General features: G+C 41.2%; 91 protein-coding genes, 2 tRNA genes and 1 pseudogene (1 of these 94 running past the window's edge). 39 read left to right on the top strand and 55 right to left on the bottom strand.

All coding sequences use genetic code 11. The features are described 5' to 3' along the window. From uxuA to J1N10_RS14255, 20 genes and pseudogenes are all read right to left on the bottom strand, one after another. Positions 1 to 319, bottom strand: partial view of a mannonate dehydratase gene (uxuA, locus tag J1N10_RS14355; RefSeq protein ID WP_262327416.1) — the start only. The gene continues 866 nt to the left of window position 1, outside the view; 319 of the gene's 1,185 nt are visible here — the first part of the coding sequence; its start codon is at positions 317 to 319; the stop codon falls past the left edge of the window. A 152-nt stretch (positions 320 to 471) separates the two neighbouring features. Continuing rightward, positions 472 to 1,314, bottom strand: coding sequence for an SDR family oxidoreductase (locus tag J1N10_RS14350; protein WP_262327415.1), 843 nt, complete (start codon positions 1,312 to 1,314; stop codon positions 472 to 474). Between the two features lie 5 nt (positions 1,315 to 1,319). Next, the gene (locus J1N10_RS14345) at positions 1,320 to 1,988 is read right to left on the bottom strand and encodes a bifunctional 4-hydroxy-2-oxoglutarate aldolase/2-dehydro-3-deoxy-phosphogluconate aldolase (RefSeq protein ID WP_262327414.1); all 669 of its coding nucleotides are present in this window, start codon (positions 1,986 to 1,988) and stop codon (positions 1,320 to 1,322) included. Between the two features lie 137 nt (positions 1,989 to 2,125). After that, complete coding sequence (locus J1N10_RS14340) at positions 2,126 to 3,226, bottom strand: sugar kinase (protein ID WP_262327413.1); 1,101 nt, start codon at positions 3,224 to 3,226, stop codon at positions 2,126 to 2,128. Between the two features lie 105 nt (positions 3,227 to 3,331). Then, a complete protein-coding gene (kduI, locus tag J1N10_RS14335; RefSeq protein ID WP_262327412.1) occupies positions 3,332 to 4,177 on the bottom strand; it encodes a 5-dehydro-4-deoxy-D-glucuronate isomerase in 846 nt (281 codons plus the stop codon). An 11-nt stretch (positions 4,178 to 4,188) separates the two neighbouring features. Then, entirely contained in the window at positions 4,189 to 5,487 is a 1,299-nt protein-coding gene (locus tag J1N10_RS14330) for an MFS transporter (RefSeq protein ID WP_262327411.1), read from the bottom strand. Between the two features lie 18 nt (positions 5,488 to 5,505). Continuing rightward, positions 5,506 to 6,675, bottom strand: a complete 1,170-nt coding sequence (locus tag J1N10_RS14325; protein ID WP_262327410.1) for a DUF4861 domain-containing protein — start codon at positions 6,673 to 6,675, stop codon at positions 5,506 to 5,508. A gap of 1 nt (position 6,676) precedes the next feature. After that, a complete protein-coding gene (locus J1N10_RS14320) occupies positions 6,677 to 7,474 on the bottom strand; it encodes a gluconate 5-dehydrogenase (protein WP_262327409.1) in 798 nt (265 codons plus the stop codon). Between the two features lie 92 nt (positions 7,475 to 7,566). Then, a complete protein-coding gene (locus J1N10_RS14315; protein WP_262327408.1) occupies positions 7,567 to 8,565 on the bottom strand; it encodes a LacI family DNA-binding transcriptional regulator in 999 nt (332 codons plus the stop codon). A 235-nt stretch (positions 8,566 to 8,800) separates the two neighbouring features. Continuing rightward, positions 8,801 to 11,965 carry a chondroitinase family polysaccharide lyase gene (locus J1N10_RS14310; protein ID WP_262327407.1) on the bottom strand — a complete coding sequence of 1,055 codons (3,165 nt, stop codon included), beginning with the start codon at positions 11,963 to 11,965 and terminating at the stop codon, positions 8,801 to 8,803. 234 nt (positions 11,966 to 12,199) lie between these two features. Then, positions 12,200 to 13,828: a T9SS type A sorting domain-containing protein gene (locus J1N10_RS14305; protein ID WP_262327406.1), complete on the bottom strand. Its 1,629-nt coding sequence runs from the start codon at positions 13,826 to 13,828 to the stop codon at positions 12,200 to 12,202. 308 nt (positions 13,829 to 14,136) lie between these two features. Beyond that, positions 14,137 to 15,663: a sulfatase family protein gene (locus J1N10_RS14300; protein ID WP_262327405.1), complete on the bottom strand. Its 1,527-nt coding sequence runs from the start codon at positions 15,661 to 15,663 to the stop codon at positions 14,137 to 14,139. 153 nt (positions 15,664 to 15,816) lie between these two features. Next, on the bottom strand, positions 15,817 to 17,442 hold the full coding sequence (locus J1N10_RS14295) for a RagB/SusD family nutrient uptake outer membrane protein (protein WP_262327404.1): 1,626 nt from the start codon (positions 17,440 to 17,442) through the stop codon (positions 15,817 to 15,819). 24 nt (positions 17,443 to 17,466) lie between these two features. Further along, the gene (locus J1N10_RS14290) at positions 17,467 to 20,607 is read right to left on the bottom strand and encodes a SusC/RagA family TonB-linked outer membrane protein (RefSeq protein ID WP_262327403.1); all 3,141 of its coding nucleotides are present in this window, start codon (positions 20,605 to 20,607) and stop codon (positions 17,467 to 17,469) included. A gap of 108 nt (positions 20,608 to 20,715) precedes the next feature. Further along, complete coding sequence (locus J1N10_RS14285; RefSeq protein WP_262327402.1) at positions 20,716 to 21,138, bottom strand: hypothetical protein; 423 nt, start codon at positions 21,136 to 21,138, stop codon at positions 20,716 to 20,718. Between the two features lie 141 nt (positions 21,139 to 21,279). Then, complete coding sequence (locus J1N10_RS14280) at positions 21,280 to 24,336, bottom strand: chondroitinase family polysaccharide lyase (protein WP_262327401.1); 3,057 nt, start codon at positions 24,334 to 24,336, stop codon at positions 21,280 to 21,282. A 285-nt stretch (positions 24,337 to 24,621) separates the two neighbouring features. Next, positions 24,622 to 25,236, bottom strand: a complete 615-nt coding sequence (locus J1N10_RS14275; RefSeq protein ID WP_262327400.1) for a CBM96 family carbohydrate-binding protein — start codon at positions 25,234 to 25,236, stop codon at positions 24,622 to 24,624. Between the two features lie 3 nt (positions 25,237 to 25,239). Then, positions 25,240 to 26,795, bottom strand: a pseudogene (locus J1N10_RS14265) (DUF4955 domain-containing protein). Positions 26,796 to 26,943: 148 nt separating this feature from the next. After that, positions 26,944 to 27,642, bottom strand: a complete 699-nt coding sequence (locus J1N10_RS14260; protein WP_262327397.1) for a DUF6250 domain-containing protein — start codon at positions 27,640 to 27,642, stop codon at positions 26,944 to 26,946. A 19-nt stretch (positions 27,643 to 27,661) separates the two neighbouring features. Next, positions 27,662 to 31,714: a hybrid sensor histidine kinase/response regulator gene (locus J1N10_RS14255; protein WP_262327396.1), complete on the bottom strand. Its 4,053-nt coding sequence runs from the start codon at positions 31,712 to 31,714 to the stop codon at positions 27,662 to 27,664. Between the two features lie 309 nt (positions 31,715 to 32,023). Between J1N10_RS14255 and J1N10_RS14250 the strand changes: the two genes are divergently transcribed. From J1N10_RS14250 to J1N10_RS14235, 4 genes are read left to right on the top strand one after another with little or no spacing between them, the layout of a single operon-like run. Then, the gene (locus tag J1N10_RS14250) at positions 32,024 to 33,259 is read left to right on the top strand and encodes a glycoside hydrolase family 88 protein (RefSeq protein ID WP_262327395.1); all 1,236 of its coding nucleotides are present in this window, start codon (positions 32,024 to 32,026) and stop codon (positions 33,257 to 33,259) included. Positions 33,260 to 33,268: 9 nt separating this feature from the next. Next, positions 33,269 to 34,816, top strand: coding sequence for a sulfatase family protein (locus J1N10_RS14245; protein ID WP_262327394.1), 1,548 nt, complete (start codon positions 33,269 to 33,271; stop codon positions 34,814 to 34,816). After that, positions 34,803 to 36,206 carry a sulfatase family protein gene (locus J1N10_RS14240; protein ID WP_262327393.1) on the top strand — a complete coding sequence of 468 codons (1,404 nt, stop codon included), beginning with the start codon at positions 34,803 to 34,805 and terminating at the stop codon, positions 36,204 to 36,206. Before J1N10_RS14245 ends, J1N10_RS14240 begins: the two co-directional genes overlap by 14 nt. 1 nt (position 36,207) lies before the next feature. Then, the gene (locus tag J1N10_RS14235; RefSeq protein ID WP_262327392.1) at positions 36,208 to 36,831 is read left to right on the top strand and encodes a carbohydrate-binding family 9-like protein; all 624 of its coding nucleotides are present in this window, start codon (positions 36,208 to 36,210) and stop codon (positions 36,829 to 36,831) included. Between the two features lie 30 nt (positions 36,832 to 36,861). Here J1N10_RS14235 and J1N10_RS14230 read toward each other — a convergent pair whose 3' ends face one another. Beyond that, on the bottom strand, positions 36,862 to 37,326 hold the full coding sequence (locus J1N10_RS14230; RefSeq protein WP_262327391.1) for a hypothetical protein: 465 nt from the start codon (positions 37,324 to 37,326) through the stop codon (positions 36,862 to 36,864). A gap of 220 nt (positions 37,327 to 37,546) precedes the next feature. Between J1N10_RS14230 and J1N10_RS14225 the strand changes: the two genes are divergently transcribed. Further along, complete coding sequence (locus J1N10_RS14225) at positions 37,547 to 37,786, top strand: hypothetical protein (RefSeq protein WP_262327390.1); 240 nt, start codon at positions 37,547 to 37,549, stop codon at positions 37,784 to 37,786. 22 nt (positions 37,787 to 37,808) lie between these two features. Continuing rightward, positions 37,809 to 38,141 carry a hypothetical protein gene (locus tag J1N10_RS14220; RefSeq protein ID WP_262327389.1) on the top strand — a complete coding sequence of 111 codons (333 nt, stop codon included), beginning with the start codon at positions 37,809 to 37,811 and terminating at the stop codon, positions 38,139 to 38,141. 7 nt (positions 38,142 to 38,148) lie between these two features. On the opposite strand, the gene modC is transcribed toward J1N10_RS14220, so the two are convergent. The 5 genes from modC to J1N10_RS14195 all read right to left on the bottom strand — a co-directional run bounded on the left by modC (position 38,149) and on the right by J1N10_RS14195 (position 42,952). After that, positions 38,149 to 39,237 (bottom strand): molybdenum ABC transporter ATP-binding protein, encoded by a 1,089-nt coding sequence (modC, locus tag J1N10_RS14215; RefSeq protein WP_262327388.1) that lies wholly within the window; start codon positions 39,235 to 39,237, stop codon positions 38,149 to 38,151. Further along, positions 39,224 to 39,961, bottom strand: a complete 738-nt coding sequence (gene modB, locus J1N10_RS14210; RefSeq protein ID WP_262327387.1) for a molybdate ABC transporter permease subunit — start codon at positions 39,959 to 39,961, stop codon at positions 39,224 to 39,226. Before modB ends, modC begins: the two co-directional genes overlap by 14 nt. Before the next feature lie 6 nt (positions 39,962 to 39,967). Continuing rightward, entirely contained in the window at positions 39,968 to 40,705 is a 738-nt protein-coding gene (gene modA / locus J1N10_RS14205) for a molybdate ABC transporter substrate-binding protein (protein ID WP_262327386.1), read from the bottom strand. Positions 40,706 to 40,834: 129 nt separating this feature from the next. Further along, entirely contained in the window at positions 40,835 to 41,323 is a 489-nt protein-coding gene (locus J1N10_RS14200; protein WP_262327385.1) for a GNAT family N-acetyltransferase, read from the bottom strand. Positions 41,324 to 41,395: 72 nt separating this feature from the next. Beyond that, the gene (locus J1N10_RS14195) at positions 41,396 to 42,952 is read right to left on the bottom strand and encodes a sigma-54 interaction domain-containing protein (RefSeq protein ID WP_262327384.1); all 1,557 of its coding nucleotides are present in this window, start codon (positions 42,950 to 42,952) and stop codon (positions 41,396 to 41,398) included. A gap of 500 nt (positions 42,953 to 43,452) precedes the next feature. Here J1N10_RS14195 and nifH point away from each other — a divergent pair, with 500 nt between their 5' ends. From nifH to J1N10_RS14140, 11 genes are all read left to right on the top strand, one after another. Then, complete coding sequence (gene nifH, locus J1N10_RS14190; protein WP_262327383.1) at positions 43,453 to 44,277, top strand: nitrogenase iron protein; 825 nt, start codon at positions 43,453 to 43,455, stop codon at positions 44,275 to 44,277. Between the two features lie 91 nt (positions 44,278 to 44,368). Next, positions 44,369 to 44,695, top strand: a complete 327-nt coding sequence (locus J1N10_RS14185; RefSeq protein WP_262327382.1) for a P-II family nitrogen regulator — start codon at positions 44,369 to 44,371, stop codon at positions 44,693 to 44,695. Positions 44,696 to 44,815: 120 nt separating this feature from the next. Next, positions 44,816 to 45,196, top strand: coding sequence for a P-II family nitrogen regulator (locus J1N10_RS14180; RefSeq protein ID WP_262327381.1), 381 nt, complete (start codon positions 44,816 to 44,818; stop codon positions 45,194 to 45,196). A 12-nt stretch (positions 45,197 to 45,208) separates the two neighbouring features. Next, positions 45,209 to 46,840 carry a nitrogenase molybdenum-iron protein alpha chain gene (gene nifD, locus J1N10_RS14175; RefSeq protein WP_262327380.1) on the top strand — a complete coding sequence of 544 codons (1,632 nt, stop codon included), beginning with the start codon at positions 45,209 to 45,211 and terminating at the stop codon, positions 46,838 to 46,840. Between the two features lie 12 nt (positions 46,841 to 46,852). After that, entirely contained in the window at positions 46,853 to 48,235 is a 1,383-nt protein-coding gene (nifK, locus tag J1N10_RS14170; protein ID WP_262327379.1) for a nitrogenase molybdenum-iron protein subunit beta, read from the top strand. Positions 48,236 to 48,427: 192 nt separating this feature from the next. Further along, entirely contained in the window at positions 48,428 to 49,756 is a 1,329-nt protein-coding gene (nifE, locus tag J1N10_RS14165; RefSeq protein ID WP_262327378.1) for a nitrogenase iron-molybdenum cofactor biosynthesis protein NifE, read from the top strand. 21 nt (positions 49,757 to 49,777) lie between these two features. Beyond that, positions 49,778 to 51,175 carry a nitrogenase component 1 gene (locus J1N10_RS14160; RefSeq protein WP_262327377.1) on the top strand — a complete coding sequence of 466 codons (1,398 nt, stop codon included), beginning with the start codon at positions 49,778 to 49,780 and terminating at the stop codon, positions 51,173 to 51,175. Positions 51,176 to 51,241: 66 nt separating this feature from the next. Further along, positions 51,242 to 52,501, top strand: coding sequence for a radical SAM protein (locus J1N10_RS14155; RefSeq protein WP_262327376.1), 1,260 nt, complete (start codon positions 51,242 to 51,244; stop codon positions 52,499 to 52,501). A 167-nt stretch (positions 52,502 to 52,668) separates the two neighbouring features. Further along, complete coding sequence (locus tag J1N10_RS14150; protein ID WP_262327375.1) at positions 52,669 to 52,974, top strand: (2Fe-2S) ferredoxin domain-containing protein; 306 nt, start codon at positions 52,669 to 52,671, stop codon at positions 52,972 to 52,974. Between the two features lie 83 nt (positions 52,975 to 53,057). After that, positions 53,058 to 54,182, top strand: coding sequence for a homocitrate synthase/isopropylmalate synthase family protein (locus J1N10_RS14145; RefSeq protein ID WP_262327374.1), 1,125 nt, complete (start codon positions 53,058 to 53,060; stop codon positions 54,180 to 54,182). 5 nt (positions 54,183 to 54,187) lie between these two features. Continuing rightward, a complete protein-coding gene (locus J1N10_RS14140; RefSeq protein ID WP_262327373.1) occupies positions 54,188 to 54,571 on the top strand; it encodes a hypothetical protein in 384 nt (127 codons plus the stop codon). A gap of 181 nt (positions 54,572 to 54,752) precedes the next feature. Here the strand turns inward: J1N10_RS14140 and rhaD are convergent, their stop codons facing one another. From rhaD to J1N10_RS14115, 5 genes are all read right to left on the bottom strand, one after another. Continuing rightward, positions 54,753 to 55,541: a rhamnulose-1-phosphate aldolase gene (rhaD, locus tag J1N10_RS14135; protein WP_262327372.1), complete on the bottom strand. Its 789-nt coding sequence runs from the start codon at positions 55,539 to 55,541 to the stop codon at positions 54,753 to 54,755. A gap of 32 nt (positions 55,542 to 55,573) precedes the next feature. Further along, the gene (fucP, locus tag J1N10_RS14130; protein ID WP_262327371.1) at positions 55,574 to 56,851 is read right to left on the bottom strand and encodes an L-fucose:H+ symporter permease; all 1,278 of its coding nucleotides are present in this window, start codon (positions 56,849 to 56,851) and stop codon (positions 55,574 to 55,576) included. Between the two features lie 20 nt (positions 56,852 to 56,871). After that, the gene (gene fucU / locus J1N10_RS14125; protein WP_262327370.1) at positions 56,872 to 57,306 is read right to left on the bottom strand and encodes an L-fucose mutarotase; all 435 of its coding nucleotides are present in this window, start codon (positions 57,304 to 57,306) and stop codon (positions 56,872 to 56,874) included. Positions 57,307 to 57,342: 36 nt separating this feature from the next. Then, the gene (gene fucK, locus J1N10_RS14120) at positions 57,343 to 58,815 is read right to left on the bottom strand and encodes an L-fuculokinase (protein WP_262327369.1); all 1,473 of its coding nucleotides are present in this window, start codon (positions 58,813 to 58,815) and stop codon (positions 57,343 to 57,345) included. Between the two features lie 76 nt (positions 58,816 to 58,891). Continuing rightward, positions 58,892 to 60,679 carry an L-fucose isomerase gene (locus J1N10_RS14115; RefSeq protein WP_262327368.1) on the bottom strand — a complete coding sequence of 596 codons (1,788 nt, stop codon included), beginning with the start codon at positions 60,677 to 60,679 and terminating at the stop codon, positions 58,892 to 58,894. 117 nt (positions 60,680 to 60,796) lie between these two features. On the opposite strand from J1N10_RS14115, the gene J1N10_RS14110 reads away from it, so the two are divergent. Beyond that, a complete protein-coding gene (locus J1N10_RS14110; protein ID WP_262327367.1) occupies positions 60,797 to 61,693 on the top strand; it encodes a helix-turn-helix domain-containing protein in 897 nt (298 codons plus the stop codon). 56 nt (positions 61,694 to 61,749) lie between these two features. Here the strand turns inward: J1N10_RS14110 and J1N10_RS14105 are convergent, their stop codons facing one another. The 15 genes from J1N10_RS14105 to J1N10_RS14035 form a co-directional block, all read right to left on the bottom strand. Next, positions 61,750 to 62,322, bottom strand: coding sequence for a DUF4136 domain-containing protein (locus tag J1N10_RS14105; RefSeq protein WP_262327366.1), 573 nt, complete (start codon positions 62,320 to 62,322; stop codon positions 61,750 to 61,752). Positions 62,323 to 62,788: 466 nt separating this feature from the next. Continuing rightward, positions 62,789 to 63,457, bottom strand: a complete 669-nt coding sequence (locus tag J1N10_RS14100; RefSeq protein ID WP_262327365.1) for a bifunctional 4-hydroxy-2-oxoglutarate aldolase/2-dehydro-3-deoxy-phosphogluconate aldolase — start codon at positions 63,455 to 63,457, stop codon at positions 62,789 to 62,791. Between the two features lie 71 nt (positions 63,458 to 63,528). Then, the gene (locus tag J1N10_RS14095; RefSeq protein WP_262327364.1) at positions 63,529 to 64,560 is read right to left on the bottom strand and encodes a sugar kinase; all 1,032 of its coding nucleotides are present in this window, start codon (positions 64,558 to 64,560) and stop codon (positions 63,529 to 63,531) included. A gap of 173 nt (positions 64,561 to 64,733) precedes the next feature. After that, a complete protein-coding gene (locus J1N10_RS14090) occupies positions 64,734 to 65,480 on the bottom strand; it encodes a sulfite exporter TauE/SafE family protein (RefSeq protein WP_262327363.1) in 747 nt (248 codons plus the stop codon). 48 nt (positions 65,481 to 65,528) lie between these two features. Beyond that, positions 65,529 to 66,290, bottom strand: a complete 762-nt coding sequence (locus J1N10_RS14085) for an SDR family NAD(P)-dependent oxidoreductase (protein ID WP_262327362.1) — start codon at positions 66,288 to 66,290, stop codon at positions 65,529 to 65,531. A gap of 89 nt (positions 66,291 to 66,379) precedes the next feature. After that, entirely contained in the window at positions 66,380 to 67,645 is a 1,266-nt protein-coding gene (locus tag J1N10_RS14080; RefSeq protein ID WP_262327361.1) for an MFS transporter, read from the bottom strand. 79 nt (positions 67,646 to 67,724) lie between these two features. Further along, positions 67,725 to 68,099 (bottom strand): cupin domain-containing protein, encoded by a 375-nt coding sequence (locus J1N10_RS14075; protein ID WP_262327360.1) that lies wholly within the window; start codon positions 68,097 to 68,099, stop codon positions 67,725 to 67,727. Positions 68,100 to 68,129: 30 nt separating this feature from the next. After that, on the bottom strand, positions 68,130 to 70,349 hold the full coding sequence (locus J1N10_RS14070; protein ID WP_262327359.1) for a heparinase II/III domain-containing protein: 2,220 nt from the start codon (positions 70,347 to 70,349) through the stop codon (positions 68,130 to 68,132). 38 nt (positions 70,350 to 70,387) lie between these two features. Further along, positions 70,388 to 72,643 (bottom strand): polysaccharide lyase 6 family protein, encoded by a 2,256-nt coding sequence (locus J1N10_RS14065; protein WP_262327358.1) that lies wholly within the window; start codon positions 72,641 to 72,643, stop codon positions 70,388 to 70,390. 167 nt (positions 72,644 to 72,810) lie between these two features. Continuing rightward, positions 72,811 to 74,214 carry a RagB/SusD family nutrient uptake outer membrane protein gene (locus J1N10_RS14060; RefSeq protein WP_262327357.1) on the bottom strand — a complete coding sequence of 468 codons (1,404 nt, stop codon included), beginning with the start codon at positions 74,212 to 74,214 and terminating at the stop codon, positions 72,811 to 72,813. A 27-nt stretch (positions 74,215 to 74,241) separates the two neighbouring features. Continuing rightward, the gene (locus J1N10_RS14055) at positions 74,242 to 77,268 is read right to left on the bottom strand and encodes a SusC/RagA family TonB-linked outer membrane protein (RefSeq protein WP_262327356.1); all 3,027 of its coding nucleotides are present in this window, start codon (positions 77,266 to 77,268) and stop codon (positions 74,242 to 74,244) included. A 247-nt stretch (positions 77,269 to 77,515) separates the two neighbouring features. Continuing rightward, positions 77,516 to 78,223, bottom strand: a complete 708-nt coding sequence (locus J1N10_RS14050; RefSeq protein WP_262327355.1) for a FadR/GntR family transcriptional regulator — start codon at positions 78,221 to 78,223, stop codon at positions 77,516 to 77,518. Between the two features lie 111 nt (positions 78,224 to 78,334). Beyond that, positions 78,335 to 79,357 carry a PKD domain-containing protein gene (locus J1N10_RS14045; RefSeq protein ID WP_262327354.1) on the bottom strand — a complete coding sequence of 341 codons (1,023 nt, stop codon included), beginning with the start codon at positions 79,355 to 79,357 and terminating at the stop codon, positions 78,335 to 78,337. Positions 79,358 to 79,388: 31 nt separating this feature from the next. Then, positions 79,389 to 81,155, bottom strand: a complete 1,767-nt coding sequence (locus tag J1N10_RS14040; RefSeq protein WP_262327353.1) for a polysaccharide lyase 6 family protein — start codon at positions 81,153 to 81,155, stop codon at positions 79,389 to 79,391. Between the two features lie 386 nt (positions 81,156 to 81,541). Next, positions 81,542 to 83,494, bottom strand: a complete 1,953-nt coding sequence (locus J1N10_RS14035) for a hypothetical protein (protein ID WP_262327352.1) — start codon at positions 83,492 to 83,494, stop codon at positions 81,542 to 81,544. Between the two features lie 246 nt (positions 83,495 to 83,740). On the opposite strand from J1N10_RS14035, the gene J1N10_RS14030 reads away from it, so the two are divergent. The 4 genes from J1N10_RS14030 (at position 83,741) to J1N10_RS14015 (ending at position 86,742) form a co-directional block, all read left to right on the top strand. Next, positions 83,741 to 84,130 carry a hypothetical protein gene (locus J1N10_RS14030; protein ID WP_262327351.1) on the top strand — a complete coding sequence of 130 codons (390 nt, stop codon included), beginning with the start codon at positions 83,741 to 83,743 and terminating at the stop codon, positions 84,128 to 84,130. A gap of 206 nt (positions 84,131 to 84,336) precedes the next feature. Next, positions 84,337 to 84,675, top strand: coding sequence for a 30S ribosome-binding factor RbfA (gene rbfA, locus J1N10_RS14025; protein ID WP_262327350.1), 339 nt, complete (start codon positions 84,337 to 84,339; stop codon positions 84,673 to 84,675). Positions 84,676 to 84,677: 2 nt separating this feature from the next. Further along, entirely contained in the window at positions 84,678 to 85,499 is an 822-nt protein-coding gene (locus J1N10_RS14020; RefSeq protein WP_262327349.1) for a class I SAM-dependent methyltransferase, read from the top strand. A gap of 4 nt (positions 85,500 to 85,503) precedes the next feature. Next, positions 85,504 to 86,742, top strand: a complete 1,239-nt coding sequence (locus J1N10_RS14015; protein WP_262327348.1) for an FtsX-like permease family protein — start codon at positions 85,504 to 85,506, stop codon at positions 86,740 to 86,742. On the opposite strand, the gene dusB is transcribed toward J1N10_RS14015, so the two are convergent. Beyond that, the gene (dusB, locus tag J1N10_RS14010) at positions 86,718 to 87,716 is read right to left on the bottom strand and encodes a tRNA dihydrouridine synthase DusB (protein WP_262327347.1); all 999 of its coding nucleotides are present in this window, start codon (positions 87,714 to 87,716) and stop codon (positions 86,718 to 86,720) included. The two genes, J1N10_RS14015 and dusB, sit on opposite strands and share 25 nt — an antisense overlap. Before the next feature lie 181 nt (positions 87,717 to 87,897). Between dusB and J1N10_RS14005 the strand changes: the two genes are divergently transcribed. The 3 genes from J1N10_RS14005 (at position 87,898) to J1N10_RS13995 (ending at position 91,843) form a co-directional block, all read left to right on the top strand. Next, the gene (locus J1N10_RS14005; RefSeq protein ID WP_262327346.1) at positions 87,898 to 89,841 is read left to right on the top strand and encodes a histidine kinase; all 1,944 of its coding nucleotides are present in this window, start codon (positions 87,898 to 87,900) and stop codon (positions 89,839 to 89,841) included. Beyond that, on the top strand, positions 89,838 to 90,593 hold the full coding sequence (locus tag J1N10_RS14000) for a LytR/AlgR family response regulator transcription factor (protein ID WP_262327345.1): 756 nt from the start codon (positions 89,838 to 89,840) through the stop codon (positions 90,591 to 90,593). The genes J1N10_RS14005 and J1N10_RS14000 overlap by 4 nt, the downstream gene beginning before the upstream one ends. A 119-nt stretch (positions 90,594 to 90,712) precedes the next feature. After that, on the top strand, positions 90,713 to 91,843 hold the full coding sequence (locus tag J1N10_RS13995) for a hypothetical protein (RefSeq protein ID WP_262327344.1): 1,131 nt from the start codon (positions 90,713 to 90,715) through the stop codon (positions 91,841 to 91,843). Here J1N10_RS13995 and J1N10_RS13990 read toward each other — a convergent pair. Together J1N10_RS13990 and J1N10_RS13985 are read right to left on the bottom strand one after the other, a co-directional pair. Next, positions 91,840 to 92,379 (bottom strand): DNA-3-methyladenine glycosylase, encoded by a 540-nt coding sequence (locus tag J1N10_RS13990; protein WP_262327343.1) that lies wholly within the window; start codon positions 92,377 to 92,379, stop codon positions 91,840 to 91,842. The genes J1N10_RS13995 and J1N10_RS13990 overlap by 4 nt on opposite strands. Further along, positions 92,357 to 92,836: a nucleoside deaminase gene (locus tag J1N10_RS13985; protein WP_262327342.1), complete on the bottom strand. Its 480-nt coding sequence runs from the start codon at positions 92,834 to 92,836 to the stop codon at positions 92,357 to 92,359. The genes J1N10_RS13990 and J1N10_RS13985 overlap by 23 nt, the downstream gene beginning before the upstream one ends. A gap of 246 nt (positions 92,837 to 93,082) precedes the next feature. Between J1N10_RS13985 and rplM the strand changes: the two genes are divergently transcribed. The 4 genes from rplM (at position 93,083) to tsf (ending at position 95,739) form a co-directional block, all read left to right on the top strand. Then, positions 93,083 to 93,538: a 50S ribosomal protein L13 gene (rplM, locus tag J1N10_RS13980; RefSeq protein WP_262327341.1), complete on the top strand. Its 456-nt coding sequence runs from the start codon at positions 93,083 to 93,085 to the stop codon at positions 93,536 to 93,538. Positions 93,539 to 93,543: 5 nt separating this feature from the next. After that, on the top strand, positions 93,544 to 93,930 hold the full coding sequence (gene rpsI, locus J1N10_RS13975; protein ID WP_262327340.1) for a 30S ribosomal protein S9: 387 nt from the start codon (positions 93,544 to 93,546) through the stop codon (positions 93,928 to 93,930). Between the two features lie 111 nt (positions 93,931 to 94,041). Beyond that, positions 94,042 to 94,875, top strand: coding sequence for a 30S ribosomal protein S2 (gene rpsB, locus J1N10_RS13970; protein ID WP_262327339.1), 834 nt, complete (start codon positions 94,042 to 94,044; stop codon positions 94,873 to 94,875). A gap of 39 nt (positions 94,876 to 94,914) precedes the next feature. After that, positions 94,915 to 95,739, top strand: a complete 825-nt coding sequence (tsf, locus tag J1N10_RS13965) for a translation elongation factor Ts (protein ID WP_262327338.1) — start codon at positions 94,915 to 94,917, stop codon at positions 95,737 to 95,739. Between the two features lie 447 nt (positions 95,740 to 96,186). Here the strand turns inward: tsf and J1N10_RS13960 are convergent. After that, positions 96,187 to 96,257, bottom strand: a tRNA-Gln gene (locus J1N10_RS13960). 44 nt (positions 96,258 to 96,301) lie between these two features. Further along, a tRNA-Gln gene (locus tag J1N10_RS13955) sits at positions 96,302 to 96,372 on the bottom strand. Between the two features lie 237 nt (positions 96,373 to 96,609). On the opposite strand from J1N10_RS13955, the gene J1N10_RS13950 reads away from it, so the two are divergent. The 3 genes from J1N10_RS13950 to J1N10_RS13940 all read left to right on the top strand — a co-directional run bounded on the left by J1N10_RS13950 (position 96,610) and on the right by J1N10_RS13940 (position 100,584). Further along, positions 96,610 to 99,552 (top strand): glycosyltransferase family 117 protein, encoded by a 2,943-nt coding sequence (locus J1N10_RS13950; protein WP_262327337.1) that lies wholly within the window; start codon positions 96,610 to 96,612, stop codon positions 99,550 to 99,552. 52 nt (positions 99,553 to 99,604) lie between these two features. After that, the gene (locus J1N10_RS13945; RefSeq protein ID WP_262327336.1) at positions 99,605 to 100,033 is read left to right on the top strand and encodes a hypothetical protein; all 429 of its coding nucleotides are present in this window, start codon (positions 99,605 to 99,607) and stop codon (positions 100,031 to 100,033) included. A gap of 107 nt (positions 100,034 to 100,140) precedes the next feature. Then, entirely contained in the window at positions 100,141 to 100,584 is a 444-nt protein-coding gene (locus J1N10_RS13940; protein ID WP_262327335.1) for a nuclear transport factor 2 family protein, read from the top strand. Positions 100,585 to 100,644: 60 nt separating this feature from the next. Here J1N10_RS13940 and J1N10_RS13935 read toward each other — a convergent pair whose 3' ends face one another. Further along, positions 100,645 to 101,157, bottom strand: coding sequence for a C40 family peptidase (locus J1N10_RS13935; protein ID WP_262327334.1), 513 nt, complete (start codon positions 101,155 to 101,157; stop codon positions 100,645 to 100,647). A gap of 120 nt (positions 101,158 to 101,277) precedes the next feature. Between J1N10_RS13935 and J1N10_RS13930 the strand changes: the two genes are divergently transcribed. The 6 genes from J1N10_RS13930 (at position 101,278) to J1N10_RS13905 (ending at position 109,744) form a co-directional block, all read left to right on the top strand. Beyond that, the gene (locus tag J1N10_RS13930; protein WP_262327333.1) at positions 101,278 to 101,709 is read left to right on the top strand and encodes a hypothetical protein; all 432 of its coding nucleotides are present in this window, start codon (positions 101,278 to 101,280) and stop codon (positions 101,707 to 101,709) included. A gap of 275 nt (positions 101,710 to 101,984) precedes the next feature. Continuing rightward, positions 101,985 to 105,059, top strand: coding sequence for a glycosyltransferase family 117 protein (locus J1N10_RS13925; protein ID WP_262327332.1), 3,075 nt, complete (start codon positions 101,985 to 101,987; stop codon positions 105,057 to 105,059). A gap of 3 nt (positions 105,060 to 105,062) precedes the next feature. Beyond that, complete coding sequence (locus tag J1N10_RS13920; protein ID WP_262327331.1) at positions 105,063 to 105,683, top strand: polysaccharide deacetylase family protein; 621 nt, start codon at positions 105,063 to 105,065, stop codon at positions 105,681 to 105,683. A 17-nt stretch (positions 105,684 to 105,700) separates the two neighbouring features. Further along, positions 105,701 to 106,969 carry a phosphoribosylamine--glycine ligase gene (gene purD / locus J1N10_RS13915; protein WP_262327330.1) on the top strand — a complete coding sequence of 423 codons (1,269 nt, stop codon included), beginning with the start codon at positions 105,701 to 105,703 and terminating at the stop codon, positions 106,967 to 106,969. 132 nt (positions 106,970 to 107,101) lie between these two features. Further along, positions 107,102 to 108,082: a hypothetical protein gene (locus J1N10_RS13910; RefSeq protein ID WP_262327329.1), complete on the top strand. Its 981-nt coding sequence runs from the start codon at positions 107,102 to 107,104 to the stop codon at positions 108,080 to 108,082. A 6-nt stretch (positions 108,083 to 108,088) separates the two neighbouring features. Then, positions 108,089 to 109,744, top strand: a complete 1,656-nt coding sequence (locus tag J1N10_RS13905; RefSeq protein WP_262327328.1) for a carbamoyltransferase C-terminal domain-containing protein — start codon at positions 108,089 to 108,091, stop codon at positions 109,742 to 109,744. Positions 109,745 to 109,807: 63 nt separating this feature from the next. Here the strand turns inward: J1N10_RS13905 and J1N10_RS13900 are convergent, their stop codons facing one another. From J1N10_RS13900 to J1N10_RS13890, 3 genes are all read right to left on the bottom strand, one after another. Continuing rightward, positions 109,808 to 112,891 carry a PAS domain-containing hybrid sensor histidine kinase/response regulator gene (locus J1N10_RS13900; RefSeq protein WP_262327327.1) on the bottom strand — a complete coding sequence of 1,028 codons (3,084 nt, stop codon included), beginning with the start codon at positions 112,889 to 112,891 and terminating at the stop codon, positions 109,808 to 109,810. Between the two features lie 60 nt (positions 112,892 to 112,951). Beyond that, positions 112,952 to 113,773 carry a substrate-binding domain-containing protein gene (locus tag J1N10_RS13895; RefSeq protein ID WP_262327326.1) on the bottom strand — a complete coding sequence of 274 codons (822 nt, stop codon included), beginning with the start codon at positions 113,771 to 113,773 and terminating at the stop codon, positions 112,952 to 112,954. Positions 113,774 to 113,863: 90 nt separating this feature from the next. Further along, positions 113,864 to 114,934, bottom strand: coding sequence for a lysylphosphatidylglycerol synthase transmembrane domain-containing protein (locus tag J1N10_RS13890; RefSeq protein WP_262327325.1), 1,071 nt, complete (start codon positions 114,932 to 114,934; stop codon positions 113,864 to 113,866). 149 nt (positions 114,935 to 115,083) lie between these two features. Here J1N10_RS13890 and J1N10_RS13885 point away from each other — a divergent pair, with 149 nt between their 5' ends. After that, on the top strand, positions 115,084 to 115,278 hold the full coding sequence (locus J1N10_RS13885; RefSeq protein WP_262327324.1) for a DUF1289 domain-containing protein: 195 nt from the start codon (positions 115,084 to 115,086) through the stop codon (positions 115,276 to 115,278). The last annotated feature ends 65 nt before the right edge of the window (positions 115,279 to 115,343 follow it).

Raw genomic sequence — 115,343 nt, 5'->3', positions numbered from 1 at the left:
GCATAAAATTATAGCATATCGTTTCAATTCCACATTCTCCCAAATTTCTTATGGACTGTTGATAATTGGCAACATACACTTCCCAGTTACCACTTTGCTTTTTAATGTCCTCGTGTACCGGCACACTCTCAACAACCGACCAAACCAAGCCAGCTGCCTCAATCTCAACCTTTCTTTTTTGAATTTCTTCAATGGTCCATACTTCACCATTAGGCACATGATGAAGAGCAGTTACAATACCGGTTGCCCCGGTTTGTTTAATATCCGATAAGGTGATTCGGTCATTGGGGCCGTACCATCGCCATGTTTGTTCAATCATGTTTTTTAGAAATTAGAATGCTACGCTATTTTCATTAGCTAATTGCTATCAGCTGATAGCCTTTTGCTTTATTTTTATGACACTAATTTACTTAATCGGTTCAATCAACCTTAAAAAACAAACATCATTCTTAAACAAAAGAATAAAAGCTTTTATACACCACTATAAGCGCTAAAACCACCATCAACTGGCACTACAACACCTGTAATAAATTTAGCCCAGTCAGATAATAAGTAGTTAACAGTTCCACATAACTCTTCGGGCTCACCATAGCGTTCCATGGGCGTATTGGTGATGATTTTATTACCACGGGGCGTGGCTTCACCAGTTTGCTCATCAATCAGTAAAAAGCGGTTTTGGTGGGTCAACAAAAAGCCGGGAGCAATGGCATTGACTCGAATACCTGTTTTGGCAAAATGCACCGCCAACCATTGTGTAAAGTTATTGATGGCAGCTTTGGCGGCTGAATACGCCGGAATTTTAGTCAATGGCGTGTAGGAATTCATCGATGAAACATTGACAATTGCTCCATTTTTTTTAGCCAACATATCTTTGGCAAAAACCATCGATGGTAATAATGTTCCCTGGAAGTTTAAAGCAAATACCTTATCAAAACCATCCATTTGCAAGCCAAAGAAAGTTTCTTCCAGCTTATCCAGTTTATCTTTTGTTAAGAACTCTGCCTGGGTTGTGGCTGTAGCAGCATTTCCTCCTGCACCGTTTAATAAATAATCCACCGACCCTAAGTTCTTATGGATGATTTCAAGAGCTGACTCCAACGATTCTTTACTGAGCACATCGGCTCCAATCCCAACGGAAGCTACATTAAACTCATCGCTAATTTCGGTTGCTACTTTCTTAGCTGCATCTTCGTTTAAATCAAGAATGGCTGTTTTAACTCCCTGAGCAGCCAATCCCTTAGCCATGGTTGAACACAGCACACCTCCTCCACCGGTCACCACAGCTACTTTATCCTTTAAATTTAATGCGGTCATATTTCTTATCTTACTGAGTTAATTGTCTCAATCAATTGCTGCACTTTGATTTCTAGCGCCGACCAGTCCTTATTTTCCATAATGTCTTTAGGAAACAGGTTGGAACCCATACCAACGCAAGTAACACCAGCCGAAAACCACTTCTCCAGGTTTTCTTTTTCACAAGTCACACCACCTGTTGGCATAATATCAGTCCAGGGCATTGGTGCTTTTACAGCTTTCACAAACGAGGGGCCTCCTACTTCAGATGCCGGGAAGACTTTTACCACTTCGCAGCCTAACTCTTGTGCCTTATTAATCTCTGAGATGGTTCCACAACCAGGCGACCACATCACTTTACGGCGATTACATACCCGGGCCATTTGCTCATTCAACAAAGGAGAAACAATAAAATTAGCACCATTCTGAATGTACAATGCCGTTGTTCCTTCTTCAACGATAGAGCCGGCCCCCATGACCATTCCAGGCAATTCAGCCAAAGCATATTTATTCAATTCAGCGAACAGTTCGTGGGCAAAATCGCCTCGGTTCACAAACTCAAAAACGCGAATACCTCCATTGTAGCACGCTTTCAACACAGCTTTACACACCTCAATATCGGCATGGTAAAAAACCGGTACCACACCTGTTTGTTTCATCGCATTGTAAACTTCTATTCTTGTATATTTAGCCATAATGTTATTATTTATTGGATGTTCTTAGCATATGAAATCCCATCAATTAAAAGTTTCAGTCGTGCTCCATCGTGCCCACTGAAACTCGGAATGGATACAAAACAAAAGCCCAATTTAAGACTAGTGCCCAGACAGTTTTATCTATCTACGCGGGCACTTCCACCACCTATTATTTTCTCTACTTCAGATAATGTGGCCATGGTGGTGTCGCCTGGTGTTGTCATGGCTAATGCGCCATGTGCTGCACCATATTCAACAGCTTTAGCACCATTATTAAATTCGAGGAAGCCATAAATTAATCCTGACGCAAAACTATCGCCTCCACCTACACGATCCATTATCTCCAGGTCTTCGCGATGTGTCGCTTCATAAATTTCACCTTCGGCGTAGCAAATAGCGCCCCACGAGTTAACAGTCGCTGATTTAACGGTACGAAGCGTAGTGGCAATCACTTTGAAATTTGGAAATGCTTTAACAGCTGATTGAATCATGCCCTTGTAACCCTCCAAATCCAACTCTTTCAGGTTCTCATCATTACCTTCCACCTCTAATCCTAAACAAGCTGTAAAATCCTCTTCATTGCCAATCATAACATCCACGTATTGGGCAATCTCGCGATTCACTTCCTGTGCTTTAGCCTCACCACCAATCGCTTTCCATAACGATGGTCGGTAGTTTAAGTCATATGAAACAATGGTTCCATATTTCTTGGCTACTTTCACTGCTTCAATCACCGTTTCGGCTGCCGATTCTGATAATGCCGCAAAAATACCGCCGGTATGCATCCAGCGCACTCCAAGCGTTCCGAAGATATATTCCCAATCGATATCACCAGGCTTTAGCTGCGATGCAGCAGTATTTCCTCTATCAGATACGCCTTTTGCACCACGAATACCATAACCACGTTCTGTAAAGTTTAATCCGTTACGAACAGTGCGGCCACAGCCATCATAATCCACCCATTTAACAAATTGCGTATCCAAACCGCCCTGTAGCATGAAATCTTCGATTAGGGCACCGACTTCATTATCGGCCAAAGCTGTGATAATGGCTGTCTTCTTTCCAAAGCACCTTCTCAGTCCGCGCGACACGTTGTACTCGCCCCCACCTTCCCAGGCTCTAAACAGGCGGGTTGTTCTGATACGACCTTCACCCGGGTCAAGGCGTAACATCACTTCTCCCAATGAAATGCAATCATATGTACATTCCGAAGCTGGTTTTATTGTTAGTTTTGACATCTTTACCTCCTTAAAAAAAATGTTAGTCAGAAGATTGTAACTCATCAAAAGACAAGTTACAACCTAATCTCCTTCAAATCTCTGACTAACTAATGTTTTTATTACTTATCGCAACTCATCAGGCTGCACATGATCCATATCGGTATAATCCAGGTTTTCGCCACCCATACCCCAGATAAAAGAGTAATTGGAAGTTCCTACGCCTGAGTGAATACCCCACTCCGGAGAAAAAACAGCCTGCTCGTTGTGCATAAACAGATGACGCGTTTCCTGTGGCTCGCCCATTAAATGACAGATTGACTGACCTTTTGGTAAATCAAAATAGAAATAAGCTTCCATGCGGCGGTCGTGCGTATGACTTGGCATGGTATTCCATACGCTACCCTCATGCAATTCGGTTAAGCCCATCACCAGCTGGCAGCTATCTACAATACCCGGCACAATCAATTGGTAAATGGTACGCTCATTACAAGTGGCCTTTGCACCCAGATTAAGGATATTGGCCTTTTCCTTATTAACCAACGTGGTTGGGTAAGAGCAATGCGCTGGTGTTGAGCTCAGGTAAAACTTAGCCGGATTGGTGGCATCCACACTGGCCATTTTCACTTCTTTACTACCACGTCCGATATAGATGGCCTCTTTGGCTTTTAGCGGATAGTCGGTACCATCAACGGTTACAACACCGTCGCCGGCAATGCTGATAATACCTAACTCACGACGCTCACAAAAATATTCTGATTTAATGGCATCGATGGTTTCCAGTGTTAACACCTGGTCAACAGGGAAAGCACCCCCAAGAATATAACGCTCATATTGTGAGTAACTCAGGTTGATTTCGTCTTTCACAAAAAGATTTTCAACTAAAAACTCTTTGCGAAGCTTTGCTGTATCGTAGTTTTTGACATCCTCTGGATGACACGCTCTGCGGCGATCATAATTTATTGTTGTCATATCTATTGTTTTTATTCGTTTGTTAATTCTAAATTCTCATCAAGTGGAGTCATTTTTGGCATTAGTAAATGTACAACACCCAGAATCACCAGGTAAGCCGAACCGGCAATCATAAAGGCCCAAAAATAACCTGTGTTTCCAGCTGAGTCAAGCACCTTACCTAATAACTTATCTCCAACAATACCAGCAACGGCACCGATCATACCGCCGATTCCGGTCACTGAAGCAACGGCTTTTTTTGGAAATACATCTGATACTAAGGTGAAGATATTAGCTGACCAAGCCTGATGACCAGCAGCACCAATACCAATTAATACAATAGCTAACCACTTGCTTTCGGTAATAGCCACATAACTTACCGGTAAAATAATGATGGCACACATTAATAAGGTCATTTTTCGAGCCTTATTAACACTCCAGCCTTTTTTCATAAAAGCACCTGATAACCAACCTCCTAAAACACTTCCTCCATCGGCCAATAGATACATGATTAAGAATGGAATACCAATATTCTTTATGTTCACATCAAACGTATCTGCTAAAAACTTGGCTCCCCAAAATAAGTAGAACCACCAAACAGCATCTGTAATTTTAGCGGCTGCAAAAGCCCAAGTCTGACGTTTAGGCAATACCTTTTTCCATGCAATTTTCTCCGATGACTCAACAACAGAATCACTATTGATATACTCCAATTCTTCTTTGGTTACTTTGGGATGCTCCTCTGGCTTTTTATAAGTGCGTAACCATAGGAATACCCAGATAGAACTAAACACACCTGTAAAAAGGAAAGGATATTGCCAGTTTTTACCGCTTTCGTGAACCAACCAACCGACAATAAAAGGCGCTGCGATTGCTCCAATACTTGTAGCTGCATTAAATAAGCCGGTAGCAAAAGCCCGTTCTTTTTTAGGGAACCATTCAGCCACTGTCTTCTGAGCTGCAGGGAAATGACCTGATTCACCAAAACCAAGTCCAAATCGCGCCGCTGCAAAACCAATGATACTAAAAGCCGGACGCACAACTGCATGCAGCATTCCGAAGATACTCCAAATACTAATGGCCAAGGTATATCCTTTCTTGGTTCCTAACCGGTCGATGATACCTCCCATTGTTAACATACCTAAAGCGTATGCTATTTTAAAGGCAATCATAATGTTAGCGTAATCATTATTGCTCCAGTCAAACATTTTCATTAATGTGGGAGCCATCACACCGATAATACTTCTGTCAAAGTAGTTTATTGTTGTGGCATAAACCAGCATGGCTAATATTCGCCAGCGATAGTTGCCCATACCTGTTTTTTTATTCATCTTATCTGGTTTAATAAGTTATTGAATTGTTACAACAAGAGGTGATTGAATTTGCTGAGCAAATTGATTTAAATACTGATGCCAAGCTTCTTTACCGGCAAATTGCTGGCTATCACTCCAGGTAAAACCGGCATAATATTCAACTTTACCGTTAATGGCTTTCAGATGCATCAGCAGGTGACTCTTATCTTTTTCTTCCGAAATAACTTCAGAATATCTTGCATAATATTTGGGGTCAACAACAATGGCATTGCCCAATTCTTTACCCTCATGTGGCGCCCAATAATCGCCCCAGCAAGCTTTTTCATCCACATTGATCTCACCCGTTTTATCATGAAGCGTAACACCTGTTGTTAAGTTGTCACTGCCATCAATATGAATGACATATTTAGTGAAGTTACTGCCCAGCTCAATTGAACCAACTTTAAGCTGATTAACTTCCTTTTCTTTAGGCCCAAACGCTGCCGACTCCAGCTTAAATTTTGTTTCAATAGGCCCGTTTGTTAATACTTCGTATGCTGTGAAGTTCTTCGAGGTGTATAGTTCAGCATTATACATCACTCCAGTACCTCCACAACCTAAACTTGGACCGACGTGATAATTATCCAAACCTTCACCGTGATCATTGTGATAATAGCCTGGTTCAGCAGTATTTCCAGCATACCACTTGTCGATAATGGAATAATCCACCTTTTTTAACCAACAATCCACGCCTCCCGAAAAGGTTCCACCTGGGATTCCTTCTTCAACCATGCGTTGGGCTGTAGGTCCATAAACCCGAAAGGCTACTTTATCGTTTTCCCAGGTAAAATCATCAGTACGCTCAGGCACAAAACGTCCGAAAGTTCTTACCTCACCTGCTGAAACGGTTGCCTCACCTGCTTTAAGAATGTATTGACGTGTTTCGCCTGCTTGTAATGCCACCTGAAACAAAATCGATTCAGGTATGTTATCGCCATTCTCATCCACTATTTGAGTCAATAATTCTTTCTTAGTCTCTTTATCCATTACCACCAGGGAAGTGATACCGGATAGATGATCAGGTATATCAACTCTTACTGTTTCAAGCAAACGCTCAAGGTCTGTTGGATTTGAAACCGTTACAGTTGTGTCATTTTGGCGTTCAATGCAACTACTCACGAGGAGTAGAAGCATTGCCATTGTTGCATATTGAAGTTTTAAACGCATCTTAAACCTCGTTTTCACCTTTAACATATCCGAAGTTGGCCAAAATACCACCGTCGACATACAAGATGTGACCATTGATAAAATCAGCGGCTTTAGAAGCCAAGAACAGTGTTGCATTACCAATATCTTCAGGTTGTCCCCAACGACCGGCAGGTGTTCGGGTCATGACCAAATCATTGAATGGGTGACCATCTTCGCGGATAGGCGCCGTTTGCGATGTGGCAATGTAACCAGGACCAACACCATTAATCTGCAGGTTGTACTTGGCCCATTCGCAGGTCATGTTTTCAGTCAATAGCTTTAATCCACCTTTGGCAGCTGCGTAAGCTGATACATTCTGACGTCCGTACACACTCATCATTGAACACATGTTGATTATCTTGCCCTGGCGACGCTCAATCATGCCTGGAGCCACTCGTTTTGCCACAATCAATGGAGCAACCAAGTCGACATCAATGACCATTTCAAAGTCTTTAATTGGCATCTCCAAAATTGGTACACGCTTAATAATTCCGGCATTATTTACCAAAATATCAATTGCCCCAACCTCTTTTTCGATGATGCTAATGCCTTTATCCACATCTTCTTCAGAAGTCACGTTGAAGTTTACTGTAAATACCTCAATCCCGTCTTTGGCATACTCAGCTTTACATTCTGCCAGTTTCTCATCATTAATGTCGTTCACACAAAGCTTGGCGCCAGCTTTAGCCAATGCTTTACCACAGGCCATTCCTATTCCGTGTGTACCTCCTGTAACCAGGGCAATCTTGCCTGATAAATCAAATAATTGGTTAATCATATCTTTCGGTTTTTCAAATAACGAAGCGCAATCGTTTGCGCATTACCTTCCAAAAATTCTATATTTCAATGTTAATACATTAATACAATAAACTATCGTATTGATGAAGCCCGCTTTATAAATTTTACGGGAACAGCAATTTCAATGGTATGTTGTTCTCCTCTAATTGCATCCATCATCTGTCTGGCTACTATTCGTCCCATTTCTCTTCCCTCTTGCTCCACAGAAGACAGTTTTGGATAAATCATCTCGGCAAAAGGCTCATTTCCAAAGCCCGTAACACCAAACTCTTCAGGCACTTTAACTCCTAATACACCTAAGGCTTCCAACGCTCCAAAAGCGGAATAATCACCCGCACACACGATGGCATCGACACCCATATCAATCACTTTCTTTACCATTTCACGACCGGCATCACGGGTAATGACATCATTAAATATTATATCCTTATCTACCTCTCCAGTCTTATCAAGCAGGGCATCCGTATAGCCTTTTTTCCGCTCGCGATAGGCTTTTAATAATTCACTGCCCCCAAAATGTGCTATCCTTTTATATCCGCTCTTTAATAGCTGGCATGTTGCTTCATAGGTTCCCGTGTAATTATCATTCACAACTTTGGGGCCTGATAAGTCATTACTTATCCTGTCAAACTGAACCAATGGAATACCCTCATCTAAAACACCCTGAAAATGAGATAGATTTTCAGTTTGAACGGACAGTGATGCAATTATTCCAGCCACACGATTGCGCATTAACGAATTAACAGCTTTAACTTCCGAATCTGTATTCTCCTGGCTTTGCATAATCAATAAGCTATATCCTTTGGGATTCAATACCTCTTCCACACCGCTGATAACGTTACTAAAAAAGTGACGGTTAATACGCGGTACAATCATACCAACCAAGTCGGACTTACCTTTTCGCAACGATGATGCCATGAGGTTTGGCTGGTAGCCCATCTCTTTGGCTACTTTTTTGACGAGTTCGCGTGTTTTCAGGCTTACACGCTTATTATCAGCCAAGGCTCTTGACACCGTTGATGGCGTAGTACCTAATTTCCGGGCTATATCGTTTATGGTTACTTTCTTCATTTAAAACCAATACACACTAAAGAGACTTATTCTTATTCGCTCTCTAATTAAATTTAGACACAAATATACAAACGTTTGCGCAATAATGCGCAAACGTTTGTATAAAAAAATAATTCTCCTTTATCTTTTGGCCACTACTCAATTATTTCGGTTAAAAAAAAACCTCGCCAAAATTACTTTTGACGAGGATGACTTTCAAATACTAAATAACAGCCAAGCTACTATTCTAACATTATTATCTCTTAACAAATTTCACAATACGCTCTTTGTTACCCAGAAGGTTTAAGTGCAAAAAATAGATGCCTTTACTTAGTGATGAAACATCAATGGCATTCACTGGTCCACATTTTTTCATTACCAGCTGAGCCATTTGATTATAAATAAATATGGAGTCAAGAGGTTCTTTAACATCGATAAACAACTTATCGCTAACAGGATTTGGGTATAATTTTATATCCTCTTCCCTGGAGTGTAGGTCACCACCATTGGCGGTGAATTTTGTCAACTTAACTGTTTGAACTAAACCATGAATACATGTAAACTCCAGAACAGTTTCATCGGCTGCAGTGCTGACTACCTTGCAATTCTCAGATGACGATTCCTCAATAGCATATCTTCCTTTCAAAGTCAGCCGAATGCCTCTTGGTCGTGCTTCCTCATCAGTCGTCAATCCGCTAAAATCACTGATATTAATGGCTGGGTCGGAAAATGAAAGGTTTAATTGTGCATCGCTTTCTTTATGAATCATTACTAAGCAAGGATAGGCTACTTTCTTAATATAATCATCATTCAACAATGTATTTGCCGTGAAAACAACATACCCCCGCATATTACTTGCCACATCTTCGACAATGTGTGCAATATTGTTTTTCTGCAGAACAATATATGCTGGCGCTTCAGAGGCCATTTGTGCCTTAAACTCATTCGCCTCTGCCTTTGAACTCTGAACCAAAATCGCATATTCATATTCGGCATTTTCCGGTGCACTTCCATGACTTAACCAGCCCGTTGCAAAATCACCATTATTAACACTTTTGTTTTTATTATTTCGCGATTCCTGATTCTTCTTATGCATATAAAGATTGCCTGTTGGTAGGTAGTACACATTTCCTTTGGTATCGTGCAAAAAACTAGCTTTTGTAATATTGACATTCCGTTCAGCAGGAAATTGACTGATTTGCTCATCATTTATCTGAATTGATTCTGAAAGTGATGATAGTGCCGTTTGAAACAGGGTTGTTTCGGTCGGATACGTCGAATTGGAATTGCTGATATTACTTCCAAGGCAGATAATTCGATTGTCAAAAGCAAAAACGGATTTATTAGCCGTAAAATCGCTGGTATAATTGGCATAATCATTTTCATTTAGCTTCATAGCCCACAGTCCATTCCCATTTAAAGAGCAGGAACCAGCAAAAGCCTCACTCTTGGATCGCTCGTTAATATTAGCTCCACCATAATTTAATAAATCGAATGGCAGATGAATGGTCGTTGTCCCCGGAAAACGATTCCAGTCCCAGCCCTCTAATTCAAATCCACTGGATGCTGCCGATACCGGAGTGCCAGAAGCTAAAATTTGAATAGCTCCATAGCTTTGATAACGACCGTACCTATTATTGGAGGTATAGATTTCAGTACCTGTAACAACCTTGTTAAAACCTTTTGATGCCACCAGCCAGTTATCGCGGCGATGTAAATTCAATGCCGCGTAATTAACCGTTTTGTTTCCAACCGGTGGAGCGGCAGGCTGAATGCCCATAAGCAGAAACTCTTTATACATGGTTTCGCCCGATGATGATAGGCGCATGTATTGAGAAGCCAATTCCTCATCAAGGGGCTCAAATGTTTTGGCCAGATAGCCTAATGCATTTACTGCTCCATTACTAAGGCTCGCATTTAATGGATGACGACCAGAAATAGCACTGACATACGAACGCTCATTAGCTGTCCAAACATTTATAAGCATTGATTGCTTAAGATAATTTAAAGCTTCGACAGAAGGGGTAAATGTTGATTGATTTAAATAATTCAGCACATCACCTAAACCTGAGAAACCACCATTGATATAACCAGTATAATGCATCCCGTGGTGAAAGGTAGCGCCATCGGGCTTTAGCCCTCCCATGGTTCCCACACTCGGCATTAAAATGGAGGATAGATAACTATTGAATGAACGCATATCGCGCAATACTTCGGGCGAATCATCGGGTAATAAAACAGCCATTAATCGTCCCGGTAACTTCGTATTGTAATTATCGACAATACCCTGAAAGTTTTCGACTTTTGGTAGTTGGCGCATTTCCTGCACACCACACCAATACTGAAGCATATCAATGGCATCCTGCAACTTTCCTTCAGCTTTTAATACATCCTTCATTAAAAAGATAGCTTTTGAAAAATTCCTGAATTGATAGCCGTAATGGTGATTGGTACCCATGCCACTTCCAACTGCTAATCCCTGATCGTATAACCAGTCGAGCAAATCAATAAACATCTGATCAAAACCAGCTTCCTGCTTGTGGTACCACGCTTTTGCCATGTCGTAAATAAAACCATCAATATCGCTTAATTCTATATCGTTATTGGCAGCAAGCTGTTCATCGGCCGACACAAAGGCATTGCCAATAATACCATTGGCTGTGCGCTGAATATTTAGGTCGGCATAGCTATTTCGAATAGTATTTATGCGCGATGTTGATGGCGCACTTCCCTTTATGGCATTGATGATATTGTTACGAACTGTTGCCAGTTGTGCTGCCGCAGCTGCACTCACAGAAGCCGGTAATGTTTCTTCATAAGTATAAGTAGCATACCAGTGCCAGAGTGCGGCCCAATGGTTGCTATTCATGTCTGGGTTAATATAAGGTAACTGAGCATCGGGGGTAACACGATCGTGCACCCGCTTAGAAGGAAACATCAATCGATCGAAGAATAAGGTACCACCAGCTGCTATATTCGGTGCCAACATCTTCATCACCGTAATATTCTTATTGTTTTTAGGCCCATTCATATCTTCATCGAACCGAATCCAACATGCCCGCCAACCTGTAAAGTTTAGGTTGTATGTAAAAGTGTATTGAATGGTATTACTGTTGTCGAGGTACTGAAATGTTAAATCGTTATTTTGAGCCACTGTATTATATATCCACAGCATCATGCCCCCTTTATAGGTTTCGCAGGCTTGCGCCATGCCACTTGGGTTGTCAATATTGATAATGCTACCCGACTGCCATTGCCATTTGACCGATTGTGAACCCAATTTGTATTTATAGGCAGATATGGATAAACTCCCATTTGATACAGACCAATTATCAGGCACCTTCGTTTCTAGCCCCAAATAGTCTTGCGCCTGTAAGCTACAGGTCATTATAATAAGACAACTTAATACAAGCGTTTTCATGTACGTCGTTTTTTTACTATTCTTTTATAGAAACTGTTTAAGTTTTATCCTTCGGCTTATTTACGGTGACTTAAGTCCTCATATTTCTGTAAAATTATTTTAAATAGCGATGCTATTCTATGTAGTTTTACCTTATCTGAGAACTCTATTCTTCGAATTATAAAGCTCAAAAACAAAATTCAAACAGTTTCAAAGAGAAAAAAGCCTGAATAAAGGCAGGCTCTTTTGCTTCAATTATCGTTTAATTAATTTAGTAGTTAAGGTACTACCTCCTTCCATCGATAATTTCAGAATATAGATTCCACTCGATAAATCTGAAATTTCTATCGTATTGTTTGTATTTTCTAATTGCTTAACCAGACTACCTCCCACATTATACACCTGAACAGCCTTTACCTCTGTTGCCAGGTTAATATAGTTTGTTGCTGGATTAGGATATACCAGTTGGGCAACTTCTTTATCCTTAATGAGTGAGGTGGCTAGATAAATCGTTTCATAGGCACCCAAGTCAATAATGTTTTGTTGTACACGAGCAGCACCCATTATATCGGTTGTTTCAGTTGTTAAGGTTTTATCACCACGATTGATACAGTATGAACCATCAGCCAAATCCCAATTTGCCTTTTCAATTTCAGTTTGCTGAGCAGCGGATGTTGATACTCCCTGAAAGCTTGTTGGCAAAATAAACTTCACTGGATTAGGTGTTCCATTATTCGCATCTGCAATGGTGAATATGGTTGGGGTTGAAATGGTGTTATTGGCACTCCCTAGCACATTACCATTAACTGCATTATAATTATACTTCACTATTGATGTTTCTGTATCCCTCTTGTTAATGTTTACATTGCAAGAGCTACTCGCATCACCCGGTGTTGTATTATCAATATTATTCCAAATAACATTGTTATAGATATCACCACATTCATAAGCATATAAACCACCTGCTACATTAAGAGCTTTATTATTAACAACAGTACAACCAATTAATTTATTAGCATTATTAGGTGCCTGATTATTAATGTAAACACCTGCACCATTACCTGTTTCGTTGTTGTAGATAACACAGTTAATAGCTTCTCCGGTTTTGTTCAAATAAACACCACCTCCACGCATATTATTGTAATTACCATTAAAGCTTGCACTTCCGGCAATACCTTTATTATTTCTGATAACACTATTACGCATAACAGCGCCATCTGAACAGGCAATGCCAACACCATAAATAGCCGGTGTGCTTGCGTCATCAGAAGTAATCGAGTTATTTTCAATTAAGCATGACTCAACCAGTCCTCCTTTGTTTTGGATAGCTCCGGCATAAACAGAACCTGTTGCCCCACTACCATGGTTTTCTTTGATAATGCAGTTTTTCAAACCTGTATTAGAAAGCAGATAGGCACCAACACCACTTCCTGAACCACCACCTCCAGTTACTGTTAATCCTTCCCAGGTACAACCGGCTGTATATGAACCATTGGTTCGTAAAATACGGTGCGTTCCATCGCCACTAATGATTGTCGCATTGGTATATTCCCAGGCCTCAGTATGTCCATTTAAATCTAAATCGCTGGTTGCACGTTCATTCTTTGCATTTTCTGTCCCTAGGAATCCACCAAATAAGTTAATTCCATCTTTCATATTGATATATGAAGTAACGGAATACGTACCTGCAGCTACCCAAATTTCATCAGGTGCCGGTGTAGCATTTTGGGCGCTTCCTATGCTTGTATGAACTAATGTTGCGTCACCAATATGATCCCAGGCTGCTGATTGCGTACTTGGCTTTACATAGCGTATTACTGTTTGAGCAGATATACTAGCTCCCAAAAAGGTAATCGCCATAATAAATAGTAAACTTTTCTTCATAATTAACTGATTTAAAAGTGAAATAATTTGCTACCAAAAATAGCCTGATGAATAGCTGCTGACGGTCAGGATTGTCCAGATTACGGATGAAATCGTACACTTCAAAGCTCCCTATTATTTATGCATTCTACTGATATACAGATATTAAAAAGGCGCAAAGAATATATTACCCTTGCACCTTGCCCCCTATGAGGTCTAATGATACTAGTTAGCTTGTAGATGTGCTTTATTTCGTTTCACTCATTATATCTCAAAATTGTCTTTGGGTATTAGCTCCCAAATTCAACAGAGAAAAGTTATTTTCGCTTCTAAAATTCGCTCGATTCGGGTAATGAATAATTTTCATGATCCTGCCGGATGGTTTGATCCCATTCAAAGAATCGCTCTTTCATCAATTGCACAAGTTCTGGTTTACTTGCTGCCAGATTATTCGCCTCACCAACATCTGTATCTAAATCATATAAACCATAGTTATCAGTGCGACCATAATAACGCAGTTTCCAATTTTGATAACGCACGGCCCAACCCGTATCGTCGCCATTATATGTTTTATCATGACGCTCCAGAGCACTATTGGGCTCATCATAGATACGCGGTTGATCTGTCAGGTGAAAACCTGTCCAGAACAGCCACTCGTGTGGTATTGCCTGATTTTCGTCGGACAAATAGGGCAAAAGGTTGACTCCATCGATGGTTGCAGAAGGCAAAGGGATGTCCAATGCCGCATGCAATGTTGGAAAGATGTCCATTCCACTAACCGTTTTTTCATACACCATATTTTGCGGGAAGCAACCTTTACCACACATAATAAGCGGCACACGAATACCTCCTTCTTCCAAAATATACTTATTGCCCTTTAACGGGGCATTATCGGCATAGGTACGAGGCGATCCGCCATTGTCCGAAATAAATACCACAATGGTATTATCATCTATACCTTCGTTTGACAATTTAGCCATTAGCTTACCAATGGCCATATCCAACTTATTTAGGTGATACAAATAGCGCTGGCGTCCCTGCGGAGTATTGGGTTTAACAGTATTGACATACCACTCCAGGTATTCATCCCAATCACCGGTTGTCGGATCCCAATCTGGAACTTCTTCAATGCCCATTGCCTCCAAATCAGCTTTTAGTATCTGGTGCGTAAACAGATGTACAGCATTAAAGGACACCATCAAAAAGAAGGGATTCTTCTTATTCTCATCAATGTAGTTGATGGCCTTATCCAAAATAATATCAGTTGAATACCCTTCCATATCCACTTGTTTATCGTTTTCCCAGAAGGGACCAATACCCAGGTGATTCGCCATCTTTTTGGTAAACCCTTCTCTATGGGCTGCAGAATGACGCAGATAATCCATTGTCCCGCCCTCTTTACCAAAGAAATAATCGAAGCCATGCTGCGTTGGATACTCAGGCACTCCAGGGCCATTGTAACTCCCATAGTGCGATTTGCCAACTTTACCTGTCTTGTAACCATGCGCTTGTAACTGCTCTGCCAAAGTCACTTCCGATTGAGGTAGCATTGCCCCATAGTTATAAACACCCCAACGTTGCTGCTGGCGGCCGGTCATAATGGCCATGCGCGATGGGCTGCAAATAGACATGGTAGCATAGGCATTGGTAAAACGAACGCCGGATGCAGCCAAAGCGTCAAGGTGTGGCGTTTTGGCATCCAAAGCACCTCCATAAGCGGAAAAATCTCCATAGCCCTGATCATCGGTAACAATTAGTAATACATTTGGTTTTGGGGGTTCATTTTTCTGACAACTTAAGAGCACCAGAGCGCCCAGTAGCAATAAACTCCATTGTATAATTAAACTATTCTTCATTGCTGAAATTTATTAATGATTAACACCTCAAAATTGACAAAAAAGGCACTATTTGAGGTACACATTCGTCCGCACTTGGTGCAAAATATACCGCACAAAAAAGGCCCCTTAACAAGGAGCCTTTAAAAATCAAAATTGAATCATCAATACACACTATTGCCATTCGGCATGTTGTTCCAATTTGTTATTCATTGTTACCTCCTGCAAAGGATATGGAAGAATCATGTGTTTTTCCACTTCAAAGTTTAGTGCGGCACGTTTAAAAATATTCTTCTTTTTTGTGGCATCGTTGGCACTTAGAATCATTTCATTTTGCGTATCCAATGTCTCTTTAAGAATATTCCAACGTATTAAATCCTGTTTACGCAAACCTTCGTAACATAACTCACGCGCCCTCTCGTCTTGTATTTCCTTCAGGAAAGATGCTTTGTCGGGAACCAGAGCCATGTCAATATCGCCTAATTTCGCCCGGTTACGTACCTCGTTTAAGAAAGGTGCAGCACCAACAGGGCCGTTTACCTCATTCTCGGCCTCTGCCCTCATCAGCAAAACATCGGCATAGCGTAAGTATGGGAAGTTTATTCCTGTGAAATTCTTATCAGGTGTAGAGGCATCTTCCAACAGGGTATAGGTTCCGGTTCCGTCAGTAATATTGCCAAAAGTCAAAGGTTCCCAGCGACGAAATTTACCCGGCCAATAAGACAGGTCTTTTGAAATTTCAGATATTTTCCCTTTACTGTTACAAATAAAGTTGGCAACATTCCAGCTTTTACGCTCATCCTCATCCGCATAGCTTTCCAAAAGTTTTACACCAGTCTGCAACATTCCATAAGCGAAGGGCTCTGTTTTGGTAGGCCAGTAATAAAATTGTACTCCATTAATCTGACCGATACGACCATCCTCACGGATACCCTGATCACGCAGATTGGAGAACTCTAATTCAAAAATAGACTCTTTGGGATCGTATTTATTCTGAATGTAATTCAAAAAAACAGTTTTATAAGAATCATTCAAGGTATGCCAGCCATCTTCAATAATGACGTTACAGTGCTCAATTACTTTCGTGTATTTATCTGTTTGATACATTGGGTAACCAGCCATTGTGAGGTATGTACGCGCCAGAATACCATGGGCTGCCATTTTTGTAGCATGACCTTTTTCGTCCATATCCTCAGCATGTTGAAGATTACTGGCAGCAAACTCCAGATCACTGATAATTTGAGCATATACCTCCTCCCGCGAAGAGGCTGCCAGGTTATTGTCTTCAACACTAATGGTTGGCTTTGTGCGTAAAGGAACCGGGCCCCACCAACGTACTAAATCGAGGTAAAATAAAGCTCTTAAAAAATGAGCTTCGCCCAAATATTGTTTTTTGTTTTCCTCTTCAATTGAAGTGGTATTCGACACCTTTTCAATAAATACATTGGCAGCATCAATACCCTGATACAGGTGTAACCATGCACTTTTAATATCTATGGTAGCTGCTGTGTGTTCATACAAAGCCTGCGACCATTTAGTGTTGTTGCGATTATATAACAACTCATCAGTACCACCTTCAAATTTACAAGACAGTATCTGACCATAAGTTTCATCCAATGCCAGATAACTGTACATACCTGCTAAACCAAGTTTCACATCGCTTTCGCTTTCATAAAAGCTTTCTGTTAGCCAGCTTGACTTAGGTTCTACGGTCAGATAATCTTCGCAAGACGTTCCGCCTATTAAAACAGCCACAAACAGTAAACTGAAAAATATATTTTTATTTATTGTCTTCATCATTTTTGTTTTTGTCATCCTTAAACACTAGAATTTCAACTCAATACCTCCACTAATGGTTGCACTAATTGGATAAGCCGAATAATCCAATCCTGGTGTTAAAGCACCATAACGACCTACCGACACTTCCGGATCATAACCTGAATAGTTCGTCCAGGTAAGCAGGTTCTGACCCGCTACATAAATACGACACTTTTTAAGACGTAACTTACTTAGCATTTTAGGACCGAATGAATAACCAAATGAAATTGTTTTTAATCGTATGTAAGAGCCATCTTCCACAATGTAATCGGAAACCAGGTTACCATCCTGCGGCACTCCATGTACACCGTTAAATAAGAACGCATGCACTCCATTTGACGGATTCTCAGGGGTCCAACGGTCAGCAGCCGGTGCTAAAGCATTGTAATCATTACCCAAGAGACCAGGACTTTCAAACATTACACGGTTGGCATTTAATATTTCGTTGCCATAGCTCCATTGCAAAAACACTTGCAGATCAAAATTTTTGAACTGAAAATCGTTAGTAAAACCACCAAAATGCTTTGGATGCGGGTTACCTATCACTACACGGTCCAACTCATTGATAGTGCCATCTCCATTTTGGTCGATGAACTTAACACTACCAGGCGCCACATTACGGCCATTATCGGGGATACCTTCTTTTAACACATATTCGTTACTGGCCGCATCGTAGTTGAAGTCGCTCATCTGGTAGTTACCATCGCGCTGAAGTCCGTAGAACATACCTACCGGCTCATCAATTTTGGTTATGTATTGATATTCACTGAATCGGAAATACCAGTTTGGATTAGTGTACAAAGCATCCTGGCCTGAATTTAACGCAACTGTCCGGTTTTTATTAAAGGAGATGTTAAAAGCCGATGACCACTTAAAGTCACGTTTATTGATGTTAACTGTATTAATCGAAAATTCAACACCTTCATTCTGCACCTCACCAACATTTTGCACTACAGTTGGATAACCCGTGCTCGGCGCCATATCTGCATCTAACAATAAATCAGTAGTATTCTTCTTATAATAGTCAACTGTGGTGTTAATACGGTTATTAATAAAACCCATATCAATACCCAGGTTGACTTGTGTGGTTGTTTCCCAACGTAAATCCTGAGCCGCTAAATTTTCGTGATAAATGCCCGGACTGTAAGTATCATTCCAGGTATACCCACTGTATTCATCCAGGTTAAGGCGCGAGTATCCGTCAAAGTCACCAATGCGATTATTTCCTGTCACACCCCAGCCAGCACGCATTTTCAGGTTTGAGAACACATTCAAATCGTTTATAAAACCTTCTTCAATTAAACGCCAGGCTACAGCCGCTGAAGGGAAATACCCCCATCGGTTATCCTTATTAAACTTTGAAGATGCATCTGCACGGTAATTAACTGTCAATAAATACTTTTCACGAAAACCATAGTTAACACTTCCGAAATAGGAGATTAATGTATTGCCACCGGCATACGACTCAGGAATATCTGGTTGTGTACCAACTTGTATCTTATCAGTACCAAAATCATCCAAAGGCATTAACTTGTTTCTTGCCCTAAAGTATTCCGAATCGCGTTTCTGTGCTTCAAAACCTCCAAGAGCAGTCAGTTTATGCTCTGTATTAAAAGTACGCTTATAGGTTAAGGTATTGGAAGTCGACAGGGTTTGATTGCGTCTGTCTGTTAAAGTTCCATTGATCCCATCCGGACTTCTTGTTCCCTGATAGGTATCTTTTTTATAAAACAATGATTCTTTACGATTATCAATCTGATAATTACCACTTAAACGAAGACGTAATCCCTTAATAATATCATAGTTTAAATATAGATTCCCACGAACCACATCCTGACGGGTATAGCGATCCGTATTTTCAAGTGTTTTCACCGGATTAAAGCGTAAATCATTGGGGTCATCTAAATCCAAGCCACCTTCTCGACCATCATCAACAATAGGACTTACCGGACGGAAGGTAATCGCATCGCGAATGATACTGTTCCGGTTATTACCCGAAATATTTAAACCTGTTCGTTTAACATAGGAATAGTTAACAAAACCACCCATTTGTGCTTTGCGATTAATTCGGTGATTAAACTTCAGGTTGTTATTAATTTTATTGAAACCAGTGTTTAAGAGGGTACCATCCTGGTCGACAAAATCAATTGAATACGAAAAGTTGGTTGTTTTATTACCACTTCGGATTGCCAGGTTATGGTTCTGCATCCAGGCCTGATTCATAATTTCATCCTGCCAGCTCACTGGCGATTCACCTCTTGACGCCAAAGCCTCATCGGTATATAATTCCGGATCCTGCCAATGGGTATTAAAACTTTCTTCGTAAGAGCCACCCTGTGGCACCATCACTTCTTCAATGTATTTCACATAGTCGTAGGGTGACATTACTTTTAAACGACCCGGAATCCATTGAAGTGCCATTGATGAATTAAGAGATATTTCTGTTGTTCCATCTTCCTTACCATTTTTAGTGGTGATTAAGATAACACCATTAGCTCCGCGTGAACCATAGATTGCTGACGCTGATGCATCCTTCAAAACATCGAAATCTTTAATGTCATGTGAACTGATACTGGCCGGATCGAAATCTTCCATTGGAATGCCATCCACCACATATAATGGTGAGTTATCGCCAGTAATAGAGTTACCACCACGAATAACGATGTTTAAACCTTCTCCTGGTGTACCATCCGCCGAAGATACCTGCACACCGGCAACACGACCAGCTAGTGCCTGATCATAATTAGTTACCGGGCTCTTAACAAGGTCGCTGGCTTTCACCTGTGCCACGGCACCGGTCACATCTTTTTTACGAACAGTGTTATAACCAACAGCTACCACCTCATCAATTAGTTCCGTCTCGGGCATCATCATAATGTCAATATCGCTTCGTTTACCGACTTCCTCTTCTTTGGTTTGATACCCGATGAAAGAAAAAATTAGGATCGCGTTATTATCCTTTACTTCGAGGTTATAATTTCCTGAAACGTCGGTAATAGTTCCGGCCATTGTACCTTTGATTAATACATTTACGCCGGGTATGGCACTACCATTCTCGTCAACCACGGTACCGGACACTGCCTTTTGTGCAAACGCCGCCTGTGCAAACAAGAGTAATAATGATATTATTGGGATTATTTTTTTCATTTCCTTATATTTAGTTAAGTACTTTTCAGCAAGCGCAAAGCAGCTGATAACTTACTATGAATTGTCAAACAAATTTTCTTGATTATTATTCAGCCAGTTTTTGCCAGATTATTCTGCTTCAACAGGCTCTTCAGTTATTTCAAATGTGAAACCAGCCGGAAAGTCTGTTTTACCATAAATGGTTTCAACACTAATATCAAGCTGATAAGCATCCAGTCCCAACATGTTACCTTCCTCAAGCTTAACAATACCAGTTGAGTCTACCACTTCAAAAAGACTTAGCATGGCTTCATCCATCTCGTTCGTACTGCTTCGTCCTCCTGTCAGTATAAAAGTTGGCTCCTGACCGTTGGTTTGCACTGATGGCTGACCACTCTTAAAGCCTTCACCCAGGTAAGCATTAATCAACTGCGAGTAGCTCAAATTACTTGGCGGCTGCTGATTCATCTTTGTCTCTTCAAAAGTATCCTCGGTGCATGCTGCCAAAAAACACATCAGCACTACGATTATACTTAAACTTGCTTTTTTCATATCCTTTGATTTAAGATGCTGTTTACAATTTTTTACAATGCAAAACTATTTTCAACAATACGCTTTCGTGTGTAAAATCATTCGCAAAAAGGGTTTAATTTGTCCGTATTTTTATATGAACCCTTCACTACAACCCTCTATTTACACCTGTTGTTCTGACACTTGCAGCACGATTCGCTGACTTATGCCATCTTTACAGCGGAAGTGTACTTTTGTATCTCCTTCCTCGGTATAGGATATTTCTACAGATATATCATCTGAACTCCAGCGGCCCTTAATTGTCACTTCAAGTATGGTTTCTTTACTTTCGTCCGGACGCCATGGTCGCGAATAAATGCTTCGCTCAACACGCTTGCCACCTTTGTAAATTTCATCTGCCGGTCCTTTGTATAGAGCTAAGTCTGGATTTGCCACATCAATAATAAGCGATTGTGCATCTTGTTTAACGATAGCCAGGCATGGCAAGCTGGTCGATTTGACAAGACCAATTGTGTTGTTATCCGCCTTATTAAAAAAGACATACGCCATTTCATTGCTAGTTATGTTATTAACAATGTGAGCATCATTGTCTTGTTGTAGTACGTTGTAATCTGGTTTTTTTAGCTTTGCATCATCTACGCATGGCAACACGCAGTAGTGGTAGCTTTGGTTTTTGGGAGCATTTCCATGTTGTAAAACAGCGGTTGCAAAGACTCCTTGTGTAGGTTTTTCTGAACTCTCATCGCGCGAATGCTGAATACCCTGCGTCATCAATACTTTTCCTTCAGGTAAATAATATGCATTTCCTTTGTTGTCCCTCAGCCAGGTATTGTCTCCCGTTAGTTCATGTAGTTCTGTTTGAATGCTCTTACCATCAACCAACACATCCAAATCATTTTTTGCCAGATGATTTTGAAAAAGTGTGGTTTCAGTCATGCGTTCGTTATTCGTATTTTCGATACCCGAGCCCAGGCATACAATATGGTTATCGAAGAAGAACCAGGATTTACGAGCTCTCAGGCTTCCTTGGTATTTATCGTGCTCGTGTAAGATAAAAGCATATACCCCATTCTTACCGTCGGCATGCACACCACCTGCAAAAGCTTCATCAGAAAACAACATTTCTTCATAGCCCGAATATTGATCTACATTCAGGATAACGGCTCTCAAATCATCAAGCGGTACATTAATGGTAGTTGTACCCGGCATCCGATTCCAGTCCCAGCCTTGCTGCACAAAACCACTCGCTTTAATATTGACCGGCTGCCCTTTACCCATAATTTGTAACTGTCCGTGAGCCAGGTAACGTCCATAAAGATTAGCACCCAAGTAGTGCTCGGCAGCCCACAAATAACGCGAATGACCGCGAACAGAAGCCGCCCATTCTCCGCGACGATGAATAGACGATGAAGCGTATGGCATTACAATGTGCCCTTGAGGTGTGGGTTCAGCTGTTAAGTCATAACCTTCGAACAACGATTTGTATTTATCTTTTTTCTTACCTGCAACCAATCGCATGTAGGCAGTGGCTAACTCTTGGTCGATGATAGAAGAACCATCGGGCTGGCCGGCTTTTGCTAAAATGGCAAAATGCTCCGTGTGCAATTTCCCTTTGCCTTCAGGATGACGACCCGACATCGCCAGCGGCCAATGGGTTAAGTTACAATAGAAACGCATTGTCATCAGAGCTTTCTTCAGATTTTCATGAGCCTCAGTTGACACCTTAAACGATGTACCACTCATAAAATAAACCATCCTAACAGCACCATTCATGCCTCCCGTTGCATACGCAGGATAATGGTTGGCATGGTGATAAGCAGAACCGTCAATCTTAAAGGCATCGTTTAAGCCAGGTGCCGGTAATAAGCCATTATCAATCCAACGTGAGAAACACTGCAGGTACTGAACCTTTTGTGGCGTATCCTCCATAATTAAAATACTGGCCAAGCGTCCCATCACCTGAGTATTAAAAGCATCCATATCCATGCCCTTTACTTCAGGCTTTGTAAACACTTCGCCTAAAGCAGCATACCATTGTAAACCAGCCGTTACTTCTTCCAACTTGCCCTCTTCGGCCAGCACATCGCGCATAATAAAAAGAGCACGGTAATAGTTACGCCAGTTATAACCGTAGTGGTGTATAGTACCTAAGCCACTGCCATAAGCTACTCCCTGATCCACCATGTGCTCGTACATATTCATATACATCTCACGCAATCGGTACTGATGTTCAACAACATCGCTATTGACATAAGCGACACCAATTTTAAACATCAAATCGAAATAGCTTCTTAAATCCTGTTTATTATTGCGGTATAGTTTTGCAATACTATGATCGGCCAATGGAATATATAATTCGGCATTACGGGCAAACCAAACTGGCTTACCGCTGATGGCATTCCTTTTTCGAACAATGTTATATTTCGCCACCTGTGCTTCGAGCTTATCAACAGTAGTTGTGCTTACTTTTTGTTTTTTAAGAATGTCGTCAGTAAAACGCTCAGCAATTTGCTCAAAAGCTTTTAGTTGCTCCTTACTTACTTCTTCCGGCATTGGAATGTCCGGTTGTTCATGACTGGTTTTTTCCTGGATTAACCAATGACTTTTAGTGGCTGCATTCACAAATGGCACCTGCTTGTCGGGCGTATGATGGCGGCTATCAATATTGATACATAGAAACATATGATCGATATACAGATTACCACTTTTAACAGACTGCGGATTTTCTATGCGTAACTGATTCATGCCTACCTGCGGTTCGCCTTCCATATCACGCTCGAAGGATACCCAGGCTGCTCGCCACCCTTTAAAGTTTAAGTTGAATGAGAAGTGACAGTTGTCTTTCTTATCCGTACCGAAATAGAATTTAACAACATCGTCAACCGGTGTTTCGTTATAAATCCAAACGGCAAAAGACGCAATGGACTTATCGGCTCCCCTGGGATCGAAAGGCTTAAAGTTGATTGGCTGCATTAATACAATATCACCTGGTTTTTTCCACTGCCAATGCAATGATTTAGTTTGGTGCTTGTAGTGCTTTTCGCTGGATGAGATCTTATGTCCATCCGACAATTGCCATTGTTTCTTGTTAATGGTTTCGAAGGACCACAAATCCTTATGTTCAAATTCCTGAGCCATTGATTTAAATGGCATCATAGTGACAACAAAAGTGCAAATTATAAGGCTGCCTATCCCTTTTAACATCTTGAATCTTTTCATCTGCTTACTTCTTTTTTAAATCGCCAGATAAAACTCGCTAACAAATTCAATCTCTGCCACGTGTGCGACTTCTTTAATTGTTTTTGTTTGGTCGTTTCACTTGAATATAATTTGCAATAAAAGTATGCCTGATTATTACCAGAGTGATGCCATAAACGTCCACAGCTTTGGTCACATTTATTCACCCCACTACAATCTCATTGGTTTATTTTACCCCTGGCTACAAATGTAAAAAAGGTTGCTAATAATACTTAGCAACCTTTTTTATAACATATTTTCAGTTTCTTACTTTAGCTCAAGATACACTTCTCGTTTTGCCAGATTACCGTTACTCCAGGCACGCTCCTTCGACAGCACAATGGCACTGGTGCGGTTAAAGTTTTTGTTGTACAAAACCAATGTGACTTTACCATTTTTACTTGCTTTAATGGCCTTCTTTAATTTCTCCACATCGATATCGGCACTCACCCACACATTCTTCTCACTAGGTTTGTAAGTTTGTGTAGCCAGCAACTGATCGATACCTGGTTTGTTTGAATACGTTATGGTTGACTCACTCCATTTTGTGCCATCGCCACAATACACCTGCAATTCAAATTCAGCGTTCGCATCATCCTTACTTTCGTATACTTTCATGCACATATGCAACCTGGCACTTGAGAAATCCTCTACTTTTTTTAGGTTAAATAAGAGGTACGAGGTACGGGAATACTTATCATCACCATCTGATTTCATAATGCGCAATTCACCATTCTTATTCACGCCCATGCGCTCGTCGGCATTATCACCACCTTGTACAAACGCATCCTGAATAACATAGACTTTTTTGGGCCCTTTGGCATACAATGCATTTACACCAATCGCCATCATTAAACTCACTACTAGTACTTTCCAATTCATAACTTAATTAATTAGCTGTTTTAACTCTTCAATCCATTTTGGCAAATAACCTAATCGCAACTGCAGTTGTGCTTCGTATAATGATTCTGGTTCTACAGGTTTTCCAAGCGACTCAAGCACCTTTACCTGCGACTCATCAAACGTAGTACCAGCCCCATGAAAACCGATGACAACTGGTGGTATTATCTTCCAGAACCAGGTTTTTGACGACCAGAACTCAAAATTTGTTTCAGCTTCATCTAACTCTTTAAATTCCACAGCACAAGGTATTCCATATGGTTTGGTAAATTATGACGGGCACCACCTCCACGCCCCAGGAAAAAGCCGCCTTCAACACAATCGAATAAGGTAGCACGAGGCTGTGAAGCATGGGTTTCAAAGCTGGTATCCTCATTGTATTTTACGCGCCACAAAACGGTTCCGATTGTAGCACTTGTTACGCCTGGCGCATGCCATTGTGATGATGAATCGTTAATCTTTCCGATTAAAACACGTGATGAAGCATTGGAACTGATTGAACTATGGCCCGGTGTTCCTGTAACCGTGCAGTTAAGCACCGACACATTTGCCGAAAGCACCACATTAACCGCCCTGTTAACATTATGAAAACGGCAATTTTGTACCCAACTATTAGCTAAACGCTGAAACTTAAGCAGCGAATAACCTCCATCATGCAAACAATCTTTGTGATGCACAAATTTATCGTGCCAGTTGCCCGAGAAACAGATGCTTTCAACTCCCACCTCTTCGTAATTTGCATAGCTTAATAGTTCCCAATTGTGCTTATGATTGACTTTGCGTAATATTGGTTCTTTAAAAAAGATGGTTTTACCCTTTACTTTTTCAACCTGGTGGTACTCGTTTACATAGATACCTTTGTTTAAAATAGAAGTCCACTTATCATCCACCTGACAACCACACATTTCAGATTCAATCAAATCAGGCGCATTGTTTTTCACACGAAGAACCACCCAATTACCTGCTTCAATACCAGCAGTGGATTTTACTTTTAATGCAAAATCACCCATTGAACAACTACCGGTAACATCGGTCAATTTGACCTCTTTACCGCCACCAATAAACTGAAACATGTATGGTGTTGTCCATAATTTAGCCGGATCTTTTGGCGGCAGATGCTCACTCATATACAACTCTGTTTCTCCTTCGTTTGGACCGGCTCCTCTAAACACAATGTTTTTCCCCTTTATAATGATGGGTTTATCATCATCTGTTTTTTCATTGACGAGGAAACGACCAGCCGGAAAATAAATCACCCCGGAGCCATTTTTCACCGCCGCATTAATTGCTTTACGTATCGCTTCTTTATCCGACAGCTTATCATTTGGTACGGCTCCAAAATCAGTTACATTGAAAACCTTGGCCTCAATATCCGGAATGGCTTTTTCACCACACTGGTAGCCAGCATACGAGAAATCAGGCAATGGTAATTCTTTCCCATTTTCTTTGGCATCCACAAACGCTTGCCATATTTGGCTCTCCTGGGCGTTTATACAGCAGAGTACAACAAATAGTGCACCCGTTAAAAGTTTTGTTCGCATTACGTGTATAATTTTTGCCATAAATGTAAGGTTCGAAATACGTATCAACAGGTTACAATCGTACAGGAAACGTTCACATTTTGTATAGCTACAAAAAAACCGGACTGAAAAATATCAGTCCGGCCAACATATACAACCATATAACCGATTAGTTCAACTGACTAATTGTTAAGGCAGAAATTTTTTGATGAGATTTATAAATTCTAAACCCAAACCAGCCCTGGGTGAGAGGCGTTTCATCTTCATATTCAAAAATGCATACCCCATCGCGGATATATTTTACAAGTCCATTATCTGCAATCAACTGCACATTATACGTATAATTTGGTGTCAATAACACATCCTGCGATGTCAAATCATGCTCAGGCAATAAAGGACGTTCAACCATACCATTATACCGCCTGAAGCGCGTGCGCGTATTATCATGACCACCACAGCCAACATAATACAGTTCAAAGGCGTGATACTGCTTGAACTGTCCTGACCGGCCGTGATTATCGTAGAATAAATCGCCTTTATGAAGCGGTTCAGATGCCATCCAAAAAACATTCATATCAGACACACGGTCATACGGACCTCCTCCATCAATCACAGTGATTTGGTATACTATTTTTAATGCACCATGTAACTGGGGTTTAAACCATATGGTACAGCCAGTGGAATCCAGCACTTCGATACCTTCTTCGTTGATATTTACATATCCTCCTGGTTGTTGCTCAACAGCCCACAGCGAACTATCACTAAGAACACTGCTATCATACAGCACCTTCTCGGCAGTTGGCTGACAAGTCGACAATCCAAGCAGCAAAATAGCATAGCTAAAAAGGCATAGATATTTACTTTTCATTACTATTTGTTTGTTTTTTTCAACTCTCATTAGTTGGTTCATTACCTGTATTTATTTCTGTTCCATATTTAGATGGGGACACACCAAAATGCTCCCGAAAACAACGACTGAAATATCGAGGTGTACTAAAACCTACCGCATATGCAATTTCAGAAACATTTAAATCACCATCACCAGTCAACATTTCAGCTGCTTTCTTGAGTCGTATCGACAAGATAAATTCATTTGGCGTCTGACCTGTAATTCCTTTTATTTTGGCATATAAGCGGGTTCTCCCTAAACTAATTTCACGAGCAAATGTATTTACATCAAACTCCGTATCATCAATGTACTTTTCAACAATTTGCCTTGCTTTTTCAAGCAGCTTCTGATCCATTGAATTAGTCGCTACCTCTTTCACTTCAACATTAGGATCCTGTTTAAACTTTTGTTGCAACTGCTGACGGTTATACAGCAGATTCTTCACCCTGGCACGCAACAGCTTAATATTAAAAGGCTTGGTGATGTAATCATCTGCACCTGTTTCAATGCCTTCAATTTTATATTCAATGGCGGTCCGGGCCGTAAGCAATATAATTGGTATATGACAGGTTTGAATATTGCGTTTTAATTTAGCACACATCTGCGTACCCGACATGTTTGGCATCATCACATCAGATAATATCAGATCCGGTTGCTGCTCTAATGCCATACTCAATCCGGTTTTTCCGTCTTCAGCTTCAATCACCCGATAGATAGGTGAAAATACATCTTTAAGCAAACTGCGGGCTTCTTTATTATCTTCAACTATAAGCACCACCGGCGCCGTTTCGGGCACCTCATCAACAACACCTGAATCAGTATCATCGATTGGGATTAAAACAGCCTCTGACTCAATCACCTCCGGATCAACACCAACCGTAATCTGCTCGCTATTAAAGTGTTTATTGCCTTTTTGAAGTCGAATAAAAAATGCCGTTCCTTTACCCTTTTCACTTTCCACAAGCACTTCTCCGTGGTGCTCACTAACAATGCCTTTAGCTAATGATAAACCAATACCACTGCCTTGACCACTTATCTTTCCTTTTACTTTATCAATCTGATAATAACGATCAAATATTTTTTTCATCTCCTCCGGTGGCATCCCAGGGCCGTTATCCGACACAATTATATCAACATAACCCTGCTGCTCTTTAATCGATACCTTTATTTCTCCCTCTTCATCATCCACCACCTTAAATGCATTAGATATCAGATTATAAAACACCTTTTCCATTTGTTTTTTATCAAACCACAAAACCATAGAACCCGGCATTTCACTCAAGGTATATTTAACACGACGATGATGTGCAAATTCAACAAAAGAATGAAAGATTTCTTCCAGAAATACAGGGATATTATTCTCGGTCGCACGTATTTTCATAAAGCCTTGCTCTAGCTTCCTGAAATCAAGCAACTCAGTCACCAAGTTATTTAGGCGCACCGCATTATTATTTATGGTTAATAATTTCTTGTAGTTACGAGCCGAAGTTTTGGTATCTTCCAAAATGGCCTCCAACGTACCGGTAATAAGGGTTAATGGTGTTCTAAACTCATGCGATATATTGGTAAAAAAACGCAACTTAGACTGGTTAAGCTCCTTAATTTTATCCTTATCACGCTTTTCGGCCTTGAGGCTATCCTCCAAACGCACCCGACTCAGGTATATCTGATTTAACCAAAGAATAATTGCAATAATCAACACTAAATAGATTAAGTATGCATACCAGGTTTTATAGATTGGCGGATTCACGATAATTTGAATTGACTGGCTATCTACCACATCATCATCACTGCTTAGTACCCTGATCTTTAAATCATAGGTGCCCGGGTCAAGATTGGTATAAGTTACCGACTGTTGACTCCCGGCTTTTATCCATTCATTGTTAAAATTCTCCAACTGGTACTCATATCGACTTTGATTACTCGAAATGTAATTACACGATGAAAAATGAATGGTAAAGATATCCTGCTCAGGCTCTAACGTGATACTTTTTGTAAACAGTAAATCCTGACTAAGTAAACCTGTTTCATCACCAGGAACAACCTGTTCATTATTGACATACAAGGAGGTAAAGTGCAATGAATAATCATTGGATTGCTTTAACAAATCTTCCTCCTTAAACGAAACCATCCCATTAATACCACCAACGAATACCTCTCCATCGCTTGTCAGCAACAAAGCTCCTTCATTGAGCTCCTGTAAAGGAAAACCATTATTATGATGGTAATTGTATGCCTTATTGTTTTCAATATCAAAGCGTACCATTCCCTTACTGGTAGAAATCCATAAATTACCATAACGTGATTCCTGAACACCATATATAAAGTCACTGGGAAATTGGTGGGTAGCTGCAGAATAATTTAAAAAAGACTCTTCCCTTCTCAAAAATTGATTAACCCCTCCTCCTAAAGTTCCTATCCACAATCGAAACTGATGATCCTCAAAAATACAACTTATCGTATTATTACTTAAAGAGGTTGCGTCAGGTGTGTTCAGATAACGTTTGACCGTTTTTGAATCAGGATCGTAAAGACACAAACCATTGCGCTCTGTTCCAATCCATAATTTACCAAACGAATCTTCAAATAAACAGAATATAACATTACCAATAAGCGCTTTAGTATCTTTGTCAGTGATAAACTCAGTGAAGGTTCTGTGCTCTATATCAAACTTTATTATGCCGCGGTGCGTGCCGAGTAGATAATAATTTTGATAGGGAATAATAGAGGTAATAACATTTGAACTTATGGATGTCGTATCATTGGGACTGTGTTTGTAATTTTCGAATGTCTGAGTTTGTAAATTCAGAATATTTAAACCTCCCATATGCGTTCCTATTAGCAGGTACTTTTTTCCTGCCTTCAACAAAGATTTAACATTATTGTGCGAAAGCCCGAGCTCACCTTCGTGATGCACATAATGTTTAAAAGTCTGATTAACTCTGTTAAGATAATCTAAACCACCACCTTCGGTGGCAATCCATAGATTATTCTTATCGTCCTCAAGCATCTTTCCAACAACATGATAATTAACGCCACTTAGCTTGTTAGCACTAACGGCATATTTTTTATAAACATGAAAGTCTGGATTATAATAGCTAATAGCGCCAAAATAGGTACCTACCCACATTGTTCCTTGCTGGTCGCGCATTATGCAATAAACACTATTATGCGATAAGCTATTGGACATTGAATCATCTTGCTGGAAGTTTTCAATTGTCAAATTTCGACCATCTATAATACTAATTCCAAGAAAAGTGCCGACCCAAATATTTCCCTGCGAGTCTTCATTTATATCTCGAATTATATCATTAACTAAAGTGGTATTGTCCTCCTTATGTCTGAAGGAACGTATTAGCTCTCCCTGTCGGTTAAGAAGTATCACGCCATCGTTATTGGTTCCAATCCAAATACGTTTCTGCGAATCACTATACACTACACTTACCGCACTATCAAATACTTTTGTTGTTACTTTTGTGTCTGGATTATACTTATAGAGTCCCTTATCGCTGCATATCCATAATACATTGGCATTATCAACATACAGATTCTTAATAACGCAGTTAACATCTAAAATATCACCCTTAAGTGTAAATGCTTTATTCATTTCATCCAAACGAAACAGCCCACGGGTAGTGCCTAATAACACAGTATTGTCATAGACTACAACAGAGAGCACCCCATCAAATCTAAATTGTTCAAATTGTAATGTTTTAATATCTAGCTTAGAGACCCCATGATAGGTTGTTACCCATAAATGTTCCTCATCCAGGTTCATAAACCTGATATTATGACCTAACAAAGAGGAGGAATCTCCTCTTATGGGTCGAAAAACTTTTACTTCTTTTCCATCATATAAATTGAGCCCATCTCTGGTGCCAATCCATAGTCGGCCTGTTTCATCCTGAACCATTGATGTTACAGACACTTGTGAGACCCCTTCCTGTAAACCTAAATATTCAAAAGAAATATTCTCTGCACGAAGCCCCGAAGCCGAGCCAATCAGCAAAATGACAAACCATACTAAAAGTATTTTGACTTCATCTTTCATCCTCGATTCAATTAATTGTTTTCCATAGCCACAAGGCCCTTAATCTATCCTGTACAAAGGAACAAGTTCTAGAAAAATATAAAGCCAATATAATTCATTATAGTGACATTATTGTACGCCCAATGCCGTTAAGACGATTTGTTTATAGCTGATTCTCAAATGTTAATCATACTCATGTACAATACTATCACACAAAAACCACTTAATGATGTGTTTTTTAATGCTTTAGGTTCATTACTTTTGTGTTTATCCAGTCATTAATTGGGGAACTGGAATAACCAATAAAACAGAAGATTAAAATATTGTATAATGAGAATTTCTACGATTAAAAAATGTGGCCTTTTAATGATGATTAGCACCCTTGTTCTTTCAGCTTGCCAATCAAAAGACGAGGCTGACTTTACGCCTGATAAAGCATTACATTTTGCGAGTAAACAAACCAATAGATTATTGGCGGTTGCAGTAAAAGCTGATAAAATTCCACGTACTATAGATGCCAAAGGTGATATGCATTGGACACATGATGGTTTCGACTGGACTGAAGGATTTTTCCCAGGCTCCTGCTGGTATTTATTTGAATATACTAATAATAAGAAATGGCAAGAGGCAGCCGAGCATTTTCAACAGAAATTTGAAGATCACCGATTACTACCCTATTATCATGATTTAGGCTTTGTGTTTAATTGCTCGTATGGGAATGGTTATCGACTAACAGGTAATGAACACTATAAGCAGATGCTAATAGATGCTGGCAATACATTATTAGGCCGATTTAACCCTAACGTTGGCTGTATTCGTTCTTGGGATGTTGACAAAGGCTGGCAATCGAAGAGAGGTTGGGAGTTTCCTGTAATAATTGATAACATGATGAACTTAGAATTGTTATTTGAACTGTCTGATATAACTGGTGATGCAAAGTATGCTCAAGTTGCCATATCCCATGCTGATGTAACAATGAAAAATCATTTCAGGAATGACATGAGCTCTTACCATGTTATTGATTACGACAGCATTACAGGAGAAGTGCGTAATCGTCATACCGCACAGGGCTTTGCACATGAATCGGAGTGGGCTCGCGGCCAAGCCTGGGGAATCTATGGCTATACTCTTTGCTATCGCTATACAAAGAATCCGAAATATTTAAAACAAGCCGAAAAGATTGCTGATTACATAATTAATCACCCTGATCTACCTGCCGATGGGATTCCTTACTGGGATTACGATGCACCTCAAATACCTAACGAACCGCGTGATGCATCAGCTGCAGCTATTACAGCTTCAGCTATGCTGGAGCTACACACCTACTCACAAAAGGACTATTTCACCGAGGCCAGGCGTATTATTGAAAGTCTGGCATCAGACAACTACACCGCTAAACATGGCCAAAATCACAACTTTATTCTTAAACACAGTGTGGGTAGCATACCGCACAATAACGAAATTGATGTACCGTTAAATTATGCCGACTATTATTATATTGAAGCACTTCTGCGCTTAAAAAATACAGAAGAGAAGCAGACGATGAACATTGCTCAATCCAACTAAATGAGAAGTATGTATAGAATCACCTATTTGATAAGTGCCATTATAATTATAATGGCATTTTCGGCTTGTAACAAAAGGCCCAAACAAAATACTAAACAGCCAAATCTGGTTTATATTTTTCCTGATCAAATGCGGAAACAAGCGATGAATTTCTGGGATACGCCGCAATTTAAGGGTGGTATCAGAACCAAGGCAGACCCGGTTAAAACACCCCAACTGGATAGTTTTGCTAAAGAGGCTGTAGTATTAACCAATGCAGTGAGTAACTGTCCGTTGTGCAGTCCTCATCGCGGCAGTTTATTTTCCGGTTTATACCCTGGGAAATCAGGTGTAGCGCTTAACTGCAATGCAGAACGTCCTATCAGTTCACTTCGTGAGGATGCCATCTGCATCAGTGACGTATTAGCAGAAGAAAACTATAACCTGGCTTATTTTGGTAAATGGCACCTTGATTTTCCAACACCCAACGATCCAGTCAACCCTGGTCATTATGTTGATCCACGCCGCCCTGCCTGGGATACGTATTCTCCTAAAGAAAAACGCCATGGTTTTGATTACTGGTATTCATATGGCACATGGGATGTTCATAAAGACCCACACTATTATGATACGGATGGTAATCGTTACGATCCGAAAGAGTGGTCGCCAAAGCACGAAGCAAACCAGGTTATTTCATATTTAAAAAACGAAAAAGGTCAGCGTGATAACAATAAACCATTTGCTATTTTCGTATCGATGAACCCTCCTCATAATCCTTACAATTCAATTGACGATTGCTTAGAAGAAGATTATGAACATTATAAAAACACTCCGCTCAATGAGCTATTGCATCGTGATAATGCGAATCCCAATATGGCAAAAGCTCAATCAGCTCCATTTTATTTTGCCAATGTAACAGGTGTTGATCGTGAATTTGGACGTATTGTGCAGCAATTAAAAGACATGGGCGAATATGAAAATACCATCGTTGTGTTTTCATCTGACCATGGAGAAACAATGTGCAGTCAAAACATTAAAGATCCTAAAAACAATATTTTCACTGAAGCTTTTGATGTACCATTTATAATTAAATGGCCTGAATTACAAGAAGGCTTTACAGATAACCTATTGCTGGGCACACCTGATATTATGCCAACACTACTTGGCCTGATGGGCTATGAAGATAAAATACCTGAAGAAGTTCAGGGAACCAATTACGCAGGAGTTTTGCAAAAAAAAGAAGCATATAGGCGTCCAAAATCAGCTTTATATATCAGAAACGTCAATGGAGAGAAAAATGATGAAGGACTTGTTCAAAGTTACTTTCCGGTTGCCAGAGGAATAAAAACCCACCAGTATACTTTAGAGTTAGTTATTGATGAAAATAAACAACTAAAGAAAACGCGTTTATATAATGATGATGCCGACCCATATCAGATGAATGACTTAGCTGTTGACAAAAATGATCCAATAGTTAAAGAACTGCTTCAGGAAATGGCCTATTGGCTTAAGAAAAGTGATGATCCATGGTATAATGAAAGGATTTTAAGTGATTGGATTAGTTATGATGACAAATAAAGTGAAGGTCTTGTGCAAATTGGTGCTGATTACTACTATTATGTTGGCAATCATCCCCATTGGCACAGCCCAAAATAAGCGCCCGAATATTGTGGTTATAATGACCGACCAACAAACAGCCAATGCCATGAGTTGTGCCGGAAATACAGATTTAAAAACTCCGGCTATGGATTTGCTGGCTGCCAATGGAACACGATTTACCAAAGCTTTTTGTTCGCAACCTCTGTGTGGTCCAAGCCGCTCATCCATGTTAACCGGCCAGTATCCGCATCAATTGGATGCCTCCGTTAACCTGCCCGAAAGAAGCGGTTATTGGAAGGCAAAGAACGTTGATTTAATGGGTAAGGTGTTTCTCAATAGTGGATATAACACCGGATATATTGGTAAATGGCACTTACCCATATCAATACACGATATTGATAAACACGGATTTGAGTTAATTACTAATACCGTGGAACGCGATTGGCAGGACGCTTCTATCCCGGCAGATTGTTACGAGTTTATTAAAAAACAGAATGATGAGAAACCATTTTTGATGGTAGCTTCGTTTATTAATCCTCATGATATTTGTGAATGGGCACGAAAGCAAAGTTTACGTATGGAACCTATATCTGATGCCCCTGCTCCATCAGAATGCCCTGAGGTTCCGGCCAATTATGTGATTCCTGAGGGACAACCTGACATCCTTGATTATGTGCAGAGTCTATCATGGAAAACATATCCGACCAATGACTGGAATAAAGACAACTGGCGCCAGTATCGCTGGGCTTATTATCAGTTAGTAGAGCGTGTTGATGCCTATGTTGGCAATGTTATTCACACACTGGATAAGTTAAAAGTACTGGATAATACAGTTATCATCTTTTTAAGTGACCATGGCGACGGTGTTGGTAGTCACCAGTGGAATCAAAAGCAGGTATTGTATCAGGAGTCTGTTAACGTGCCTTTTATAGTGTCTGATTTCAGAAACAAACAGAATGGCACCAATACAAGACAACTCGTTAATATTGGGCTGGATTTAATTCCAACCATGTGTGATTATGCAGGTATACAGCAACCTCTATCAATGAAAGGACAAAGCCAGAAAAAGTTTGCTTTAAATCCTGATTTATATGATGACAAAAAAATGCTTGTGTTGGAAACAAGCTTTGCAAACGGCACCAATACTTCGGGAGTCTCGGGGCGCTGCATCATAAAAGACGATTGGAAATACATCATTTATAATAAAGGAAAAAAGCGCGACCAATTATTCAACCTGGCCGATGATCCGGGAGAGATGAATGACATGACAGAAGACATGAGTAAAAGAAAAATAAAAAAAGAATTAGTTTCTTTACTCAAAGAATGGGGTGAAAACACGAATGATGAATTAGTAAAAGACTTATTTTGAGATGAACCAACTTGTAATAAATAAAATCAAGACCGCGGAGTCAGGAGAAGTACTTTTCCCAGATGCAGAGGTTGAAATAGCAAATAACAACTGGAACTATCCGGCAGATGTAAGCGTAAAATTCGGAATGGCCTACGATCTGGACAATTTTTACCTCAAATACAAGGTCGATGAGAAACACCCTAAGGCGGTTTGTACAAAAACGAATGGACCAGTGTGGGAAGACAGTTGCGTTGAGTTTTTTATTTCCTTTAACAATAAAGAATACTACAACCTGGAATTTAACTGTATTGGTACAAGGTTGGTTGGCATAGGCACAAGCAATAAAGATCGTCAGTGGTTAAATGAAAAGACTGTTGAAAAGATTTTTACAAACCCAACTCTTGGTGTAAATCCGATAGACATTGAAGATAAACCTACGGAATGGGAGATAGATATTATTATTCCTAAATCTGTTTTTGCAAGCAATATTAGAAAGTTTGAACCTGGTCAGATATTTAAAGCTAACTTTTACAAATGCGGAGATAAACAAAAACAGATGCATTTTCTATCATGGAATCCAATAGAACACGAAGCTCCAAACTTCCACTTACCAGCTTTTTTTGGAACTATTGAGTTAATTTAGGTAAAGTCTTTCACTAGTAATGTTGGACGACTATATTAACTCTTTTTGATAGATATTGATTATAAAACCGGCCGTATACAGTTTGGTACCTCTCTCAAGCAATAAAAACCCATAACTTCCCAATGCCATAATCTGAGGATAAAATTGAGTAATTACCCGTTTTGTTGCCATATGAAGCTCTTTCAGAAAATCATCTTCATCAATGGCTGCCAACATCTTATTCATGAGTTTTGTAATATTCTCAATTTCTGTCTGCAGCCTGTATTCGGGAAAATGATCGTCTTTATCAATGACTGATTCAGCAGTATTTATAAGGTCGTTGGCAAACAAAGCAATGGCCTTTTGCATACGCTCATCATATTCACATTGGCTAAAATGAGATTTTACAATTGAAAAAACTTCAACGCTAAATACGTCTCTCAATTTTTCCAAAAACTCATCTTTCTCCTTAAAGGCTTTGGACAAATCGTCATAATAAGCATCACCCGATTTCATGCAATCTACTTTTGATTGATTTATAACTATATAACAATTTAAACATCGGAAAAGTTAAATCAAACTGGCATCGAAATTGAGCCTTTGTTTATTGAAGACGTGATCTGTAACTGCAGGCTGCTAAAATGCTAAGCTATTCAGGCACTGAGAGCCTGTATAAAACCTACAAAAATGTAGAGAACGTCCTGATTAATCATACAAATCTGTTAAACCACCGCTTATGTCAATCGGAAATGCTATTAAATTTATTAAACGCACCCAGTCCGACTCTTCATTCAGAAAAAACCTTTACAAGGTCGATAGCTGGGAAGACTTGCTGGACGTGCTTATCAAAGAAGATTTAAGCTGCTCGCCAAATGAGCTGGATGAAGCCTTTAACCACCTTCACGTTCAGTGTCAGTTTCAGGAGGAGGCGGATAGCCTTTTTAACGTCCTGCATTTTGTCAAACTCATTGTATAACCACCATTAAAAACCAACCACTATGAGCCAATCATTCCGAACACTAATGCCGGCAAAAGAATTTATTGAAAACATGGGATTTGCCATCTCTTACCCGCACGACGACTTGATTTTCATCGATACCAATGCCTTTTTATTGCGATATAATGACGCACGCGACAGCTCATTTTTCCTGTATTTTAACGAGGAGCTGAATGAGCAAAAACAAAACGAATTACGCTCCTACGTGCTTCAGACGGCCTGCGATACAAATGTGGAGATTGAGATACGCGGCAGTTTCAAGGTGCAACCTTCGCTGAAATCGAAAGGCGAGCTGGAAGTGGTTTACCATGAAACGACTACCTCCGGCCGCTAGCGTCTGTTTAAACATCAATTTTATCGATGGCCAGTGACTTAAACAAACAATAAACAGGCTTGCCAATCGTCAGCTGCATGCGATAAGCCGAAGCACGGCTCACTTCGCACCATAACAAAAAACCACAATCGACCTGGCACATGACCCTGGCTCCCTCGTCGGATAAATGGGTGATGGTGCCGGCCAGTTGGTTTTGGAAAGAGGTTTTCTCGATTAGTACTTCTGACAGAATAATGTCTTTAGGCTTTAGAAAAATACGGGCTAACTGACCGGTTGCGTAATGCCTTTTATGTGGCTCCATGATCACCTTCACACAACGGTTGGAACCAAAACCATTCAAGGTGATGAGTTTCTCCTGCGCATTAACGTGCTTCACTTCCAACTGCACACTATTTACAACATCGGCCACTGGCAATAGATGATGTAGGTTGGGATGAGAAAGCAAGTGTTCGTATTGATCATGCCCGACAACTTGGCCATTTTTCATGATGCACAGCCGTTGAGTCAGTTTCAGCAAATCAGGCAAGTCGTGACTCACCACCAGCACAGGAATACGAAGCAACCTGGCACTTTTGCGGATATAGGGTATAATGCGCTGCCGCATCTTCTGATCGAGGGCACTAAACGGTTCATCGAGCAACAATATTTCAGGAGCCGTCAATAAGGCCCGACCCAATGCCACCCGCTGCCTTTCACCGCCCGATATATCAGATGGCAAACAATGAAGCAATGGCCGCAGCTCAAGCAACTCAATCACATCATCAACATCTACTTTTGAATCCGCCCCTTTCCAGCCATAGCGCAGGTTGCTGATCACACTCAGATGAGGAAAAAGACGTCCTTCCTGAAACACATAGCCTACCTTTCGCTTATTCACTGCTCGCCCAATGCGCTTTTGAGAGCAAAACAACAGCGTATCGCCAATTCGAATGTATCCATGCGTTGGCGAATTAACGCCACTCACGCACTGAAGCAGCGTTGATTTTCCCGCTCCGCTATGGCCGAAAATACCGGTTATTCCGGAACCAAAGAGCTCATCGACCTGAAGCGTGAAGCCCGGCCTTTTCACGGTAATATTTATTTTAAGCTGCTTCAAGTCCGTTGGCTTTTAGTGGTATGTGGCTTTTATAATGAGGACGTTTTTTCATGCGATATTTATTGAAATACTCGGATAACAAAATAGCTGCCAATGAAATAACAATGGAGATACAAACGAGTGTCCAGGATTGCTGCTCGCCACCAGGCATCTGCATCGATGAGTAAATAGCTAAGGGTATGGTACGGGTTGCCCCGGCTATGTTTCCGGCAAAGGTGATGGTGGCACCAAACTCACCTAAACTGCGCGCAAAAGCCAAAACAAAGCCACTGACAATACCTGGCCAGGCCAAAGGCAAAGTAATGCGATAAAATGTTTTCCACCACGAAGCACCCAAGGTACGAGATGCTTCTTCGAGGCATGGATCAACCAACTCGATGGCGATTTTAACGGATCGCACTATCAGTGGAAAAGATACCGTAACAGAAGCCAGTACAGCCGCACCTGAAGTAAACGCTATCTTTATGCCAAAAAACCGGGTCAAGGGTTCGCCGATAATACCTTTTGAACCAAAGAGGAGCAACAACAAATAACCAGTGGTCACAGGCGGCATCACCATGGGCAGATGCAACACAGCTTCCAGAAAGGATTTACCCGCAAAGGTCTTTCGCGCCAAAACATAACCAGCGAAAATGGCCAAAGGAAGCGCCATTACAGAAGTAATTATCGCCACTCGTAACGACAGCACTATAGCGCTCCAGTCTATGTATTCAAAATCAACCATAAGCGTTTATTTAAATCCATATTTTTTCCAAACCTCCCGGTTATTAGTGTGGCGAATATACTCCCAGAATCCTACGGCACTTTTAGACGATGTTGCTGTTAAAGCCAATTGATAATCAATAGAATTATGAAGCGAGTCTGGAATGGTCAGGATGGCGTTCACCTTTGAGCGACCTTCAATATTTGAGGCATACACAATGCCATAATCGCACTCGCCCATTTCAACCAGTTGCAAAGCCGATAAAACATCTTTGGCAGGAATCATTTTACCTGCCAGATCATCGTATATATTGAGTTTTTCAAATGCTTGCCGGGCGTAATTACCCGCCGGCACATGATCCGGATCGCCTATGGCCAAATGGCGTTTAACTGCCTTAGGCAAGTCTTTTAAATTGCTGCAACTAATAGCAGTATCGGCAATTACTACAACCAGGCTATTGTTAGCCGGGACACATAATGAGGCATCTGCAATCAATTTCTTTTTCCGTAAGTAATGCATCCATTCGCTATTGGCCGATACATAAATATCGCACGGCGCTCCGTTAGCTATTTGCCTGGCCAACATGCCTGATGAAGCATAACTTACCTGAATAACAACCTGAAGCGAATCCATGTATTGACCAGCCAATTCATTGATAACCGCTTGCACACTTGCGGCTGCCAGCACTGTGATGGCGGGCTTGTTGTTGGAAACGTTACAAGACCAACATCCGATAATTAAAGTGCATAAAAGAAGTTGCTTCATAGATTAAGTTTATGTTCGGAGGATTAATTGCATTTTCTATGCCCAATAAAAAGCGACAGCCATAATCAACTATCATTCAGAATATAGAGAAAACTCAATGATTGATAATCCTACATTTTTGTAGGACGATTAAAGCAGAAACTCCCAGAAATACATATTAGGACAGCATGCGTTAAAGCCCTCTGTCTGATAAAGTCCTTGGGCAATCAGGTTATCTTCCCTAACCTCCAGGTTGACCTTACAACAACCTTTCTGTCGGGCAATTTCTTTTATCGATTGAAGTAAAAACCGCCCAACACCTTTCTCGCGAGCCTCGGGCAACACGATAAAATCGTGAATATTGATTAAAGGAAGACCTTTAAACGTTGAAAAGTTGATAAAGCAATTGGCCAACCCAACGGCTGTTTCGCCTTTATAAACCAGTATCCCAATGTAATTACATTGCGTCCGCAAACCCGTTAATGTTTGTTGAAACAAGCTTTGCGACATTGGCTTTTGAATACCCATCTTATCCAGCATATAGGCATTCATTAATGTGAACAAAGCACGCTGGTCCTTTTGTTTTTTTAAGTTGATGAGTTTAAAGCGCAGAGGCTCACTATTCGAATTGTCTATCATAGTATTCATTTAGACGAAATACTGCTTGAGGTTTGTAGTGTAGTAACCTGGCGCACTAATGAGTTATTCGCTTTAAACCTTAAAGCGCCACGGTTCAATCTTGTATTTCTTGACGCGTGTGCCCATCATCCGTTCAGTTACTTTTAGCTTTTGGGCGGCCTTCGTTACATTGCCATTAGTCGATGTTAGGGCATCACGAATTAGCTGTCGTTCGAGCTGCTCAACGGTTTCCATCATACCACCTTCGTGCTGGGTATTGGTCGAATCGGCCGTTTGAAGCGTTGGCGGTAAATCATAACTATGAATCACCTCATCTTTACTCATGATGCAGGCTCGTTCAATCACATTTTCCAATTCACGGATATTGCCCGGCCAACGGTGTACCATCAGCATATTTATGGATGATGTCGTGATACGTTTAATATGCGCCTTATTCTTTCGATTAAACTTCTCTATAAAATGATCAACCAAAGCTGGTATGTCATCGCGACGCTGCCGCAGTGGCGGAATAAAGATGGGGAACACATTGATGCGATAGTACAAATCTTCCCTGAATTCACCCGCTTCTATTAACTCTTCGAGATTGCGGTTGGTGGCGGCCACAATACGCACATCGGCCTTAATGGTAGCACTGCCACCTAAGCGCTCAAACTCACGCTCCTGAATCACACGCAGTAGCTTCACCTGTGTTGACATGGGTAAATCACCAATTTCATCCAGAAAGATAGTGCCTCCGTCAGCCATTTCGAATCGCCCTTTACGCAGGCTGTCCGCCCCGGTAAAGGCCCCTTTCTCATGACCAAACAACTCACTCTCGATCAGGCTGTCGGGTAAGGCCGAACAGTTCACCTTTATCAGGCTTTTATTTTTTCGCTGACTACTCCGGTGGATGGCTTCGGCAAACAACTCCTTCCCTATTCCACTTTCTCCGCGTAACAACACGGTACTGCTGGTTTTAGACACCCGGCTAACCAAATGGTATAAATCCTTCATTTTACCCGAGTTGCCGATTATATTATTCGGTTGTTCGCTATTGAGTTTACTATGCAGTTCTTCGTTCTCCTGCCGAAGCGCTTGTAACTCCTCCAGTTTTTCTTGTCGATACCGGGCGGCTTTGGCAATCATGGACCCAATGATGCTAAGCAACTGAATATCTTCTTCACTGGCTATTTGTTTATTATGTACGCGTATCAAACTTAAAGCACCTGACACAGCATTATCCAACATAAGTGGGACACAGATAAAAGACAGCTCTTGGCCATTTTTCTGAAGCTCGGTTTTGGTTTTATTAATAAACAAGCGCGATTTAGAAATTTCAGGTATGACAACCGGTTGGGCCAACTCAATTACCCGACCGATAATCCCTTCGCCTAATTTATATTTGCCACGGGCCTGCTGACTTGGACTCAAGCCATAAGCGGCCTCAATCATGATATGGTTGCTCTGCCGGTTAAATATGGTGACAAAACTACGCTCGGCTTTCATATGGCGCACCAAACTGGCTAGTATGGGTGTTAAATCACTTTTGAGTTCTTTACTTTGAAGCAAGCGCTGACTTATTTCAAAAAGTAGCCTTAGCTCCTTAAATCCATAACATTCATCGCCAATTTTTCTACATTTTGTATTCATAAGGGTGGTAAAAAAGGGTTTGAGAAATTTAAAATTAGCAATTTGAAATAAACCCCCTCAAAAAACAAGCACTAAATGTTGCTATTTATATTAAATTTAAATTCCACCCCTACATTTTAATCATAAAAGGTCATTTTATTGACATTTTTCACATACACCCCCTATTATTAATTATAAATCACATTCGAAAAATGACAAAAATGTAAAAGCTCCCCACTCATTCATCCATCGAATAATTACCACCCCCCCTGTTCTACTTGATTCACACGAACTATTTCTGAGTTTAAACCCATTATGTGAGTTTTCGGGGCTTATCCTACACAGATGTAAGTTTTCCGAATGACTGATACTCACTGTCAATATTAATTTGAACCTCGCCATCCCTTTTGTTTAAGGCGATTTCAACAACAACGCACCCCAAAAAGGACTAAGGCCTGCTTCACTTTGGCACACCCTGTGAACCTCCCTTTTGCAAATCAAAACCTTTAAAATTTAATAAGATGAGAAAAGTAGCTATTTACGGAAAAGGGGGTATTGGTAAATCAACCACTACTCAGAACACAGTGGCCGGCCTTGTTGAAGCCGGGAAAAATGTAATGGTTGTTGGTTGTGACCCCAAGGCCGATTCTACCCGCTTGTTATTAGGCGGTCTGGCACAAAAAACAGTATTAGACACCTTGCGCGAAGAAGGTGAAGATGTTGAACTGGATGACATCGTTCGCGAAGGCTATAATGGGGTTCGCTGCGTAGAATCAGGTGGTCCTGAACCTGGCGTTGGCTGTGCCGGTCGTGGTATTATCACCTCCATTAATTTACTGGAGCAACTAGGTGCCTGGGATGAAAAATTCGCCATCGATTATACCTTTTATGATGTATTGGGTGATGTGGTTTGTGGTGGTTTTGCCATGCCCATCCGCGAAGGCAAAGCGGAAGAAATATACATTGTTGTGTCGGGTGAGATGATGGCCATGTATGCAGCCAACAACATTTGCAAAGGGATTAAAAAATATGCCGAAGCCGGCGGCGTTCGCCTGGGTGGTTTGATTTGCAACTCGCGGAACGTTGATAATGAATCGGCCATGATTGAGGAACTGGCCAAGCAACTAGGCACGCAAATGATTCACTTTGTACCGCGCGACAACATGGTGCAACGTGCCGAAATCAACCGTAAAACAGTTATTGACTACGAACCGGAGCATAACCAGGCCAACGAATACCGCGCCTTAGCCAAGGCGATTGACGAAAATGAGATGTTCGTTATTCCCAAACCACTTGAAATAGAAGAACTGGAGAAACTACTGATTGACTTTGGTATTGCGAACTAGCAAAAGTGCACCAAACTAACCTCAATAGTATCATAAAACCCATAAAATGCCGGACTACGAACTCCGGACTTAACACTTAAAATTCATTTCTATGTTAATGATAAAAGCAATTGTTCGCCCCGATAAATCGAGCGCCATCTTAAAATCTCTTTTCGATGCAGGCTACGTAGCCGTTACCAAAACACCAGTTGTGGGACGTGGCAAACAGCGTGGCATTAAAATTGGCGATGTCACCTACGATGAGCTGCCCAAAGAAATGCTGATGATGGTGGTGAAAGATGAAGATAAAGATTTTGCAGTCAACACCCTGATGGAAGCAGCTCGCACCGGGTCTAAAGGCGCCTTTGGCGATGGTAAAATATTTGTTTCGCCAGTTGATGAGGCTTATACCATCAGTAGAGGAACAAAAGAGTTATAAAAAGAGATGAGTCATAAGAAGTGAGGCTAAACTCTTACTTACTAAGCCATAACTCACCTCTTTTCACTCCATTCTCAGCTCTCATTTTTAACAGACTACTGACAAAAATCGAACGATACTATGAAATGTATAATGGCCATCATCCGAATTGATAAAATGAACCAGACCAAAAATGCTCTGAAAGATGCCGGATTTACTTCCATGACTGCCAGCGGAAAAGTTTTTGGCCGCGGCAAAGGTCTTTGGGAAGCGAAAGTACTCGAAGGCGTTAAACAAGATACGCCCGAAGCATTAGAGCATTTAGGCAAAGAACCCCGCCTGCGCCCTCAGCGCGTTTTACAAATTGTGGTGCCCGACAAACGAGTGAGCACTTGTGTAGAAACCATTATTGAAGCCAACCAAACACCGGCTGCCGGCGATGGCAAAATATTCGTTTTGCCTATGAACGAAGCCATCAGGGTGCGCACCGGCGAAGTTGGCGACCTTGTTTTAGACATCTAAAATTAAAACACTATGGTAAAGAAAAAAGATATAACAAACGGATTACCCGACCCATCTGAACTGATGGAGGAAATCATTGCGAAATATCCGCCCAAAATTGCCAAGAAACGCAAAAAAGCACTGGTGGCGAATAACCCGGATGAAGGGCCGGAGATACAGGCCAACGTCAGAACCATTCCGGGCATTATCACCCAACGTGGCTGTACCTATGCCGGCTGCAAAGGTGTGGTGTTAGGCCCAACCCGCGACATCATTAACCTGGTACACGGCCCCATTGGCTGTAGCTTTTACGCCTGGCTCACCCGACGCAACCAAACCAAACCGGCCGAAGGGGAAGACAATTTTATGACTTACGCCTTCTCAACCGATATGCAGGATGAAAACATTGTCTTTGGTGGAGAAGCGAAACTAAAAGATGCCATCCGCGAGGCCTACGCCATTTTTCAGCCCAAAGCCATCGGCATCTTCTCAACCTGTCCGGTAGGGCTCATTGGGGATGATGTGCATTCGGTGGCCCGCGACATGAAAGCCGAATTGGGTATTAACATTTTTGGTTTCAGCTGCGAAGGCTACCGCGGTGTATCGCAATCAGCAGGGCACCACATTGCCAACAACGGCGTATTCACCCATGTGGTAGGTAATAACGACCGTCCTCGCGAAGGTAAATTCCAGGTTAATCTACTGGGCGAGTACAATATCGGTGGCGATGCCTTTGAGTTAGAGCGTTTATTCGAAGAAGCCGGCATCACCCTTTTATCCACTTTTTCGGGTAACTCCACCATCAAAAGCATGGAGTATTCGCACACAGCCGATTTAAACATGGTGATGTGCCACCGCTCCATCAACTACATTGCCGAGATGATGGAAGAGAAATACGGCATCCCCTGGATTAAGGTGAATTTTATTGGCGCCGAATCAACCGCCAAGTCGCTGAAAAAATGTGCCGAATACTTTGATGACGACGAATTAACAGCGAAGGTGGATGCAATCATCGCCCGCGAAACCACCAAGGTGGAAGCTATCAAAGCAAAAGTTAAACCGAAGACTGAAGGCAAACTGGCCATGATGTTTGTTGGAGGTTCACGGGCTCACCACTACCAGGATTTATTCAGGGAGCTGGGTGTTACCACCGTATCGGCCGGCTACGAATTTGCTCACCGCGATGATTATGAAGGACGCCATGTGATTCCGAATATCAAGATAGACGCCGACACACGAAACATCGAAGATTTAACGGTGACGAAAGACGAAGAGCTGTATCGCGGCGACCTTGCTGAGAAGAAAAAGGCCTTACTCGAAAAAGGCTATCGCTTTAGTGATTACGACGGTATGATGCCAGAGATGAACAAAAACGCACTGGTTGTTGATGATGTCAACCATTGGGAAACTGAGAAACTGATTGAGTTCTACAAGCCCGATGTTTTCTGTGCTGGCATCAAAGAAAAATATGTGGTTCAAAAATATGGGGTGCCATTAAAACAGCTGCACAGCTACGATTATGGCGGTCCTTATGCGGGCTTTGAAGGTGCCATCAATTTTTATGTGGAGATGGAACGCATGTTGGGCACTGATATTTGGAAACTGGTTGATGCCCCTTGGAAGCATGAGCCTGAGATAGTTGGAAGTTTTGCCATTAACGAATAAGGAGAAAAAACTATGTTATTACGTCATACAACAGATAAAGTCGTTGAAAGGAAGGCACTCACCGTTAACCCGGCCAAAACGTGCCAGCCTGTCGGAGCCATGTATGCTGCTCTGGGCATTCATGGATGTTTACCACACAGCCATGGTTCGCAGGGCTGTTGCTCTTATCACCGAAGCGCACTCACCAGGCACTACAAGGAACCGGTGATGGCAGCCACCAGTTCATTTACCGAAGGTTCATCCGTGTTTGGGGGCCAATCGAACCTGATGCAGGCTATTACCAATATTTTCACCATTTATGAGCCGGAAATTATTGCTGTTCACTCCACCTGTTTGTCAGAAACCATTGGTGATGACTTGGGACAAATCGTTAACAAAGCCCGCACCGATGATAAAGTGCCCGAAGGCAAGCATGTGATACATGCGGCTACGCCCAGTTATGTGGGAAGTCACGTGACGGGGTATGCCAACATGCTCGAAGGCATTGTTAAATATTTTGCCAATAACACTGATGAATTAATCAATCAAATCAACCTTTTGGCCGGATGGGTAGAGCCATCTGACATGCGCGAACTGAAGCGCCTGATGAAACTGATGAAAGTACGCAATGTGCTTTTGCCTGATACGTCGGATGTGTTGGATACACCGATGAATGGTCATTACGAGATGTACCCCAAAGGTGGTACAACCATCCCCGAAATGGCCAGCATGGGCAATAGCCTGCACACCATCGGATTGGGCGAGTGGGCCACAAAATTAGCTGCCATCAAGCTCGATAACCAGTGTAAAGTTAATTTCACCATCGAAGATTTACCCATTGGGCTGAAAGCTACCGACCGCTTTATTCAAGCACTTTCCAGAGTAGCATCGGTTTCGGTACCCGACAGCATTAACGATGAGCGTGGACGCCTGGTCGATGTGATCACCGACATGCACCAGTACCTCTATGGCAAACGCGTGGCGCTTTGGGGCGACCCCGACCAGCTGATTCCACTCACTGAGTTTTTGGTAGATATGGATATGAAACCCGTATATATTGTTTCAGGAACACCGGGCAAGCAGTTTGACAAACGCATGAAAGCCCTTTTAGAAGACAAAGTGCCCGAAGCCAAGTATAAGAATGGCGCCAATGCCGATATGTTCCTGATGCATCAATGGATTAAAGAAGAGCCCGTTGATTTGTTGATAGGCAACACCTACGGCAAATACATCGCACGCGATGAGAACATTCCGTTTGTGCGAATGGGTTTTCCTATACTCGACCGGATAGGTCACAGTTATTTCCCTACAATTGGATACATGGGTGGCATACGTATTCTTGAAAAGATTCTGTCTGTTGTGATGGAACGACAAGATACCAACTGCCCTGAGGAAGCATTTGAACTAACCATGTAGATTGACACCGATGAAGAAGGATGCGTGATCGTGCCAGACCACTCGAAATCTCATTCTCTTACTCCACTTTGGCGTATTCTTCTTCTTTTTAAAGCGGTTCCTTCTAAATCTGAAAGCAGATTACCAGAACCACTGACTATCCGATAATTACCGGATCACAAAACTAATTAACACCATCTTTTGACGACGACTATGGAACGGTTAATTAAAGAACGAACAAAACAAATTCATACCATTGGCACCACCGCGCACGAGCTCGATTGTGAAAAAAAGAGCCTGGCCGGCAGCGTCAGTCAGCGTGCTTGTGTCTTCTGCGGCTCACGGGTTGTCCTCTACCCCATTGCCGATGCGCTTCACCTGATTCACGGCCCCATTGGCTGTGCGGCCTACACCTGGGACATCCGGGGCGCCCTGTCATCAGGCCCGCAGTTGCACCGTTTAAGTTTCTCCACCGATCTGCGGGAGAAAGATGTGGTATTTGGTGGCGAGCCCAAACTATACAAGGCCCTCACCGAACTGATTGAAGCCTATCAACCCAAAGCCGCCTTTGTGTATTCAACCTGCATTGTCGGGGTTATTGGCGATGACGTGGAAGCCATCTGCCGCCAGGTATCGAAAGAGCAAAACATACAGGTATTGCCCGTGATGGCCGAAGGATTTAAAGGCACCAAAAAAGATGGTTATAAAGCCGCCTGCGATGCCCTCTCTCTTTTGGTTGGCACCGACAACACGTATGAAGCACCTCCCTTTAGCATTAACATACTGGGCGACTTTAACCTGGCCGGAGAATTATGGATGCTAAAGGACTATTACAGCAAAATAGGTGTCAATATCATCACCTGCCTCACCGGCGATGGTCGTGTTGATGAAATCCGAAAAGCCCACAAAGCATCGCTCAACGTGGTACAATGCTCCGGCTCCATGATGCACCTGGCCCGCGAGATGAAAGATAAATATGGGATTCCATTTAAAAAGGTCTCCTATTTTGGCATTGAAGACATGGCCGACGCCCTGTACGAGGTAGCTTCTTTCTTTAAAAGCGATGAGCTGATGGATAAAGCCCGGCAGCTGGTGGGTGACGAATTAAGCGAATTACTTCCGGCACTGGCGCCTTTCAAACTGAAATTACAAGGCAAAAAAGCAGCTATTTATGTAGGCGGTGCCTTTAAAGCCATCAGCCTGGTCAAAGCATTGCGATTAATTGGCATGGAGACTGCCGTTGTTGGTTCGCAAACCGGCAATCGAGACGACTATATGCTGCTGAAGAAGCTGTGCGATGAAGGAACCGTTATCGTTGATGACTCCAACCCCAACGAACTATCGGAGTTTGTGAAAGAGAAAGGTGTCAATTTGTTTATCGGCGGCGTCAAAGAACGCCCCATAGCCTACAAATTGGGCATCGGTTTTTGCGACCACAACCACGAACGAAAAGAGGCTTTGGCCGGTTTTGAAGGCATGCTCAATTTTGCCCACGAAGTATGCGCCTCGGTCACCAGCCCGGTTTGGAAATTTTTTAAGTAGAACGGCTAAACAACGTTACCCATGGAACCTATCCCAATGATAAAAGATAAACGCTCCTTCGTTTCCACACGAAACGCCTGTAAGCTATGCTCGCCCCTGGGAGCCAGCGTGGCGCTCAAAGGCATTGAAGGATGCGTACCCGTCATACACGGCTCACAAGGCTGTGCCACCTATATCCGTCGCTATATGATTAGCCACTACAAGGAACCGGTGGACATTGCCTCATCCAACTTTAGCGAAGAAACAACCATTTTTGGCGGCGTTCAAAATCTTAAAATCGCTCTTAAAAATGTCATTAACCAATATCGGCCTCAAGCCATTGGCATTGCCACAACATGTCTGAGCGAAACCATTGGTGAAGATGTGAACCTCTTGCTTCATCAGATAAAAAGTGAGCTGCATGAAGCCAGCTGGCCGGCACTTTTCTCCGTGTCGACACCCAGTTACCAGGGGACACACATGGATGGCTTTCATGCCACTGTTTTTGAAGTGCTAAAGCATTTCACCCTAAAAATGGACAAACTGGATAAAATCAATTTGTTTCCCGGGTTTGTGTCACCTGCCGACATCCGTCATTTAAAAGAAATCTGTAGCGACTTTGGCCTTGATGCCACGGTTTTACCCGATTATTCAACGGCGCTCGACAACCCGGTTTGGAACCATTACCACCGTATTCCGCAAGGAGGAACGCCTTTAAACGAAGTTAAAACCTGCGGAGGGGCCTATGCCTCGCTTGAGCTGGGTGCTTTTTGCGAAGTCCGCCAAGGTGGCAAAAGTGATGGCGAAACGGTAAGTCCGGCCATGTGGCTCGAAAAAGAACACGACGTACAACGCTTTGCTTCCATTCTGCCTATAGGCGTTAATAGCTGCGATGCCTTTTTCGATAAGCTGCAGAAACTAAGTGGCAAAGCTTTACCTGAGAAGTATGAAGACGAGCGTGGCCGCCTACTTGATGCCTATGCCGATGGCCATAAATATGTGTTTGGCAAAAAGGCTGTGGTATACGGCGAAGAAGATTTTGTCCTGGGACTCTGCTCGTTCCTCGATGAAATTGGTATCCAGGTTGTAGTGGCCGCCTCAGGCGCCAACACCGGAAAGCTTCAGCAAAAAATTAAAGAACATTGCCCGGTTCATGCCGACACCATTAAGGTGATGAGCGATGCCGATTTTGAAGTCATCAATGAAATCAGTCACGACCTTAAACCCGACATCATTATTGGCAATAGCAAAGGCTATTACATTGCCCGCAACCTGGATATTCCCATGGTTCGCGTGGGTTTTCCCATTCACGACAGACTTGGCGGACAACGCATCTTACACCTGGGCTATCGGGGTACACAAAACCTGTTTGATACCATCGCGAATGCACTGATTGATTACAAACAAAGTCATTCGCCCATTGGGTATAAATACATGTAACCTGAAAAATCCAGGACCGGATGCGAAAGACTAAAAACTAACTACTGACAAACAACTATCTACGATATGAAGGACATCACTCAACATCCCTGCTTTAGCAAAGAATCTCATCATAAATATGCCCGGGTTCATTTACCTGTAGCTCCGCAATGCAATATTAAATGCAACTACTGCAACCGCAAATTTGATTGTGTGAATGAAAGCCGCCCTGGTGTGACCAGCTCGGTTTTATCGCCTGAACAGGCCCTTGCTTACTTAAAAGATTTAGTGCAGATAATGCCTGAATTGAAGGTGGTGGGCATTGCCGGTCCAGGTGATCCTTTTGCCAATCCCAAACAAACCATGGCAACCTTGCGCGGAGTGCGCGAACACTTTCCGGATATGTTGCTATGCGTATCAACCAACGGCCTTAACCTGAAACCATATATTGCCGAACTCAAAGAACTGGAGGTTACACACATAACGGTGACCCTCAATAGTCTTCGTGCCGAAACCCTGGAGAAGGTATATGGTTGGGTGCGATTCGAAAAACGAGGCTATTTTGGTAAGCCCGCCGGCGAACTGTTATTGGAGCGCCAGCTGGAAGCCATTGATTTGCTAAAGAAAGCGGGCATAACTGTTAAAGTGAATACCATTGTTATTCCTGGTATTAACGACAATGAAGTGGGCGAAGTAGCCGAAGCCATGGCTGCTAAAGGCGTCGATTTATTAAATACAATCCCTTTCTTTCCGGTTAAAAATACACCTTTTGAATTAATACTTGAGCCGTCGTCAGAGTTCATGAAAGAGTTGCGTCGCGAGGTTGAACAGCACCTGCCTCCCATGTCGCATTGTGCTCGTTGCAGGGCCGATGCAGCTGGTTTGCTGGGCAAAGATTCGGCCGAAGCGGCACAACTTCTTTCTAAGGCGGCGAAAATGACAGCCACCGATGGCAAAGAGCGACCCTATGTCGCCGTGGCCTCCATGGAAGGCATCCTGGTGAATCAACATCTGGGTGAAGCGGACCGCATGCACATTTTCAGGCAAACGCCCAACGGTTATAAACTGGTGAATGTGCGCGCCACACCCGAGAAAGGAACTGGCGATGAACGATGGATTAACCTGGCGGAAACCTTATCGGATTGTCAGGCGTTGCTGGTTGGCGGCATTGGCCCCAAACCATCGGCCATACTATCACGCCATGGATTAAAAATAGTGGAAATGAGTGGTCTTATCGACCAGGGCCTCGACCATGTGTATGAAGGTAAGGAACTGCGCACCCTCTGCAAGTCCGATATGTTTCAATGCGGCTCGGGCTGCAGCGGCAAAGCCACTGGTTGTGGCTGATAAAATAAAAAGTGAAAATTGAGAAGGGAGAGTTGATACAGTAAATGTGCAGTGTACCAGCAATATTCATATTGCAAATTGCTATTGGCTAATTCGCTATCAGAAAAAATTAGAACATCATTCTTCGGATCCCGGACTTCGGGCTTCGGATTTAAAAATAAAAAAGCATGAAGAAACCAGACTATCACATCCTAGTATGTAATTCATTCAGAGTGGCTGGCGATGCCCAGGGCTATTGTAATAAAAGTGGAGCCGTTGATATGGTTCAGTACCTGATGGAAGAGTGCGACGACCGTGGGCTCGACGTCACGGTGTCGACTACAGGCTGCCTCAATGTGTGTTCACAAGGGCCCATCATGGTTATTCATCCCAACAACCTTTGGTATGGAGGGGTAACAGAAGAACGGATTGACGAAATACTCGATGCACTGGAAGAAGGCAGTGCCGTTGAAGACTATTTGATAACAGATTAAAGATGTTGCGTTGTGAACAGGGGACTTCGTGGACCTGTTTGGGTCTTATCCCGAAGTCCCCTTTCCCTTTAAATGGATGAAATATGATACACTTAATCGATACCACCTTACGCGATGGCGAACAAGCAGCCGGGGTTGTTTTTTCGTTACAGGAAAAAATGCGCATAGCGGCCATGCTGGATGAGGCCGGCGTAAAAGAATTGGAAATTGGCACTCCGGCCATCTCGCCAGAAGAGCAAGCCGACATCAAAGCGCTTATCGCACAAGGCTTTCGTTTCAGCGCCACCTGTTGGGCACGCGCCACTGCAAATGATTTAGAAGCTACGCTATCAACCGGTGCCCGTCGTATTAATATATCTTTTCCGGTTTCGGCCATCCAGTTGGCATCTATGGGTAAAAACCGACTTTGGGTGATGCAGTTGTTAAAAGACATGGTGACGAAAGCCAAAGAGCAATTCGAATTTGTGGCTGTGGGTGCCCAGGATGCTTCACGTGCCAATGCCGACTGGCTCGATGATTTTATATTGACGGCCAAAGAATTGGGAGCCGACCGCATTCGTCTGGCTGATACGGTGGGCATCATGAATCCAATGTGGGTACAACAGTTTATGCAACGCTATTCGCAGCTATGCGATACTGTACCGATTGAATTTCATGGCCACAATGACTTAGGTATGGCAACAGCCAATACCATTACGGCTTTAATGAGTGGAGCACAGTCTGCATCGGTCACCATCAACGGACTGGGTGAAAGGGCAGGCAATGCGGCGTTGGAAGAAGTGGCGGCTGCCTTGCATTATTCTCTGAATAATAACCCGGGAATCATCTTGCCTAAATGCGTTGAACTCAGCCGATACCTCGAACAGGTTTCGGGGCGAACAAACGCGGGTTCTAAACCGATTACCGGACGACAAGCCTACAGCCATGAGTCTGGCATTCATTGCAAAAGTCTTATTACCAATCCTCTCAGCTACCAGGCTTTTCATCCGCATGAGCTTGGTTTACAAAGTGAAATGGTCATTGGTAAGCACTCGGGAGCCGCAGGATTAAAAGACAAACTCAAGCATTTAGGCATACAACTATCCGATGGACAAACATCAACACTGTTAAGCTCCATTAAGAACAGGGCCACACAAAAAAAAGCATCGTTAAACAATGCCGAAATACTGGAGCTTTACCAGAATTTATTTTCTCACACAAGCAATTAATACCAATGCAAGAAGGAAAAGAACTCATACAAAAAGGACTCGATTACTGTAAGCACGTTGAAGGCTATAAAACCTCCAAATTATTGTCTCAGGCTATACTAATCAATATGGCCGGCATGGGTGGAGAATGCTTGTTAGGCGGATTAACCCGGCTATACGAGCATGAGGCAACGCATGGCAATATTTCATCACACCTGGGGGTGTTGCAATACATTATGCCCGTTCCGGTTGAAGTGGCCAAAGCCGCACGGTATATCGAAAAAACGACTGCCATGTGCAGCCTGGGACTTACAGATAATACCCCTGTAGAAATGGACACACTGGTTGCTCACCTAATTGAAATTAAACAATGGGTGTTGGAAATGTGTTCGTGCAATGCCTCATTCTAAATGTAAGTCAAATCATCATGAGACAGCTTGTACGGCAATAAATTGTGTCCAAATTATTTTAGCGCCCACCTTTGCCTAAAAGACCACGGGCTCTGACCAGTGAAATGCATCTGCAGGCGCATAAGCACCTACAGTGCATCAAAACGTTTATACAGTTAGCTGCATGAAGGATTTGCACATTTTAGATAAAAGTTTCCAGTTCCTTTAACTCAGCATCTGTCAGGCCAACAGGTTCAAATCCTGCATTCCACGATGTTAGCAACAGCTTGGCTCCCTTGTTGGCCACATCCAAATAGTCAAAGGCTATTTCGGCATCTTCTCCGGTTGCAAGAGCGCCATGTTTTTCCCAAAGCACCACGTCTCTGTTTTTCAGCCCCTCGATGGTCACATCAGCCAATGCTTCAGTACCCGATAATGCATAAGGAGTACAATCAACACCTTTAGGGACAAACACGCGTATTTCAGGACACATTTTCCATAAAGCATGATTGAATTTGTCCTCATCCTGAAACAAGGCATGATGACTCATAACAATTAATTCGATTGGATGCGTGTGTACAATTGTTGTGTGAGTTGGTTTGTTTTCGGCGTTGAATAAATGAATCTTTACATGAGAAATTAACTCTGATGTTGGTCGGAAATTCTCTTTAGTGCCACCCCAAACTATTGAATAGGCATTTGCCTTTTCGTTAATTGAAATGATACAAGCAACTTCATTAATTCTATTTCTTAAATGTCTTAAATGACACCCTGTACCTGTTACAAATACAACTAAACCGGCTGCTTCTTTAGGAAAATCAAACGCTATTTCTCGTTCTGGATTTGATAATGTTTCCCCTTTGAAATGTCGTGTTAAGTTAATTGAAATATTTCCGGCATTCCTCTCGGCCCATTCTCTCTCCCACAAGTATCCGGCTATCTCCGACACTTTTTCAATCTCTTTGTCAACCTCAATCGGTAAATTATTCATAATTAGATATTTCTTAATGTTATTATTTGAATTTAAGACATCTGTTTTAAAGTTCTGTAGCCATAGATGGCAATCACCACAAAGCAAATAAACGGCAACACAAACGATGCATTCTCAGCCGGCAGAAAACCAACCGTTTCTAGGTCGATAATGGCTCCCTGTAACGGCGGCATTAAAGCACCACCCACAATGGCCATCACCAAACCGGCTGCTCCCAGCGTAGCATCCTGGCCAACATCTTCGAGGGCAATACCATAAATAGTTGGGAACATTAACGACATAAATGCCGAGGTTGCAACCAGGCAGTACAATCCGGCCATTCCTTCGATAAAAATAGTGCCGGTTGTGGTCATCATTCCACCAATGGCAAATAACATCAGCAACTTACGCGAATTCACATATTTCATTAGGAAAGTACTGATAAAACGACTGCTCAGAAAAATACTCATCGCAATGATGTTATACCTTTGAGCTGTAGATTTGTCAATGCCTAAATGGCCGGCATACTGTATGATAAAAGTCCAGCACATAATTTGAGCTGCCACATAAAACACCTGAGCCAAAATGCCTTCTCTATAGACTTTGTTGTGGCGAAGTCGGCGAAACGACTGCAATGGATGAATATTATTGGAGTGCCCCGTTGCCGGCATTTTTGTAATTACAAAAACAACAAACATAACAATCACGACCAATCCTAATATTACATAGGGATTTCGAATCACCATCAAGTCATGGGCGCGCTGCATCGCTTTGGTAGCCGCATCCAAAGTCGAAAACGGCACTCCGTTCTTATCGGACTGTAGCGCATTTAAAACTATCTCTGAAGCCACAAACATACCCAGCAGCGAGCCCATCGGATTAAACGACTGCGCCAGATTCAGACGACGCGTAGCTGTTTGAGGAGCTCCCAGTGATAAAATAAACGGATTAGCCGTTGTTTCGAGGAAAGCCAAACCAAAAGTGAGGATATACAGCGAGATCAGAAAAAAACTAAAAGCTTCGTATTGAGCAGCCGGCCAAAACAGCAGAGCTCCAACCGCATATAATCCTAAGCCCAGCAAAATTCCTTTCTTGTAACTGAACTTCTGCACAAATAAGGCAGCCGGTATTGCCATAGTAGCATATCCTCCGTAAAAAGCAAACTGCACCAGCGCAGCCTTGGCATTACTAATCTCCATAATGGTTTTGAAAGCCGCCACCATCGGGTTTGTGATATCATTGGCAAAACCCCAAAGGGCGAATAAAGTAGTTGTTATTATAAATGGTAGCAGATATTTCTTCTCTACCACTTTGGATGTAGATTGATTCATAAAAATTTTATTTTCTGATTTCAGACCATAGGCGTCACCCCTTTTTTCAGTATAATGTTTCCATATTTAGCTGTTTCACCAGTCATTACAACAGCAAAAGCATTTCGGGCTCTGTCATAGAAATCAAAGCGTTCAATTCGCTCAATGGGCGAAACATCAGGATTCGTTTTATGAATGGCATTCAAATACGTCTCTTCCACTGCCGAATCTAAGCGATCGCCCTCAACTGCGGCCATCATTACCAAAGGAGCTGGCACATACGTATCTAACTCAAACAATGGCAAAACAGCTTCTAACAAATCAGCTACTCTCAGGCCATCTGCCCTTATTACCCTGTTATTATAACTTTCAGCAGGGAAGTGAGCATCGGCGAAAACAATTTCATCTCCATGTCCCATTCGTGCCATTATTTCAAGCAGCTGAGGACTTATAAGTGGTGATATACCTTTTAACATCTCTGATTATTTTAATGATACTAAAATTATGGATTATTACATCCTTTTGAATGCAAGATACTTTTTATAAAGTGATTCATAAATAATTGCATTGCCCGATGGGTAAATCACATTTTCATTATAGTTGATATGCTTACGAGCAGCTTCAACTGATTTAAAAATACCAGCACCTGCAAACACAAACATGGAAGCTCCTAAAACCGTTGTTTCCTTTTGTTCGATAAGCTGAATAGGCGTTTTACAAATGTCGGCACGTAATTGGTTCCACAATTTATTTTTAGATCCACCGCCAACACAGATTATCCGCTCTGCTTTAAAATTACCGGCCGCTTCCAGGGCATCAAGTGCCTCGCGCAAGCGAAAGGCCAGGCTTTCCAAAAAACCACGGTATATCTGGCTTCGTTTGGTAGTAATCGTTAAACCGGTAATTGTACCACTATTCACGCTGGTTCCATCATCGTAAAAAGCCGGATCCACCATAATACCATTCGCACCAGGCAGTTCCTGCTCAGCCTCACCAATCATTGTCTCATACAGTTCATCACCTTTTAAACCAGGGTAGAAATTCTTAGAAAACCACTCTAAAACGCCTGAACCTAACCAGTTTTGCCCAATATTGAATACACCTTTAATTGCATCCAGTTCTGTAGTTAAATTCTTTTCCAGTTCTTTTTCAGATGTGCTATACGCCTTACTCCGCGTCATCAATATCTCCCAAGTCCCTGAACTTAAAACAGGTTGATTAAGCTGAGCTCCTGAACCAAAAATAGCGAACTGCGTATCATGACCAGCAATAAAAACAGGTGTACCTTCAGGCAATCCTGTTACCTCTGATGCCGCTTTACTGATGACACCAGCCTGTTCGCCAGGTTCGGCCAATTTTCCAAACAAATCACGATCAATATCTAGTGCTTTGAGTATTCCAGCAGAAAAATCATGTTGCTCTAAATCTCCCATCATAGCTGTGCCCATCATCGTGGTATCATTAACTGCCACGCCCGATAATTTATTAATCAACAAGGAAGGTATAAAAAGAAAACGACAAGCTTTATTGACTACCTCAGGTCTGTTTTCTTTAAACCAAATCATTTTATTGATTGTATTAAAGGCATATGGATAGACACCTGACTTCTTGTAAAGCTCCTTTAAAGGGATGTATTTATTAACCTTATCCATTATTGGCGCTGTGCGCTGACACTGCCAGGAAATGATTGGATACATTAAATTAGCATCTTTATCAACAAAAGCACCATCAACGCCAAATGTAGTTACCGTGGCTCCGGCAATACGCGAACCCTCAATTTGAGTACTAACTACATTGGCAGCCTTGCATAACTTATCCCAAAGCTTATCGAGGTTCCAGATTCTTCCACCAGGGTAGTTCGGATCTTCATCGGTTTCATTGCCCACTGCATGCGAGGCATGAATGTGACCTGTTTTATCCATGGCAATAACCCTGACGTTAGTAGCCCCACAGTCAAAAACAATTGCTATATCTTTTTGCATCATTTTGGTTAATTAGACAGATTATGGGCAGGAAGGTGGGATTCACCGCCTTTCGCTGCCCGTGTCAATCTCTCGATATCTATTTAATTCCGTACAATGAACCGTAATTGGCACATGCTCTATAATCAGAACCTTCTTTGTCTTCACCAAAGGCTGCCCATGCACTTGGGCGGAATACATCATGACAACTCACATTGTGCATGCAAACAGGAATTCGCAACATCGAGGCTAAGGTGATTAAATCAGCTCCAATGTGACCATAACTGATAGCTCCATGGTTGGCTCCCCAATTGGCCATCACCGAATACACATCTTTAAAAGCTCCTTCACCGTTTGTTCGCGGCACAAACCAGGTAGTTGGCCAGGTCGGGTCCGTTCGTTCATTTAATACGGTATGAATTTCTTCGGGTAAATCAACCGTCCAGCCTTCAGCAATCTGCAGTACAGGACCGATGCCTTTCACCAGGTTAACACGACTCATCGTCACTGGCATCTGCCCTTCTGTTTTAAAGCAAGATGAGAAACCGCCTCCTCTGAAATACTCTCTGTTGGCAGGCGGCCACACCGTGTTATCCAAACATTTTTGCGCTTCTTCAGATGAAATCTCCCAAAACGGTTTCATGGCAGGTTCACACTTGTCGTTACGCTGCTGAGCTGTTGCATCTAATGTGGTTGAACCTGAGTTAATCAAATGAATTATACCATTCTCTGCAAGTCCAGTCAATTCTTTTCCAGTGACACGCTTCACGGCGTCAGGACTCCAGTAAGTACGTACATCAGAGAAAATCTGCGAGGTATTTGACAGCAAATGACCAAATAACATTGGTACCGCATTTAAGCTGTCATTTTCAGTGGCCAGCACAAAAGGCTGACGAATGCCGTTCCAATCAAAAGAAGAATTCAAAATGGCTTCGGTATAATCAGCATTTGGCTGATAGTCGGTCCATTGGCGCTGCCCCTGAAAGCCTCCCGCTATGGCATTCCTTCCCAGCCCTTCTTCACGATAACCTTTCTCAATCACTTTTTCATTACCAATCATCATATCCCGGCAAATCAAAGTCATTTTTACAACGGTCTTCCACTCCTCATCCTTGCGTGCCTGGTCAACCTGTTTTTCAGGTTTGTTACAGTCCGTACCTTCCTTGCATTTTTCCTTTGTCCAGACCAGAGCTTTCTCATACTCATCTTTATCAAATATTTCTTCATCGATGCGTCGTAAAACCTCAGTTGAATCAACAAATTCCGTACGAATACCTAAATAGTCCTGAAAAAAGTCTGAGTCTACCATTGAACCGGCAATGCCCATTGAACTATAACCGATGGATAAATAAGATTTTCCGTTCATTTGAGCAACGGCCAAACCAGCCTTAACAAAGCGAATAATTTTTTCCTGCACATCAGCAGGGATAGATGTATCACCCACATCCTGCACATCGCGTCCGTAAATTCCAAAAGTTGGCAATCCTTTTTGTGTATATCCGGCTAAGGCTGCTGCTAAATAAACAGCTCCCGGACGCTCTGTTCCATTAAATCCCCAAACGGCTTTAGGCAATAACGGATCTGTATCCATCACCTCGGTTCCATAGCACCAACAAGGCGTAACGGTTAATGATACCCCAACACCTTCTTTTTTAAATTTATTAGCACACATGGCAGCTTCAGCAACACCGCCAATACATGTGTCGGCAATCACACACTCTACATGTTCTCCACTTGGGAAACGCAAGTTAGCTTCAATAAATTTAGCTGCTGCTTTTGCCAGATCCATCACCTGGTCTTCGAGCGACTCTCTTACGCCATTTTCGCGACCATCAATCACGGGCCTGATTCCAACCTTTGGTAAATCACCTATTAACCTGTTAGCCATCTTAATATCTTTAGTATTGTGTTTTAATTAAAATCTCATTAACACAAAAATGAAAAGAAATGTAAATGATATAAATGACTGTTTTTGTTAATTTTGTATCTATTTTAAACAATTGCCATGTACGCAAATTCTCCAAGACCCATAAAAGGTGATCCTTCAGATATCATGCAGGTATTTCCGAAATATGAAATTCAGATTCATTGTTGTCGGTATTGGTGGTTGCAGAACTGGGAGTTTACCGACCTTTCATTTCCGTTCTGGAGAGTGTATCACAATAGTTTTGAGGGAGCTGCTATCATATTCAACAATAAAGAGATACCAATCACTCCTGACAAGCTGATTCTCATTGCCCCTAACACTTCGTATTCTACTTATTTATATAATAACCCGATTCCTCAATCCGGTTACTCATTAAAAGGAGGGCGCGTCAGTCAAATGCTACCATATAACGAACAATACTTACTTCACTTATTTATCCATTTTAACCTAGGCATGCCATATGACAATGCAATTCCACGGGTTTATTCTTTGCCCATCAATAAGGAACTGAATGTAATGCTGACAGGTATTAAAAAGCACTTGAATTACGAACACTCAAAATTCAGCTTTTACTCTACATTAGCTATCAATACAATTATCAATCACTTACTATCTTCGCTTCCCGAATCGAGTTGGCAGAATACAAGCGCTGATCATCGCATTATTAATGTCATTAAACACATCGAAAATCATCTGAGCAATGACTTAAGCAATCCACACCTGGCTAACATTGCAAATATGGCGACCAATGCCTTTTCCCGGTTGTTTTCTCAGGAATCAGGTCTATCACCTCAAAAATATGTCAAAAAGAAACGCATTGACAAAGCATGCATCCTTCTGCACCATTCTTCATTATCAATTGAAGATATTGCTTCAGTATGTGGTTTTGCTGACCGCTATCACTTTAGCCGTATCTTTAGCCGGGTAACTGGCCAATCGCCTGCAAAGTATAAGAAGATTTTTAGGATTAAATAATGCCACAATTCAAAAACATATAAAAACAGGCAGCTTATTTGGCTGCCTGTAATACTTTACTTCACTTTCTTCACCGGGAACTTACTCATTAAAGCTCCTATATTGCGAGGAATTATTTTCTCTCGTTTTTCAGGGTTCTCAGTGACCGTTGACTTAACAACGCCCTGCCAAATCTGTTCTTTAGAGCTGGCATCAAACACATCCAGCACTAAAGTACCCTCCAGGTAATCGTTTTCAGAATAAGTTGTTTCGGCATAGCCATAGCCCCATCCCCCTCGATAACGACGGTATCCCATGTATCCGGTTGAATAATAGTCGGTGTAGGCTGTAGTACTTGTTTTTTGATCAACCACAACAAATAAACTTATTTCCATATCGCCTCCCGTCTCAACAAATTTTAAACCGCGTGCCTTAAACTCATTGGCAAACGCGTCTTTAACACGCTTCTTATCAAACTCAGTTAATAGCTCATCGCTATTCTTCTCCCACCCCAAAAAACTATAGGTTTTGTACTGGATAAAATCTACTGTTTTATCCATATCGCTCACAACCTTAACCGATGAACAAGATGATAAAAGCACTATTAAGCTCACAAATAAACAGAAAAGGGCTACTCTAAAATACTTCATACTGAAAGAATTTATTGGTTATCGTTAAAAGTAATTACTTTAAAAATAAGACATTAATTATTAATTGTGATACTTAATCTAACAAAATATTCTTGTCAATGTCTTTCGGTTAACAAATTATGCTATTATTCATAGTTCCCTCAATAATTGATCAATTGCAATTGTTCAAACTATGATTTAAATGATTAAAGGTATTTAATTCAAAACCTTGAATTAATTTTCCTCCTACAGGTTTCCAAATCTACAAAGAGTCATCATGGGTATATCTGCTATGTCAACAAGATATTTTTTCATAAAAAAGGCTGCCTACAGGCAGCCTTCATTGTGAATTAATCACACAATAATACACAAACACATTACAGGTTAAATCAAAAATCATATAAATAACAGCAGGAGCAACTTAACCAATCGTTAAATGAAACAAGCTGCCCCAGTGTTACCTTTCGAACTACTATTTATTACCTTCTTACTTCAACTTATACACAATAGCAATTGCTTTTTCTACCGTTTCAGTCAATGATGCATAATTACCCGATGCGATAACTTCTTTGCTAATCAGTTGTGAGCCCATCCCCACACAATGAACGCCGGCCTTAAACCAACGACTCAGGTTTTCTTCGGTTGGCTCTACACCGCCTGTTGGCATAATACACGACCATGGACAAGGTCCTTTTACGGCTTTTACAAATTCGGGCCCGCCAACCTGTTGCCCAGGGAAGATCTTCACTACTTCGGCTCCCAACTCTTCGGCTTTTGATATTTCGCTTAACGAACCACAACCAGGCGACCAGCTGACTTTTCGTCGGTTACACACTTTAGCCATCTCTTCGTTTAAGATTGGTGACACAATAAAATCGGCACCCAACTGCATGTACAATGCCGTGGTAGCTGCATCGATAATGGAACCAACGCCCATGGCCATTTCAGGCAACTCCTGCCGTACATACTTTGTTAACTCACCAAACACCTCGTGGGCAAAATCACCGCGATTGGTGAATTCAAACACACGGGCACCTCCTTCGTAACAAGCTTTTAGCACTTGCTTACAAATTTCCACATCGGCATGATAGAAAACCGGTACAATACCTGTTTCTTTCATTCTGAGGGAAACGTCTATTCTTGAAAATTTTGACATAACTCAGTTGTTAGATAGTAGTCAGTGGTCAGTAGAGTTTTACTGACTAATAACTACTGACTAGATACTTTTTATCTGCTCACACGCCCTGAAGCGTCGCCACTCATTAATTTCTCAACTTCAGCCACGGTCACACGGTTATAATCGCCGTAAATGGTATGCTTTAAGCAAGAGGCTGCGACCGCAAAATTCAGAGCTGACTGCAAATCATCTTTGTAGGTTAACAGGCCATAAATTAAGCCGCCCATAAACGAGTCACCACCACCAACACGATCAACAATGTGGGTAATTTCGTAGCTAGGCGATTTGTAAAGTGTTTCGCCATCGTAAAGTACACCTGCCCAGCTATTATGGTTGGCACTGTGCGAACCACGAAGGGTTGTAATCACTTTCTTCACTCGAGGAAATTTAGCCATGATTTTCTGGGACACTGACAAATAGGCTTCTGCGTCCACATGTCCGCCTGTTACATCAACACCCTCCGGATGAATATCCAGAGCCATGGCCGCATCTTCTTCGTTACCTAGTACAACATCACAACCAGCCACCAAATCAGGCATTACTTCACCGGCTGTTTTACCGTATTTCCACAAGTTTTTACGGTAGTTGATATCGGTTGATACCGTAATACCACGCTCATTGGCTGCTTTGATGGCTTCGAGGCATACATCGGCTGCCGACTGTGAGATAGCTGGTGTAATACCCGTCCAGTGAAACCAGGTGGCTCCGTCGAATACTTTATCCCAATCCACCATTCCGCTTTCAATCTCGGAGATAGCCGAATGAGCCCGATCATACACCACTTTACTGGCACGGCTCACAGCTCCTGTTTCTAAGAAATAAATACCCATGCGGTCGCCTCCATATACAATATCCCTGGTATCAACACCTAAACCGCGCAATTGCTGAACGCACGATTGAGCAATATCATTCTCAGGTAAACGTGTGACAAAACTCACAGGAATACCATAATTCGCCAGTGATACGGCTACGTTTCCTTCTCCTCCACCAAAAGTGGCTGTAAATTCATCGGTTTGATTAAACCGTTTATATCCTGGTGTTGCTAAACGCAACATGATTTCTCCAAATGTTACTACTTTCATAATACAATTTGTTGTTTATAAAATAAACACAGAGACACTAAAGCGCTGAGCTTATTTTAATTAAAGGAACTTTGCGACTTCATGATTATTGGCAATAACCCTAAGCACAATTCTTTCTTTATCACTATTGTTCAACAGATTTCTGCGCTCATTTGCGTCATCTGTGGGAGGTTCTAAAACACCCACAACTTAATAGCCATCAGAACAATAGCTGCTAACACAATACGTTTGATCCATTTATCACCTTTATTGACCGAGAAATGGCTGCCTAACCAACCGCCAGTAGCGCTTCCAATGGCCAGTATCGAGCCGGCTTTCCAATCAATCATGCCTTCGTAGATAAATACCCCCAAAGCTGCTACGGTGTAGATTAATGCCACTGTCACTTTAATACTATTGGTTTTAACCAGTGAAAACCCATTGATTTTAACCAGTGCCAGCATCATAATAAAGCCAATTCCGGCATGCAAGAATCCGCCATAGATACCAATCAGGAAGAAAGCGACATAGGCCAATAGTTTTCGATTCCTACTTAAATTCTCTCCTTGCAAACTGTTGTATGACGGATTAAAAGCCATTAAAACAGCCACTACCATCATTACAACAGACAAGATGCGGTTAAACAGTTTGGCTGGAATATCAACGGCTATATTGGCTCCAATAACAGCACCCATGAGTGCGATACAACCCAAAACAACACCAAACTTCCCGGGCGATACGTTTTTTGCTTTAAAATTGCTGACTGCCACAATGTTTTGCGCCAGCAGCGCAATTCGATTGCTTCCGTTAGCAATGGCCGGAGGAAGACCTAAGAAAATCATCAAAGGCAATGTGATTAGTGAGCCTCCTCCGGCCACTACATTAATGAATCCGGCGCCAACACCCGCCAGCACCAGAATCACATAGTTTACTAAATCCAAAATAAAAAAACCTGTTACAACTCTTTAGCTGTAACTATCTATATGTAATTAAATGCCTAATGCTTGTCCGCCACCAATCTGAATGGTTTCGGCCGTGATAAACGACGCATCTGTGCTAGCTAAGAATGAAACTACAGATGCTACCTCTTCGGGCTGCCCCAGTCGTCCCAACAAAATATTGTTCTTCCACGAAGCAAAAACTTCCGGTTTTGTCTCTTTAATCTGCGCATGGAAAGGTGTGTCAATCGTACCCGGCGAAACTGCATTCACACGAATCTGGTACTCGGCCAAATCTTTGGCCAAAGCACGGGTAATAGCATGTACGCCTGCTTTTGAGGTGCCATAGATACCAGCTCCCGGGCCACCTGCATTCCAACCTGCATTAGATGTATAGTTGATGATAGATGCATTTTCTCCCTTTTTAAGGAACGGAATAGCCGCACGCGATGCATAGAATACCGAATCTAAATTCAGCGCCATTACAAAGCGGTAAAATTCTGTGGTCATTTCTTCGAAGCGCTGACGACCACCTAAACCACCGGCGTTATTGACCAACACATCAATACGACCGTATTTTTCACCGATGGCTGTAATGTTTTTAATCACCGCTTCTTCGTTGGTTACATCAAAGCCATAGTACTCAGCTCTAACACCTTCAGCAGATAGTTCTTTCACTCTTTCTGCTCCAGCCTCATCTTCAACACCATTTAGCACAACGGTATAACCATCTTTACCTAGTCGTTTAGCCACTTCAAAACCAATTCCGCCTGTTGCACCTGTTACTATTGCTACCTTATTATTTGAACTCATTGTTTTTCGTTTTTATAGTTTTATCTTTCGTTTTTTTATATGCTATGATAGTGGGTGCTCAACGGGCCTTCGAGCGCCTCTATCATTTTTTATTTTTCTTCTACAGACTTAATTTCTTTTGCGAAATAATAGATGGCGCCAACACCAAGTGGCACAAACACCGCTATCATCACAAATATTGGGGTGTATGAAATCTCTGAGATAATCGGTACCAGAAAGTTCATGACGATAACAGAGAACACACCAACTGTACCGCCCAATCCGGCTAATGAACCCACTGATTTTCCACTGAACAAATCACTTGGAATTGTCTGCACATTACTGATGGCAAACTGGAATCCAAACAACACCAAGGCTACAATTCCAACAAACTTCTCCGGTGTATCTGCAAATAAAATGGTCACCACTAAACCTAAGAACATTAAGGCCGCGCCAATTACAATGGTGGTTTTGCGGGAACGGTTAACCGAGTGGCCTTTCGACATTAAACGACCGGAATACCATCCCCCGGCGATACTACCAACTGCTGCGCCCACATATGGAACCCAAGCAAAGAATCCGATTTGTTTTACATCGAACCCATAAACATCAGCAAGATAAAGAGGCATCCAACCGACAAATAGCCACCAGATGGGTTCTAGAAAGAAGCGTCCGATTAATACGGACCATGATTCCTTATAGCGTAAAATCTGAGCAATACTTTTACCTTTTGCAGATGTATCCTGATCGGCCTTATGCTGTCCTGATTTAATGTAATCACGCTCTAAATCAGTTAGCCAAGGGTGTTTATCAACACCTGCACGATTAATGATTAACCAAGGAATTAACCAGATTAAACCAAATGAACCAACAAACATAAAGGTCACTTTCCAGCCAAATGCTGCCCATAGAATGGCAATCAAGGGCGGCGCCACAACAGAACCTACAGATGCGCCAGCATTAAAAATACCCTGTGCAATAGCACGTTCTTTAATTGGGAACCATTCGGCATTACTCTTAGCCGCTCCAGGCCAGTTACCAGCTTCACCTAAACCAAGTGTTACACGTAAAAAGCTGAATGACAAAATCCCTCGCGCCATAGAATGAAAGAATGAAGACAAGCCCCAAACCATAATCACCACAACATATCCCATTCGGGTTCCAATCTTATCGAATAATTTACCCGAAACTGACTGTCCAATAGCATAGGCTACCATAAATACATTCAGAATCAAGGCATAATCATTCTTTGTCATACCTAAATCCTCAGCGATACTTGGCCACATAATTGCCAAGGCGCTTCTATCAATATAGTTGATGATGGTGGCTAACCCAATTAATCCGATAATCCACCATCTTAGTCCTTTTAACTTCATAATATTAATTTTAGAAGTGAGATTTGAGTGGTAAGAAATGAGAACTCAATGCTCACCTCTCCCTTCTCATCTCTATTTTTTATTTCTTGTCTCCAAAATATGAAACGCCGTCACCACTGAGGAAATCCTCACGAACCGGGCTAAACACATCTATAAGAATACCAGGCTCTAAACAAAGGGCGCCGTGCACCAGGTTTGGTTCGATGTAAACCCCATCGCCGGCTTCAACTATCTGCTTCTCACCGTCGATGGTAAACTCAAACTTACCTGAAGCCACGTAAGTAGCCTGTGTGTGAAAATGGTCGTGAGGCGTGCCTTCTGCCCCTTTTTCAAACTTCACCTGTACCATCATAATCTGGTTGTCCCAGCCTAAGAATTTACGTGATACACCACCACCTAAATCTTCCCATTCCATCTTTTGAGTCAGGATAAACTTTTCACTAAATCGTTTCATAATCCTTTGTTTTAATATTTTACGGTTGTTTTATTTAAATAACTGGTACACACCAGTCCAACTGTACTCCTGTCCATTGGTCATTAACTGATGCGATGCTGATTGGTCTATCTTGTTATTGCAGATGGCAAAAACCACCTTACTCTCATTGGCAAATACCAGCTGAACAAGTGTATATTCGCTGTTATTGAGTAAGGTCTTGATTTCCGTTACGTGCCCTTTTAATCCACTGACTAGCTCTGTAACCGGATGCTTATTCCCGTGCGCTTCAATGGCAGAAGCAAATAAGGTGCTGGCTGTTTTATCTCTTTCAAAAATGACGGCTGGTTCATTGCGCAGGCTAAATTCCGGATCGCCTGCACCAATGCGGGTCAATAGCAGTTTATCATCAGCCTGTGCTTCGGTGGTCAAAGTATAAAAACAATCCTCATTTAACCATACAAAACGGTTGGTTCCTTGCTGCATGACTCCTTCAGCAGTTTGCCAGAGATGCTGGTAACCATCGTTTTTTCCCATAGCTTGCAAAGCTGTTGTTTCGGCCTTGTAGGCCACATTGGTATGCATCATCTGCCCCATGTAATAATAAGGTAAATGATACTTGTGCTGCGCTTCAGATTCAACACGATATAAGTCCAGGATAATTGCATCTTCCGATACCTCTGGAAGGCTCAGTAAAGCAATAGTGCGATGCATGTTCACACCTTCGTAAGCCTTATTTTCTTTGGCACTCATCACCTTCACATCCTCTTTTGAAGCATCAAACACCCAAGGTGTAGAATGATGTGATGAAGCAGTCTTCACGTTTCCTTCCGACTGTGAGTCTTTATCGACTACTAAAGTGTTATGAGCAATGGTCTGACGCGCCCAGGTTTTATTCTCCGGCAAATAACGTCCTCCATGCTTATACTCCACATTAACATAGCGGGCTGCACCGTAATCTTGCAAAATCTCTTTGCCCTGGTCGTAAAAAGAAATGGTTAAGCGGTCGAAATGCCCGTGCCCCATCCCTTGCGAGGCGTATTTCATGGTCACCGTCTGGCAGTTTTTGCCAGAATTGGAACGCAAAACGCCAAAGGCTCCCTGCTTGCCTTCCGGTCCATCTCTAAACTCTTTCGACTCCCATTTAAAAGGCCTGGCTTCTCCATTGGCAATGGCGCGAGCTACTTTTAAACCTGCCTCGCAGATAATCACTTCACCTTGCTGCTGGGCGATGCTTAATAGTTCCTTTTGCGATTCATCCAAGCCATAGACAAAATCAACCGCATGCACCAATGATGTTGACATATACGACATGCTTTTCAGCGCATCATTAATGGGGAAAAATTGCCCGTTGGTATTAGTCAGCTGCAAAGTTGTTAAAGCCGCCTTCTGTAATATATTATCACGGTACTCGAAAATATTCAACTCCGGACGGTTTTTATCAATGGCCTGTGCAAACAACAAATAGGGCAACATGGCATAACGCTGATAATAGGGCCCTTCGGTATAGTAGCCATCGGGCGAGAACAATTGCGTTAGCTGTACCAGAAAACCCGCACCAACCTCTTCTTTTGGTCCTGTGTCAACGCCATTGAAAGCGCGATTGACCAATTCTTCATTATCAATGGCAAAACCGGTCATGCCTACAGCTGCTGCTGCCCATACGCCGTGATTATGCACGCGGTTAAACACCTTTGGATTCTCAACCGATAAAAAATCAGCATATGGCACTAATAGTTCATTTTCAATCAATTCCTTTTGCTCCGCCGTTAATATACCAGCGATACAATCGTAAGCCTGACTCACATAAACCAGCCAAACGGCTTCATTCAATTGCTGCCAGAACAAACGTCCAGGAGCATACGATGCTTTGACCGGATGTTCCTCTAATGTTGGATACAATTCAGTATATGCCAATAACATATCACGCACATAATTGGCAAAACGAGCTTCGCCAGTCACTTGCCATAGCACACCTGCTCCGTACATATTAATGTAGTTCTGCTTATGACGTTCATGTGTATATCCGCCAGCCGGGTCTTTAGGTATTGGCACATCAATACCATTTATCATTTCCAGCTCAACCTTCTGCTGCAACTTCTCTATCGAATGCTTCAATAAAGGCAGATGTGCCTGCTCGGCACGAATGGCTTTTACCGCTTCACCCGTTAAAATGACATTAGGATAATGGGAATTATCCGGCTCGCTGTCACAAGCAACGAACCCAATAACAACCATTACAATCCAGATATTTTTGATAATCCTGTTCATAATTTTTTTGTACCAAAAAATAAGCTACTAGCTTCGTGTTATAGTTGTTTTAAACTCTTCTTCTTTCCATCAATCGTCACATTATCAACCTCGAACTCTTTATTATTGAAGATGACACCAGACTTATCAAAATCACAATTCGTAAGTTTTGTGATAGGCTCACCATTTGTTAAATGGAGATTCAACGGTTTAGAATTAACGAACCTGGTATTGTTGATGTAGCACACCTGAACTCCATGTACCATCATCGAGCCGCATTCCTTATTGCGTTTGCCATTGCCTACATTGCTCAGTTGGCACTCATTCACTTTCAAGGTTGGGCCAAATGTACTTTCGTCTGTCCCGCCACGATACAAGTCCAGTACCGTACCTTCAATATTTTTAAAAACAGAGTTCTCTAAAATCACATACTCGGCATTGAAAATACCACGGTCATCAGTCTCTTCATCTAATCGAAGCACATGACCTGTCAGGTTGTCAAACACACAGTTTTTAATCAGTACTGTGTCAGCCATTGTACTTTTATAAGAGCGTAGAAAGTCGAAGAATTTATTCACATCCAGGTCTTTCACATCACAATCCTCCACCATCAGCTTGTAGTTACAGTTCATGGAGTAATGGCTGGTGCTCACAATGCAGTTCCCTGTTAAGTCGGGCGACATCTCACCATTGATTTCCACTCCCTTCAATTGCAGCGAACCGCCGTTCTGAATCGTAAACATCTCCTGCTTACTTGATAAGAGTCTTGGTTTAGCAATTCCTTCAGCAGCTATAATTGAAATAGGATGAGTAATCTCAAATTTCTTTTCCATGGCGTAATCACCAGCCTCTGAAAGTACCAATACATCACCACTAGCCGATTGCATGTATGCTTCCTGAAGTGTATTGAGTCCGGGCTTCACCAAAATTTGCTTGCCTGTTCCGAAATCTCTGTTTCTTAATGTTTTTGAATACCAGTTAACACCCGTATTCTGTGCATTGGCAGCAGCCGCTTTTATGGAACTTCCAGCACCATATACTGCTCCTGTTATCTCATAAATACCGTTTTCGTTTTTAGCAGCTGTTAGTTTTGTCTTAGTAACATCTAGATTAGCGGTGTTTATATTTTCGGCAACAAAATTATTTTTGAATTCAATGCCACTGATATCATCATAGATGGTGAAGATATTATCGCGCCCCTGGTGAAGGAAGACGTTGTTTTCTACCAATGAGTTAATTGGTGTGGCCGATCGCTCTTCGTCGCTACCGGCGCATAGTTGAATATGGTCGCAATTCACAAAGGTATTGTTGGTAAACACGCCACCATCCACCTGGTGATAACGGTTAATAGCCGAGTTAGGCACACCGTTCATAATCACCAAAGCACCACGAAAACGGTAACCGGTGAGGTCGGCAAAATAGTTGTTGATGGCTTTGTTGCGCTTATTGATGATGCGAATGCCACCGGTGTGTTCTTTCCCGTTGCCGAAGAATACATTCCCCTCGGCCACGTTATCATTTCCATGTCGATAGGTGAGCGTTCCCCGACATTCCATAAAGGTATTGTTCAGAAAATGATTGCCACACGATTTGTTAGAGATGATTTCGTGCTCGCCATCGCAATATTCGAAATAGTTGTTTTCTACTGTTGTGCCACAGGTTGAAAGAGAGTAGTGAGAAGTACCTAAACGCAAGGTTTCACCGCCATTGGCACCCAAATTCTGGCGATAACCAAAGTAGTTATGATCGATGCGGTGGTTATTTTCGCGACATAATTCGTCCACCATACGAACCGTCATGGTAACGCCAATGTTACGCTTATCTACCAGGTAACAATGGTCAACACGGTTGTTTTTACCATAAATAGCAATCCAGGTGTTGGATTCAAAGCGCTCAGGGCCATTGTAGTTGTCGACCACACATTCGGTAACGCGACAATTATTGGCATAAACACCCTTTTTCTTTTTAAACGAGATAACTTCTGATGTGGGTGAGTAGCCATTTTTAAATACCAGCCCTTCCACAATCAAATGTTCGCCGCTGATAGTGATGCGCGATTGTCCCTCCAAGGTCACAGCTCCTTTTTTCTCGACTGTCAACTTAATTGGCTGTTCGGCCGTGCCGTTGGCATCAAATTTCAACTCGGCATCTTGCCAAACACCCGCCGCCAACACAATCACATCACCTGGTTGTGCCTGCTTAACCGCAGTATGAAACTCATCCACGCTTGAAACCTTACTCCCCTCGCTATTGCCGCATCCTACAAAAATGACAAGGCTTAAAATCGTTATAAAAAGTGCTTTAAATAATTGCATTGTATCGCGTTGTTTATTAAAGATTATTTGAAAAGAGGCCTGCAAAATATTGCAACTAAAACCTTATGAATTACAGGCCTCTTACTCCTCCAAGAAAATCTGAAAAGCAATAATTACTGGCAATCGACACATCTATTTTAAGCCGACTGCCAGTCAGTCAAATATTATTAGTATCCGGGATTTTGGCTTAAATCCGGATTTAAGTTTCTCTCGCGCTGAGGAATAGGCAACAATAACTTTGTTGCGTTGAAGTTAAAGTCAGCTTCTTCTGTTTGAGCAAAAGCTGCCATTACCTCTTCGGCCACACCAAAACGAATTAGGTCGTACAAGCGGTGGTTCTCAAAAGCCAACTCTACCCGTCGCTCGTCCAGTAACATTTGCTTGGTAACCTCGGTGATGCCTGACACATCAAAACCTGCTCGTGCACGCACTTCTTTGAAAGCAGCCAATGCACCAGCATCATTGGTTGATGAATTGGTTCCCATCACTGCTTCCACGTACATCAACAGCACATCGGCATAGCGCAATACAATCCAGTCGTTACCGGCAAACTCAGAGTTAGCCGCTGTCAAGGGACGGAATTTACCACACTCATAACGGCCTGATGAACCAGCGCCAATTTCAAAATGAAACAAAGTATTAAAACGACCATCAGCCGGATCCACAGCCGCCATTAAATCATCGGTCGGATAATTTAAGCCACTGGCTTTGCCCAGGTAAGTCATTTCATAGGAGAAATCCTGCGCATCTTCCACGTCATCGTCGATATACTGGATGGCAAAAATGATTTCGTCGTTTAACTCATCATAAAATACATCGTTATAATTTTCGATGATGTCGTAATCGCCACTGGTCATAACGGCTTCCAACTGAATCTTGGCAGCTGAATGGTCACCAATCGTTAAGTACACTTTTCCTAATAATGTCTGAGCTGCTCCTTTGGTGGCACGCCCTTCAGCAATGTCGCTGCGTGTGGGTAATATATCAATGGCATCGCTTAAATCCTGAATAATAAAGTTATACACCTCACTCTTGGCCACACGCACATTCGCGGCGTTATCTTCAGGACTCACTACTTTATCAATCAAAGGCACATCGCCAAAGGCACGAACCAGATTGAAATGTGCCAATGCCCGCCCGAATTTGGCTTCCGCTTCAAATTGAGCTTTGGTGGCTTCCTCTGTAACGGCTTCCAGGTTGGCAATTACCACATTGGCTCTGAAAATATTGTTGTAATTCACCAACCAGTAATTTGAAACTGTGCTGTTCGAAACATCCACATTCATATCCTGAAACTGTGCCCATTCACCTTCGCTGTTTTTCGACTTGGTATTGTCGGAACGCATTTCTGTTAAGGCAAACTCACGTGGCAGAATGTCGGTTTTAAAAATATCATTGGACAAATCATAGCTCTGCATGCCGTCGTACATGGCCATCAGGCCTGCTTCCACTTCGGCAGTATTTTTATAAAAACCATTACTAGCTATCTGACTAATAGGCTCTGTGTTCAGGTAATCGTCGCACGACACTAAACCTAATGCCACTAAAACGATTAAACTATATAATTTCATCTTTTTCATTTTACTAAGCATTACAAATTAAAAATCAAGATTAACACCAAATGTGATGGTTTTAGCAATTGGTGCAGCACCGCGCTGATAACCGCCCATCAAAGGATTACTATCATCGGTTACCCCTTCCGGATTAAAGCTGGTATAATCGTCAGCCATCAGGTAAATTAAGTTTTGTCCCGACACATATAAACGTGCTTTTGACAAGCCCACTCTTGAAATCCAGCTTTTCGGCAGCGCGTATCCAAGGTTAATGGTACGTAAGGTCACATATGATGCATCCTGCACAAACTTATCGGTGTAGATGCGTTCAACCACTTTATCAGCATCAGGGAAATCTGAGGTATAATCCATGTTACCGGCAAACTGGTTATTGATGTACTGCGGATCCATATTACGAACTTTTCCTCCGTGTGAACCCTGGAATGTAAATGAAAAATCGATGTTTTTCACTTTAAAATTATTGGTTACACCCCAAACCACAGTAGGATATGGTGAACCTAAAATAGCACGATCATCCTCATCTATGAATCCATCGCCATTCAAGTCTTTCACATATACATCCTGACTTTCAGCATTAATCGGATAGTTTGGATTCTTGATATATTCCTGCGGGATGTCCTTTTCATACACATAACCATAGTATGATGAAATAGGATAACCTACTAAAGCAATGTATTCGGCCGGACGCTTCGAGTCAATATAATTGATTTCTCCACTGGCATCGGCATAATCCACCAACTCGTTTTCATTTAAAGTGAGGTTGGCACTTGCATCCCATTTAATAAGTGAATTGTTGAGTATTAACCCATCAACGGCTAATTCTACCCCTCTGTTACGCACCTCGCCAATATTAACAGTGGCCGATTCGAAACCTGTAACACCTGGCATTGGCTGCTCCAAGAGCAAGTCAACACTGTTACGCTCATAAACATCCACATTAAAGTTTAAGCGGTTGTTCCATAAGCCCAAGCTAACAGCCAGGTTAATTTCCTCACTCTGCTCCCAACCTAAATTAGGGTTGGCAATATTCATAGGGTTGAAGCCTGTTACCTTGCTACCATCAATGACTGCTGTTGTTGGCTGAAGATTTGAAAGGTACTGGTATAAGTTAATACCGTTTTTATTACCGGTTAAACCATAACTAGCCGACAACTTTAAGTTCGAAATTAACTCACTACTACTTAAGAAATCTTCTTCAGACACTCGCCATCCAAAAGAACCCGCCGGGAAGAAACCATATCGTGTGTCTTCACCAAAACGTGATGAACCATCCCAACGTGCACTAAACGATGCCAGGTATTTACCTTTATAAGCATAGTTCATACGGCTGATGATAGAATGAAGTGTTTCACTAGTTTCAAACGTCTCAGCCTGCGACTTAACAGATGCGGCGTTAATGGTTTTAATGTAGTCGAACTCATAACCGGTTCCCTGCATATCTGAATATTTATTTTCCCACTTTTCAAAAGCGAAACCTGCCACAGCACTCACTTCATGGTCACCCAATGTGCGGTTGTACGAGAAAATATTCTCATTAACCGTTTTCTTATAGATATCCACATCGTTGGCCGAGTACATAGCAGAAGATCCGTTACGGTGAGCCTCAGAACCCTGGAATTCTACATCTTGCTTAACACGATAATTTAGTGCTAATGACGTTTTAAAGTTTAAGCCTTTGGCCAGCTTAAATTTCAAGTACGAGTTGGTTGATAAACGGAAGTCATACAAACGCTCATCGCGCTCCACCACTTTGGCATATGGATTGGCATTGGATGTGGTACTGATATCAACATCACTGCCATTGCCATAAAAATCATAGTTATCGAAATGGCGCTCGAAAGTATAATCACCCACCTGCACATCAGGATACTTATTGCGGTCGACATACTGAATGGTGTGCTCTGTATGACGAATAGGCAACCATGGCGACTGACGTACTGCATCGTGAATACCAATCGGAAAATCGCGCTTCTCTGAATAGGTTGGAGCAATGCGGGTACCAACGGTTAACCAGTCATTTACTTTAGCATCCACTTTGGCCAACAGGTTTACCTTCTGGAATTCATCTGTCAACAACACACCTTCATCATCCAGGTAACCGCCCGATATATAATACTTTACGTTCTCGCTTCCACCTCGTGCACTTAATGAATAGTTCTGCACCATTCCGCCATCGAACATCACATCGCGCCAATCGGTTTCAGTACCGAGCTCATTAATGTATTTCATTCGGTCAGTTAACTCACCGCCATTGTTCGCTTTTACTACTTCATTCCATTCAGAAACCGTTGCAAAAGTATCTTCATATTTAGGTGTGTAACGAATACCAGCATACGAGTTCACAGAAAATACAGTTTTTCCCTCTTTACCAGATTTGGTTGTAATCATGATAACACCATTTCCACCACGAGAACCATAGATGGCTGCTGAAGCAGCATCTTTCAACACTTCAATGGACTCAACATCGTTCATGTTCACTTCTGAGAAGTCGGCTACGACACCATCAACAACAATAAGCGGACTGGCATCGGCCGAAATAGAACCAACACCACGTACGCGAATAGTTGGCTCACTACCGGCCGTACCATCGGTAGTTTGAATAGTTACACCCGACACTTTACCAACCAACGCTTCACTGGCTTGTGATACAGCAACCTGGTCTAATCCTTCGTTTTTAACTTTGGCAATCGCCCCGGTCAGGTGACTCTTCTTTTGCACACCATAACCTACAACCACCACCTCATCTAAATCGGCAGCATCCGTTGCTAATACTGCATCAATGGTAGTTTGTGTTCCAACTGTTATTTCTTGATTTGAATAACCAATAAATGAGAAGATTACTATACTGTTTTCATCAGCTACAGTAAGGCTGTAATTACCATTGACATCGGTAATAGTACCATTGGTGGTACCTTTTTCTACTATGTTGGCTCCAATAATTGGCGAGCCATCTGTTGCATCGGTTACATTACCTGTTACGACAACCTGAGCCAATAACTGGGTACAAAAACCGGCAACCATTAATATGGATAATAGGATTTTCCTTTTCATCGTTAATTTTTTTTCATCGATAAAGGGCGTTATTTCAACACTTTACAAGTTACAACTCTTATCGACTATTAGAAAAAATAGATTTTTATTAGCTTTGCATAAACACAATACGGGCTCTTAACAACCTTTAAGTTCCACGTTATTAGGTTGCTCTTGAGCATCTTCCAAGAAAATTGTATTGTTGTTAATAGTGCGTGCAAGCGCACTATTTTTTTTTTATCCAGAGTCTGAAATCATAGTTTAATTTTTATAGTTTGGATTTACTGAAGTTAAGCACATCCTTTAAGTGGACTGACATATGAAGATCAGCTGCTGCTGCATCCTGATTTTTAATCGCTTCCAAAATCATGTGATGTTCGTTCACTGTCTTTTCGAACTTTGAATCGTCACACACATTCTCTCGACGATAGATACTCAAGATGTCTGGTAAGATAATTAACATCATTGTTTTAATAACCGAATTATGGCCCGCTTCGGCTATTTTTAAATGAAATGTAAAATCCTCATTTTCAGCAGGCACTCCTGTCTTAACTTTTTTCTCGTATGCATCTAAAGCATACTTCAATTTCTCAAGATCTTCACCGGTACGACGCATGGCAGCCTGCTGCACCGAGAATTTCTCCATCATAACCCTTGTTTCAACCAAAGAAAAGAAATCTGGCTTCTCAATTTTCATAACGTTTGAGAGCAAACCTTCCATAGCTGCAATATCCACCCCATTAATCACCACCCCACTTTGAGGTAGAGTATTCAAAATACCCAAAAACTCCAATTTTTTGATGGCATCACGGATGTAAGTTCTTCCAACACCCAATTTTTCGGATAGCTTTCGTTCAGATGGCAACTTATCACCTGGTTTTAAATACCCTGCTACAATCAATCCTCTTATCTGACGAATTATCTTATCTACAGGTGTTTCTACTTCTATTGCTTTGAAATTTTCTAATAATTCCATTGTTTGTTCTTTTTAAATCTGCCTTTCCAATAACTGGTCTACCAAAACTACTCAAAATCCACCGCTCCTACAACCAGTTTAATACAATAGAATTCAAGCTTCATTATTACATTATCGCACAGGAGTAATATTGAAGCCTGTATATCGTGCTTCGTATCCTAAGTAATCACCTCTCACAATAATGTTTTCCACTCCTGTAGTAGCAAAATCGAATGACTGTAATACATACGCTGAGGAACTATAATCGAATGGTGCATCGGGTCCACCAACTCTGGCAATTAAAGTTGAAGCCTCAAGATTGTTTTCGTCATAACCTTCAGCATCATAAACAGAGATTTGCGCATATGGATAGTCTTTCTTAACATACAACCAAAAAGATAATCGATAAGGCGCATCTTTAAACACGCGAATTTGTTGCCAAAAGTTTTTGCCATCCGCATCTAACTTCATACCTTGAGTTCCTTCAAGAGCGCCTTCCAAATCACCAACATTACTACCTGTTGATGTCGAGTAGTAGCCTTCCCACGCTTTGTTTGTCACCCATGGATCCAGAAATTCGGCATCTTGCGGAACTACTTCTTTCGCGTAAGAATTTAAAACCGCACCACTTTTCTTAACAACCAACTTCACTTGATAATACCCCCCAATAGCATAGGTATGTACAGGGTTTTCTTCAGTACTAGTTACTCCATCACCAAAATCCCATTCAAAAGCATCGCCATTACGGTCATTGTTATTAAACTGAACTGTTCCGAAGTCAACATCAGAAGTTGTAAACTCAAGGTATGGCACACTAACATTTTTCTCAAACGTCGACTCCAACCCATTATTATCAGTCACTTTTAATGCAACCATGTAAACACCTTCTGTCATATAAATATGTGCATCGGGAGATTGAAGGTCGCTGGTTGTACCATCGCCAAAATCCCATGCAAAACTGGTGGCCGACACTGTTTTATTGGTAAAACTTACCTCCATGTCGTTGACTAGTACCGAAAAATCTGCCTCGGGGGCACTGTTTTCTTTGTACAAATAGGTTACATCATCTCCACAAGCACTCAACATGCCTGCTATTGCTCCGACCATCAGAAGCAATTTTGAACGTTGTAACCATTTCCTCTTGATAATTTTCATAACTCTAGAATTTATAATTGATTTAATGGTTTTAATTAGATAATTGTTGAGAGTCGATATATAGCAACTTACAACTCTGTATATACTTGTTGGCCGATTGGAAAACGCCCAGATACAAGCCATTAGTATTCGTTTTAAATGAAACCTCATCCATTAAATGCCCTTTTTTTAATAGTTTACCGTTAACATCACTTATCAAATATGAAACTGGTAAGTATTCCATATTAATAATCTGAAATAAGTAATGACCATTCAAGCGGCACACCTTCACCATATCTTTCACCTGCTGAACTCGCGCAATACTTGTTTCCTCATTCTGCCCTGAGTATGGCCCAACATCTTCTTTGCTTAATGGATGCCACTCCGTATTCACTTCGCCATTATCACAACCAATTGTTTTGTTGACAGAACGCTGATTTTGTTCTAAATCCAATTCTACATAACTATATTCTCCAACAGCATTGTTTAACAAACTACTACCTGGTGACGGACGCCACATATAATTCACATGCTCTAAACCTGGATTCTGATAATTAACGCCTGCCCCTATTGGCTCGTCATTAGCATCGGCATTAATAATATTTCCTTCCCAAATCATATTAATCGGCTCATCTTCGATGGTAATATTTTTGCTTCCCGATGTTTTATCCATCACATTATTAGCAAATACACAATCTTGAGGAGCTAAAGTTTTTTCATCATCCTTTCCTGCTCCAACAATCAATGGCATATTGCAATTAATAATCGTATTAAATGCCACAATAGCATCTTTAACCTGGAAGTATCGATTCAATGGAGAATCTGGGACACCATTCATAATGCAAATAGCTGAACGGTAATCATCTCCATTTAAGTGCTCGAAATAATTATTAAACACCTTATGGCGTTCACCAATAATTCGAACTCCTCCCGATGCTTTATCTTCACCAATAAAATAATTACCATATACTTCACAATCATTACCATGACGCAGAGTTAAGCAACCTTCATTATTACGAAATGTATTGTATCGGTAGGTATTAAAACACGATTTATTGGAAATAATTTCAATTTCGCCATCACATTCTTCAAACAAATTATACTCCACAATGGCACGTGATTCTTTCATGCTATTGCTACTGGTGCCAATGCGAATGGTTTCGCCTCCATTATATCCTAAATCAGGACGAGCACCAAAGTAATTGTGGTCAATTTGAGTATAGTTTGGTTCATCAGTAATCCAGACAACAAGTGTTGTTCCAGAGTGTGTTTTACCTTCGAAATGACAATGATCTATTCGATTATTTGTACCATAAACAGAAACCCATTTATAATCGTTATCTTTATTTGACGGGTTATAATTAATGATTGATGTATTGGTTAATCGACAATTGTGCGATAACTCAGATGAATTCTTCCTAAACTCAACCACGGCATCATTTCCGCGGTGCCCATCTTCAAAGCGTAAACCATCCACCGTTAAATACTCACCACAAATCACTAATTGCGAGGTCCCGGTTAGGACAGTGGCGTTTTTAGTTTCCACTGTTAAAACAATATTCTGATTTTTGGTTCCGGTTCCTTTAAATACTAACTCTTCATTGGTCCAGGTTCCGGCAGTGAGTTTAATTGTGTCACCCGGCAATAAAACTGGAGTAACTGAGCTTAATTCTGATGCAGACTTAACAATGTAGTTTCCAGCAAAAACGCCAGTAGGAAAAGACAATATAATAAACAATAGCATCAGGTGCACAATAGTCGAATTAACAATTATTCGAATTGTTCGACCTTTCTTCTTATTATTTAAAACTCTTTTCATAAAACGTTAGCTCTTTTAATAGCAGTTAGCAGTATTCTCTTGCAATTTGGACTCCCAAGCATCTGCTCTACCACCCTTCTGGTCGACCAATTTATAGACTATATTTTTCCTAAACAAATTTTAACATGAAAAATTCAAATGACACATTTCTATATTCACCTGTTTTAAGGCCACAAAGACCTTATTTCACATAAAATACATGGACTTATTTAGAATGAATATTAATATAATTAGCGAGATTTAAATTGGTCGACCAATTTAGAGGTGATTTTATATCTTCAGCTTTTTTACAATTTCACCTAGGATTGCATCACGAAATACGACCCAACAAAAAGTAAATAGAAATCAGAAAGCGAAAAACGAATTATTTTAATGCCCTTAATGTATTATTCAACCCGTAATTCTTCAACTTCTGACAAAACCCGAACAAATGAATCGTCAAACTTACCCAATTTCATAATCTGAGTTCTCCTAAGTTTAGCAGCCTTATAGCCAACAAACGCTCCATAGATATATCTTGTGTAACCATCTTTACACTTAATAACCTGGATATCGTCAACATCAAGCCCTTTTAGGTAAAGCGATGCAAACAGAGGCATACGTTTTAAAGCCAATACCTGAATGGTATAAAATGGCGCTTTTTCTATCACCTTTATTTCTTCTTCAATAGCTGCCACAGCAGCCTCGTTTTGCTCTTCGAGTGTCCGGTTTCTGATTAAGAGCTTAAGCGGAGGTGTCATTTTAATTTCTTCAAAAGATAGAATATTCTCCCTAGTTTTATAGACCATCTCAGGAGCAACAGCTAATTGTGATTCTTCCACTTTTTCTTCACCAACCATTTCTTCAATGGTATATTCATGACCTGTTTCTAAAAACATGGTATATTTTCCACTCTTCCCATCCGGACGGTAATCACCAATCAATCGTTTGTCAGTCATGCGCGTCACCATAATGCGTACTGTACCTTTGCCCAGATTATTAGGATCAACCTGCCCTTCAATCACAGCCAACTCACCTTCAAAAGCCGAATCAAATTCTACTCTATAAATATCAGATCCTCCATAATTATCATTAAATCGAGCCGAGGCATAATAGGCATGGCTTTTATCCAGGGTTGGCAAAAAGAAAAAGTCATCATCGGGTGTGTTAATCGGATAACCAAGGTTAACCGGCAACGTCCATGTGCTATCAGGATTCATTTGAGTGTAGAATACATCCATGCGCCCCATTGAATTATGCCCTTCCGATGCAAAATAAAGCGTCCGCCCATCTGGATGTATCATTGATGTTTCTTCATCAAAAGGCGTATTAACGGATGGTCCCAGGTTACGCGCCTCTCCCCAGTGTCCACGTGCATCCTTCTTACACATATAAATATCGATACCTCCATACCCACCATCTCTATCACTGGTAAAAAACAAGGTACTTCTATCACTTGACAAAGACGCATGTGTTTCACTAGCACCAGTATTAATAGGATAAGGTAGCTTGACAGGCTCTGACCATTCATTATTCTCGAAATAACTCACGTAAATACTTTTCCCCTGATTATCGTTTCGATAAATAAACAAGCTATTTCCATCGGCCGATAAAGACAAACCAGATTCATGCTCTTGATTCTTAAAAAATACATTTAACAAACCTGCTTTTTCCCAACCTGAACTATCATGCACCGTAGAATAAACTTTTTCGGGATATTGGCCATCGACTAAAATTGGCAGACGCCCTTCCTTTCTTCGCGAAGTAAATAACAAAAGGTCCTCGTACACATTCACTAAGGGACTATGATCGTCATAACGACTATTCACCTGCGCTCCTAAATTTGTAATAGTTAACTGAATTGGATTAGCCAGAAATACCTTTGCATTTTCACAATTTTGTATTTCCTGCTCTATCTCGTCTCTGAACTCTTTATCCTCCAATAACACACGGGCTTCAAGTTCCTTATAAACCAATAAGGCAGAATCGGGCTGCAATGAAACCTGGTATGCTTTACCCAAAGCCATAAAAAAATCTTGCCCCAAAGTTTGCGACTGTTCATCTGCAGATAATTGAGACATCCCTTTTTGCAAGATGACAACTGCAGAGTCTGCACCAATATTGGTATTTAAATAACACAAGCCAAGTTGCAAATATGCCTCTACAAAAGATGGCGATTTCCTGACAATATCCTTAAAAGCAATAATCGCTTTGTCATAGTCGTCAGATTCAGCATAATTTAATGCTTTAAAAAATGCTTTGCTTTCTTGTCTTTCATTTCTCTTTTGCTGCGCCACTGCGGCTATACCAATAAGAAATACGAAAACTAAAAGAACTAATCTTTTACAATCACTTATCATATAGATATCCCAATCTCGATTCCGGGTACAAAATAAGTCAAATTTTACTAAATCCCTCTAAATCAACCCTAATAATGTTAATTTTTGTTTACTCGCATTTTAACAAACAAAACGACATTCCTTTATCACATTGTCTAACTGCACATTAAAGCAAAAAACAACACCAACTTATTTTTCGACCAAAACACAGGAATCTCATTTAGCTATCGTCTAAAGCAATAGTGTTAAACAAAGAATGATGAACAAATGCGAAATAAATTAGTTATAGTTACGTTGATAATATTGAGTTTTACCGCCTGCAATTTAACAGGACAACGACATCGAATGCCAACGGCAAAAGACTTGGCAAAACGCCAAACTGAAATGATGACAAAGAGTTTAGACTTAAATGATCAGCAACAAAACTCGGTTAGTACCATTAATCTTAAGTATGCTGAAGAATTTCAAAATTTAAGAGAAGAGGCAGGCGGAGATAGAGAAAAAATGCGTACATTGAGAAATGATTTAGTGAACAAAAAAAACGAAGAGCTCGCAAAAGTATTAAGCGAAGAGCAATTTGAAAGATATAAAGAGCTCGAAGAAGAACGAGCAAAAGAAATGAGAAATGGGCCCAGAGGTGAAAGAGGCGAAAGATAGCCCACGTTTTTTCATAATTGGTAAAAGTTTTGGTTTGAGAGACCTGCAATTCAAAGGAGTTGCAGGTTTTTTTATGCGAATATGGTTGGTAATATAAAAACGTAAAGGCATTATCAAAAATAATCCATTGAAAAACCGTATTTTCGCCTGTTGATTGAAGTTGATAGAATATTGAATAGAAGATAACAGATTGAGGAAAGAATAACATGGATTCTACACGACAAAAAAAGATATCGCGCTTACTGCAAAAAGAAATTAGCGAAATATTTCAGCGCGAAATGCGACAAGTGAGCCTGGGCACAATGGTGTCGGTGACCGTTGTTCGTATCTCACCTGATTTAGGACAAGCTAAAGCTTACCTTAGTATTTTTCCAACCGGAAACATTGAAGAGGTAATGAAAGAAATCAACGAACAAACTTCACAAATACGGTTTGCTCTTGGCAAAAGGGTTGGTAAGCAAATGCGCATCATCCCCGAATTGAGGTTTTATGTGGATGACAGCCTCGACTACCTTGATAACATTGATCGCCTGTTAAAAGATTAAGCATGCAATACGATCCTATCAAACGCTCCTTGGGTAAGGTTTTTAATCAAACACCTGCACTCCGAATTTTCTTTTATCGCCTGCTCGATTTGCTTTTGTTGCGGGCATGGTACATACGCCGTGAACTAAGAAGCATCGCCCGCCAGAAAAAGGAATCCATCCAGGTATTGGATGCAGGCAGCGGATTTGGCCAATACGACTATTACATGTCATCATTGGGTAAAAAATGGAACATTACGGGTGTTGATGTTAAAGAAGAACAAATTGCCGATTGCAATCAGTTTTTTGATAAAATAAACCGAAGCAATCGGGTTCAATTTGAGTATGCCGACCTGACTAAATTCGTGCGCAAAAATACTTACGATCTTATCCTTTCGGTGGATGTTATGGAGCACATATTAGAAGACGAGTTGGTATTTACCAACTTCCACCAATCGATGAAAGATGGTGCACACTTAATTATTTCCACACCTTCTGACCAGGGTGGTTCCGACACCCATCATCATCACGAAGAAGAAGGGGTCCATGGCTTTATTGACGAGCATGTGCGCGATGGCTATAATGCTGAAGATATCAGAAAAAAGCTGAGTGATGCCGGGTTTAACAACATTAAAACATCCTACACCTACGGAAAAGCAGGTAGCATTTCATGGCGTTTATCCATGAAATTTCCGATTCAGGCCCTTAACGCAACTAAGCTTTTTTTTGTAGTACTGCCTTTCTACTATATACTTACATATCCAATTGCGTATATATTAAATTGGGTAGATATCAGTCGAAAACACAAAACAGGAACCGGACTCATGGTAGTCGCTCAAAAATAATTGCATGCAACTAGCCTTTGAAATAGCCCGACGCTATTTATACGCCAAAAAGTCGCAAAATATTATCAATATCATTTCCATGATATCGGTTTTTGGTGTATTAACAGGCAGCATGGCATTGGTTATTGTTTTATCCGTTTTTAATGGACTCAGCAGTTTTATGGGCGACTTATACACCGCCTTCGACCCGGATTTTAAATTGGTACCTACATCAGGTAAAGTCATCTCTGCCGACTCTATCAACTACGAGCAACTTAAGCAAAATGATGACATTCTGTTTATTTCAGAAGTATTAGAACATCAGGCTTTGTTAAAGTTCAGAACACGTAAAATGCCAGGTGTTGTTTACGGCGTTGACCATAACTTTAACAAGGTTAGCAATATCGATTCCATCATTATTGATGGTAAATACGAACTGAAATACAAATCGGAATTCAGGGGCGTTATTGGAAAGCAATTGGCCGATCAACTGGCCATCCGCTTAAACTTCGTCACGCCATTGTCGATGTATGTGCCCAAACGCAAAGGCAACATCAACATGATGGCACCGCAAAATGCTTTTAGGCAAGAATACCTGAGTCCGTCGGGCTTCTTTGCCGTTTACCAGGAGGAATACGATGGACAGTATTTGATTGTTGACATTGCCCAGGCACGACGCCTGCTTCAATACGATGACAAAACCTTTTCGTCTCTGGCTATAAAAGTAAAAGAAGGTACTGATTTGATGAGTGCTGAAAAAAATATTCAAGCTATTGTAGGTACAAAGTTGAATGTCCTCAATCAGCAAGAGCAGCATGCCGAGTTTTACAAAGTCATGAAAGTTGAGAAGCTATTCTCCTATTTAATTCTCAGCTTCATCATTGCCATTGCTGCCTTCAATATTGTTGCCAACCTGGCCATGCTCATCTTCGAAAAGAAAGAAAGCATTTTTACATTAAAAAGTATGGGTGCCGACCAAAAGCTTATCACCCGCATTTTTATGATGGAAGGTTGGTTAATATCGGTTGTTGGCATACTGGCCGGCACATTTCTTGGTGTTATCATTGTTCTTATTCAACAACATTTTGGCATTATAAAATTTATGGGCGACGGCCATTACCTGACGGATGCTTACCCAATTGCCCTTGAATGGCTTGATGTATTGGTCGTCATTATTACCGTGTCAATCATTAGTGCTTTGGCAGCCTGGTATCCGGTACGCGTCATCGTTAACAAATACTATTCGGCTTCTGATATTGGATAATGCTCGTATTTATTGCCTATCAGTTTTAATGCATCAGAAATACCAGTTACCGTTTTTTCGCGCAGCAGCTGAATACGCAACGGCCTGATACCTGGCAGATTTTTAAAAGGAATGGCCAAATGACGACGCGCATGCAAAATACCGCGTCGCTCACCAATCATTTGGCACGATTTCCTGACAATATCATCCATCAGCTCAGCTTGTTGTTTTACTGTCAATGGAGGTAACAACTCCCCTGTGTGCAGATAATGCTTGATTTCTCTAAATATCCAAGGCCTGCCGATAGATGCTCTCCCAACCATTAAAGCATCAACCCCATAATTATCAAGAAAGAACCTGGCTTTTTCAGGACTATCTACATCGCCGTTACCGATAATGGGAATGGTCATTCGCGGATTTTCTTTTACTTTTCCAATTAAAGTCCAATCGGCAGTGCCATTGTACATCTGTTCACGCGTTCGTCCATGAATACAAAGTGCCTGAACACCGGCATCCTGCAATTGCTCTGCAACCGTTTCAATCACCAGCGAATCACTGTCCCATCCCAATCGCGTTTTAGCAGTCACCGGCACATCAACCGCTTTCACCACGGCTTTTGTAATGTCCAGCATTTTAGGAATATCTAATAACAAACCAGATCCGCTGCCTTTCCCTGCGATTTTCTTCACCGGGCACCCAAAGTTCAAATCGATTACATCAGGATTTGATTCAGCAGCCATCTCTGCTGCCGCTACCATTTTATCCACATCTTTACCGTAAATCTGAATCCCCACAGGTCGTTCCTCATTAACCAGTTCCAACTTGCGTAGCGAACGATTAACATTTCGAACTAAAGCATCAGCGGAAACAAATTCGGTATACATCATATCGGCTCCCTGTTCTTTACAAAACACCCGAAACGACGGATCTGTCACATCTTCCATGGGAGCCAACAACAAGGGCTTCTCTCCTAAATCAAGCTGTCCAATCTTCACTGAATATCCTTTTGCAAATTTGGTGCAAAGATAAATTTTTACCCCACACTCACACCAAAACTGTTAATAACTCGGTTAATAACTTTCTGGAGTATTATTATTTATGGCACTTTAAATTTTCATAATTTGTATTTGAATTCATCCAACAGACAACATTTTAAAGTATTACCAAGGAAAGTAAGTGAATAAATTCATTATCATAGCAATCGTTAGTGTCTCGTTATTTAGCTGTAAAAAGCAGGAGCAAGAACCAAATTCTACTATCAACACAAGCATTAGTAGTGAGGACTCACTAATGATTGACCAGCTCATTATTCAATCGAAAGAAACGTACGACAATAACGCTCTCCCATTTGACAATTACTTAAAAGAAGCTGAAGACATGGCCATTAAGAGCAATAACGCTGGCCAGTTATTTTACATCTATACACTTGTTGGTCAACGCCTCAGAAACAAATCGTATTATGCTGAAGCCATGATGATGCTACAAAAAGCACTTCAAATTGCTGAAGAATCACAAAACAAACAATTCAGAACCAATGCCTATAACCAGATTGGCGTCATCTATCGTCGCATCGACGAAAACCCACAAGCGCTTGACATGCACATGAAAGCACTGCAACTGGCAGAAGAAATCAATGACTCGCTAAGCTTAAGTAAGGCCATCAATGGCATGGGCAATGTAAGCATTGCTATGGAACGCTACCACTCGGCCATTGAATACTTCCGACGTGGACTCCTGATTTCGAAGCAGATGAATAATACCTTAGGCATGGCCATCAATACCAATAACATTGGTGAAGCTTTTTTAAAGCTCAATCAGCTGGATTCGGCCATGCATTATTATTTCAGATCCCTGGAGTATAATACACAAATCAATAGTCGTGTTGGCCAATCGATTTGCTACAATAGCATAGGAAGCGCTTACATTGAAAAACAACAAAACCGGCTGGCTTTAGATTACCTGCTGAAAGCACTGGAGATTAATCTTGAGATAGAAGATCGCATGCTTACTTCTGTCAGCTACACACAGATTGGAAAAACCTATCTGAACGACAACCTACCAGATCAGGCGATTGTGTTCCTTGATAAAGGTCTCAACACAGCCATGGAAATCGGTTCAAAATACACGGCTGAAGAAGCAGCCGCATTACTTTCCGAAGCCTATGAACAAAAACAGTTTTACAGTCGATCTCTTGAGTATTATAAACTGGCAACCGCATTCAAAGACAGCATACTAAATGAGAAGAATATTTTCCATATGGCGTCTATTGAGGCCAAATACAATAACACCTTACAAAAACTGCAGATTGACGAGTTAAATAAAGAAGCTTTATTACAAAAAACACTCTTATCGAAGCAACGTTCGCTTCTGGCCACAGTTGTTGTATTGGCTATCGTATTAATAATGATTGTTGTACTTATTATTATCCAGGGAAGATTAAGAAGTCGTTTTAAAAACCTGCGTTTTCAGCAACGATTGCTCCGCTCACAGATGAATCCGCACTTTATTTTTAATGCTTTAAGTGCCATACAGGTTTTTATTTTGGAAAATGACATGGATAAATCAAGTCGTTTTTTAGCGCACTTTTCCAAATTAATGCGCCACGTATTAAGAAGTAGTAATTATGAGTTTATTCCCATTCATGAAGAAATTGAGATGCTGCAATACTATCTTAAAATTCAGCAACTACGTTTTTCGCCACCATTTTCATACGAAATAATTCAAAGTGAAGAAATAAAGAATAATAAAGTTGTTATTCCACCTATGCTTATTCAACCCTTTGTTGAAAATGCCATTGAACATGGACTTAAACCACTTGGTGAAGGTGGAAACCTAATCATCAGAATACTAAAAAATGGTGACGAAATGGCGCTTGAAGTTGAAGACAACGGACTCGGCATTGACTATCACGATCAGCTTAGTAATAGTGAAAAGAAGCATGAATCGATGGCCATTAAAATAACCCAGGAACGCTTAAACATCCTCAGCAAGGACACTAATAAACGAACTCACCTGGAGGTTTTTGACAAAAAACGAAAAGACCCATTTGAAAGAGGAACCATTGCCCGCCTCATTCTACCTTTAACCATGCAAGAAACGCCCAAATCTACCCTGCGATGAAAAAGATAAATGCAATAATAATCGAAGATGATAATTTCAACATTCTGGCGGTTAGCAAGATCATTGAAAAACACTTCCCTGAGATAACAATTGTTGATACAGCTTCCCGGGTTAATGAATCTGTTGATAAAATAAGATTCCACCAACCCGATCTACTGTTAATGGATATTCATTTAACTGATGGTACTTCATTTGATGTCATCAGACAATGCCGTGAGCAAAATTTCAAAATCGTCTTTATGTCGGCCTATCACGAATATGTGATAAAAGCCGTTCAATACGCCGCTGTTGATTTTGTTTTTAAGCCCTTTGATATTAATGACATGGTGGTTGCTATTGACAAAGCCATTGATCAACTGCAGGATGATAATTACCAACTTAAAATAGAAACCCTCTTTAATAACGTCGAGCAAAACCAAAATCAAATTATATTACAGGGACGAGACAAACTTAGAGCCTGCAACGTGGATGAAATAGCCTGGGGCAAGGCCATTCAGGGCGGAGCCAACTTTTACATGCTCGACAACAGTTACTTCTTCGTTACTAAACCATTACGACGCTACGAAGCCATGTTGTCTGATTTTACCTTCTTCAGATGCCATCCCCATTATCTGATCAACCTCAACCATGTGACGGAACTCAAATCCGATGTCCAACGACTCAAAATGCGCACCGGCGATGAAGTCATTTATGAAAACCGCCGTTTCCATCAGCTAACAGAGCTGCTCGAACACAATAAAGAATACGCATAAGCGTTCTAAATAACATCCTCTCTGAAAAAAATCCACCATAACTATAACTTTTTCAGCTTTAATAAGTAATAGTTACTGAGTGTTTAAAATTTGGGAAATCAATAATTAAGGATGTTAGAATGTTGCGTGGGATCATTGTGCTTTGCTGTATAGCATTGTGGTGGAATAATTTACAAGCTCAGGTAGATCAAACCTGGAGATATTATTATCCGGAATTCAAAGAGAATGCCGAGAACAACTTGTATTTCAGACTTGAAAACAACAACTTCGTTAAAAACAACGAGTACTTTGGTGATTACATAGAAGGCTTCACCATGATGGGTTACACTGCACAACCCTCGTTAGTTTATTATGCCGGTTCACGATTAAGGGTTAAGGCCGGAATTCATGTGATTCAGTTTAGCGGCATGAATGAATTTACCGAAGTATTGCCTACTTTTTCGATTCATACGAAATTAACGGACAAGCTCGACCTTATTATGGGAGGTCTTCAAGGCGATGTTCACCACAAACTTATTGAACCAATATTTAATCCTGAAAACCAATACACACGTCCCATCGAAAACGGCTTTCAATTTATATACACAGCCAATAAGCTTTGGCTTGATGCCTGGGTCGACTGGGAGCAATTTATCTTCCTAGGCGATGACAAACCCGAAAAGTTCACAGCAGGATTGAGCACCGAATATTCGTTTACAAAAACCGAAAGTGATTTTCAAGTATCTATCCCCAGCCAGATGGTCGCCACTCATTTGGGCGGTCAAATCAGCAACTATTCAGAAAGGATGCAATCGCTGGCCAACCTGGTAACCGGACTAAAATTAGACTACAAAGTTGGCGACGGCTTTATAAAAGACATTGGTTTTGCCACCTATTTTGCAACTTATCACGATTTAACAGGCCAATCGGGCTGGGACTTTACATACGGCGATGCCATATATCCTGTTGCTGAAGTTAATTATAAGTACGGCACATTCATGGCTGGTTATTGGAAAGCTCATAACTTCCTGTCGCCTAAAGGTAGTTCACTATTCCAGTCAACTTCCAATTACAAGGAAGGATATTATTCGCCAGACCGTAATTTAGTAACGGCTAAATTAAGCTTTGCACGAACCTTTATGAAACAAATTAAATTTAGCGCTATGGTAGAAACTTATTACGATGTTCCTGCCAGCCAGTTTGATTATTCATATGGTATCAACTTAGTGTTTACGCCCAACTTCTTTATCTCGAAGGTCAAATTCGATTAAGGCTCTTTAAGGATAAAACGCCATTCTTTCAATAGCCATTCATCAGACGCGTACTCAATACCAATTCTTGGAGTCGTTGCATACTCATATATGGGGTGATTACGGTTTTCTTCAACCCAAATACGATTTGAATTAATCAGTGATTCGCCGTAAAAGCTTTTATCCAATTGTAATTCGCGCCCTAGCCTGCCAGGACCTTCAACTTCTTTGACACCACGAATTAATACAGCTTGCGGATTATCCTTTTCTCCTGCAACAAAGTTCAACAGCCAATACATTCCATATATAAGGTATACATACACATTGCCTCCTGAATGATACATTATTTCTGTACGAGGCGTTCGTCCTTTATGGGCATGGCAAGCAACATCCTCTTCCCCACGATATGCCTCTACCTCTGATATTACATATTTTCGCCTGATACCGTTCTCATGTTGTCGCACAAGCACTTTCCCAAGTAGCTCGGGAGCTACCGTTAAAACATCGCGTGTGTAAAATGATTGAGCTAAGCGCTTAGTAGATCGTTCTGTCATCATAATCCATCCACATTACAAATGCTTTTTGTGCTTCTTCAGACAACAGCGGAGTTGCTATAACGTTCCTATCTTGTGGTTGGCTCATTAGTTCATCATAGAAAAAGGCATCATCGAAATTTATTCTGGCAGCATCCTGTTTAGTATTGCCATAATAGATACGACTAATCCTGGCCCAGTAAATAGCTGCCAGACACATAGGACATGGCTCACACGACGAATAAATAACACAACCTGATAAATTAAAACTATTTAAAGCCTTCGCCGCTTCACGAATAGCATTCACCTCTGCATGAGCTGTTGGGTCATTATCTCGGGTAACTCGATTAACACCCCTTGCTATTATTTCATTATTTCGCACTACTACTGCACCGAAAGGGCCGCCACCTGTTTTAATATTTTCACACGATAGCCTGATGGCCTCTTTCATAAATTCTTTATGTTTGTTTTCAGATTCCATTCTTCTTCAGTTTACCTTTTATAATTTCAAAGAATTATTTGATTCTGACAAACTTCATCGCTTTTTTAATCAAATAATTAGCACAATAAAAATAAAAGCAGTAATTTTGCGGCCGATTATTATCCGAGCCGAAAGGTATATGCGTCTGTTTCAAGGTAGTTGGGGTGGGACCTAATTATTAAGAAGTGGATGTTTTTTGCCTTTGCAAACTGTTAATTAATAAGTCGAATTTTAAAAAGGAAGACTGTGGATACGTTAAGTTACAAAACGATTTCAGCCAACAAAGCGACTGCCAACAAAGAGTGGGTTGTGGTAGATGCTGCTGATATGGTATTAGGTCGTTTGGCTACAAAAGTTGCTAAACTACTTAGAGGTAAGTATAAGCCAAATTATACACCTCACGTGGATTGCGGAGATAACGTGATTATCTTAAACGCAGACAAAATTAAAATGACCGGAAACAAGTGGGACCAGCGTTTATTTTTCTACCATAGTGGGTACCCAGGAGGACGTCGCGACGTGACTCCAGCGGAAATGTTCGCTAAAAAGCCGGAGAGATTAGTTGAAAGAGCTATCAAAGGTATGTTACCTAAAAACCGTCTTGGACGTCAGCTTTTCAGAAACTTATATGTTTATACTGGAACTGAACACCAGCACGAAGCTCAACAACCTAAAGTAATTGATATTAACGCCATTAAATAATTATTATGGAAGTAATTAATGCTATTGGTAGAAGAAAAGAAGCAGTTGCTCGTATTTACCTGAGCGAAGGAAGTGGTAACATTACCATTAACAAGCGCGAATTAGCGCAGTATTTCCCAGCTGCTACATTACAATACATTGTAAAACAACCTTTAAACACCATTGGTGTTGCTGACAACTACGACATTAAAGTAAACCTTTATGGTGGTGGTTTCAAGGGACAGGCTGAAGCAGTTCGCTTAGCTATTGCCCGTGCACTTGTAAAAATTGATGCTGAAAGCAAGCCGGCTCTTAAGGCTGAAGGTTTCATGACGCGTGACTCACGTGTTGTTGAACGTAAGAAGCCAGGTCGTCCTAAAGCACGTAAGAGATTCCAGTTCTCTAAACGTTAATATTTATCAGGTGTGTTTAGTATCTAAATCTTTAAGACTTCTCAACTTATTATTGGGGAACTACTTGAAGATTGGTTTAAACAGAAAGTAAACAACTTTAAAAAAATTAAAATGCCAAGAGTTAATTTCGAGGAATTATTGGAAGCAGGTGTACATTTTGGTCACCTGAAAAGAAAGTGGAACCCAGCCATGGCGCCATACATTTTCATGGAGCGCAATGGAATCCACATTTTAGACCTTCACAAAACTGCTGTGAAGATTGACGAAGCTGCTGCTGCACTTAAACAGGTTGCAAAATCGGGTCGGAAAGTGTTGTTCGTAGCCACTAAGAAGCAAGCTAAAGAAATCATCGCTGACAAAGTTGGTGGTGTCAACATGCCTTATGTAACTGAGCGTTGGCCAGGTGGTATGTTAACCAACTTCCCCACTATTCGTAAAGCGGTGAAGAAGATGACTTCTATTGATAAGATGATGGCTGACCCAAGCCAGTGGAAAAACTTATCAAAGCGTGAGCGTCTTCAAATTACTCGTCAGCGTGCAAAGCTTGACAAGACTTTAGGTTCTATTGCTGACTTAACTCGTCTTCCTGCAGCCATGTTCGTTATTGACGTAATGAAAGAACACATTGCTGTTAAAGAAGCTATCCGTTTGAACATTCCCGTGTTTGGTATCGTTGATACTAACTCTGATCCATCAAACATCGACTATGTAATTCCAGCTAACGATGACGCTACTAAGTCTATCGAGTTGATTACTGAGGTGATGACGAAAGCGATTCAGGAAGGATTAAACGAGCGCAAAGTAGAGAAGGACAACGAAGGATCGAAAGAAAAGAAAGCTCGCGCTAAAAAAGCTGAGCCTGCAAAGGAAGCAGCTAAAAAAGAAGCTCCTGCAGCTGAGAAGCCAGCAGAAGAAACTTCATCTGAAGAAGCTTCAAAAGAGTAATTCGATTATTTTTGTCTAACAACTTTAAAAAAATATATCATGGCTATTACTGCTGCTGACGTAAGCAAACTAAGAAAAAGTACCGGTGCCGGTATGATGGATTGTAAAAAGGCTCTAACAGAAGCTGAAGGCGATTTCGATAAAGCGGTTGATATCATCCGTAAAAAAGGTCAGGCTATTGCTAACAAGCGTGCCGACCGCGAAGCAACTGAAGGTGTTGTTTTAGCTAAAGTGACTGCTGACAAGAAAAGAGGTGCGTTAATCGTATTAAACTGCGAGACTGACTTCGTTGCTAAAAACGAAAGCTATGTTGACTTCGCAATGTCAATTCTTGATTTAGCTGTTGCTGAAAATCCAGCTGACTTAGAAGCTTTAAAAGCGTTAGAATTAAACGGTCGTCCAGTATCTGAAGTAGTTGCTGAGCAGAGTGGTGTAATTGGTGAGAAGCTTGATTTAGCTGCTTACGAAACTATTTCTTCTGATTCAGTTATTGCTTACATCCACGCTGGTAACAAATTAGCTACTTTGGTTGGTTTCAACCAGGAAGGTATTGATGAGCAAGTTGCTAAAGACGTAGCTATGCAAACTGCGGCTATGGCTCCTGTGGCTGTTGACGCTGATAGCGTACCTGCTGACATCAAAGAAAAAGAGCTTGAAATTGGTAAAGAAAAAGCTCGCGAGGAAGGCAAACCAGAAGCAATGTTGGAAAAGATTGCTATGGGTCGCTTAAACAAATTCTTCAAAGAAAGCACTTTGATGGAGCAAGCGTTTGTGAAAGACAACAAAATGACTATTAAGCAGTACCTTGACGGTGCTAGCAAAGGTTTGAAAGCTGTTGAATTCAAGCGTTACTCATTAAGCTAGTAGATATCTACTTTATATAGAAAAGGGAGCATGTTGCTCCCTTTTTTTGTACCTATAAATTGCTCACTTCTCTCATAAATGAACAACCCACCCTTAAGCCACCTGCTCAAATACTGCATCGGAGACAAAACAAAATTCCATCTTCATTCCATCAAAACTCCTCCATACTTTATTCAATCAACATTGAACAAACATCGAAGGAACTATGACTAAAATATGAGTTATCTACGGAAAGAAGAATAATAGACTATCTTATTGAACCGAGGAGCGACTGGTGTAGCATTTACGACTAGTACCGGAATTTTTATCTAATCCGTCGTTCTTCACAATCGCCACAAAGATGGTATCGTTTTAATATAGCCCTAACTTTTGTTCGTGCTCCATTCTCGTTCGGAAAGTCGATATAATAAAAAACGCTCCCCAATCTATTGAGAAGCGTTTAATCTGTTGTCTCACCAGGATTCGAACCCGGACTAACTGGACCAAAACCAGTTGTGCTACCATTACACCATGAGACAAGCAAGACAAAAATAAACCTCCCTTATTTCAGGAGGTTAAGTCGTTGTCTCACCAGGATTCGAACCCGGACTAACTGGACCAAAACCAGTTGTGCTACCATTACACCATGAGACAATTCCCATGCTTTTATTTCAAAAGCGATGCAAAGATAGAGAGTTTTTCTTTCAATGCAAGAAATTTTTCTAAAAATATTGAGCTACGCTTGTTACACCGTCAGTTTCAGCTTATTTAATTACAGAATTCATTTTCTCTATTTATTCCTCATTATTACATTGCTTCATTCACGCTTATAATGCCTTTATCTATTACAGATAAAAACTATCTTTAAAGACTAAACAGACACAACACAATATGACTGCTTTGAAAAAAATCAACCTGGCAATTGGCTGGACACTCTTCCTCCTTTCAACCCTTTTATATTGGAGCACCATGGCTCCTACTGTTAGCTTATGGGATTGCGGCGAGTTTATTGCCTGCATGGCCAAAATGGAAGTGGGTCACCCACCGGGAGCTCCTTTCTATTTGTTGTTAGGGAGATTGTTTAATCTTTTTGCGATCGATGCTTCGCACATTGCCTACACGGCCAACTTATTATCTGTATTTGCATCGGCAGCAACAGTCATGTTACTATACTTTTCGGCCGAACATATTTTACATCGAATTTTTGAACAGTATACCACATCAATCAAGACATACATACTCATTGTTGCTCCAAGTGCTATTGGCGCACTGGCTTTTGCTGTTTCTGACACTTTCTGGTTTTCAGCCGTTGAAGCTGAAGTTTACGCATTATCCGTATTTTTTACCGCTTTATGCTTTTGGCTCTTTCTAAAATGGGAAGATGCCTATAAACAGACCGGCTCGGGTATCAAATGGCTTATCCTGATAGCCTACTTAACCGGTCTATCTGTTGGTGTTCACTTGCTTAATCTTTTAATTATCCCCGTTCTAATCCTGATCGTTTTATTGCGCGATAAACCTTTTAGCTGGAAATTACTCGGGCAAGCCCTCCTCATTGGCGGTGGCATATTAGGTATTTTACTTTTTGGCGTCATCCAAAATGGCTTATGGCTGGCCGGCAAACTGGAGATTATGCTGGTAAATGGCATGGGGCTACCACTCAACTCAGGCTTGTTACTTTTTGCCCTTCTTATTTTTGGCGGACTATTTTTTATCACATTCAGAACACGTAGCAACAACAACTGGCAGCACATGGCAGCTGTTATATCACTCGTCTTTTTAATCGGCTACTCTTCCTATGCGATGATTATTATTCGCGCCGATGCCAATACACCAATTAACCTGAATGACCCGTCGGATGTATTTTCACTGGACAGTTTCTTAAACCGGGAGCAATATGCGCAAAACCCATTGATTTACGGTCAGTATTACAACACTGAAACAGGCGAATTACTTTACAAACAGTCTTACAGAAGAGCTGGCAACAAATACGAGACATACAAGAAAACAGATAAATACGACTATGACGATGCAGGCAGCGGTTTCTTTCCTCGTATGCACAGCAGTAATCCAACACATAAGTATGGCTATCAGCAATGGGCTGGTGCAAACCCTAACAGCACCGAAAAACCATCGTTTATGACCAACCTGAGGTTTTTCTTTAACTACCAGATTAACCACATGTACATTCGCTATTTTATGTGGAATTTCTCGGGCAGGCAAAATGATGAACAAAGCCATGGTGAAATGCATAAAGGCAACTGGATTACAGGCATTCCGTTTTTAGACAGGCACACCGAAGGCCAACAGCTTCACAGCCTAAGCATCAACAACCCTTCGCGAAATACTTATTTTATGCTGCCTTTTATCATTGGCTTACTGGGAATGCTATACCTGTACCAATCAGGCAATAAAGGGAAAAAGTATTTAGCTGTTACGGCACTATTATTCCTGATGACAGGTCCGGTGATTATACTGTACCTGAACCAAACCCCATTTGAACCTCGCGAGCGCGACTATGCCTTTGTAGGCTCTTTTTATGCTTATGCCATCTTTATTGCACTTGGAGCCTTCGCAATTGCCCGGTTCATTTATGAGAAATCAAATAGCTTTTTATCGACGGCACTTGCTTTACTATTAGTCACCATGGCTGTTCCGGCCTTAATGCTAAGCCAGAACTACAACGACCACAACCGTTCAGGGCGCGAATTTGCATTGAAGCAGGCCCGCAGCTACCTGAACTCATGTGAACCCAACGCTATTTTATTCACCTATGGCGATAATGACACTTATCCCCTCTGGTATGTGCAGGAAGTGGAAGGATTCAGAACAGATATCCGCGTGATTAACTATGGACTGATGGGAGCCGATTGGTGCGTACAGCAACTCGAAGTAGCTGTCAACAAAACCAAAGGCATTGACCTGAGCATTTCGCAGAAGCGCTATCAAACAGGTGACCTGGACTATGCCCTGCTGTTAGAGCAAAGTGAGGAATATGCGCCATTACAAAATGTGGTTCAATTTATAGGCAGTAACAAGGAAACATCAAAACTACCTATGCAAAACGGCATGAAGGTTGATTTTTCACCAGTTAATCGCTTTACATTACCATACAATGATACAGATACCCTCAAGTGGCAATGTACCAAACGCGTTTTGTACAAAAACGACATTGCACTGCTTGACATACTGGCCACCAACAATTGGGAACGTCCTGTATATTTTACCATTGGTGCCGATCCTGAAATATTCCTTGGACTTCAAAAACACCTGCGGTATGATGGATTGGTTTATAAACTGATGCCGTATGCTCAAGACCATGACTCGCCTATATTTATGGAAACAGAGCCTTTGCTCGACATCTTTATCAACAAGATTGATCTTGGAGAAGCTTCTTCCAGTTATTACGATCACTATTGTCGTCGCACCTTTGATGTGATAAAATACCGGCAGATAGGCAATTTGCTGGCGGCCGACTTACTGGAACAAAACCGCAAAGAGGAAGCAAAACAAGTGGTTGAGAAAAGCCTGACTGAACTTCCCATTGAAACAGCACCAGATATCAATGGCAATCTTCCTCTAGTCCATTTAGCTTATGAGTGCGGCCTTCATACAGAGGCCAGCTACCTGGCCAATATTCTGTTGCAGCGCCATTTAAATAATTTACTTTGGTATGCATCGCTAGGCAGAAAAGAGCAACAACAATCGGCCAGCACTTTCCAACAGGAAGTAGAAAAAGGACAATTGGTGAAGATGGTTCTCAACACCATTAAAAACCCGGCTATGGATGATCAATTAAGAATCGTGTATCAACAACTAGGCTTGGAAATTTAACGATAAATTATTTCTTTTATGAATAATTATTCATTACTAACCAATACTTAAAATGAAAAATCTATTTTGCCTCTTAATACTGGCAGCCCTTTCTGTTAATTCTTTCGCACAACTTTCTGATGACAACCGCGCTCTTTACCAAAGTAAAGTTGAGAATTACACAAAAATGAAAAAAACCGGTACTACCTTAGGCATTGCCGGTGCAGGATTAACCGTTATTGGCATTGCCCTAGTCGCATCAGCCGACTGGGAAACCGAAACAGATTCATATGGCAATTCGCAAACCACCACAAATGACGGCTCAGGAGTACTTGGCGTACTGTCGTTATGCGCGGGTATTCCGATGGCAGTAACTGGAATAGTACTTGGATCTGTTGGTAGCAAAAAAGCCGCTGAATACTCCAGGAAACTAGAGAATGTAAATGTCGGTTACTTTAAGAAGGGACAGCAAAAAGGCATAACCTTAGCTATCAAGTTTTAAATGCTATAAACGATATAAATGGAGCCAGGCTATTTTAGTCTGGCTTTTTTATTGACCTGATTTCCTCTCTGTCCTAACTTTGCAGCTCACCTCCAAAACAACTCATTATGAAACCACTACTCCTGTCACTAACTTTTATATTGTCTCTTTCCTTCGTCGGAGGCCAAGCACAAAATGAGCAACAAGAAGTTGAAAGCACCATGCTGACATTTATTCAATGCTTTCTGGATAAAGACCACACTATGATGATGACTTTCTGGAACAAAAGTGATGACATTGTTTGCATTGTAGATAACAAAACCTACAACACAGAACAATTGAGTGAATTGTACACCTACTATTTTGAAAGCATTGAATCCGTAGAAATTTTGGAACAATCATTTAAGGTGACACCTCTTGGAAAATATAAAGCTCTTTGCATATGGCAAGGCAAAGAAAAAATTAAAATGAAAGGTCATGAGCAGATCGAAAGTAGCTGGAACTCATCACTGGTAATGGAAAATAAAAAAGGCGGTTGGGTAATCATACATTGTCATACCAGCCATTATTAAAATCGGTTGATATTCTATTTCAATATAAACCTTAGCCTTAGCAGATATAAAAGAAACACCTTACCACACCCTGGTACCAAACAAGAAGTACTTCTTCCAATAGTCACTATCCAATCGGGATATAATACACCCTTTGGACGATGATACATGGATAAATTCACTATCTCCCAGATAGATGCCAACATGATTAACCAATTGTTTGCGGTTCCATTCCTGATGAAAAAACACTAAATCGCCAAACTTAAGACGCCCTATAGAAGGAATAAACTTCCCCACCCGACCTTGTTCGGTTGATGAACGAGGCATTTGAATACCATGCTTTTTAAAGCTCACATACACCAATCCCGAACAATCGAGTCCTTTATGACTGGCGCCCCCCATCTTATGCTCAACACCCAAAAAATAGCGAGCACTGGTCACCACCTCCTCGGCCTTAACACCCTGAACATCTATAACCTTTTCAACACCTGCTTTTTTATATTTCTTTATCTGCCGCTTGTATTTTTTTTGGGCTTCCGCAGTAAATCCGGCAAAGTATAAAACGAACAATAATAACAAGACTAATTTATTCATAATGACAGATGATACGTTTCACGAAAAGAGAAAAATACAGCTATTAGTTTTAATTAACAATAGCACCTTCTCCATGGCATATTATTTGGACTACCACCGTGTCATTAAAACCTTGTAAATATGTATCGACTTGTATTATCCTTCAGCTTTGCACTATTAACCTTGAATTCAATAGCACAAATCAACATTCAGAAAGACGGCACAATATCCAATTATAAAACGACCGGTCAAACCAAAGCAATTGCCGGGGCTGAATATTACGTCGCCACGCAGGAAGACACCAATGGCGCAACTTATACAATAAAAGCTATTCCAGCCAATGGTGAGCATACCAGGAATATCTCTGAAAGTGAATTTGAAAAAGTAAAATCGGCCTTTGAAAAAGAATTTGACGTAGAATTGGTTTATCACCCCATCAACGCAAAAGAAAAAAATGAAGGAACTTGGAGTGCTCAAAGAGACCACATAAACTTTCAGATTATTGTGGACAACTATGATAAAGCAGATTATTATCCATATGAGATAATGCTAAGCATTACAAACTTACACTAAGCTAATAATCAACATATTTGAACTACAAGGTTCGGTCAATGACTGAACCTTTTTTTGTTTCAAAAAACAGGCAATTGCATTTAATACCGTTGTCGTTTTTAAAAATGCGCTTAAGGTACATTTTAATAAGTAAACGGCATAATGCTACAAAAGCGTTTAATCTCAGGAAACTTGCAACTATTGTAAAGGTCAAACAAACAAAAAATTGTATTTTTGGAACTTGTCAAAATGTTGCCACTTAACGAATGGCACAATTGTATTGAAACTAATTAATTATGAAGCAATATACACGATTGAATTTGATACTCGGCTGGCTTACATTTTTTATCTCAGCCACCGTTTATACAATGACTATTGAGCCAACCGCCTCTTTTTGGGATTGTGGTGAATTTATTTCTACATCCTACAAGCTTTTGGTCGGACACCCTCCGGGAGCACCTTTTTTCATGATTATGGGACGATTCTTCTCCCTCTTTGCTCCTGATCCATCGTCTGTTGCTTTTATGATTAACATGATGTCGGCCTTAGCCAGTGCGTTAACCATCATGTTTTTATTTTGGACCATCACACACTTAGCCAAGAAAATCTTCATTAGTGAAGAAGAGCCTCCAATCTGGAGAACATGGGCCGTAATGGGTGCCGGTTTAGTAGGTGCACTAACGTATACTTTTTCTGACACATTTTGGTTTTCAGCAGTTGAAGGTGAGGTATACGCTATGTCGTCACTATTTACAGCTGTTGTTTTTTGGGCCATCCTTAAATGGGAAAACGTTGCGGGACAAGCCTACTCTAATCGTTGGCTGATACTTATTGCCTATCTAATGGGCTTATCCATTGGCGTTCACTTACTGAACCTATTAGCCATACCTGCCATTGTAATGGTTTATTATTTCAAAATGTATGAAGTAAACCGCAATAATACCATCAAGGCGCTGGCCATTTCAGCAGTTATATTGGGTGGTATTCTTTATGGTATTATCCCCGGCGTGATAAAAGTTGCCAGCTGGTTTGAACTGGCATTTGTTAATGGCTTTGGGTTACCTTTTAACTCGGGGGCTATCTTTTATATGATTCTGCTGTTGGTGGCTTTAGTTGCCGGCATCTGGATTACCTACAAAAAGAAAATGGTAATTGCTAATACCATCATTTTGGCCGTTACAGTTATCATGATCGGTTATTCATCGTTTGCGATGATTGTGATTCGTTCGTTTGCCAATCCACCAATGGATCAGAACTCACCAGAGGATGTCTTTTCATTAATGTCGTACCTGAACCGAGAACAATACGGTGACCGTCCATTATTCTTTGGTCAGAACTATAACTCACCACTTGACCGTGAAGCCATGCGTAACAAAAAAGGGGCACCGGTTCGAATCAAAAAAGATGGTGAATACAAAACTGTTGATAATCGTCCGGAATATGTTTTTGACGATCGCACAACAACCACTTTCCCTCGCATGTACAGCCGCGAACCTCGTCATATAGCAGAATACAAACGCTGGACCAACCTGAAAGGGAAGCGTGTTACGGTTGAGGACGAGACAGGCCGACCAAGTTCATTAATGGTGCCCACCATGTGGGAAAACTTTAAGTTCTTTATTAATTACCAGGTTAACCACATGTATTTCCGCTATTTTATGTGGAATTTCTCCGGTCGACAGAACGATATTCAAGGGCATGGTGAAATACATAAAGGAAATTGGATTACCGGTATTAAGTTCTTCGATGAATCACGCCTGGGTAAAGAAGAGTTATTACCCGATATTTATGCCAATAATCCGGCTCGAAACAAATATTACATGCTGCCGCTTATCCTTGGTTTAGCCGGTTTGTTCTTCCAATACAATGCAGGTAAAAATGGCAAGCAAGGTTTCTGGATTGTCATGTTATTATTCTTCTTAACCGGACTGGCTATTGTACTTTATCTCAACCAAACACCAATACAACCGCGTGAGCGTGATTATGCCTACGCCGGGTCGTTCTATGCCTTTGCCATTTGGATTGGGTTGGGAGTATTGGCCATTGTCGATGGCATTAAACGCTTTGTACCGGGTTCTGTTGCTGCTACTCTTGCAACAGCTATTTCACTGGTATTTGTACCAGGCATTATGGCCAACGAAAACTGGGATGACCATAACCGTTCGGAGCGCTACATTGCACGGGATCTAGCTCATAACTACCTGAACAGCTGCGCTGATAATGCCATTTTATTTACCAATGGTGATAACGATACTTTCCCGTTGTGGTATGCGCAAGAAGTTGAAGGTATCCGCACCGACGTGCGAGTTTGTAATTTAAGCTACTTACAAACCGACTGGTATATCGACCAGATGAAGCGTAAGGCCTATAAATCGGATCCAATGCCCTTCTCTTTGGAACATGACCAATATGTGACCGGTAGTCGTGATGTGGTCTATCTTCTTGACCGTATCAAAGGAGCCGTTGACCTGAAAGAAGCCATCAATTTTGTGGCTAGCGACAACCCAAAAACCAAACAGGTACCTGAATATGCTGGTTACCTTGAGTATTTACCTTCTAAGCAGTTTACAGTCCCTGCCGATAGCCTGAAGGTTCTTCAACGTGGCATTGTTTCTGAAGATGCGGCGCATCTATTGACGAAAAATGTGGAAATCAACCTGCAAAAAGACATGATCCTGAAGAATGAGTTAATGATTCTGGATTTAATGTCAAACAACGACTGGGAGCGCCCTATTTACTTTGCTGTAACAGTTGGAACAGACAATTATGTGAGTTTGGAAGATTATTTCCAGCTGGAAGGATTTGCCTACCAGGTAGTGCCAATCAAAACTACCAATATGGATGGTCAGTTTGGCCGTGTGGATACCGAACGCATGTACAAAAATGTGATGGAAGATTTCAGATGGGGTGGTTTCGACAATCCGAATGTTTATCTGGATGAAAACCACTTGCGCATGGCTACCAACATTAGAAATAACCTATCGCGTTTAGCATTATCGCTGATTGATGAAGGCAAAACTGACAAAGCACATGACATCCTTGATAAGAGCATGGAAGTGCTGAGTGGAGAGCGAGTGCCACATAATTATTTCAGCATCTTCCTGGCTGAGGGATATTTTAAACTCGACGACTTTGATAAAGGGGAAGAGATACTTAAAGAATTGGCAACCGATCGTTTGAAAGAAATGGATTACTTCAATTCTTTACCTGATTATAAACGCGCCACAGCGGGTCGTGATCCGGAAACAGCCATGGCTATTTATATGGAAATTGTGAAGATGGCGCAACAATATAACCGAGAGGATTTAATGCAATTCCTCGAAAAAGATTACGAGAAAAACATGCGCCGCATGGGATTCTTTGGTGAATAAACAATGAGTTGGAAGGTTCAGCCACCAGTAGCTCTCAGGGCTCTTTTCCCACACACATTGTGGCGAAAAAAAGAGGAAGGTAAAACGCTTTACCTCACCTTTGACGATGGCCCTGTTGAGAAAGAAACAAGCTGGGTGATGAACCTACTGGATGAATATAACATTAAAGCAACATTCTTTTGTGTGGGCGAAAATGCTCACAAAAATGCCCACATAATGGATGAGCTTTTAAAACGGGAACACAGTGTGGGTAACCATGCTTACAACCATCTACCAGCGTGGAAATGTTCGCGCAAAGAGTATTTTAACAACATTGAAAAAGCCAAACCGTTTATACCAGGAGCTTTATTTCGTCCACCGCATGGGCAGTTATATCCCTGGTATATTGGTGAATTAAAGCAGCAATTTAAGCACATTGTGATGTGGGATGTATTATCGATGGATTACGATAATCGTCTGACGCAAAAGGACGTGCTTAACAACGTGTTGCAATACACCAGAAATGGTTCCATATTGGTTTTTCACGATTCAAAAAAAGCATGGGACAGGATGCATTATGCCTTACCTGCCTCCATTGAAAAGTTGTTAGAAGAAGGGTATCAGTTTAAAAAATTAGAGGTGTAAATAACAATACAACAAACATGAACATTTTACTTTTAGGTTCGGGAGGGCGCGAGCATGCTTTAGCATGGAAAATGGCGCAAAGCGAAAAGTTAACACAATTATTTATTGCTCCGGGTAATGCCGGCACCAATCAGGTTGGGACCAATGTTAACCTTAATCCTAATGACTTTGAAGCCATCAAAGCCTTTGTGTTGGATAATAGCATAAATATGATTGTGGTTGGACCCGAAGAGCCATTGGTACGAGGCGTTAAAGACTTTGTTCTAAACGATCCGAAAATTGCTCATGTTCCTGTGATTGGTCCTGGCAAAGAAGGGGCAAAACTTGAAGGAAGTAAGGAATTTGCTAAAGCATTTATGATGCGCCATAATATTCCAACAGCAGGTTATTTATCAGTTACACAGACGAACCTGGAGGAAGGCTTGACCTTTTTAAAAACCCTTAAAGCACCGTATGTACTTAAAGCAGATGGTTTAGCTGCCGGTAAGGGCGTATTGATTTTAGACGATTTAGCTGAAGCTGAAGCTGAATTAAAAGAGATGTTAAGTGGTAAATTTGGTGATGCATCAAGCACTGTTGTCATTGAAGAGTTCTTAAGCGGCATCGAATTATCTGTATTTGTTTTAACCGATGGACATGGCTATGTGGTATTGCCTGAAGCCAAAGATTATAAGCGCATTGGCGAAGGCGACACAGGCTTAAATACGGGTGGCATGGGTGCTGTTTCACCAGTTCCTTTTGCCGACGAGGTGTTTATGAAGAAAGTACACGACCGCATTGTTAAACCAACGGTTGACGGTTTAGCTAAGGACAACATTCCTTACAAAGGTTTTGTGTTTATTGGTTTGATGAGCGTTGATGGCGAGCCACAAGTAATTGAGTACAATGTACGAATGGGCGACCCTGAAACCGAAGTGGTTATTCCTCGATTAAAATCAGACCTGCTTGACTTATTTGAAGCGGTTGCTGCCGGCGAATTACGTAAGAAAACCATTGAAGTGGATGAGCGTAGTGCTACAACGGTAATGTGTGTTTCTGGTGGTTATCCTGGCTCATATGAAAAAGGCAAAGAGATTACCGGTCTTGAAAACATCGCTGACGGTTTGGTTTTCCATGCCGGAACGACTGAAAAAGATGGTAAAGTAGTTACGTCCGGAGGACGAGTGATAGCATTAACCGCTTTTGGCGCCAATAAAGACGAAGCCTTAAAGCAATCTTTTACCAACGCTCAAACATTGGACTTCGAAGGCAAATACTTCCGTTCTGATATCGGGTTTGATTTATAATATTGATTCCTATAGTGGAATCCTATCTCCCGCAGATAACGCAGAACTTAGCTGTTTTATCACAGTTATTCAATAACTTTTCTGCGAACTTCAGCGTCATCTGCGGGAACCCAAAACATTTAATTGCTAATTATGCTTTTTAGAGTATTCAATAGAAATGATATTGTGGCCCTGGCCCTGATGCCTTTGTTGCTGATTGGTTTTTGGACCAATACACTTCTGTTTGATGTTTCACCAAGTTTTCCTTATGATCATAATCCCATGCCATTGTGGGATTTGGTAATTGGAGTTCTAAAAAGTAATCATTTACTGGCATCAGTCATCAGCATGCTTATTGCGCTGATAATGATGTTCAGTGTGAACCGTATTGTGAACCGTTATAATTTATTTAACGGACAAACGAACTTACCGGGTTTTGTATATATGCTATTGGTTAGCAGCTACCTGATGGCTCAGAAATTGCATCCGGTTTGGTTTTTCACACCTTTGCTGATGCTCGGTATTGAACGTTTATTTTCTGCCTCCGGACAACGCAAACCAATGACCTGGTGTTTCGAAGCTTCCTTCTGGTTATCGATCGGAAGCCTGTTTTATGCTAAGGGCATTTACTTTATTGTTCTGATTTGGATGATAATGTTTATCCTTCGGCTTATGAGCATCCGTTCGTTTATAGCATCCATTTTAGGATTACTTCTACCTTATTTGTTTTCCTTCGCCTACTATTTCTGGTTTGATCAGTCAGCGCAGTTTATTGACTTAGCGGTTGAAAACTTTGTATCAACCATTGCTTTTTTTGAGCACACATTATACTCTCAAATTTACAATGGTATGATTATCTTTTTGGTGTTTATCTCCATTTTGGCCGTTGTGCGAATTTTACCAGCTATAAAAATAATCACGCGTAAACACTATCGTATCTTTATCTGGTTGATAGTACTAAGTGTGGTAGCTGCCATTACGCCTTATTATTCACTCGAAGTAATGCCCATATGGGCCATCGGAACATCCATTGTTGTTGGGCGATTTTTATCCCTCATTCGACGCCGCTTTATACAGGAATTGTTTGTGACTCTTCTGATGCTAATAACGATTGCTGCTCAGTTTCTTATCTAATTAAAAATGAACGCATCAAAGCCCACATTAGCTATATACGGCATTCAGGATCGTATTAATAGCAACACCCCTTTTTATGTGCACGATCATGCTTTAACATTGATGGATAAAGGCCAGGTCATTAAACACCTGACATTGGAGCGCCTGAGCAGAAAAAAGCATGATAATACTTTACATGAGCAGATTTACGACTTGCTTAAAGAAGAAGGGCTTTTGAAAAAGACCGATTACGACTTAGTCTTTGTCGATAATGTGGTAGGGCGAACATTCTTATCATCCTGCGGACGATTTCGTTTTGAAGCACCACTGCACAGTGCACTATCTACAAGTCCTGAAAAAGGACGTTGCTGGTGGCTCGACCGCGAAAAAGAAGCTTATGCCATTAATCATGAGCTGGCACACATTGGGGCATGCCTGCCATTTTATGGTGCATTTAAAAACAAAAGCTTATTGGTGCATTTCGATGGAGGTGGTAGCCTGAGTAACTTCTCTGCATTTAGTTATACGAATAATGAACTAAAAGCCATTGAGCACCACTGGGATTTCAAATATCTTTCGAGCTTATTTAATGCCAATGCCTTGGTATTTGGTATTATTGGCGCCAAATTCAAAGAACAAAACAGTGTACCGGGCAAGATGATGGGTTTAGCAGCCTTTGGCACTTATCGCCATGATATTGAACAATGGCTGGTCTCAAATAACTATTTCACAGATATCTGGGGAAGTAAGAAGCGCTTTTTTGACGCGGCAAAAACTGATTTCGGAATCGATGTCCATCATCTCAACCAGGATAATGCTTTTCTACAGGATATAGTGGCGACCATGCAAGGTGTCTTTCAGCGTGAGTTGATGACTAAGCTTCAACAGCTGAAAGAGCAAGAGAATAGTGACTACTTATACTACTCTGGAGGTTCAGCACTTAATATAGTGGCCAATACACAACTTGTGAATTCAGGCCTTTTTAAAGATGTCTTTATCCCTCCTTGTACCGAGGACAGTGGTTTATCTCTGGGGGCAGCTGCCCTTTTCGAATGGTATAAGCATAAGCAAATCCAAGCCCATTCGCCCTATTTAAATAACTGGCAACTAAACGCTGTATCGTGCAGCTTTAACGAGAAAGACATTGAAGGTTGTGCGCAAGCTCTTATTGAAAACAAAGTCATTGCCATTTGTAACAACACCGGTGAGATAGGCCCACGTGCCTTAGGTAACCGTTCGATTGTTGCACTGGCCAATTCAAAAAAGCTGGCTGATAAAGTAAGCATGACCCATAAAAAACGTGAATGGTATCGCCCTGTTGCCCCAATCATGTTAAGCAAAAATGCACGTTATTTTACCAATCAGGCTTCCATTCATCATTTGGCTAAATACATGTTGCTCGATTTCTCTATTGATAAGGATAAACAGAAAGAAATTGAAGGCGTAGTGCACATTGACGGCACATCGCGCATTCAAACGGTGGAGCAACGTGACAATCCATATATTTTTGCCTTATTAACGCATTTAGATGAGAAATACGGCATTAAAGCGCTTATCAACACCTCGTTCAATGTGCGTGGCGAACCAATTGTTCATGATGAAGAAGGAGCGGTTAAATCAGCTAAAAATATGAATTTGGATGGAGTGGTTTTAAATGGAAAGCTTGAACTATTTCCAGCATAACTAATACCCCTATGGTGTATAACGCAGTAATCAATTACAAGCTACAAGAAACTTTAAAGTGCTCTACAACCACCTGTCAATAATATTTTCCAGGTCATCCATCTTCACCGGCTTACCAATATAGTCGTTCATACCGGCTTCGATACAAACTTCACGGTCGCCTTTCAACGCATTGGCAGTCATGGCTATGATTGGCAATTCAACCTTCTCCTCACGTAATTTACGTGTGGCATCCAAGCCATTCAGCACTGGCATCTGCACATCCATAAACACAAGATCAACTTTATCCTTATCCTCACCTGTCAGTATATCAACAGCCTCCTGGCCATTATTGGCAATATTGGTTTGCAGCCCCAATCGAGACAGCATTTTTTCCGCAATCTTCTGATTAATGATATTATCTTCAACCAACAGTATTTGCTTGTCTTTAATGCGCTCTTTTAATTCTGCCACCTGCGCTTCGGCACTGCTAACTTCTCCTTTACCTTCTACCAAAAGTTTTTCAATGGTACCAAACAGCTCTGTATGTTTTACCGGCTTTTGCAGCACCGTATCAACACCTTTAAAATCGGCAGGGTTTTTCCACCTGTTTTCCGATGAAAACAAGATGATTTTAATGTCTTTCTGCTTACGCTTTACCGTTCTCAGAAAATTGTCATCAGCCTTACTAAACACATGGCTATCAATAATCATCAGGTTAAACTTCGAATCTGCCTCCAGCATATTTAGGGCTGATTTCTCATCATTAACCGTATCTGATTTTATTTGCCAGTTATTAAGCGTTTTCTTTAGCAACAACAGGTTGGTTTTATGATTATCTACAATCAAGGTATTAACATGTGAAAACTGCTCCGTATTTAACTCAAGTGTCTTGTGGTTTTTATCAATCACAAATGGCAGTGTAAAATGGAAAACCGAACCCGGATTTTCTTTCGACCACATAAAGTTAGGGTTTGGACTTTCGACCCATATTTTACCCCCCATCAGTTCAACCAACATTTTAGAAATGCTGGTTCCAAGACCTGTTCCGCCAAATTTACGAGTGGTTGAACCATCGGCTTGTGTAAACGATTCAAATATCTTCTCTAACTTATTCTTTGGAATACCTATGCCCGAATCTTCAACTGAGAAGTGCAGCATCAGATTGGTTCCTTTTTGCTGCTCAATCTCGACTTTTAATACCACTTCACCTTCTGATGTAAACTTCACTGCATTACCCATCAGGTTCACCAATACCTGGATTAAGCGACTCTCGTCACCAATCAATACAGGAGGTATGGTATCTTCTACATCGCTTAGTATCTCAATGCCTTTTTCGAGCGAGCGGAATGACATCTGATCCATTAAATAGTCAACCGTTGAACGCAGGTTAAAGGCGTAAGATTCAATCTTCATCTTACCGGCTTCAATCTTAGAGAAGTCCAGGATATCATTAATAATATTCAGAAGGTTATCGCACGAACGACCAATTATCGACACCACATTCTTTTGCTCTTTGGTCATGCGTGTTTTAGCCAACAACTCCGTAGCACCAATAATACCATTCATTGGCGTTCGGATTTCGTGACTCATATTGGCCAAAAACTCCGACTTCGCTTTATTAGACTCCGCCTCCTTCTTTTGAATTTCTTTTTGAGCACTAATGTCCATAAATGCTTCCAGGAATACCTCTTTCTGATCCAATGAAATCGGAATAATATTCTTCAGAATCTCCCTTGAGACATTGTTTTCTTTAATTTCCAGTCGCTCTTCGAGAGCCGTTACATTAACCCCTGTTTGCTCATCTTTGTATTCTTCCTTTTTATTAGTAAAGAATAACTCTTCATACGAACTGTTGGTTAAATGCGATAATGCCTCTTCGCCATTGCCAAAACCCATAGTTTTAGCAGCTGTTTTATTAATCTGGATAATCTGTCGGTCTTTATCAACAATCAACACCCCAACCGGAAGATTATCGGTAATGGTAGTCAGTGCCTTATTCGATTCTTTGAGCGATTCTGTTAATAGTTTCTTCTCTGTGGTATCTTCTTTAATAGCCACATAGTTAGAAATGGTTTTATCCTTACTCAACACCGGAGAAATTAATACTTTCTCCCAGTAGATACTACCATCCTCTTTCGTGCTTGAAATTTCGCCTTGCCATACACGCCCTTCCTGTATGGTTTGCCAAAGCACATCGGCCAACTCATTCTTTTCATTTTGCAACTTAAAAAAGTTGGCATTACCGCTCTCTAAATCACTTTTCGAATAGCTGTCCAATGACTTAAATCCCTTGTTCACATACTCAACATTACCCTGTGTATCAGTAATCATAATAGAAATAGGGCTCTGCTCTACTGCCTGTATTAACTTCTTATTATTATCCTCTGCCTTTTTACGATAAAGAATAACACTTCTGATTTGCGAGAACAAAAAATAAGACAGAAAGATAACAAAGAGGGTGAAAAAGATGAGCGAAGTATATTTGAGCTTATTGTATCGACTCAATACATTTATGCCTTTATTATTGAGGCTCACCAACCGTTTATTGATTTCGTAGGCAATCGTATTTTCAGTTTCCAACATCCGGTCAAATTCCGGGTCCGCGCCTTTAATCAATTGCTCCACATTACTTTTCAAGTTTTCATTTTCACCCTTGTGTACAGTAATATTTTTTAACACCAAATCCGAAATCCGTGTTGACTTATTGTATAATTCATCAATAAGTGGTATTAGTTCACTTACCTGCGATATGCCGCCTGTAAATTCATCCTCCAGGTAATTGATTCGAACCGTAATGGAATCTTTCGAATAATCCTTAACCGGCCTAACATCTTCAATAATACCTCCCTGATCAATAACATTTAATATGTCCTTACTTTTTTGTGTTAGCTGTTCAATCTCCGTATCATTGTTTTCAAGCGCCTTTGCCAGGTTGATGGATGAGTAAGATTTAAAAGCAAGGTTTAATTTTAAGAGGTTTTGGTTCAACAGACTTTCCAGCTTGAGTAATTTTTCCTGATTTTCTATTGAACTGCGGTATTTTGAACTGTAAGAACGATCGAAGTAGTTTTCGATGGTAAGTATTGTGGCAATGGTTAATAGGAAGATGGCTAACAATAAGTATAGCTTATTTATAATCGGCTCCTTAAAATAGGATATCTTCAAATTTTTATTTCGCTTGCTCACAGAAATGAATTTTCCTAAAAATAGAATTTTACCACTAATTTAAAAAATAATGGACGGTCTTTTCGAAAATCCATAGCGTGTTAAGGCAGCTTCACTTAACTCTTCGGACGCCAGATGCAGAAAGGCTTTGGCTAAGGTAGGCTCTGAACTGCAGGACATAACGGCAGCATATATAGGAATCGCATTATTATAGGGCGACTGCGGATAGATGACTTCAATGTGGTGTGCATTACCATTTACATTAATATTACTTTTCCAATTAATAGCAACATCAGCCTCATCACCTTTCAAGCCCTTAACAAGTCCTTTAGAGTCCGATGTTAAAGACACAACACTTTCAAGCACTTCGTCGTAGGCACGTTGCTTGCGTAAAAACTGTTTGGTTTCATGCCCTAACGAACTGGTTTCCGGATTCGCGATAATAACGGCATATCTTCCTTTACGCTTCAACGGTGCCGTGTTTCCACTAAATTTCTTAGGATTACCTTTTTTCACCATATATACCAGATGATTATAACCCAGGAATAATGAATCCTCTAACTGAAAACCTGTATTCTTTTGAAAACTTTTAAAACTATGCGATGAAGAAGGTATGTAAATATCACCTTTACCTGAGTAGTTAATAATACTCATCAGGTTTTTCGAACAATCGTTCTGAATAATGACATTGCAATCATAGAGCTGCTCAAAATTATACTTTAAATCCACTACCATATTAAGCATTGTATTTTCACAGTAGATCACAAGTTCTTTTGTCGGCTCTACAATTTTCTTGAATTTTTTCGGTCGATGCTCTTTACATCCTCCGTTAAAAAGAAACAAAGAAATCGTTAGAGTGAGAATATATTTGGTTAGAGGCATAGTTTATCATTTTACGCTAAGCAAGTTAGTGATAAGCGTTATCTGAAAACAGCCATTTGTCACCAAAAACCTCCTGTTTATCAAATCAAATCAGGTAGTAATGAAGTGTTTTCGTATCCATTTGGGCACTACAAAGGCTCCAATAACCAAATAGGGGTAGTAACTAACCAGTCGCCACATAAAGGCCATCGCCATTCCTGTTCCTAACGGAACCATATTAGCCAGAAACTCTTTGAATACCCACTCGGCAAAGCCACTTCCCCCGGGAGTAGGGCTTACCAGCATCATAATCCACATAACCAATTGCTTGCCAAAAATCAAGATATGATCGTTCCAGCCCAATAGCTCAAAACCAAAAAAAGCAAGTATCAAGGTGTTCACTATCCAATATCGGGCAGTCCAGCTCAGCGCTGTTGCCGCAAATGCTTTTAACCAATTAACAAATGGCCATCTTTTAAACTCATCGGATGTTGATATCAAATCAGTACCCGACTCATTGGCTTGTGGACGCCAACGCCGGATAATAGGCAATTTAAATACCCAGAGCAAAAGCCACTTTAAGCCACGAGGATTGATGAACAAACCATAACTGATGACGATGGTATACGCTAGTTTCAGGAAATAACCTGTAAGAGCAAACATAAAAAACTGATTCTTATACCATGGCAGGCCTTCCATCATACTGTCGCCAAAAGCAAAAATGTCAGTACGCCCAATAAATAAAAGGATAAGTGGAAACGTTAGAATAAAATACAATTCATCGAGAAATGAAGTGACCATAACCACGGCTGTACTTCGCCCCAGCTTTACGCCCTCTTTATTGATAAAAAAAATAGCTACACTAGTGCCTCCAATGGCTGATGGCGTAATTGCCGAAGTAAACTCCCATAGCATTATAGTATTAAAAGCCGTTCGCCAGGTGAGTATATTATTGGTTAATAATCTTATGCGAATGATATAACCAAAATCGCGAATGGCCATCATCAGAAATGAGATAAAAAACCAAAACAACGATTTCAGGGTAAAAGAAAAGTAATCGAGAACCGATGGATCAAATTCTTTATATAGAAAATACCCCGTCACAACTAATCCAATAATAATTGGAAAAGTGATACGCCCAGGCTGAATGCTTTTCAATATTTTACCTGAATTATCGGCCATAGTTAACAAATTTATGGTAAACCATTCATCCAATGAAATACCAGACTACTTAAAATTCGAATTCCTTTGGTTTTTATACTTTTTTAATGTTTTTGAAACCATGGGTAAACATATCGCTCGGCACAATGTTCTGTAAAAAAGAAATGATTATGAAAGAAATACCATCTCCATGCATTAGTGTATGTCAATACGACAGCAAAGGTGTTTGCTTTGGATGCCGAAGAACGGTTGATGAAGCCGGCAATTGGTCGAAATACACGAATGAAGAAAAAGAAGCCATTGTTAAAGAACTATCGTTGAGAAGAAATGTGGAAGGAGAAGAGCCGACTGTCTTTTTAAGATAAAAGCTTGTAAATTGGGCTTTTAACCAACACTAAAAGCTCCATGTCTGAACTTGTAAAACAGCTAA

The sequence above is a fragment of the Carboxylicivirga litoralis genome (assembly GCF_025499605.1).
Lineage (GTDB): Bacteria > Bacteroidota > Bacteroidia > Bacteroidales > Marinilabiliaceae > Carboxylicivirga > Carboxylicivirga litoralis.
The sequence above is the reverse complement of the archived record's forward strand: the minus strand, read 5'-3'. Positions and strand labels throughout refer to the sequence as shown.

What these genes read in the sequence shown, in the direction of transcription:
- J1N10_RS14250 (WP_262327395.1), top strand. Translation starts at nt 32,024, where the DNA reads ATGAGAATTTCTACGATTAAAAAATGTGGCCTTTTAATGATGATTAGC.
- J1N10_RS14180 (WP_262327381.1), top strand. Translation starts at nt 44,816, where the DNA reads ATGAAATGTATAATGGCCATCATCCGAATTGATAAAATGAACCAGACC.
- J1N10_RS13885 (WP_262327324.1), top strand. Translation starts at nt 115,084, where the DNA reads ATGAAAGAAATACCATCTCCATGCATTAGTGTATGTCAATACGACAGC.
- J1N10_RS14035 (WP_262327352.1), bottom strand. Translation starts at nt 83,494, where the DNA reads ATGATAAGTGATTGTAAAAGATTAGTTCTTTTAGTTTTCGTATTTCTT.
- fucK (WP_262327369.1), bottom strand. Translation starts at nt 58,815, where the DNA reads ATGATGCAAAAAGATATAGCAATTGTTTTTGACTGTGGGGCTACTAAC.
- J1N10_RS14330 (WP_262327411.1), bottom strand. Translation starts at nt 5,487, where the DNA reads ATGAATAAAAAAACAGGTATGGGCAACTATCGCTGGCGAATATTAGCC.
- J1N10_RS14070 (WP_262327359.1), bottom strand. Translation starts at nt 70,349, where the DNA reads ATGAACAGGATTATCAAAAATATCTGGATTGTAATGGTTGTTATTGGG.
- J1N10_RS14200 (WP_262327385.1), bottom strand. Translation starts at nt 41,323, where the DNA reads ATGATAGACAATTCGAATAGTGAGCCTCTGCGCTTTAAACTCATCAAC.
- J1N10_RS14050 (WP_262327355.1), bottom strand. Translation starts at nt 78,223, where the DNA reads ATGGAATTATTAGAAAATTTCAAAGCAATAGAAGTAGAAACACCTGTA.
- J1N10_RS14320 (WP_262327409.1), bottom strand. Translation starts at nt 7,474, where the DNA reads ATGATTAACCAATTATTTGATTTATCAGGCAAGATTGCCCTGGTTACA.
- nifK (WP_262327379.1), top strand. Translation starts at nt 46,853, where the DNA reads ATGTTATTACGTCATACAACAGATAAAGTCGTTGAAAGGAAGGCACTC.
- fucU (WP_262327370.1), bottom strand. Translation starts at nt 57,306, where the DNA reads ATGTTAAAAGGTATATCACCACTTATAAGTCCTCAGCTGCTTGAAATA.
- J1N10_RS14195 (WP_262327384.1), bottom strand. Translation starts at nt 42,952, where the DNA reads ATGAATACAAAATGTAGAAAAATTGGCGATGAATGTTATGGATTTAAG.
- rhaD (WP_262327372.1), bottom strand. Translation starts at nt 55,541, where the DNA reads ATGAATAATTTACCGATTGAGGTTGACAAAGAGATTGAAAAAGTGTCG.
- J1N10_RS14115 (WP_262327368.1), bottom strand. Translation starts at nt 60,679, where the DNA reads ATGGCTAACAGGTTAATAGGTGATTTACCAAAGGTTGGAATCAGGCCC.
- J1N10_RS13995 (WP_262327344.1), top strand. Translation starts at nt 90,713, where the DNA reads ATGTTGCGTGGGATCATTGTGCTTTGCTGTATAGCATTGTGGTGGAAT.
- J1N10_RS14325 (WP_262327410.1), bottom strand. Translation starts at nt 6,675, where the DNA reads ATGCGTTTAAAACTTCAATATGCAACAATGGCAATGCTTCTACTCCTC.
- J1N10_RS14225 (WP_262327390.1), top strand. Translation starts at nt 37,547, where the DNA reads ATGTCAATCGGAAATGCTATTAAATTTATTAAACGCACCCAGTCCGAC.
- J1N10_RS14245 (WP_262327394.1), top strand. Translation starts at nt 33,269, where the DNA reads ATGTATAGAATCACCTATTTGATAAGTGCCATTATAATTATAATGGCA.
- J1N10_RS14285 (WP_262327402.1), bottom strand. Translation starts at nt 21,138, where the DNA reads ATGAAAAAAGCAAGTTTAAGTATAATCGTAGTGCTGATGTGTTTTTTG.
- J1N10_RS14220 (WP_262327389.1), top strand. Translation starts at nt 37,809, where the DNA reads ATGAGCCAATCATTCCGAACACTAATGCCGGCAAAAGAATTTATTGAA.
- J1N10_RS14080 (WP_262327361.1), bottom strand. Translation starts at nt 67,645, where the DNA reads ATGAAGTTAAAAGGACTAAGATGGTGGATTATCGGATTAATTGGGTTA.
- J1N10_RS14275 (WP_262327400.1), bottom strand. Translation starts at nt 25,236, where the DNA reads ATGAATTGGAAAGTACTAGTAGTGAGTTTAATGATGGCGATTGGTGTA.
- J1N10_RS14150 (WP_262327375.1), top strand. Translation starts at nt 52,669, where the DNA reads ATGAAGAAACCAGACTATCACATCCTAGTATGTAATTCATTCAGAGTG.
- J1N10_RS13985 (WP_262327342.1), bottom strand. Translation starts at nt 92,836, where the DNA reads ATGGAATCTGAAAACAAACATAAAGAATTTATGAAAGAGGCCATCAGG.
- J1N10_RS14045 (WP_262327354.1), bottom strand. Translation starts at nt 79,357, where the DNA reads ATGAAAATTATCAAGAGGAAATGGTTACAACGTTCAAAATTGCTTCTG.
- J1N10_RS14060 (WP_262327357.1), bottom strand. Translation starts at nt 74,214, where the DNA reads ATGAAATTATATAGTTTAATCGTTTTAGTGGCATTAGGTTTAGTGTCG.
- J1N10_RS14055 (WP_262327356.1), bottom strand. Translation starts at nt 77,268, where the DNA reads ATGAAAAGGAAAATCCTATTATCCATATTAATGGTTGCCGGTTTTTGT.
- modB (WP_262327387.1), bottom strand. Translation starts at nt 39,961, where the DNA reads ATGGTTGATTTTGAATACATAGACTGGAGCGCTATAGTGCTGTCGTTA.
- J1N10_RS14110 (WP_262327367.1), top strand. Translation starts at nt 60,797, where the DNA reads ATGTACGCAAATTCTCCAAGACCCATAAAAGGTGATCCTTCAGATATC.
- J1N10_RS13940 (WP_262327335.1), top strand. Translation starts at nt 100,141, where the DNA reads ATGAAACCACTACTCCTGTCACTAACTTTTATATTGTCTCTTTCCTTC.
- modA (WP_262327386.1), bottom strand. Translation starts at nt 40,705, where the DNA reads ATGAAGCAACTTCTTTTATGCACTTTAATTATCGGATGTTGGTCTTGT.
- nifE (WP_262327378.1), top strand. Translation starts at nt 48,428, where the DNA reads ATGGAACGGTTAATTAAAGAACGAACAAAACAAATTCATACCATTGGC.
- J1N10_RS14065 (WP_262327358.1), bottom strand. Translation starts at nt 72,643, where the DNA reads ATGCAATTATTTAAAGCACTTTTTATAACGATTTTAAGCCTTGTCATT.
- J1N10_RS13920 (WP_262327331.1), top strand. Translation starts at nt 105,063, where the DNA reads ATGAGTTGGAAGGTTCAGCCACCAGTAGCTCTCAGGGCTCTTTTCCCA.
- J1N10_RS13925 (WP_262327332.1), top strand. Translation starts at nt 101,985, where the DNA reads ATGAAGCAATATACACGATTGAATTTGATACTCGGCTGGCTTACATTT.
- J1N10_RS14145 (WP_262327374.1), top strand. Translation starts at nt 53,058, where the DNA reads ATGATACACTTAATCGATACCACCTTACGCGATGGCGAACAAGCAGCC.
- J1N10_RS14140 (WP_262327373.1), top strand. Translation starts at nt 54,188, where the DNA reads ATGCAAGAAGGAAAAGAACTCATACAAAAAGGACTCGATTACTGTAAG.
- J1N10_RS13950 (WP_262327337.1), top strand. Translation starts at nt 96,610, where the DNA reads ATGACTGCTTTGAAAAAAATCAACCTGGCAATTGGCTGGACACTCTTC.
- J1N10_RS14075 (WP_262327360.1), bottom strand. Translation starts at nt 68,099, where the DNA reads ATGAAACGATTTAGTGAAAAGTTTATCCTGACTCAAAAGATGGAATGG.
- J1N10_RS14300 (WP_262327405.1), bottom strand. Translation starts at nt 15,663, where the DNA reads ATGAAGAATAGTTTAATTATACAATGGAGTTTATTGCTACTGGGCGCT.
- J1N10_RS14290 (WP_262327403.1), bottom strand. Translation starts at nt 20,607, where the DNA reads ATGAAAAAAATAATCCCAATAATATCATTATTACTCTTGTTTGCACAG.
- tsf (WP_262327338.1), top strand. Translation starts at nt 94,915, where the DNA reads ATGGCTATTACTGCTGCTGACGTAAGCAAACTAAGAAAAAGTACCGGT.
- J1N10_RS14345 (WP_262327414.1), bottom strand. Translation starts at nt 1,988, where the DNA reads ATGGCTAAATATACAAGAATAGAAGTTTACAATGCGATGAAACAAACA.
- J1N10_RS14020 (WP_262327349.1), top strand. Translation starts at nt 84,678, where the DNA reads ATGCAATACGATCCTATCAAACGCTCCTTGGGTAAGGTTTTTAATCAA.
- J1N10_RS14015 (WP_262327348.1), top strand. Translation starts at nt 85,504, where the DNA reads ATGCAACTAGCCTTTGAAATAGCCCGACGCTATTTATACGCCAAAAAG.
- kduI (WP_262327412.1), bottom strand. Translation starts at nt 4,177, where the DNA reads ATGACAACAATAAATTATGATCGCCGCAGAGCGTGTCATCCAGAGGAT.
- J1N10_RS14260 (WP_262327397.1), bottom strand. Translation starts at nt 27,642, where the DNA reads ATGAAAAGTAAATATCTATGCCTTTTTAGCTATGCTATTTTGCTGCTT.
- J1N10_RS14185 (WP_262327382.1), top strand. Translation starts at nt 44,369, where the DNA reads ATGTTAATGATAAAAGCAATTGTTCGCCCCGATAAATCGAGCGCCATC.
- J1N10_RS13890 (WP_262327325.1), bottom strand. Translation starts at nt 114,934, where the DNA reads ATGGCCGATAATTCAGGTAAAATATTGAAAAGCATTCAGCCTGGGCGT.
- nifD (WP_262327380.1), top strand. Translation starts at nt 45,209, where the DNA reads ATGGTAAAGAAAAAAGATATAACAAACGGATTACCCGACCCATCTGAA.
- J1N10_RS13895 (WP_262327326.1), bottom strand. Translation starts at nt 113,773, where the DNA reads ATGCCTCTAACCAAATATATTCTCACTCTAACGATTTCTTTGTTTCTT.
- J1N10_RS14240 (WP_262327393.1), top strand. Translation starts at nt 34,803, where the DNA reads ATGATGACAAATAAAGTGAAGGTCTTGTGCAAATTGGTGCTGATTACT.
- purD (WP_262327330.1), top strand. Translation starts at nt 105,701, where the DNA reads ATGAACATTTTACTTTTAGGTTCGGGAGGGCGCGAGCATGCTTTAGCA.
- J1N10_RS14155 (WP_262327376.1), top strand. Translation starts at nt 51,242, where the DNA reads ATGAAGGACATCACTCAACATCCCTGCTTTAGCAAAGAATCTCATCAT.
- J1N10_RS14085 (WP_262327362.1), bottom strand. Translation starts at nt 66,290, where the DNA reads ATGAGTTCAAATAATAAGGTAGCAATAGTAACAGGTGCAACAGGCGGA.
- fucP (WP_262327371.1), bottom strand. Translation starts at nt 56,851, where the DNA reads ATGAATCAATCTACATCCAAAGTGGTAGAGAAGAAATATCTGCTACCA.
- J1N10_RS13905 (WP_262327328.1), top strand. Translation starts at nt 108,089, where the DNA reads ATGAACGCATCAAAGCCCACATTAGCTATATACGGCATTCAGGATCGT.
- J1N10_RS14100 (WP_262327365.1), bottom strand. Translation starts at nt 63,457, where the DNA reads ATGTCAAAATTTTCAAGAATAGACGTTTCCCTCAGAATGAAAGAAACA.
- J1N10_RS14315 (WP_262327408.1), bottom strand. Translation starts at nt 8,565, where the DNA reads ATGAAGAAAGTAACCATAAACGATATAGCCCGGAAATTAGGTACTACG.
- J1N10_RS14295 (WP_262327404.1), bottom strand. Translation starts at nt 17,442, where the DNA reads ATGATGAAGACAATAAATAAAAATATATTTTTCAGTTTACTGTTTGTG.
- J1N10_RS14095 (WP_262327364.1), bottom strand. Translation starts at nt 64,560, where the DNA reads ATGAAAGTAGTAACATTTGGAGAAATCATGTTGCGTTTAGCAACACCA.
- J1N10_RS13935 (WP_262327334.1), bottom strand. Translation starts at nt 101,157, where the DNA reads ATGAATAAATTAGTCTTGTTATTATTGTTCGTTTTATACTTTGCCGGA.
- J1N10_RS14040 (WP_262327353.1), bottom strand. Translation starts at nt 81,155, where the DNA reads ATGAAAAGAGTTTTAAATAATAAGAAGAAAGGTCGAACAATTCGAATA.
- J1N10_RS14310 (WP_262327407.1), bottom strand. Translation starts at nt 11,965, where the DNA reads ATGAAAACGCTTGTATTAAGTTGTCTTATTATAATGACCTGTAGCTTA.
- J1N10_RS14230 (WP_262327391.1), bottom strand. Translation starts at nt 37,326, where the DNA reads ATGAAATCGGGTGATGCTTATTATGACGATTTGTCCAAAGCCTTTAAG.
- J1N10_RS13910 (WP_262327329.1), top strand. Translation starts at nt 107,102, where the DNA reads ATGCTTTTTAGAGTATTCAATAGAAATGATATTGTGGCCCTGGCCCTG.
- J1N10_RS13990 (WP_262327343.1), bottom strand. Translation starts at nt 92,379, where the DNA reads ATGATGACAGAACGATCTACTAAGCGCTTAGCTCAATCATTTTACACA.
- J1N10_RS14350 (WP_262327415.1), bottom strand. Translation starts at nt 1,314, where the DNA reads ATGACCGCATTAAATTTAAAGGATAAAGTAGCTGTGGTGACCGGTGGA.
- rbfA (WP_262327350.1), top strand. Translation starts at nt 84,337, where the DNA reads ATGGATTCTACACGACAAAAAAAGATATCGCGCTTACTGCAAAAAGAA.
- rpsI (WP_262327340.1), top strand. Translation starts at nt 93,544, where the DNA reads ATGGAAGTAATTAATGCTATTGGTAGAAGAAAAGAAGCAGTTGCTCGT.
- J1N10_RS14280 (WP_262327401.1), bottom strand. Translation starts at nt 24,336, where the DNA reads ATGAAAAGATTCAAGATGTTAAAAGGGATAGGCAGCCTTATAATTTGC.
- J1N10_RS14160 (WP_262327377.1), top strand. Translation starts at nt 49,778, where the DNA reads ATGGAACCTATCCCAATGATAAAAGATAAACGCTCCTTCGTTTCCACA.
- J1N10_RS14105 (WP_262327366.1), bottom strand. Translation starts at nt 62,322, where the DNA reads ATGAAGTATTTTAGAGTAGCCCTTTTCTGTTTATTTGTGAGCTTAATA.
- nifH (WP_262327383.1), top strand. Translation starts at nt 43,453, where the DNA reads ATGAGAAAAGTAGCTATTTACGGAAAAGGGGGTATTGGTAAATCAACC.
- J1N10_RS14255 (WP_262327396.1), bottom strand. Translation starts at nt 31,714, where the DNA reads ATGAAAGATGAAGTCAAAATACTTTTAGTATGGTTTGTCATTTTGCTG.
- rpsB (WP_262327339.1), top strand. Translation starts at nt 94,042, where the DNA reads ATGCCAAGAGTTAATTTCGAGGAATTATTGGAAGCAGGTGTACATTTT.
- J1N10_RS14000 (WP_262327345.1), top strand. Translation starts at nt 89,838, where the DNA reads ATGAAAAAGATAAATGCAATAATAATCGAAGATGATAATTTCAACATT.
- J1N10_RS13945 (WP_262327336.1), top strand. Translation starts at nt 99,605, where the DNA reads ATGAAAAATCTATTTTGCCTCTTAATACTGGCAGCCCTTTCTGTTAAT.
- J1N10_RS14235 (WP_262327392.1), top strand. Translation starts at nt 36,208, where the DNA reads ATGAACCAACTTGTAATAAATAAAATCAAGACCGCGGAGTCAGGAGAA.
- J1N10_RS14340 (WP_262327413.1), bottom strand. Translation starts at nt 3,226, where the DNA reads ATGTCAAAACTAACAATAAAACCAGCTTCGGAATGTACATATGATTGC.
- J1N10_RS13930 (WP_262327333.1), top strand. Translation starts at nt 101,278, where the DNA reads ATGTATCGACTTGTATTATCCTTCAGCTTTGCACTATTAACCTTGAAT.
- J1N10_RS14030 (WP_262327351.1), top strand. Translation starts at nt 83,741, where the DNA reads ATGCGAAATAAATTAGTTATAGTTACGTTGATAATATTGAGTTTTACC.
- J1N10_RS14305 (WP_262327406.1), bottom strand. Translation starts at nt 13,828, where the DNA reads ATGAAGAAAAGTTTACTATTTATTATGGCGATTACCTTTTTGGGAGCT.